107 protein-coding genes, 1 tRNA gene, 2 pseudogenes and 1 riboswitch (2 of these 111 cut by a window edge) are annotated in these 115,092 nt (G+C 66.3%); of the genes and pseudogenes, 72 read left to right on the forward strand and 38 right to left on the reverse strand.

Going from position 1 to position 115,092, the window contains the following annotated elements; translation table 11 throughout:
• The 3 genes from ASG86_RS12205 to groL form a co-directional block, all read left to right on the forward strand.
• A protein-coding gene (locus tag ASG86_RS12205; protein ID WP_056334446.1) for a hypothetical protein crosses the window boundary here: on the forward strand, positions 1-322 show its 3' portion. It extends 62 nt beyond the left edge of the window; 322 of the gene's 384 nt are visible here — the last part of the coding sequence; the start codon falls outside the window, past its left edge; the stop codon is at positions 320-322.
• Positions 323-574: 252 nt separating this feature from the next.
• The gene (gene groES, locus ASG86_RS12210) at positions 575-868 is read left to right on the forward strand and encodes a co-chaperone GroES (RefSeq protein WP_003805290.1); all 294 of its coding nucleotides are present in this window, start codon (positions 575-577) and stop codon (positions 866-868) included.
• Between the two features lie 77 nt (positions 869-945).
• Entirely contained in the window at positions 946-2,556 is a 1,611-nt protein-coding gene (gene groL, locus ASG86_RS12215) for a chaperonin GroEL (RefSeq protein WP_056334449.1), read from the forward strand.
• 148 nt (positions 2,557-2,704) lie between these two features.
• Here the strand turns inward: groL and ASG86_RS12220 are convergent, their stop codons facing one another.
• On the reverse strand, positions 2,705-3,307 hold the full coding sequence (locus tag ASG86_RS12220; RefSeq protein ID WP_056335462.1) for a dihydrofolate reductase family protein: 603 nt from the start codon (positions 3,305-3,307) through the stop codon (positions 2,705-2,707).
• Positions 3,308-3,363: 56 nt separating this feature from the next.
• On the opposite strand from ASG86_RS12220, the gene ASG86_RS12225 reads away from it, so the two are divergent.
• The 4 genes from ASG86_RS12225 (at position 3,364) to ASG86_RS12240 (ending at position 8,281) form a co-directional block, all read left to right on the forward strand.
• Positions 3,364-4,887, forward strand: a complete 1,524-nt coding sequence (locus ASG86_RS12225; protein ID WP_056334452.1) for an ATP-dependent DNA ligase — start codon at positions 3,364-3,366, stop codon at positions 4,885-4,887.
• Positions 4,888-5,070: 183 nt separating this feature from the next.
• Complete coding sequence (locus ASG86_RS12230; protein ID WP_056334455.1) at positions 5,071-6,714, forward strand: helix-turn-helix transcriptional regulator; 1,644 nt, start codon at positions 5,071-5,073, stop codon at positions 6,712-6,714.
• Positions 6,715-6,835: 121 nt separating this feature from the next.
• A complete protein-coding gene (locus ASG86_RS12235; RefSeq protein WP_056334456.1) occupies positions 6,836-7,153 on the forward strand; it encodes a hypothetical protein in 318 nt (105 codons plus the stop codon).
• An 18-nt stretch (positions 7,154-7,171) separates the two neighbouring features.
• Positions 7,172-8,281 carry a flavin-containing monooxygenase gene (locus ASG86_RS12240; protein ID WP_056334458.1) on the forward strand — a complete coding sequence of 370 codons (1,110 nt, stop codon included), beginning with the start codon at positions 7,172-7,174 and terminating at the stop codon, positions 8,279-8,281.
• Here the strand turns inward: ASG86_RS12240 and ASG86_RS12245 are convergent.
• On the reverse strand, positions 8,250-9,218 hold the full coding sequence (locus tag ASG86_RS12245; protein WP_056334461.1) for a DUF389 domain-containing protein: 969 nt from the start codon (positions 9,216-9,218) through the stop codon (positions 8,250-8,252). The two genes, ASG86_RS12240 and ASG86_RS12245, sit on opposite strands and share 32 nt — an antisense overlap.
• A 123-nt stretch (positions 9,219-9,341) precedes the next feature.
• Between ASG86_RS12245 and ASG86_RS12250 the strand changes: the two genes are divergently transcribed.
• The 4 genes from ASG86_RS12250 to ASG86_RS12265 all read left to right on the forward strand — a co-directional run bounded on the left by ASG86_RS12250 (position 9,342) and on the right by ASG86_RS12265 (position 16,872).
• Entirely contained in the window at positions 9,342-11,414 is a 2,073-nt protein-coding gene (locus tag ASG86_RS12250; protein ID WP_156386190.1) for an acyltransferase family protein, read from the forward strand.
• Between the two features lie 215 nt (positions 11,415-11,629).
• A complete protein-coding gene (gene guaB, locus ASG86_RS12255) occupies positions 11,630-13,141 on the forward strand; it encodes an IMP dehydrogenase (protein WP_056334467.1) in 1,512 nt (503 codons plus the stop codon).
• A 127-nt stretch (positions 13,142-13,268) separates the two neighbouring features.
• Positions 13,269-14,939, forward strand: a complete 1,671-nt coding sequence (locus ASG86_RS12260; protein WP_056334470.1) for an HNH endonuclease signature motif containing protein — start codon at positions 13,269-13,271, stop codon at positions 14,937-14,939.
• Positions 14,940-15,012: 73 nt separating this feature from the next.
• Positions 15,013-16,872, forward strand: coding sequence for an ABC transporter ATP-binding protein (locus ASG86_RS12265; protein WP_056334473.1), 1,860 nt, complete (start codon positions 15,013-15,015; stop codon positions 16,870-16,872).
• Here ASG86_RS12265 and ASG86_RS12270 read toward each other — a convergent pair.
• Positions 16,869-17,471, reverse strand: coding sequence for a hypothetical protein (locus tag ASG86_RS12270; RefSeq protein WP_056334476.1), 603 nt, complete (start codon positions 17,469-17,471; stop codon positions 16,869-16,871). The two genes, ASG86_RS12265 and ASG86_RS12270, sit on opposite strands and share 4 nt — an antisense overlap.
• A complete protein-coding gene (locus tag ASG86_RS12275) occupies positions 17,471-18,100 on the reverse strand; it encodes a hypothetical protein (protein ID WP_056334479.1) in 630 nt (209 codons plus the stop codon). Before ASG86_RS12275 ends, ASG86_RS12270 begins: the two co-directional genes overlap by 1 nt.
• Positions 18,101-18,282: 182 nt before the next feature.
• Here ASG86_RS12275 and ASG86_RS12280 point away from each other — a divergent pair, with 182 nt between their 5' ends.
• The 7 genes from ASG86_RS12280 (at position 18,283) to ASG86_RS12310 (ending at position 29,412) form a co-directional block, all read left to right on the forward strand.
• Positions 18,283-19,419 carry a GuaB3 family IMP dehydrogenase-related protein gene (locus tag ASG86_RS12280; protein ID WP_056334481.1) on the forward strand — a complete coding sequence of 379 codons (1,137 nt, stop codon included), beginning with the start codon at positions 18,283-18,285 and terminating at the stop codon, positions 19,417-19,419.
• A gap of 98 nt (positions 19,420-19,517) precedes the next feature.
• Positions 19,518-21,257 (forward strand): glycerol-3-phosphate dehydrogenase/oxidase, encoded by a 1,740-nt coding sequence (locus ASG86_RS12285; protein ID WP_056334484.1) that lies wholly within the window; start codon positions 19,518-19,520, stop codon positions 21,255-21,257.
• 41 nt (positions 21,258-21,298) lie between these two features.
• Entirely contained in the window at positions 21,299-21,787 is a 489-nt protein-coding gene (locus ASG86_RS12290) for a PTS sugar transporter subunit IIA (protein WP_018769223.1), read from the forward strand.
• Between the two features lie 98 nt (positions 21,788-21,885).
• Entirely contained in the window at positions 21,886-22,755 is an 870-nt protein-coding gene (locus tag ASG86_RS12295; RefSeq protein ID WP_056334487.1) for an SURF1 family protein, read from the forward strand.
• Positions 22,752-23,258: a DUF3817 domain-containing protein gene (locus tag ASG86_RS12300; RefSeq protein ID WP_056334490.1), complete on the forward strand. Its 507-nt coding sequence runs from the start codon at positions 22,752-22,754 to the stop codon at positions 23,256-23,258. The genes ASG86_RS12295 and ASG86_RS12300 overlap by 4 nt, the downstream gene beginning before the upstream one ends.
• A gap of 129 nt (positions 23,259-23,387) precedes the next feature.
• Positions 23,388-24,977: a glutamine-hydrolyzing GMP synthase gene (gene guaA, locus ASG86_RS12305; RefSeq protein ID WP_056334492.1), complete on the forward strand. Its 1,590-nt coding sequence runs from the start codon at positions 23,388-23,390 to the stop codon at positions 24,975-24,977.
• A gap of 130 nt (positions 24,978-25,107) precedes the next feature.
• A complete protein-coding gene (locus ASG86_RS12310) occupies positions 25,108-29,412 on the forward strand; it encodes a DUF4011 domain-containing protein (protein WP_056334494.1) in 4,305 nt (1,434 codons plus the stop codon).
• A 26-nt stretch (positions 29,413-29,438) separates the two neighbouring features.
• On the opposite strand, the gene ASG86_RS12315 is transcribed toward ASG86_RS12310, so the two are convergent.
• The 3 genes from ASG86_RS12315 to ASG86_RS12325 form a co-directional block, all read right to left on the reverse strand.
• Positions 29,439-30,191: an RcpC/CpaB family pilus assembly protein gene (locus tag ASG86_RS12315; protein ID WP_200946257.1), complete on the reverse strand. Its 753-nt coding sequence runs from the start codon at positions 30,189-30,191 to the stop codon at positions 29,439-29,441.
• A gap of 127 nt (positions 30,192-30,318) precedes the next feature.
• Positions 30,319-30,594, reverse strand: coding sequence for an FmdB family zinc ribbon protein (locus tag ASG86_RS12320; RefSeq protein ID WP_056334497.1), 276 nt, complete (start codon positions 30,592-30,594; stop codon positions 30,319-30,321).
• Positions 30,595-30,704: 110 nt separating this feature from the next.
• Complete coding sequence (locus tag ASG86_RS12325) at positions 30,705-31,325, reverse strand: 5-formyltetrahydrofolate cyclo-ligase (RefSeq protein WP_056334500.1); 621 nt, start codon at positions 31,323-31,325, stop codon at positions 30,705-30,707.
• A gap of 105 nt (positions 31,326-31,430) precedes the next feature.
• On the opposite strand from ASG86_RS12325, the gene galU reads away from it, so the two are divergent.
• The 9 genes from galU to ASG86_RS12370 all read left to right on the forward strand — a co-directional run bounded on the left by galU (position 31,431) and on the right by ASG86_RS12370 (position 39,128).
• A complete protein-coding gene (gene galU, locus ASG86_RS12330) occupies positions 31,431-32,336 on the forward strand; it encodes a UTP--glucose-1-phosphate uridylyltransferase GalU (protein WP_056334504.1) in 906 nt (301 codons plus the stop codon).
• A 4-nt stretch (positions 32,337-32,340) separates the two neighbouring features.
• On the forward strand, positions 32,341-32,961 hold the full coding sequence (locus tag ASG86_RS12335; RefSeq protein WP_056334506.1) for a GNAT family N-acetyltransferase: 621 nt from the start codon (positions 32,341-32,343) through the stop codon (positions 32,959-32,961).
• Between the two features lie 105 nt (positions 32,962-33,066).
• A complete protein-coding gene (locus tag ASG86_RS12340; protein ID WP_082566799.1) occupies positions 33,067-33,990 on the forward strand; it encodes a hypothetical protein in 924 nt (307 codons plus the stop codon).
• Positions 33,991-34,121: 131 nt separating this feature from the next.
• Positions 34,122-34,194 (forward strand) — tRNA-Ala (locus ASG86_RS12345).
• A gap of 431 nt (positions 34,195-34,625) precedes the next feature.
• A complete protein-coding gene (locus ASG86_RS12350; RefSeq protein WP_056334509.1) occupies positions 34,626-36,836 on the forward strand; it encodes a S8 family serine peptidase in 2,211 nt (736 codons plus the stop codon).
• Between the two features lie 316 nt (positions 36,837-37,152).
• Positions 37,153-37,365: a hypothetical protein gene (locus ASG86_RS12360; RefSeq protein ID WP_056334514.1), complete on the forward strand. Its 213-nt coding sequence runs from the start codon at positions 37,153-37,155 to the stop codon at positions 37,363-37,365.
• 458 nt (positions 37,366-37,823) lie between these two features.
• Positions 37,824-38,060: a hypothetical protein gene (locus ASG86_RS12365; RefSeq protein WP_056334517.1), complete on the forward strand. Its 237-nt coding sequence runs from the start codon at positions 37,824-37,826 to the stop codon at positions 38,058-38,060.
• Between the two features lie 96 nt (positions 38,061-38,156).
• Positions 38,157-38,309 (forward strand): LPXTG cell wall anchor domain-containing protein, encoded by a 153-nt coding sequence (locus ASG86_RS20545; protein WP_110541234.1) that lies wholly within the window; start codon positions 38,157-38,159, stop codon positions 38,307-38,309.
• Between the two features lie 63 nt (positions 38,310-38,372).
• Positions 38,373-39,128 (forward strand): Pr6Pr family membrane protein, encoded by a 756-nt coding sequence (locus tag ASG86_RS12370; protein ID WP_056334521.1) that lies wholly within the window; start codon positions 38,373-38,375, stop codon positions 39,126-39,128.
• On the opposite strand, the gene corA is transcribed toward ASG86_RS12370, so the two are convergent.
• Complete coding sequence (gene corA / locus ASG86_RS12375) at positions 39,106-40,101, reverse strand: magnesium/cobalt transporter CorA (protein ID WP_056334524.1); 996 nt, start codon at positions 40,099-40,101, stop codon at positions 39,106-39,108. The two genes, ASG86_RS12370 and corA, sit on opposite strands and share 23 nt — an antisense overlap.
• Positions 40,102-40,596, reverse strand: a complete 495-nt coding sequence (locus ASG86_RS12380; RefSeq protein ID WP_200946258.1) for an Lrp/AsnC family transcriptional regulator — start codon at positions 40,594-40,596, stop codon at positions 40,102-40,104.
• 168 nt (positions 40,597-40,764) lie between these two features.
• On the opposite strand from ASG86_RS12380, the gene ASG86_RS12385 reads away from it, so the two are divergent.
• Positions 40,765-42,012 (forward strand): MFS transporter, encoded by a 1,248-nt coding sequence (locus ASG86_RS12385; RefSeq protein WP_056334534.1) that lies wholly within the window; start codon positions 40,765-40,767, stop codon positions 42,010-42,012.
• Between the two features lie 34 nt (positions 42,013-42,046).
• On the opposite strand, the gene ASG86_RS12390 is transcribed toward ASG86_RS12385, so the two are convergent.
• Together ASG86_RS12390 and ASG86_RS12395 are read right to left on the reverse strand one after the other, a co-directional pair.
• Positions 42,047-42,550, reverse strand: a complete 504-nt coding sequence (locus ASG86_RS12390; RefSeq protein WP_026265760.1) for an Lrp/AsnC family transcriptional regulator — start codon at positions 42,548-42,550, stop codon at positions 42,047-42,049.
• A 131-nt stretch (positions 42,551-42,681) separates the two neighbouring features.
• On the reverse strand, positions 42,682-43,917 hold the full coding sequence (locus ASG86_RS12395) for an MFS transporter (protein ID WP_056335471.1): 1,236 nt from the start codon (positions 43,915-43,917) through the stop codon (positions 42,682-42,684).
• A 121-nt stretch (positions 43,918-44,038) separates the two neighbouring features.
• Between ASG86_RS12395 and ASG86_RS12400 the strand changes: the two genes are divergently transcribed.
• Together ASG86_RS12400 and ASG86_RS12405 are read left to right on the forward strand one after the other, a co-directional pair.
• Positions 44,039-45,013, forward strand: coding sequence for a LysR family transcriptional regulator (locus ASG86_RS12400; RefSeq protein ID WP_056334537.1), 975 nt, complete (start codon positions 44,039-44,041; stop codon positions 45,011-45,013).
• A gap of 92 nt (positions 45,014-45,105) precedes the next feature.
• Positions 45,106-46,056 (forward strand): N-acetylglucosamine kinase, encoded by a 951-nt coding sequence (locus tag ASG86_RS12405; protein ID WP_056334540.1) that lies wholly within the window; start codon positions 45,106-45,108, stop codon positions 46,054-46,056.
• Between the two features lie 70 nt (positions 46,057-46,126).
• On the opposite strand, the gene ASG86_RS12410 is transcribed toward ASG86_RS12405, so the two are convergent.
• Entirely contained in the window at positions 46,127-47,143 is a 1,017-nt protein-coding gene (locus ASG86_RS12410; protein ID WP_056334543.1) for a pirin family protein, read from the reverse strand.
• Between the two features lie 205 nt (positions 47,144-47,348).
• On the opposite strand from ASG86_RS12410, the gene ASG86_RS12415 reads away from it, so the two are divergent.
• The 6 genes from ASG86_RS12415 (at position 47,349) to ASG86_RS12440 (ending at position 53,134) form a co-directional block, all read left to right on the forward strand.
• Entirely contained in the window at positions 47,349-48,449 is a 1,101-nt protein-coding gene (locus ASG86_RS12415) for an ABC transporter ATP-binding protein (RefSeq protein ID WP_056334546.1), read from the forward strand.
• Complete coding sequence (locus ASG86_RS12420; protein WP_056334549.1) at positions 48,449-49,165, forward strand: ABC transporter permease; 717 nt, start codon at positions 48,449-48,451, stop codon at positions 49,163-49,165. The genes ASG86_RS12415 and ASG86_RS12420 overlap by 1 nt, the downstream gene beginning before the upstream one ends.
• Positions 49,162-49,908: an ABC transporter permease gene (locus tag ASG86_RS12425; protein WP_056334554.1), complete on the forward strand. Its 747-nt coding sequence runs from the start codon at positions 49,162-49,164 to the stop codon at positions 49,906-49,908. Before ASG86_RS12420 ends, ASG86_RS12425 begins: the two co-directional genes overlap by 4 nt.
• Positions 49,905-50,867, forward strand: a complete 963-nt coding sequence (locus ASG86_RS12430) for an ABC transporter substrate-binding protein (protein WP_056334555.1) — start codon at positions 49,905-49,907, stop codon at positions 50,865-50,867. The genes ASG86_RS12425 and ASG86_RS12430 overlap by 4 nt, the downstream gene beginning before the upstream one ends.
• A gap of 141 nt (positions 50,868-51,008) precedes the next feature.
• Positions 51,009-52,229 carry a pyridoxal phosphate-dependent aminotransferase gene (locus ASG86_RS12435; protein WP_056334559.1) on the forward strand — a complete coding sequence of 407 codons (1,221 nt, stop codon included), beginning with the start codon at positions 51,009-51,011 and terminating at the stop codon, positions 52,227-52,229.
• Positions 52,230-52,279: 50 nt separating this feature from the next.
• On the forward strand, positions 52,280-53,134 hold the full coding sequence (locus ASG86_RS12440) for a polyphosphate kinase 2 family protein (protein WP_056334562.1): 855 nt from the start codon (positions 52,280-52,282) through the stop codon (positions 53,132-53,134).
• A 44-nt stretch (positions 53,135-53,178) separates the two neighbouring features.
• On the opposite strand, the gene ASG86_RS12445 is transcribed toward ASG86_RS12440, so the two are convergent.
• Positions 53,179-53,397, reverse strand: a complete 219-nt coding sequence (locus tag ASG86_RS12445; RefSeq protein ID WP_056334565.1) for an exodeoxyribonuclease VII small subunit — start codon at positions 53,395-53,397, stop codon at positions 53,179-53,181.
• Positions 53,394-54,740 carry an exodeoxyribonuclease VII large subunit gene (gene xseA, locus ASG86_RS12450; protein WP_056334569.1) on the reverse strand — a complete coding sequence of 449 codons (1,347 nt, stop codon included), beginning with the start codon at positions 54,738-54,740 and terminating at the stop codon, positions 53,394-53,396. Before xseA ends, ASG86_RS12445 begins: the two co-directional genes overlap by 4 nt.
• A 162-nt stretch (positions 54,741-54,902) precedes the next feature.
• Between xseA and ASG86_RS12455 the strand changes: the two genes are divergently transcribed.
• A complete protein-coding gene (locus ASG86_RS12455) occupies positions 54,903-55,751 on the forward strand; it encodes a hypothetical protein (protein WP_056334572.1) in 849 nt (282 codons plus the stop codon).
• 9 nt (positions 55,752-55,760) lie between these two features.
• Positions 55,761-56,840: a 4-hydroxy-3-methylbut-2-enyl diphosphate reductase gene (locus ASG86_RS12460; protein WP_056334578.1), complete on the forward strand. Its 1,080-nt coding sequence runs from the start codon at positions 55,761-55,763 to the stop codon at positions 56,838-56,840.
• 102 nt (positions 56,841-56,942) lie between these two features.
• Here the strand turns inward: ASG86_RS12460 and ASG86_RS12465 are convergent, their stop codons facing one another.
• Positions 56,943-58,172 (reverse strand): DNA recombination protein RmuC, encoded by a 1,230-nt coding sequence (locus tag ASG86_RS12465; protein WP_056335472.1) that lies wholly within the window; start codon positions 58,170-58,172, stop codon positions 56,943-56,945.
• A 90-nt stretch (positions 58,173-58,262) separates the two neighbouring features.
• Here ASG86_RS12465 and ychF point away from each other — a divergent pair, with 90 nt between their 5' ends.
• From ychF to ASG86_RS12495, 6 genes are all read left to right on the forward strand, one after another.
• On the forward strand, positions 58,263-59,348 hold the full coding sequence (ychF, locus tag ASG86_RS12470; RefSeq protein ID WP_056335475.1) for a redox-regulated ATPase YchF: 1,086 nt from the start codon (positions 58,263-58,265) through the stop codon (positions 59,346-59,348).
• A gap of 85 nt (positions 59,349-59,433) precedes the next feature.
• Entirely contained in the window at positions 59,434-61,194 is a 1,761-nt protein-coding gene (locus ASG86_RS12475; RefSeq protein WP_056334581.1) for an ABC transporter family substrate-binding protein, read from the forward strand.
• 287 nt (positions 61,195-61,481) lie between these two features.
• A complete protein-coding gene (locus ASG86_RS12480) occupies positions 61,482-63,167 on the forward strand; it encodes a peptide ABC transporter substrate-binding protein (RefSeq protein WP_056334584.1) in 1,686 nt (561 codons plus the stop codon).
• Positions 63,168-63,292: 125 nt separating this feature from the next.
• Entirely contained in the window at positions 63,293-64,222 is a 930-nt protein-coding gene (locus ASG86_RS12485) for an ABC transporter permease (RefSeq protein WP_056334587.1), read from the forward strand.
• Entirely contained in the window at positions 64,212-65,156 is a 945-nt protein-coding gene (locus ASG86_RS12490) for an ABC transporter permease (RefSeq protein ID WP_056334589.1), read from the forward strand. The genes ASG86_RS12485 and ASG86_RS12490 overlap by 11 nt, the downstream gene beginning before the upstream one ends.
• An 11-nt stretch (positions 65,157-65,167) precedes the next feature.
• Complete coding sequence (locus ASG86_RS12495; RefSeq protein ID WP_056334592.1) at positions 65,168-66,874, forward strand: dipeptide ABC transporter ATP-binding protein; 1,707 nt, start codon at positions 65,168-65,170, stop codon at positions 66,872-66,874.
• Positions 66,875-66,940: 66 nt separating this feature from the next.
• Here ASG86_RS12495 and ASG86_RS12500 read toward each other — a convergent pair whose 3' ends face one another.
• Positions 66,941-67,774: an SGNH/GDSL hydrolase family protein gene (locus ASG86_RS12500; RefSeq protein WP_056334595.1), complete on the reverse strand. Its 834-nt coding sequence runs from the start codon at positions 67,772-67,774 to the stop codon at positions 66,941-66,943.
• A 268-nt stretch (positions 67,775-68,042) separates the two neighbouring features.
• On the opposite strand from ASG86_RS12500, the gene typA reads away from it, so the two are divergent.
• Positions 68,043-69,971, forward strand: a complete 1,929-nt coding sequence (typA, locus tag ASG86_RS12505; RefSeq protein ID WP_056334597.1) for a translational GTPase TypA — start codon at positions 68,043-68,045, stop codon at positions 69,969-69,971.
• 60 nt (positions 69,972-70,031) lie between these two features.
• Here typA and ASG86_RS12510 read toward each other — a convergent pair whose 3' ends face one another.
• Positions 70,032-70,292, reverse strand: coding sequence for a putative acetyltransferase (locus ASG86_RS12510; protein WP_056334601.1), 261 nt, complete (start codon positions 70,290-70,292; stop codon positions 70,032-70,034).
• A gap of 137 nt (positions 70,293-70,429) precedes the next feature.
• Here ASG86_RS12510 and fdxA point away from each other — a divergent pair, with 137 nt between their 5' ends.
• The 3 genes from fdxA to ASG86_RS12525 all read left to right on the forward strand — a co-directional run bounded on the left by fdxA (position 70,430) and on the right by ASG86_RS12525 (position 73,446).
• A complete protein-coding gene (fdxA, locus tag ASG86_RS12515) occupies positions 70,430-70,756 on the forward strand; it encodes a ferredoxin (RefSeq protein WP_013601705.1) in 327 nt (108 codons plus the stop codon).
• A gap of 14 nt (positions 70,757-70,770) precedes the next feature.
• The gene (gene dapC, locus ASG86_RS12520) at positions 70,771-71,922 is read left to right on the forward strand and encodes a succinyldiaminopimelate transaminase (RefSeq protein WP_056334604.1); all 1,152 of its coding nucleotides are present in this window, start codon (positions 70,771-70,773) and stop codon (positions 71,920-71,922) included.
• Positions 71,923-72,159: 237 nt separating this feature from the next.
• Positions 72,160-73,446, forward strand: coding sequence for a citrate synthase (locus ASG86_RS12525; protein ID WP_056334606.1), 1,287 nt, complete (start codon positions 72,160-72,162; stop codon positions 73,444-73,446).
• A gap of 138 nt (positions 73,447-73,584) precedes the next feature.
• Here the strand turns inward: ASG86_RS12525 and galE are convergent.
• Positions 73,585-74,278: pseudogene (gene galE, locus ASG86_RS21010) on the reverse strand (UDP-glucose 4-epimerase GalE); the annotation flags it as partial.
• Between the two features lies 1 nt (position 74,279).
• A pseudogene (locus ASG86_RS21015) lies at positions 74,280-74,685 on the reverse strand (SDR family NAD(P)-dependent oxidoreductase); the annotation flags it as partial.
• Between the two features lie 111 nt (positions 74,686-74,796).
• Here ASG86_RS21015 and ASG86_RS12535 point away from each other — a divergent pair.
• On the forward strand, positions 74,797-75,405 hold the full coding sequence (locus ASG86_RS12535; RefSeq protein WP_056335479.1) for a TetR/AcrR family transcriptional regulator: 609 nt from the start codon (positions 74,797-74,799) through the stop codon (positions 75,403-75,405).
• 122 nt (positions 75,406-75,527) lie between these two features.
• Entirely contained in the window at positions 75,528-76,139 is a 612-nt protein-coding gene (locus ASG86_RS12540; protein WP_056334607.1) for a hypothetical protein, read from the forward strand.
• Between the two features lie 43 nt (positions 76,140-76,182).
• Here ASG86_RS12540 and ASG86_RS12545 read toward each other — a convergent pair whose 3' ends face one another.
• Positions 76,183-77,040: a hypothetical protein gene (locus ASG86_RS12545; RefSeq protein ID WP_056334610.1), complete on the reverse strand. Its 858-nt coding sequence runs from the start codon at positions 77,038-77,040 to the stop codon at positions 76,183-76,185.
• A gap of 7 nt (positions 77,041-77,047) precedes the next feature.
• Positions 77,048-78,070, reverse strand: coding sequence for a 2,3,4,5-tetrahydropyridine-2,6-dicarboxylate N-succinyltransferase (gene dapD, locus ASG86_RS12550; RefSeq protein ID WP_056334614.1), 1,023 nt, complete (start codon positions 78,068-78,070; stop codon positions 77,048-77,050).
• A 51-nt stretch (positions 78,071-78,121) separates the two neighbouring features.
• On the opposite strand from dapD, the gene dapE reads away from it, so the two are divergent.
• Positions 78,122-79,258, forward strand: a complete 1,137-nt coding sequence (gene dapE, locus ASG86_RS12555; protein WP_056334615.1) for a succinyl-diaminopimelate desuccinylase — start codon at positions 78,122-78,124, stop codon at positions 79,256-79,258.
• Positions 79,259-79,343: 85 nt separating this feature from the next.
• Here dapE and ASG86_RS12560 read toward each other — a convergent pair whose 3' ends face one another.
• The 4 genes from ASG86_RS12560 to ASG86_RS12575 all read right to left on the reverse strand — a co-directional run bounded on the left by ASG86_RS12560 (position 79,344) and on the right by ASG86_RS12575 (position 82,629).
• The gene (locus tag ASG86_RS12560) at positions 79,344-80,183 is read right to left on the reverse strand and encodes an amino acid ABC transporter permease (protein ID WP_056334616.1); all 840 of its coding nucleotides are present in this window, start codon (positions 80,181-80,183) and stop codon (positions 79,344-79,346) included.
• On the reverse strand, positions 80,180-80,830 hold the full coding sequence (locus tag ASG86_RS12565; RefSeq protein ID WP_018768597.1) for an amino acid ABC transporter permease: 651 nt from the start codon (positions 80,828-80,830) through the stop codon (positions 80,180-80,182). The genes ASG86_RS12560 and ASG86_RS12565 overlap by 4 nt, the downstream gene beginning before the upstream one ends.
• Positions 80,831-80,914: 84 nt before the next feature.
• Entirely contained in the window at positions 80,915-81,802 is an 888-nt protein-coding gene (locus tag ASG86_RS12570; RefSeq protein ID WP_056334617.1) for a glutamate ABC transporter substrate-binding protein, read from the reverse strand.
• A gap of 71 nt (positions 81,803-81,873) precedes the next feature.
• On the reverse strand, positions 81,874-82,629 hold the full coding sequence (locus ASG86_RS12575; protein WP_056334619.1) for an amino acid ABC transporter ATP-binding protein: 756 nt from the start codon (positions 82,627-82,629) through the stop codon (positions 81,874-81,876).
• A gap of 104 nt (positions 82,630-82,733) precedes the next feature.
• On the opposite strand from ASG86_RS12575, the gene ASG86_RS12580 reads away from it, so the two are divergent.
• The 4 genes from ASG86_RS12580 (at position 82,734) to ASG86_RS20215 (ending at position 85,713) form a co-directional block, all read left to right on the forward strand.
• On the forward strand, positions 82,734-83,516 hold the full coding sequence (locus ASG86_RS12580; RefSeq protein WP_056334622.1) for a TIGR00730 family Rossman fold protein: 783 nt from the start codon (positions 82,734-82,736) through the stop codon (positions 83,514-83,516).
• 43 nt (positions 83,517-83,559) lie between these two features.
• Positions 83,560-84,060, forward strand: coding sequence for a DivIVA domain-containing protein (locus ASG86_RS12585; protein WP_056334625.1), 501 nt, complete (start codon positions 83,560-83,562; stop codon positions 84,058-84,060).
• Positions 84,057-85,313: a hypothetical protein gene (locus ASG86_RS12590; RefSeq protein ID WP_056334626.1), complete on the forward strand. Its 1,257-nt coding sequence runs from the start codon at positions 84,057-84,059 to the stop codon at positions 85,311-85,313. Before ASG86_RS12585 ends, ASG86_RS12590 begins: the two co-directional genes overlap by 4 nt.
• A 232-nt stretch (positions 85,314-85,545) precedes the next feature.
• Positions 85,546-85,713 (forward strand): DUF3117 domain-containing protein, encoded by a 168-nt coding sequence (locus ASG86_RS20215; RefSeq protein ID WP_009357720.1) that lies wholly within the window; start codon positions 85,546-85,548, stop codon positions 85,711-85,713.
• Positions 85,714-85,771: 58 nt separating this feature from the next.
• On the opposite strand, the gene ASG86_RS12595 is transcribed toward ASG86_RS20215, so the two are convergent.
• Positions 85,772-86,404: an O-methyltransferase gene (locus tag ASG86_RS12595; RefSeq protein WP_056334627.1), complete on the reverse strand. Its 633-nt coding sequence runs from the start codon at positions 86,402-86,404 to the stop codon at positions 85,772-85,774.
• Between the two features lie 229 nt (positions 86,405-86,633).
• On the opposite strand from ASG86_RS12595, the gene sigE reads away from it, so the two are divergent.
• The 3 genes from sigE (at position 86,634) to ASG86_RS12610 (ending at position 88,584) form a co-directional block, all read left to right on the forward strand.
• The gene (gene sigE, locus ASG86_RS12600; protein ID WP_056334632.1) at positions 86,634-87,248 is read left to right on the forward strand and encodes an RNA polymerase sigma factor SigE; all 615 of its coding nucleotides are present in this window, start codon (positions 86,634-86,636) and stop codon (positions 87,246-87,248) included.
• 88 nt (positions 87,249-87,336) lie between these two features.
• On the forward strand, positions 87,337-88,110 hold the full coding sequence (locus ASG86_RS12605) for an anti-sigma factor (protein ID WP_235565170.1): 774 nt from the start codon (positions 87,337-87,339) through the stop codon (positions 88,108-88,110).
• Between the two features lie 69 nt (positions 88,111-88,179).
• Entirely contained in the window at positions 88,180-88,584 is a 405-nt protein-coding gene (locus tag ASG86_RS12610; RefSeq protein WP_056334638.1) for a hypothetical protein, read from the forward strand.
• 27 nt (positions 88,585-88,611) lie between these two features.
• Here ASG86_RS12610 and ASG86_RS12615 read toward each other — a convergent pair whose 3' ends face one another.
• The 3 genes from ASG86_RS12615 to ASG86_RS12625 are packed head-to-tail and all read right to left on the reverse strand — an operon-like array spanning position 88,612 to position 91,719.
• Positions 88,612-89,754, reverse strand: coding sequence for an Mrp/NBP35 family ATP-binding protein (locus ASG86_RS12615; protein ID WP_056334642.1), 1,143 nt, complete (start codon positions 89,752-89,754; stop codon positions 88,612-88,614).
• Positions 89,754-90,452, reverse strand: coding sequence for a DUF1003 domain-containing protein (locus tag ASG86_RS12620; RefSeq protein ID WP_056334645.1), 699 nt, complete (start codon positions 90,450-90,452; stop codon positions 89,754-89,756). The genes ASG86_RS12615 and ASG86_RS12620 overlap by 1 nt, the downstream gene beginning before the upstream one ends.
• Positions 90,436-91,719 carry a magnesium transporter MgtE N-terminal domain-containing protein gene (locus tag ASG86_RS12625; RefSeq protein WP_056334647.1) on the reverse strand — a complete coding sequence of 428 codons (1,284 nt, stop codon included), beginning with the start codon at positions 91,717-91,719 and terminating at the stop codon, positions 90,436-90,438. The genes ASG86_RS12620 and ASG86_RS12625 overlap by 17 nt, the downstream gene beginning before the upstream one ends.
• Before the next feature lie 77 nt (positions 91,720-91,796).
• Between ASG86_RS12625 and ASG86_RS12630 the strand changes: the two genes are divergently transcribed.
• Positions 91,797-92,834: a general stress protein gene (locus ASG86_RS12630; protein WP_056334650.1), complete on the forward strand. Its 1,038-nt coding sequence runs from the start codon at positions 91,797-91,799 to the stop codon at positions 92,832-92,834.
• A gap of 152 nt (positions 92,835-92,986) precedes the next feature.
• Here the strand turns inward: ASG86_RS12630 and ASG86_RS12635 are convergent, their stop codons facing one another.
• On the reverse strand, positions 92,987-94,561 hold the full coding sequence (locus ASG86_RS12635) for an aminopeptidase P family protein (protein WP_056334653.1): 1,575 nt from the start codon (positions 94,559-94,561) through the stop codon (positions 92,987-92,989).
• Positions 94,562-94,642: 81 nt separating this feature from the next.
• On the opposite strand from ASG86_RS12635, the gene ASG86_RS12640 reads away from it, so the two are divergent.
• Positions 94,643-95,491: a PHP domain-containing protein gene (locus tag ASG86_RS12640; protein ID WP_056334656.1), complete on the forward strand. Its 849-nt coding sequence runs from the start codon at positions 94,643-94,645 to the stop codon at positions 95,489-95,491.
• On the opposite strand, the gene ASG86_RS12645 is transcribed toward ASG86_RS12640, so the two are convergent.
• The 4 genes from ASG86_RS12645 to thiE form a co-directional block, all read right to left on the reverse strand.
• Complete coding sequence (locus ASG86_RS12645) at positions 95,488-96,360, reverse strand: DNA-methyltransferase (RefSeq protein ID WP_056334659.1); 873 nt, start codon at positions 96,358-96,360, stop codon at positions 95,488-95,490. The genes ASG86_RS12640 and ASG86_RS12645 overlap by 4 nt on opposite strands.
• An 8-nt stretch (positions 96,361-96,368) precedes the next feature.
• Positions 96,369-98,081 carry a DEAD/DEAH box helicase gene (locus ASG86_RS12650; RefSeq protein WP_056334663.1) on the reverse strand — a complete coding sequence of 571 codons (1,713 nt, stop codon included), beginning with the start codon at positions 98,079-98,081 and terminating at the stop codon, positions 96,369-96,371.
• Between the two features lie 290 nt (positions 98,082-98,371).
• Entirely contained in the window at positions 98,372-99,871 is a 1,500-nt protein-coding gene (locus ASG86_RS12655; protein ID WP_056334665.1) for an RNB domain-containing ribonuclease, read from the reverse strand.
• A 36-nt stretch (positions 99,872-99,907) separates the two neighbouring features.
• A complete protein-coding gene (gene thiE, locus ASG86_RS12660) occupies positions 99,908-100,642 on the reverse strand; it encodes a thiamine phosphate synthase (RefSeq protein WP_082566780.1) in 735 nt (244 codons plus the stop codon).
• 27 nt (positions 100,643-100,669) lie between these two features.
• Positions 100,670-100,788: riboswitch (TPP riboswitch) on the forward strand.
• Here thiE and thiO point away from each other — a divergent pair.
• The 3 genes from thiO (at position 100,782) to ASG86_RS12675 (ending at position 103,124) form a co-directional block, all read left to right on the forward strand.
• On the forward strand, positions 100,782-102,071 hold the full coding sequence (thiO, locus tag ASG86_RS12665) for a glycine oxidase ThiO (protein ID WP_056334669.1): 1,290 nt from the start codon (positions 100,782-100,784) through the stop codon (positions 102,069-102,071). (Overlaps the previous riboswitch by 7 nt.)
• A complete protein-coding gene (gene thiS / locus ASG86_RS12670) occupies positions 102,068-102,304 on the forward strand; it encodes a sulfur carrier protein ThiS (protein ID WP_056334673.1) in 237 nt (78 codons plus the stop codon). Before thiO ends, thiS begins: the two co-directional genes overlap by 4 nt.
• Before the next feature lie 4 nt (positions 102,305-102,308).
• Positions 102,309-103,124, forward strand: coding sequence for a thiazole synthase (locus tag ASG86_RS12675; protein ID WP_056334677.1), 816 nt, complete (start codon positions 102,309-102,311; stop codon positions 103,122-103,124).
• Between the two features lie 96 nt (positions 103,125-103,220).
• Here the strand turns inward: ASG86_RS12675 and ASG86_RS12680 are convergent, their stop codons facing one another.
• The 3 genes from ASG86_RS12680 to ASG86_RS12690 are packed head-to-tail and all read right to left on the reverse strand — an operon-like array spanning position 103,221 to position 104,493.
• On the reverse strand, positions 103,221-103,523 hold the full coding sequence (locus ASG86_RS12680) for a hypothetical protein (RefSeq protein ID WP_056334679.1): 303 nt from the start codon (positions 103,521-103,523) through the stop codon (positions 103,221-103,223).
• A gap of 21 nt (positions 103,524-103,544) precedes the next feature.
• Positions 103,545-103,769, reverse strand: a complete 225-nt coding sequence (locus ASG86_RS12685; protein ID WP_056334681.1) for a DUF3107 domain-containing protein — start codon at positions 103,767-103,769, stop codon at positions 103,545-103,547.
• A gap of 58 nt (positions 103,770-103,827) precedes the next feature.
• A complete protein-coding gene (locus ASG86_RS12690; protein ID WP_056334683.1) occupies positions 103,828-104,493 on the reverse strand; it encodes a TetR/AcrR family transcriptional regulator in 666 nt (221 codons plus the stop codon).
• A gap of 85 nt (positions 104,494-104,578) precedes the next feature.
• Here ASG86_RS12690 and moeB point away from each other — a divergent pair, with 85 nt between their 5' ends.
• Entirely contained in the window at positions 104,579-105,778 is a 1,200-nt protein-coding gene (moeB, locus tag ASG86_RS12695) for a molybdopterin-synthase adenylyltransferase MoeB (protein ID WP_056334685.1), read from the forward strand.
• A gap of 146 nt (positions 105,779-105,924) precedes the next feature.
• On the opposite strand, the gene ASG86_RS12700 is transcribed toward moeB, so the two are convergent.
• A complete protein-coding gene (locus tag ASG86_RS12700) occupies positions 105,925-107,250 on the reverse strand; it encodes a glutamyl-tRNA reductase (protein ID WP_056334688.1) in 1,326 nt (441 codons plus the stop codon).
• A gap of 158 nt (positions 107,251-107,408) precedes the next feature.
• Here ASG86_RS12700 and hemE point away from each other — a divergent pair, with 158 nt between their 5' ends.
• The 8 genes from hemE to hemB all read left to right on the forward strand — a co-directional run.
• On the forward strand, positions 107,409-108,503 hold the full coding sequence (gene hemE, locus ASG86_RS12705) for a uroporphyrinogen decarboxylase (RefSeq protein ID WP_056335485.1): 1,095 nt from the start codon (positions 107,409-107,411) through the stop codon (positions 108,501-108,503).
• A gap of 3 nt (positions 108,504-108,506) precedes the next feature.
• A complete protein-coding gene (gene hemG, locus ASG86_RS12710) occupies positions 108,507-109,958 on the forward strand; it encodes a protoporphyrinogen oxidase (RefSeq protein ID WP_056334691.1) in 1,452 nt (483 codons plus the stop codon).
• Positions 109,959-110,063: 105 nt separating this feature from the next.
• Positions 110,064-111,032, forward strand: coding sequence for a hypothetical protein (locus ASG86_RS12715; protein ID WP_235565171.1), 969 nt, complete (start codon positions 110,064-110,066; stop codon positions 111,030-111,032).
• A gap of 109 nt (positions 111,033-111,141) precedes the next feature.
• Complete coding sequence (hemQ, locus tag ASG86_RS12720) at positions 111,142-111,843, forward strand: hydrogen peroxide-dependent heme synthase (RefSeq protein WP_056334697.1); 702 nt, start codon at positions 111,142-111,144, stop codon at positions 111,841-111,843.
• Positions 111,840-113,087, forward strand: a complete 1,248-nt coding sequence (locus tag ASG86_RS12725; protein WP_056334699.1) for a ferrochelatase — start codon at positions 111,840-111,842, stop codon at positions 113,085-113,087. Before hemQ ends, ASG86_RS12725 begins: the two co-directional genes overlap by 4 nt.
• Positions 113,084-114,082, forward strand: coding sequence for a hydroxymethylbilane synthase (hemC, locus tag ASG86_RS12730; protein WP_056334702.1), 999 nt, complete (start codon positions 113,084-113,086; stop codon positions 114,080-114,082). Before ASG86_RS12725 ends, hemC begins: the two co-directional genes overlap by 4 nt.
• A 7-nt stretch (positions 114,083-114,089) precedes the next feature.
• Positions 114,090-114,971, forward strand: coding sequence for a uroporphyrinogen-III synthase (locus ASG86_RS12735; RefSeq protein ID WP_056334704.1), 882 nt, complete (start codon positions 114,090-114,092; stop codon positions 114,969-114,971).
• Positions 114,972-115,029: 58 nt separating this feature from the next.
• A protein-coding gene (gene hemB, locus ASG86_RS12740) for a porphobilinogen synthase (protein WP_056334706.1) crosses the window boundary here: on the forward strand, positions 115,030-115,092 show its 5' end (the start). Its footprint extends 921 nt past the window's final position; 63 of the gene's 984 nt are visible here — the first part of the coding sequence; the start codon lies at positions 115,030-115,032; the stop codon falls past the right edge of the window.

Genomic DNA, 115,092 nt, shown 5'->3' on the forward strand with positions numbered 1-115,092 from the left:
AAGGTTTGCCCGTCCCGTCCTGATCGCTGCCGCCGTGGTGGCCGTGGTCTGCATCGCCCTGCTGGTGATCATTTTCCTGCTGGACACCTTCAACGCCACCGTCTATTCGGTGGGCGGCAACGACATTCAGGACAACACCCAGGAGTCCCGGGACATCCGCGGGCTGTACGACGGCGCGCGCATGGGGAGCATCTTCATCCTAGTCATTGCGGCGCTCGCCGCAGCGGGGGCCGGGTGGGTGCTCTTCCGGGCACGGAAGGCGGGCGGCGACGGCGACGCCGACGGCGGCGAAGACGTGGACTTCGACGACCTGGGCCGGTAGGGGAGCGTGCCCGGGTCCTGGGCCGCCGTCGCCGGACCCTGGAAAAGGCGTACGCCCCATGACGAAACGTTGGCACTCGCCTTGACCGAGTGCTAACCCTTACATAGAGTCTTTATTAGCACTCTCCCTAGGAGGGTGCTAATACATGAAGAGCTGCCAGCCAGGCTGCTGCCGGCACCGCGACGACGGTTTGCCAGCTATGGCGGAAAGCTTTCCAGTCCACGAATTTGCTGACGAAAAGGAGAGGTCCGAGTGTCGGTCTCTATTAAGCCTCTTGAGGATCGTATCGTTGTCCGCCCGCTCGAAGCCGAGCAGACCACGGCTTCCGGCCTGGTCATCCCGGACTCCGCGCAGGAGAAGCCGCAGGAAGGCGAAGTTGTTGCAGTAGGCCCCGGCCGCTTCGAAGACGGCAACCGCGTTCCCGTTGACGTAGCCGTTGGCGACGTCGTCATCTACTCCAAGTACGGCGGAACCGAAGTCAAGACCGGCGGCACCGAGTACCTCGTGCTGTCCGCCCGCGACGTCCTGGCCATCGTCGTTAAGTAACTCTTCGGGTCCCCGTGCCGCCGGCCATGCTCATGCTGGCCGGCAGCGCGGGGTTCTGTCTTTGAAAGGACAAAACCATGGCAAAGCAGCTTGCGTTTAATGACGCTGCCCGCCGGTCCCTTGAGGCCGGCATCGATAAGCTCGCGAACACCGTCAAGGTGACGCTCGGCCCCCGCGGCCGCAACGTCGTCCTGGACAAGAAGTGGGGCGCCCCCACCATCACGAACGACGGCGTCACCATCGCCCGCGAAGTGGAACTGGACGACCCCTACGAGAACCTTGGCGCCCAGCTGGCCAAGGAAGTAGCCACCAAGACCAACGACGTTGCCGGCGACGGCACCACCACCGCGACGGTCCTGGCCCAGGCCCTGGTCAAGGAAGGCCTGCGCAACGTTGCAGCGGGCGCTGCCCCCGGCCAGATCAAGCGCGGCATCGAAGTTGCGGTTGAAGCCGTGGCTGCCCGCCTGCTGGAGAACGCCCGCCCCGTCGAAGGCACCCAGGTGGCAAACGTTGCCGCCATCTCCGCCCAGAGCGACGAAATCGGCGAGCTCCTGGCCGAGGCCTTCGGCAAGGTGGGCAAGGATGGCGTCATCACCATCGAAGAGTCCTCCACCACCCAGACCGAACTGGTCCTCACCGAGGGCATGCAGTTCGACAAGGGCTACCTGTCCCCGTACTTCGTCACCGACGCGGAACGCCAGGAAGCAGTCCTCGAGGACGCCCTCATCCTGATCAACCAGGGCAAGATCTCCTCCATCCAGGAATTCCTGCCGCTGCTGGAAAAGGCGCTTCAGGCCTCCAAGCCGCTGTTCATCATCGCCGAGGACGTCGAGGGCGAGGCCCTGTCCACGCTGATCGTCAACCGCATCCGCGGCACCCTGAATGTCGTTGCCGTCAAGGCTCCCGGCTTCGGTGACCGCCGCAAGGCCATGCTGCAGGACATCGCCACCCTCACCGGTGCGCAGGTTGTCTCCCCGGAGCTGGGCCTGAGCCTGGACACCGTTGGCCTGGAGGTGCTGGGTACCGCCCGCCGCATCACCGTCACCAAGGACAACACCACCATCGTGGACGGCGCCGGTTCGGCCGAGGACGTGGCCGCACGCGTTGCCCAGCTGCGCGCCGAGGTTACCCGCACCGACTCCGACTGGGACCGCGAAAAGCTCCAGGAGCGGCTGGCCAAGCTGGCCGGCGGCATCGGCGTCATCAAGGTGGGTGCCGCAACCGAGGTTGAGCTGAAGGAAAAGAAGCACCGCATCGAGGACGCCGTGTCCTCCACCCGCGCTGCCCTCGAAGAAGGCATCGTGGCCGGCGGTGGCTCGGCCCTGATCCACGCCCTCAAGGCACTGGATGAGGACGCCGCCGTGAACGCCCTCGAAGGTGACGCTGCCGCAGCTGTCGGCATTGTCCGCCGCGCACTGGTGCAGCCGCTGCGCTGGATCGCCCAGAACGCCGGCTTCGACGGTTACGTGGTCACCTCCAAGGTTGCCGACCTCGAAGTCAACAACGGCTTCAACGCGAAGTCCGGCGAGTACGAGGACCTGATCGGCGCGGGCGTCATCGACCCCGTCAAGGTCACCCGTGCTGCCCTCCGCAACGCGGCGTCCATCGCCGCGCTGGTTCTCACCACCGAGACCCTTGTCGTGGAGAAGCCGGCCGAAGAGGATGAGCACGCAGGCCACAGCCACTGATCCCCACCGTCTCCCTAACCTCGCTTCGCTCGGTCAGGGAACCCTGACGGCGTGGGCCCACCACAGGGGCCGCTGCAGGCGCCATACAAAAACCGGTCCAGCATCAGCTGGGCCGGTTTTTTGTGTTCCTGTAAGGGTTTGACCGGGATCAGCCGGCCCCCATCTCCGCGGTTTCGACTCCGCCCACCCGCTCATAGACCAGCGACACGGCTCCCTTGGGGTAGCTGCGTGCCGGCTCGGCGAGACGGAACGTGGCGGGTATGGTCCCGGCGTCGAAAAGCCGCTTGCCCTGCCCCAGGGTGACCGGATAGAGCCAAAGATGAAGCCGGTCCAGTACCTCTGCCTCCAGCAAAGACCGGATGAGGACCCCGCTGCCGAACATGTGCACCTGCTGGTACTCGTCCCGCAGCCTACCCACGGCCGCGGCATCCCGCAGCACCGTGGTGCCTGCCCATGCCGGATCGGTCAGGGAGCCGGACACCACAAACTTGGGGATGCGGTTGAGGGTGTCTGCTATGTCCCCGGACTGGTGGGGCCAATAGGAGGCGAAGATGTCGTAGGTCTTCCTGCCTAGGAGCAGGGCATCCATCTGCTCGATACCGGCTGCTATGGCGGCGCCGGATTCGTCGTCGGATACCGGTGCCTGCCAGCCGCCAAAGGCGAAACTGCCCTCAGGGTCTTCTTCGCGGCCGCCGGGCGCCTGGTAGACGCCGTCAAGGGTGATGAACAGGTTCGCAGCAATGAGTCCCATGCGCCCATTCTGGAACCCGGCCATGGGCCTGTCCAGTGCCGTGGCAGGATGGTGCCATGCTGCTCCTTGAGCTCGTCAAAACCGCGGAGGCCGTCACCTCCACCCGCTCCCGGCTGGCCAAAGTGGATGCGCTGGCCCAGCTGCTGGGCCGGCTTGAGCCGGAGGAAATCCCGACGGCGGTGGGCTGGCTGGTTGCCAAACCCCGCCAGGGACGCGTGGGCGTTGGCTGGAGCGCCGTTGCGGCTGCCAGGGAGGACCCCGCCGTCGAGCCAACCCTCACCGTGGCCGACCTTGACGCCGCCCTCGACCTCCTGCTTGCCACCGCGGGTACCGGATCGGGCGCCGGGCGCGCAGCCACACTGCGGAAGCTGATGGCGGCGGCAACCGCGCCGGAACAGTCATTCATCGCCGGTGTCCTCCTTGGCGAGCTCCGCACCGGAGCCCTGGAGGGCGTGCTGACGGATGCCGTTGCCCGTGCCGCCGGAAAGCCCGTTGCCGCCGTACGCCGCGCTGCCATGCTTTCCGGGGACTTGGGCGGAACCGCCCTGCTGGCCATCACCGGCACCGAAGCCGAGCTCGACGCCGTCGGCCTGGTGGTGGGCCGTCCCGTGCAGCCCATGCTCGCCGCCACCGCGGGCAGTCCAAGCGCAGCCCTGGAAGCGACCGGGGAGGCGTCGGTGGAATACAAGCTCGACGGCGCCCGGATCCAGGTGCACCGGGCCGGCGACAATGTCAGCATCTTCACCCGCAACCTCGCCGACGTCACGCACCGGCTCCCCGAGGTGGTGGAGGTGGTGCGCGGACTGCCGCTGCGGGACGTGATCCTCGACGGCGAAACCCTGGCACTGGACGAGGAAGGCGGCCCACGGCCATTCCAGGAAACCATGGCGCGCTTTGGTGCGGATGCAGCGCGCGAAACAGTGCTGCACCCCTGGTTCTTCGACGTGCTGCACCTCGACGGGCGGGACCTGCTTGATGAGCCGCTGTCGGCGCGGATCACTGAGCTCGAGCGGATTGCACCGGAGCACCGGATACCGGGGGAGGTCACGGCTGATCCGACGGTCGCGGAGCGGGTGTCGCAGGACGCGCTTGCCGCCGGGCATGAGGGCGTTGTGGTGAAGGCGATAGATTCCACCTATGCGGCCGGCCGGCGCGGGTCCAACTGGGTGAAGGTCAAGCCCGTGCTGACATACGACCTGGTGGTGCTGGCCTGCGAATGGGGATCAGGGCGCCGCACCGGGATGCTGTCCAACCTGCACCTGGGTGCCCTTGACCCTGACGGCGAGTTCGGTGAACCCGGCGGCTACGTGATGGTGGGCAAGACCTTCAAGGGCCTCACCGATGAATTGCTGCGGTGGCAGACGGAGCGGTTCCAGGAGCTTGAGGTGCGGCGCACTGCCGGTGCGGTGTGGGTGCAACCGGTCACCGTCGTCGAAATCGCCATCGACGGCGTGCAGCAGTCGCCGCGCTACCCGGGCGGCATCGCCCTGAGGTTTGCCCGGGTCAAGCGCTACCGCGACGACAAGGCTCCGGCTGAAGCGGACACCATCCAGACCCTGCGCGGACTGCTGCGTTCGTAGCAGGCAACGCGGCCCACCCTTTCGGACCAGGCCTATGTCCGGACCCAGGATTGGTCCGGGAGGCGTACGGGACCCGCTTGTGCAGGGTGTGCCGCGGGCGTACGGTGACGCACATAGGTATCCTGGCGCCCACCGCATGCCGGCAACAAGCCAGGCCGGACCGTTGGTGTCCGAGGAGGACAGGTGTCAGCTGAAACGGGTATAGACAAAGGCAGGTCCGCCTTCCGCGAGCACCGCTGGGGCGATGCTTCCAGGAGCTACGCGGAGGCAGACAGGCACGGCGGTCTTCCCGCTGCCGACCTGGAGCGGCTGGGCACGTCCGGAATCCTGACCGGTGACATCGTCGCCGGGCTGGAAACCCTGACCCGCGCCCACGAGGAATATCTTGTGATAGGCGACGTCGAGAGTGCCGCACGGTGCGCGGGCTGGATGGGCATGCACCTGATGTTCATGGGGGAAAGGGTGCGCGCCGGAGGGTGGTTCGCCCGCGGCCGACGGCTCGCGGACGAACTCGCGGAGCCCGGCGCAGTGCAGGGCCTCCTGCTCCTCCCCGACGGTTTGGGCAAACTTTACGGCGGTGATCCGGCGGGTGCCCTGGAGGTATTCTCCCGCGTTGCCGGGTACGGCCAGCTGTTCCACGACAAAGACCTCTCCGCGCTGGGCCTGCTCGGCACAGGCCAGGCCACCTTGATGCTGGGCCACCCGGACAAGGGACTCGCCATGTTCGATGAGGCCATGGTTGCCGTCACGGCAGGTGAAGTCTCCCCGGTCCCGTCGGGAATCATCTACTGCGCGGTCATCGGCAATTGCCACCTTGCATTCGACCTGGCAAGGGCGCTGGCCTGGACAACTGCCCTTGACCGCTGGTGCAGTGAACGGCCTGACATGGTGCCGTTCAGTGGGCAGTGCCAGGCGCACCGTGCCGAGCTCTACCGGCTGCACGGCGCGTGGGCGGAAGCGCTGGAAGCCGCAGCCGTGGCCCAAGGGTACTCAACCCGCGGCGATCCGCAGGCCCTGTACGGGGGCTATTACCAGCAGGGCGAAATCCAGCGGCTGACGGGAAACCTGGCAGGCGCCGAGGCTTCGTACCGCCAGGCGGCCGAAAGCGGCTACGAGCCCCAACCCGGGCTGGCCCTCCTGTGCCTGGCCCGTGGCGAAGTGCAACATGCCCAATCGATGATCCGCAGGGCCATCGGTGTGGCGGACGTGGCCACCCGCCGGCACCTGTTGCCGGCCCTGGTGGAGATCGAACTTGCCGCAACCGCCCCTGAAGCGGCGCGGCGCGGTGCCGACGAGTTGGGAGCTTTTGCGCGCGAATGCCCCATGCCGATGGTGCGTGCCCTTGCCGGCCAGGCCGACGGCGGGGTCCTCCTCGCCGAGGACGATCCGGTGGGTGCCTCGCAAGCCCTGCGGCAGGCCTGGAAACTGTGGCTGGAACTCGGTGTGCCGTACGAGGCAGCCCGATGCCGGGTTCTCATCGGGTGTGCGTGCCGGAACCTCGGTGATGAGCCATCAGCGTTGATGGATTTCGAGGCAGCGCATCGGGAGTTCCTGGAACTGGGTGCGGCTCCAGCCGCAGCGTGGACTGGGAGCCTCCTGCGGGAGGCCCAGGGCAATTCCGGCGGTGCTGACGGGCCGTTGACACCGCGGGAAGCAGAAGTGCTGCGGCTGGTTGCCTCGGGGATGGGAAACCGCGCCATTGCGGCGGAGCTGTACCTCAGCGAAAAGACCGTGGCGCGCCATCTGAGCAACATCTTCCTCAAATTGGGCCTGCCCTCCAGGAGTGCTGCAACCAGTTACGCCTATGAGCACGGAATAGTCAGTTGAGGTGGTCCGCGTGCTGCCGGCGCGCGGTTAACGCGCCTGCACACAATTACCCATAAACCTCCGGCGGAGATACATGTTTTGGCCGATGAGGATTTGCCTGCGGCAACCGTAGCCTCAAAGCATGAATCTTCCGATGCTGGCCGGCACCATCTCAGCGGCGCTCTTCGCTGCGGGTTTGTTTCCGATGCTTCTGAAGGCCGCCCGCACCAGGGACCTTGCGTCCTACAGCCTGGGCAGCCTGGTGCTGACCAACGTGGCGAACGCAATGCATTCGATCTACGTCTTCAGCCTTCCGGCCGGTCCCATTTGGGTCCTGCACCTGGCCTACGTCCTGGCTTCGGGCCTGATGCTCGCCTGGTGGCTGCGCTACAGGGGAACGGGAAGCGCCGGGGCCGCGGCACGGAACAAAGCCACGGTGGAACTTCAGCAATCCAATTGAGGGAAAGGGACCACAGTCATGAACAACAACGACCCCGTCGCAGGCACGCTGGACACGATGATCATCGGTGGAGGCCAGGCCGGTCTTGCCATGGGGTATTACCTGCAACGGCAAAAACGCACATTCCTGATTCTGGACGACTGCCCCAGGACCGGGGACTCCTGGCGGCGGCGCTGGGATTCGCTGCGGGTCTTTACACCCGCCAAATACGACGGTCTTCCCGGACTGGTTTTTCCTGCCGATCCGCTGTCCTTCCCTTCCAAGGACGAACTGGCGGACTACCTCGAACGGTACGCGGCGGAATTCCACCTGCCGGTCCGTCAAGGCATCCGTGTCGAGCGGCTCTGGCGGGAAGGGGACCGGTACGTTGCCGCGTCCAACGGGCACCGGTGGGAGGCGCGGAACGTGGTGGTGGCCACGGGTGCCGAACGGGTGGCCAAAATTCCGGACTTCGCTTCCCGGCTTTCCCCCTCTCTTGTCCAGCTCCACTCGAGTGACTACCGGAACCCCGGCCAGTTGCAGGAGGGGGCGGCTCTGGTGGTTGGACTGGGCAACTCCGGTGCTGAAATAGCCCTGGAAGTCAGCCGGACCCATCCCACGCTCGTGGCGGGCAAACCCGGCGGAGAGCTCCCCGTGAAGCATGGGCGTACGGCGGCACGCTACGTCCTGCCGCTGGTCCGGTTTGCCGGCCTGTACGTGCTAAATGTCGGCACACCCATCGGGCGCAAGGCAATACCCGCACTCAAAGCCCATGGGGCACCCCTGATCCGGACGAAGTCCAAAGACCTTGCTGCCGCGGGGGTGCGGTTGGTTCCCCGGGTCAGGGGCGTGGAGGGCGGCGTGCCCGTCCTTGAGGATGGCAGCCGGCCGCAAATCACCAATGTGATCTGGTGCACCGGTTTCCGTGCAGACTTCGCCTGGCTGGATCCGGACCTGCTCGATAACGGGGCGATGCCCCGGCAGCAACGCGGGGTAGCGGTGGATTGGCCCGGACTGTTCTTCCTGGGGCAGGACTTCATGTACGCGGTGGCCTCTGCGACGCTTCCGGGCGTGTGCCGGGATGCGCGTTACCTGGCCGGGAAGATCCCGGCCCCGGCTAACCGCGGCTCCTTGTCCGCTGCCGCCTGAGGCTCCTCGCCACCCCGTGGGGCACGCGCCTGTAAACCATCCGGTAAAAGAGCAAAACCGCCAGGGCGGCCACCACTATGCCCACGAGGTTGAGCAGCAGTTGGAGGGCCGAGCCGGCCGCCTTCTGATATTCGCCAAGGACCAAGGCCACCGCAACGTATCCTGCCGCGGGCACGGTGGTTACCGAGATGAAGACGCCGATCAGGGCCGCGGAGCGCCGGCCGATGATGGAGAGCATTCCGGCGATCCCTGCCAGGACGGCCACAATCATTGAATACGGGCCCGGATGGTAGATGAACTCCACCGCGGAGCCCTTGTCCAACGCATCGCGCGGGAAAAGACCGAGCGGCACCGACAGCCATGCCGTCAGTGCCGCCAGCAGCATGGCAACCGGGAAGCCCACACACAGCGCAACAGCCGCCCGCCGGCCAAGCTTCCACTGGCGGGTGGCAAGCGAGACGGCCAAGGCGGCCAGCGGCCCGAACTCAGGCCCCACCGCCATGGCCCCCACAATGGCAATGGGGGAGTCCGTCACGATGCCGATCCCGGCGAGCTGCGTTGCAAGAACCAGGAAGGCAATGAAGTTCCATGTCAGGCGGGAATCCTCGCCCGTTTGCCGCGTCACGTCATCCCAGATCACTGCGTCCGCGCCGTCCCCGGGTGCTGCCTGCTCCGCCCGGTCGGCATTTTTGGAGAGGACGAATTCCGGTGCGCTCATGGCCACGGAGCCCACGTCCTGGACCTTCAGGATCTGCAGCTTCTCGAGCAGTTCCTCCACCGACTCCCGGGCAATCAGGACCTCGATGACGTCGCCCTGCGGCACCACGGACGCGCCCGGAACCAGCGCGACTTCTGCCGCACCCCGCTGCTCGCGGCACGTCTTTACGGTCACGTCGGACAGGTCCGAGGGCACGCAGATCCGCAGCTGGACAACCACACCGGCTCCCTTCGATGGTTGGGGTCAGCATAGTCCGAACCCGGGCCGTGATTGGCCGTTGCAGACCGCCTTGGCTAGGGTTGATGTTTTGGCTGGCGGGAATTGTGAGAGGTTCTAGTGTCGATAACGGAAACCCCGAAGGCACCTGAGCCCCAGTCCGGTGCCGCAAACAGGAAACGAAAAACCACCTTCCGGCCCGAGGTCCAAGGGCTCCGGGCCTTGGCTGTCCTGATGGTGGTGGCCTATCACGTTTGGCTGGGCCGCGTATCCGGCGGCGTGGATATTTTCCTGTTGATTTCGGCTTTCCTGCTCACCCTGTCCTTCGTCCGCAAGGCAGAATCGGGCCACCCCTTCCGCCTGCTGGCGCACTGGCTGCACCTGTTCAAGCGTCTGCTGCCGGCCGCCGTCGTGGTGATCCTCGGAGTCCTGGCGGGCACCTGGCTGATCCTGCCGCAGGGCCGCTGGCCGCAGGTGCTGGACCAGGCATGGGCATCGCTCCTGTACCGGCAGAACTGGCTCCTGGCAGACACCGCAGTGGACTACTACGCGCAGGACCACGCCGGAGCCAGCCCGCTGCAGCACTTCTGGTCCCTGTCCATCCAGGGCCAGGTGTTCATCCTGTGGCCACTGATCTTTGCCGCCGCCGCTGTCGTGCTGAACGTGCTGCGCCGGGTTCCACGCCTGAACGGGCTGACCTACCGCGGGTTGCTGGCCGTAGTCTTTGGCGCTGTGCTGGTGGTGTCGCTGGCCTACTCCGTTGACCAGACCGCCACCAACCAGGCCTACGCATACTTCGATACCCGTGCCCGGCTCTGGGAGTTTGCGCTGGGATCATTGCTGGCACTGGTGCTGCCCTACCTGAAGCCCGGCCGAAAGCTGAGGGTGGTCCTGGGCTGGGCCGGACTGGCAGCCATGGTGTCCTGCGGGCTGGTCCTGACCGTCGACCGGTCCTTCCCGGGGTATGTGGCGCTGTGGCCCACGCTGGCCGCGGCGGCCATCATCGTTGCCGGGCAAACGGGCAGCCGCTTCGGCGTGGACCGGCTCCTCAGCAGCCGCCCCGCCGTCGCCCTGGGGGACAACTCCTACGCCCTGTACCTCTGGCACTGGCCCGTCCTGGTGCTGGCGCTCGCGGCCACCGGCGTGGAGGCGCCCAACCTCACGCAGGGACTGGGCATCGTCGGTGCCTCCATCGTGCTCGCTGTCCTCACCACCCGCTTTGTTGAAAAGCCGCTGCGCGACTGGCATTGGCCCAAGCTCCGCGCCTGGCGGACCGCCGTCGTCATTGTTGCCTGCGGTGCCCTGCTGGCCGGGCCCGTCGCCGTCTGGCAGACGTCGCTCACCGCGGAGGAAAGCGCGACGGCGGCACAGCCCCGCGAGCTCACGCCCGGGGCCCGGGCGCTCACCCCGGAGAACGAAAACACGCCGGCGCCAAGGGCTCGAACCATTCCCGGGCCCACCGCCCTGGACAATGACTGGGCCGGCATCGACTCGCCCTGCACGGGCGCCAACGCCACCAGCGACCCCGTCTTGGAGGGGTGCCGGCAGGAGCTTCCCGAGGAACCGTCCTCCAGGCGCATCGTGGTGCTGGGCGACTCCCACGCCCAGCAGTACCTGGCCGCGCTGGCTCCCGTGGCGGCCGCACGCGGCTGGGAACTGGTGACCCTGCTGATGCCCGCCTGCCGGTTCGGCGCCGAAACGGACACCAGGAATGCTGAATGCAACGCCTACAACAAGGCCAGCTCCGCGTATGTCCTGGAACACCGCCCGGATGCGGTGTTCACCGTGGCGTCGCTGACCCACGAGGAGGCCCCATTCGAAACCGAAGTGCCGGGATACCTGGACGGCGTGAAGCCGTTCGCCGACGCGGGAATCGAGATCGTGGGCATCCGCGACAACCCGCGGTTCACCTTCAACATGCCCCAGTGCGCCCAGCGGAACGGTGCCGACGCGCCCGCCTGCAACCCGCCGCTGGCCGAATCCCTGGTGGAGCCGTCGCCGTTGGAGAATTACCGCGGCAAGCTGCCCGGGCTGCACCTGATGGACATGAGCGACTTCATCTGTGCCCGCGGCGTGTGCCCTGCCGTGGTGGGCAATGTGTACGTCTACAAGGACGACAACCACCTCACCAGGACCTACGTGGAGACCATGATCCCCATGTTCGAGCAGCGGCTGCTGGCGGCGACCGGCTGGAGCTGAGCGGGTCCTTCGGGTGCGGTTGCTCACATTGGCGGCGTGGAATAGGGGGATCGGCGCCAAGGTTCTAATATTTACTCAACACTTTCTGCCCCCGGAACGCCGTGCTGCACGGTGCTCCCGCAGGATCGTCTGCACAGGCCAGTTCCGTAATAACGGGCTGGTCATCGGCTGCAACCCCTACCCGTGACCCCGCAACCAAGGTAAGAGGCGCACTCATGACCGAGCCCCAACACGACCCCTTTGGCTTTATCGGCCTGACCTACGACGACGTCCTGCTCCTGCCGGGCCACACCAACGTCATCCCGTCCGAGGCAGACACCTCCTCGCGGATCTCCAAGCGGATCACCGTGCAGACCCCGCTGCTTTCCGCGGCCATGGATACCGTCACCGAATCCCGCATGGCCATCGCCATGGCACGACAGGGCGGCCTGGGCGTGGTGCACCGCAACCTGTCCATCGCCGACCAGGCTGACCAAGTGGACCGGGTCAAGCGGAGCGAATCCGGGATGATCACCAACCCGCTGACCATTCGCCCCGAAGCGACGCTGCGTGAACTTGACGATCTCTGCGCCCACTACCGGGTTTCCGGCCTGCCCGTGGTGGATGAGGACAACCGCCTCCTGGGCATCGTCACCAACCGCGACACCCGCTTCGTCCCCGAATCGGACTTCCCGCTGCGGCTGGTCAGCGACGTCATGACCAAGATGCCCCTGGTCACGGGGCACGTGGGCATCAGCCGTGAGGAAGCCTCGCACAAGCTGGCAACCAACAAGATCGAGAAGCTCCCGCTGGTGGACGACCAGGGCCGGCTCAAGGGCCTGATCACCACCAAGGACTTCACCAAGGCCGAGCAGTACCCGCTGGCCACCAAGGACGAGGAAGGCCGCCTCCGCGTGGGCGCCGCCATCGGCTTCTTCGGGGACGGCTGGGAGCGGGCCATGGCACTGGTGGACGCCGGCGTCGACGCCCTGTTCGTAGACACCGCCAACGGCCACTCCCAGGGCGTGCTGGACATGATCCGCCGGCTGAAGTCGGACCCCGTCGCCGCGCACGTAGACATCATCGGCGGCCAGGCTGCCACCCGTGAAGGCGCCCAGGCACTGATCGACGCCGGCGCCGACGGCATCAAGGTGGGCGTTGGTCCTGGATCCATCTGCACCACCCGCGTGGTGGCCGGCGTGGGTGTCCCGCAGATCACCGCCATCTATGAATCCGCCAAGGCTGCCATTCCGGCCGGCGTGCCGCTGATCGCCGACGGCGGCCTGCAGTACTCGGGCGACATCGGCAAGGCGCTGGTGGCCGGAGCCGACACCGTCATGCTGGGCTCGCTCCTGGCCGGCTGCGACGAGTCCCCGGGCGAGCTGATCTTCGTCAACGGCAAGCAGTTCAAGTCCTACCGCGGGATGGGCTCCCTGGGCGCCATGCAGTCCCGCGGCAAGAACACGTCCTACTCGAAGGACCGCTACTTCCAGGCCGATGTGTCCGGTGACGACAAGCTCATCCCCGAAGGCATCGAAGGCCGCGTGGCCTACCGTGGCCCGCTGTCCTCCGTGGCCTACCAGCTGGTGGGCGGCCTGCGCCAGACCATGTTCTACACCGGCGCGCCCACCATTCCCGAGCTGAAGGCGCGCGGCAAGTTTGTCCGCATCACCTCTGCCGGGCTGAAGGAATCGCACCCGCACGACATCCAGATGACCGTGGAGGCGCCGAACTACGGTTCGCGCTAGGCGGGACGTCGCGTTTCGCTGACTAGAGCGTGAACACGAGGAGGCAAGGTTTCGGCCTTGCCTCCTTTGTTTTTCCTCCATGAGGTCGTTGACTCGGAATGTCAGTGCCTCGATGGATGATGTTCGTATGGAAATCAGCAGCGGTGGCGGGGTGGTTTTTGAGGGTGTTCATGCCTCTGTTGCTGCCCTTGATGCGCTGGAGCGTGAGGATGCTTTCCTGGCTGCCGGGGTTGGTGTTGGTGCCGGTGTGGATGTGTTGCAGCGGCGGTATGAGCTCCGGCTGGAACGGCTGGAGGTGGTGAAGCGGCTGGAGGCGCAACTCGCAGCAGTGAAAGCCGGTGATGTTGCCGAGGCCGTTGGGTTCCAGCACGTGATGCTCGCCCCTGACGCCCCGGTACAGGAGCGCACGTTCGCGGAAATGTCAGCGGTGGAGGAGATCGCCGGGGTCCTGACCATCAGCTCCGGCGCTGCCGGGGCGTTCGTGGAACAGTCCCGGCGGGTGTGCGCCCTGCCGCCGGTCCTTGCAGCGTTGTCCGCCGGGGACCTGTCCTGGCAGCACGCGAAAATTGTTGCCGATGAAACCGAGGGCCTCACCCTGGACGGCGCCGCCGCGTTGGTGGCGCACTTCTTCGACCCCGATGTCCCGAACCCGGCCCGTGGCGCCGCCCCCGGTGAGCTCGTGCCCTCCCGGTTCCGGACGAAGGTCCGTTCCTGGCGGGAGCGCCACCACCCCGAAACCCTGGAGAAACGCCACGCCAAGGGTGTCGCGGACCGGCGGATGGAATACACCCCGGACCGCGACGGCATGGCCTGGATCTCCCTCCACCTCCCCGGCGACACCGCCTGCGCCATCTGGAACCGCACCACCGCCACCGCCCGCGGCCTCCAAGGCCCCAACGAACCCCGCACCATCACCCAACTCCGCCCCGACATCGCAGCAGCACTACTCCTCGGCGCCGGCCTGCCTGCTAACAGAGACACCACCAATGCCGCTGACGCCGCCGCACGTTCCGGGAGCGTCCCGGCTGAGGCAGCCGCTACTGATACCACCCCGAGTCCCGGGAGCGCGCCGGGTGCAGGCAGCGTCTCCGGCACGGCCGGTTTGGAAGCCACTACGGAAATCGGGAAGGTCCCCAATCCTCGGGCCGACGTCCTGGTCATGGTCCCGGTGTTCTCCCTCCTCGGCCAGACGGACGAACCCGCGGTACTGGACGGTTTCGGCCCSATCCCGGCGTCCATGGCCCGCAAACTCGTCGCGGACGGGGCGGCGTCGTTCTACCGGGTCCTGGTCGACCCCCGCGACGGGACACCACTGGAGATCGGCCGCACCCGCTACCGCCTCCCCGAGACCATCAAACAATGGATCCGGATGCGCGACGGAAAATGCACCTTCCCCGGCTGCAGCAACCAAACCCCGGACAACGACACCGACCACCTCACCGCCTGGGAACACGGCGGCACCACCGGCACCAACAACCTGGCACAACTCTGCCCAAAACATCACCGCCTCAAACACGCACGGCCATGGATCCCCGACCCCGCCACGGAGAACGGACCACCCGGATGGACCTCACCCACCGGACGCCACTACAAACCCGAACACCCCAACGCCGAACCAACCCACTGGCCACCGGGAACCCTGCCGGTGTCCACCGCGACTTACTGCGTAGATGCCTGCCCGGAAGACCTCCCGCAGTGGGAACCGGACGACGACCAACTCATAGACCTCAACGACCTGTCACCAGAGGATCCGGTGTGGGCGGAATTCTTCGCGAAGCCGTTCGTGTTGTCGGTCTGACCCGTGCCTCCCGTCAGTCACCGGATCTTTCGGCGCTGCCCTTTCAGCCCTGGGCCAGCACTAGGCTGATTCCATGTCCCAACCGCGCCATCCGGCGGAACTCACCCCCAAACGCGACCCGCAAAAGCGGCTGGCCCTTCGTCCCTATGCCCGCGCCGTAGCCCAGGTACTGCGGGTCAGTTTCCGCGCCTCACCCGGCGCTGTGGTCATGAAGGTGCTTGGCTCGCTGATCTCGGCCGTGCTGCCATTGGTCACCACATTCTTCGCGTCGCTCACCACTACGGCCCTGGCAGCGGCATACGCCGGTGACGCCGGCGCAGGGCAGCTCGCAATTGTCTACGTCATCATCACCGCCGCGCTGGGCCTTTTCTGGGGTGCCTTCAACAGCGTGGACCGCTATATCCAGCAGCTGATGAGCTTCAAGGTGGGCGCCATCGTGGGCGACCAAATGTACGAACGCTTCCTTGCCCTGGAATTCTGGCGCTACGACGACAAGGAAACCGTTGACCTCTACGACCGCGCCAAGCGGTTCTCCGATTCGTACGCCCGCGTTCTGGACCGCATCGCCGCAATCTTCACCCAGCTCGTGTCGGTCATCCTTGCCATCGGCGCCCTGTTGTTGGTCAGCTGGTGGATCGCCGTCATCGTCCTGGTGGCCATCGTCCCCAGCGTGTACCTTCAGTTCAAGCTCTCCAGGGAGCAAATTGCGCACTGGAACACGCAGGTGGACTCCCGGCGGCAGCGCCGGATGATCGAACAGAACCTGCTCCGCCCGCAGCATATTGCCGAGATGCGGCTTTACGGCATTGTCGCCTTCCTCATGGATCTCCGCGCCCGGCTCCGGGACGCGGACGAGCGCCGCCGGCTCGACTACCAGCGGCGCTACATTCCCAGGCAACTCGCCGCGGACGCGCTCCAGTACGGGGCGGAGGTGGTCTCCCTGATCTGGGTGGTGGGCCAGATCATCGCCCGTGCCCAGCCCGTCGGCCAGTTCCTATATGTGCAGCAGATCGTCAGCCGCGCTTTGTCCACCGCGAACAACCTGGTGTCCTCCCTGAGCTCCATTGACGAGGACCTGGCCAACCTGAAGGACTACGAGCTGTTCATGGCGATGCCCGTGCACTCCGAACACGCCCCGCCGCTCCCGGAAGCGCCGAGGGAAGTCGAGCTGAAGGACATTCACTTCACGTACACGGGAAGCGACATCGAAGTGATCCGGGGAATCAGCCTGACCATCCGCCAGGGCCAGCACATCGCCATCGTGGGGGAGAACGGTGCCGGCAAGTCCACGCTGATCCGCATCCTCGCCGGCCTTTACCGTCCAGACTCCGGCCAGGTGCTGCTCGACGGCGTTGACCTGGCCGCCGTCGACGTCACCTCCTGGCACCGCCATCTGGCGGTGCTGAGCCAGGAGTTCCTCAAGTACGAGTTCGCCACCGCAGCGGAAAACATCTACTTCGGCGATGTGGACAGCCCGCGTGACGACGGGCGGATCCGGCGCGCCGCCGCCGACGCCGAGGCCCTGGACTTCATCAACAAACTGCCCAACGGCCTGGACAACCACGTCAGCAACTGGATGGAGGACCCGCGCGGCCGCAAGGGCAGCGGCCTTTCCGGGGGCCAGTGGCAGCGGTTGGCCATGGCTCGGAACTTTTACCGGGATGCGTCCTTCATGGTGATGGACGAGCCCACGTCGGCCATCGATGCACTCGCAGAGCACCGGATCTTCACCCGGCTCTTCGCAGACCGCAGCAGCACCATCATCGCCATCAGCCACCGTCTGGCCACCATCGAGAAGGCTGACATCGTGTACATGCTGGAGGACGGAGAGATCGTGGAGCAGGGCACGCACAAAGAGCTGGTGGCGCTCCGCGGCAGGTACTTCAGGATGTTCGAATCCCAACTGACTGTAGAAGAGCCGACCGGACTCTAAACCTCCACCACGGTGGTGCGCACCCGCGCCACACTGGGCCGCGGCGGGACGCTGCTGAAGCCGAAGGTCACGGCGGGGCTTATCGGGGCCAGGGGCCCGGCGTCCGCGCCTTCCCAGGTGACGACGGCGGCGGTCACGTGGTGCAGGTCCGTCACCCCGTAATACTCAGCCCTGCCGCTGCCCGCCGTGCCGTAGGTGCGGGCGCCCGGAGCTGCCAGGGCAGCCAGCGGACTGACCGCTGACAGCCACCGCGGATGGACTGCAAGGCGCCGGGGCACCGCCCGCAGCGCCGAACCAAGGTACGTCCTCGCTCCGGTGACTGCCCGGATGGCCAGCGGGCCGGCGTCGACCGCCAAGGTGCCATCTGCCAGCTCCGCACTGACCTCCACAACGCTCACCTCGTCAAAGATGTAGGTGGCAGCAATGAAGTCCGCAACCTCGGGGGACGGGGCCAGCAGCAGCCGGTGTCCGGATGGCTGCTGCACCATGACGTCCGAGAAGGCTCCGAAAGGGGACTCCTGCCACATGCCAACCACCGCGCGCAGTCCGGAGGCCGTGCCAATGCCGGCGATGTGCCCGTCGAAGATCCAGCGTGCCATCAGAGTGGACCGTAGGCGGCGTTGCCGTACGGATCGCGCCAGACGGCCAGGTCCTCCTCGACTGCCCTCCGAAGCCTCGGGTTGGTTTTCATCCGCAGACGGAATGACTGCCGGGCCCGGCCCATGACCGTGGACGGGACTATGATGCACGCGACCAGGAGGGCCAGCGTGAGTACGTAGATGCCCACCAGCGTTACGGCCGTGGAGCCGCCCTTCGCCGCGGCAGAGGGCAGGGTCGGAAAAATGAACGCGCCGATAATGGCCGCCAGAAACAACACCATGGCAATGCCGCCGCGGGCGGATCCGGGGCCACGGGTGACCAGGACCTTGTCGGTCCGGGGCAGGGCGGACCGGACCCGTTTCCACCCGAAGATGCCCAACAGCATCAGGACGGCCCCCATCGGGGCCAGGACGAGCGCTGTCGCGGGGTTCCCCGACATGACGGAGAAGAAGGCGCCTGCCAGGGCCAGGACCGGTCCGCCGGCGATCGCCCCGCTCCAGCCGGCGGCCAGCGTGCCTTGGGCATCCGCCAGTTGGCGCAGCCGGGACGGGGCGTCCGGTGGGCTGACCCGGGCCAGTTCGGGGGAGAGCCAGTGCTCAAGGGGGTGAGCGGGCTGCAGATGGGTCATTCGGCTCAATATCCTTCGATCTTGCGGGCACACAGCCTCTGCCGTTCCGCCCAGAGCCCAAGCTACGGCATCCCGTGCCCTGGTGCGATGCAGAGGTCTGCCAGCGGGTGACGGTCCGGCGTCCCGGATGACGCGTCCCAGTCCCGGCCCGGCCAGCGGAACTGCTGGGATAACCTAGAGCAGTGACTTATGAGATCGAGATCGGCCGTGGCAAGCGTGGGCGTCGTGCCTACTCCCTGGATGACATTGCAATCGTCCCCAACCGTCGCACCCGCGACCCCAAGGACGTCTCCGTCTCCTGGCAGATCGATGCGTACCAGTTCGACATGCCGGTGATCGCCGCCCCGATGGACTCCGCCATGTCGCCGGCGACGGCCATCGCGCTGGGCAAGCTCGGCGGCCTGGGCGTCCTTGACCTGGAGGGCCTCTGGACCCGCTACGAGGACCCGCAGCCCATCCTCGATGAGATCGGCGCGCTCCAGGACGAGACCAACAGCCCTGCCGTCACCGGCCGGATGCAGGAGCTCTACCAGGCCCCCATCCAGCCCGAACTCATCACGTCCCGCCTGGCCGAGATCCGGGAGGCCGGTGTCACCGTCGCCGGTTCCCTGACCCCGCAGCGCACCCAGGAGCACTACAAGACCGTGGTGGCTGCCGGCGTCGACATCTTCGTCATCCGCGGCACCACGGTGTCCGCCGAGCACGTCTCCAAGGACCACGAGCCGCTGAACCTGAAGCAGTTCATCTACGAACTCGACGTCCCCGTCATCGTCGGCGGCGCGGCGGGCTACACCCCGGCGCTGCATCTCATGCGCACCGGCGCGGCAGGCGTGCTGGTGGGCTTCGGCGGCGGCGCAACCACCACTACGCGCCGCGCGCTGGGCATCCACTCGCCCATGGCGTCCGCCATTTCCGATGTCGCTGCCGCCCGCCGGGATTACATGGACGAGTCTGGCGGGCGCTACGTGCACGTCATTGCCGACGGCGGCATGGGCACCTCGGGTGACATCGTCAAGGCAATTGCCATGGGCGCCGACGCCGTCATGCTGGGCAGCGCGCTGGCCCGCGCCGAAGAGGCGCCCGGCAAGGGCTGGCACTGGGGCCAGGAGGCGCACCACACGGAACTGCCGCGCGGTGACCGCGCCAACGTCGGCACCGTGGGGCCGTTGGAGGAGGTCCTCTTCGGACCCGGCCACCACACGAACGGAACGTCCAACCTTATTGGTGCGCTGCGGCGCTCGATGGCGACCACCGGCTATTCGGACCTGAAGGAATTCCAGCGGGTCGACGTCGTCGTATCGCCTTACGCAGGCAACTGAGACGCAGGGCAGGGCGGGCACCTGCCGCCCTGCCCAAAGCACGCTTCTAGCAAGTAGTGTGGGTTTACTACCGGCACTAGAGGCACTGGAGGCGTTCAATGAAGAGTGTTCCTGCAAACGGCGGGGTCCTTGGCCCCGAAGCCAGGGAAGCATCCATCCAGCGGTTGCGCGCCACCACCGAACCCGGCCAGGAACTGGACATCCTGATTGTGGGCGGCGGCATCGTGGGCGCGGGAGCCGCATTGGACGCGGTAACCCGGGGCCTGAGCGTCGGTATCGTCGAGGCAAGCGACTGGGCTGCCGGCACGTCGTCGCGGTCTTCGAAACTCATCCACGGCGGCCTGCGCTACCTGGAGATGCTCGACTTCGCCCTGGTCAAGGAGGCCCTGCAGGAACGCGGGCTGCTGCTCTCCGAACTCGCCCCGCACCTGGCCCGGCCGGTGCCCTTCCTGTATCCACTGACCAAACCGTTCATCGAGCGGCCCTACGTCGGGGCGGGCATCGCACTGTATGACGCCATGTCCATCTCCAGCGGACACAGCCGCGGGGTCCCGTTCCACAAACACCTGAGCAAGCGCGGCACCCTGCGGGCCGCCCCCAGCCTCAAAAACGACGCCTTCGTCGGCTCCATCCGGTACTACGACGGCCAGGTGGATGACGCGAAATACGTCGCAAACCTGGTCCGGACCGCCGCCTACTACGGGGCCCATGCCGTGAACCAAATGGCCGTGGTGGACTTCCTGCGGGAGGGCGAACGGGTGGTCGGAGCCAAGGTGGAAAACCGCGAGGACGGGACGCAGTTCGGCATCCGCGCCAAGCAGGTCATCAACGCCACCGGAGTCTGGACGGACGAAACCCAAGCCATGGTGACGGACCGGGGCCAGCTGAAGGTCCGGGCCTCCAAGGGCATCCACCTGGTGGTTCCGCGCGACCGCTTCCAGTCCACCGTGGGCCTGATCCTGCGCACGGAAAAGTCGGTGCTTTTCGTCATCCCATGGGGACGCCACTGGATCATTGGCACCACCGACACCGACTGGCACCTGGACAAGGCGCACCCGGCTGCCTCGAGCAAGGACATCGACTACGTCCTGGAGCACGTCAACCAGGTGCTGAAACGTCCCTTGACCAGGGAGGATGTGGAAGGCGTGTATGCCGGGCTCCGGCCGCTGCTGGCCGGCGAAAACGACTCCACGGCCAAGCTGTCCCGCGAGCACGTGGTGGCGCACCCGGTCCCCGGCCTGGTGGTGGTGGCAGGCGGCAAGTGGACCACGTACCGGGTCATGGCCAAGGACGCGGTGGACGAGGCGACACGCACCATGGACGAGCGGGTCCCGCCGAGCTGCACCGAGACAATCCCGCTGCTGGGCGCCAGCGGCTTCCGGGCGGCCTGGAACCGCCGGAACCGTACCGCTGAGGAATCCGGGGTCCACGTGGCAAGAATCGAACACCTGCTCAACAGGTACGGATCGATGACGCCCGAGGTGCTGGCCATCATCGAGCAGAACCCGGAACTGGCCGAGCCCCTCCCGGGAGCCGACGACTACCTGCAGGCCGAGGCCGTCTACGCCGCAAGCCATGAAGGTGCCCGCCACGTCCAGGACGTCCTGACCCGGCGCACCCGGATCTCCATCGAGGCCTGGGACCGCGGCGTGTCCGCTGCCCCCGTTGTCGCTAAACTGATGGGTGACGTCCTTGGCTGGAGTGACGCGCAGCGTGAAAACGAGATCCGCCACTACATTGCCCGGGTGGAAGCCGAACGCCTCAGCCAGCAACAGCCGGACGACGAATCCGCAGACGCCGCCCGCCTGGGCGCGGAAGACATCGTGCCCTTGCGCTGAGGGGCTCGTTCGCCCCGCACTGCTGACTGAAGGGATACGCCTTGGCGGAACCACTGGACCCGTATGACGCCCACCTCACCACTGCCGACATGGTGATCCTGGAAATGGAGGCGAAGGACAAGACCGACGCCACCAACCAGCTGGCGGAACGGTTGCACGCTGCCGGGCGGATTTCGGATCTTGACGGGTTCCTGAAGAACGTCAATGCCCGGGAGCACCAACTCGCCACGGGACTCCCGGGCGGCATTGGGCTCCCGCACGCGCGCAGCGAGTTCGTCTCCCAAACCTCCATCGCGGTGGGCATCGCCAAGTACGGCCATGCCCTGGACTTCGGCGCCGCGGACGGGCCCGCCACGGTCATCCTGCTGATAGCCACCCCCGCCAGTTCTTTCTCGGACCACCTGGAAGTGCTGGCCACCCTGGCACGGTCGCTGTCCAAGGAGTCGTTCCGGGAATCGCTCCGGCGGGCGTATGACGCCGAAGTCATCGCCGAACTGATCAACTCCAGCCTGGTGTTCTTCGACCACTAGGCCCGCCCCGACCACCGGGCCCGCCCGGCCGCCTCTTTCCGGGTCCGGGCATCCCCGGCGTTTAGTTGTTCTACAAGAGTACGAAGTACGGTTAAGACGTGTGGAAAACAGCCCTCAAGCCCCGATGGATCGCAGGCTTTATCTTCGCGATCGCGCTCTCCGGGGTCTTCGTGCTGCTCAGCCAGTGGCAGTTCGGCCGCTCCACCCAACCCGAAGTGCCAGTCAACCCGGCCACCGAACAGGTCCAGCCGTTGACAAGCACGCTGCAGCCAGGTGAGTTCTTCCACGGCAGCGTCGCCGACCAGATGGTCACTGCGCAGGGAACGTACAGTGCGGACAAGCAGGTCCTGGTTCCCGGCCGGCTCCATGAGGGAAAGAGCGGCTACTGGGTGGTATCGGCCTTCGCCGTGAACGGTGCCCCCACCCTGACCGGAGCCGCCGCAACACCGCAGACCTGGATCCCCGTGGCACGCGGATGGGTTGCGGAACCCCAGGACGCGGCAGCACCGCCGTCGGGCCTTGTCGAACTGACCGGACGACTGCTGCCCTCCGAGGCGCCAGTGGCCGGGAAAGCACCAAAGCCGGGGGAGGCCTCGGCCGTGTCCGTGGCCGAGCTCATCAACTACTGGGACGTGAGCAGCTATCCGGGCTTCGTGTCAGCCACCGCAGAGGTGGTGGCCGGCCAGGACGTCAGTGCCGCCGCAGTACCGGGGAGTCTCCTGCCGCTGGACATCGGCCCCCAGCCGCCGGCAGAGCACATCAACTGGCTCAACCTCTTCTACTCCATCGAGTGGGTGGTCTTCGCCGGCTTTGCCCTCTTCATCTGGTGGCGGCTGGTCAAGGATGACTACCACCGGGACCTCGAAGAAGCCCTCGATGACGCCGACGATACCGACGGCGACGAGCGGCACAAACCGCACCAACTTCCACAACAGCCTGACCAGCACCAGCAGAAGGTACAGCCATGATTGATCCGAAACCGGCCACCCCGTCAGCACAGGCCCCCGGCGGCAAGACCGGCAAGAAGCGCCGCTTCGGCGGTACCGAGGCCCAGATCCGGTCGGCCCTGAAGTTCTACAAGGTCATGGCCTACCTCACCGGCACCATGCTGCTCCTGCTGTGCGCTGAACTTGTGGCCCGGTACGGCTTCGGGCAGTACCTGTTCGCCGGCGGCACCAACGCGGTGACCGGCCAGCCGTTCGGCTTCGGGTTCGCCGACGCGGAGCCCCCGGGAGTGCTCAACGGCGTGAACATCTCCGTCACGGTCCTGATCGTGCACGGCTGGATGTACGTCGTGTACCTTATCTCCAACTTCCGGTTGTGGTCCCTGATGCGCTGGCCGTTCCTGAAGCTGGTCCTGCTGGCCCTTGGCGGTGTAGTGCCGTTCCTGTCCTTCATTGTCGAAAAGAAGTTCCACGCCGAGGTGGAGGCCGAACTGGCCGCCAACCCCCAGGCGCCGCAGCGGTACTAGCCGCTCCGGTTTCCAGCTGCCCAGGTGCCGGGCCCTGTGTGCGGCGGCCGTCCGCCGTCGTACGTCTGCTGCGTCACAGCGCGCCCTCTCAAGGTGCGCCGGTGCAAGGGCGCCAAGTAGGCTATTACGGTGACTACTCCCACTGCATCCCAGACTTCCCAGAAGCCGGTGCTGGTTGTTGATTACGGTGCCCAGTACGCGCAGCTGATTGCCCGCCGCGTCCGGGAAGCAAATGTGTATTCGGAAGTGGTTCCGCATACGTACACCACCGAGCAGCTCCTGGCCAAGAACCCCGCCGCCATCATCCTTTCCGGGGGACCTTCGAGCGTTTATGCCGACGGCGCCCCGAGCGTGGGTGCCGACCTCTTTGAAGCCGGCGTTCCCGTCTTTGGCATCTGCTACGGGTTCCAGGCCATGGCCAATGCCCTCGGCGGCAAGGTTGACAAGACCGGACTGCGGGAGTACGGCTCCACCGAGACCACCATCCTGGGTGACGGCCGCTCGGTGCTGGAAGGCATGCCCCAGCACCAGAAGACCTGGATGAGCCACGGCGACTCCGTCCACGAGGCACCTGCCGGGTTCGACGTCCTGGCCACCACGGCCGGCGCCGAGGTGGCGGCGTTCGCCAATGAAGAAAAATGCCTGTACGGCGTTCAGTGGCACCCCGAGGTCAAGCACTCGGCCTACGGCCAGCAGGTGCTGGAGAACTTCCTCTTCAAGGGCGCCAAGCTCGAGCCCAACTGGACCACCGGCAACATCCTGGAAGAGCAAGTGGAGCGCATCCGCCAGCAGGTGGGGGACGCGCGGGTCATCTGCGGCCTCTCCGGCGGCGTTGACTCCGCAGTGGCCGCAGCCCTGGTCCAGCGCGCCGTGGGTGACCAGCTCACCTGTGTGTTCGTTGACCACGGCCTGCTGCGTGAAGGCGAAGCCGAACAGGTGGAGCGCGACTTCGTGGCCGCCACCGGCGTGAAGCTGTACGTCGCCAACGAACAGGAACGCTTCCTCTCGGCCCTGGCCGGCGTCAGCGATCCGGAAACCAAGCGCAAGATCATCGGCCGCGAGTTCATCCGCGCCTTCGAAGAAGCCGAACTCGCCATCATCGCCGAGGCAGCTGCCCACGGCGAAAAGATCAAGTTCCTGGTCCAGGGCACCCTGTACCCCGACGTCGTCGAGTCCGGCGGCGGCGAAGGTGCGGCGAACATCAAGAGCCACCACAATGTGGGTGGCCTCCCCGAGGACCTGCAGTTTGAACTGGTTGAGCCGCTGCGCGCCCTATTCAAGGACGAGGTCCGCGCGGTGGGCGCCCAGCTTGGCCTGCCGCAGGAGATCGTTGGCCGCCAGCCGTTCCCCGGCCCGGGCCTGGGCATTCGAATTGTCGGCGAGGTGACCAAGGAGCGGCTGGACCTGCTGCGCAAGGCAGACGCCATCGCACGTGCCGAACTCACGGCAGCCGGCCTGGACAACGAAGTCTGGCAGATGCCCGTGGTCCTGCTCGCGGACGTCCGCAGCGTGGGCGTCATGGGTGATGGCCGCACCTACGGACACCCCATCGTGCTTCGCCCCGTCTCCTCCGAGGACGCCATGACGGCGGACTGGTCACGGCTGCCCTACGACCTCCTGGCCCGGATCTCCGGCCGGATCACCAACGAGGTGGACGGCGTCAACCGCGTGGTGCTGGACGTCACCAGCAAGCCGCCGGGAACCATCGAATGGGAATAGCATCCTAAGTGGCCGGCCTCCGCCAGCGGGGGCCGGCCACTGCTTTTCCCGGATGAATCCTTCGGCAATTTCCCGTGCTCCAGTGTTGCGGTCTCTCAAGTCCGGCGCCGGACCGGCTACTCTCGAATCTATGCCGGTATGGTCCAGGACGTCACGTGCAAACGCAGAAAAGAAGGCAGAAGTGTCAGTTGGTCAAGGCCACCCGGAAGGCTCGGAAGAGCTTCGTAAATGGCTGTCCGGGCTTAAACCCGTCACCGGCGCGGACACGATGCTGCGCTTCACCAAGACGCCCGAAGGCTCCATCGACCTGACATCGGCGCACCCCTCCGGGCTTGCCCAGCTCATGGCCGGGCGCCGCACACGCCTGTCCACGCTGATCCGCGACAGGCAGCAATATGTGGTGGCCGCCCGGGCGTCGCGCAACATCCGGTCCAAGATCTTCGAGCTTGCCAACGACCGCGGCATCGATGCCGGGTACCTGTCCGCGGGCACTGTGGTGTGGACCTCCGCCGTCGGCGGCAAACCCCAGCGGGTCTCCGCCCCGGTCATGCTGACCGCCATTTCCCTCACGGTGCGGCCGGGGGAGGACGACTTCGAACTCCAGCTCACCGAGCAGGCGCACATCAACCCTGCCCTGGTGCGGCACCTGAAGAACATCCACGGGATCGTCTTTGACGTCAACGCCGTCACGCGCCTCGCTTACAGCACCGCCCGGTTCGACCCCCAGCCTGTCCTGGACCGGCTGGCCACCCTGATCCGGCCCATTCACGGCGCGGAAACCCAGCACAACCTGCTCGTTTCCACCTTCGCCGACCTCTCCGGCAACCTCGACGACCCCTGGATCAACGACTCCCATCCCGTCGTGTCCGCGCTGGCCACTGCCGCGGGCGGCGAAGTGGTGGACGTCGACGGGCCCGACCCGTCCCGCTTCCCCCACCTGGACAACAGGGATCCCAAGGACGAGCTGCTGCTGCTGGATGCGGACACTGACCAGCAGTACGTCATCGACGCGGCCCGGGCCGGGGACTCACTGGTCGTCAGCAGCCCGCCCGGCAGCGGCCAGACCCAGACGGCCATCAACACCATCGGTGCCTTGGTGGACGCCGGCAAGACAGTGCTGGTGGTGGGCGACCGCCGCGCCAGCCTCAATGAGGTCTCCGGACACCTTGAGTCGCTGGGGCTGGAGTCCATCCTGTTCCAGCTCACCGGAAACGTCACCGCGCAGCAGCTGAAGGGCCAGCTGGTCCGGGCCATCGTGCGCAACGAAAAGTCACTGGAACCGCAGCTCGGGAACCTCCACAACACCCTGGTCGAGCACCGGCACGCGCTCATGGACCATGTGGCGTCGCTCCACAACGTCCGCGAGCGTTGGGGCTGCTCGCCCTACCAGGCCATGCAGTCACTGGCCGAGCTCACCTCCATCCATCCTGCGCCGGCCACCACCGTCAGGCTCAAGCGCAGCGTGCTGGACAGCATCCGGGACCGCGAGGAACTGGCCGGCCGGCTCAAGCGCGCCGCGGAACTGGGCAGCTTCAGCAAAGCGGCCACCACCAGCCCCTGGCACGGAGCGAGGCTGTTGACCCGCAAGGAAACGGAGGAAGCCCAGGACCTGGTCCGCTCCGTCGCCAAGAGCCTTCCCCTCCTAAGGGACCGCATGGATGCCGTTGCGGAGCACGCCGAAATCCGCCTGGGCGAATCGTTCGCGGAGTGGGGCGAGCAGCTGGAACTGCTGGTGGCCGTCCGCGGAAGCCTGGACAAGTTCACCCCTGACATTTTCGACCGGCCCGTGACGGACCTGATCTCCGCCACGGCGCCGTCTGCCTGGCGGCGTGAGCGCGGCATCGAGCTGACGGCCATGCAGCGCTCCAGGCTGCGCCGGGTAGCCAAAGAATACGTCCGCCCGGGTGTCCACATCGCAGACCTGCACTCATCCCTGGTGCTGGTGCAGGAACAGCGTGCCCTGTGGGCGGGCTACGCCACCACCCAGCGGCATCCCGCCGTTCCCTCCGGCCTGGCCGAAATGAACGCCATGTACCGGTCCCTGGACCAGGAGCTGGCACAGCTGGGCGAGGCGCTGCAGCACACGGAAGACGGCGGGGCGCTGTCCACCGTTCCCTACGTGCAGCTGATGGAACGCCTGGAGCGCCTGGTGGCAGACACCGATACACTCAAGACCCTGCCCGAACGAACACTCCTCATCGAGAACATGCGCGAACACGGCCTGGGCGAACTCCTCGCCGATCTCGCCGAACGCGAAGTCCCTGAGGGGTCCGTCGCCGCCGAGCTGGAGCTGGCCTGGTGGCAGTCCGCCCTTGAGGCAATGATCAGCGGTGACGACTACCTGGCCATGTCCGACGGCGACGCGCTGCGCCAGCTTGAAGCGGAGTACCGGCTGGCGGACAACGCGCACATCGCCAGCGGTGCCGCGCGCCTTCGGTGGGACCTGGCCGACCGGTGGCGGACTGCCATCGCCGCCCAGCCGCGCCAGGCCGATCTCCTGCGCAGCCTGCTCAAGGACGGACGGGTGTCCCTGCCGTCCCTGACCGCGCAGGCTCCGGACCTGATTGGCACGCTGGTTCCGGTATGGTCAGTCAGTCCGTACCTGATGACGGGCCTGCTTCCGGCCGAACAGCACTTTGATGCCGTCGTAATCCTCGATGCGGAAGCCACGTCCCTGCAGGCCGTCCTGCCCTCGATCGCCCGCGCACGGCAGGTTATTGCCTTCGGGGATTCGCGCATTGCCACGCCACGGACCTTCACCGTTGGAGTGGAGCGGCTGGCACCGGGAGAGTCCGCCCACCAGCGGGTGGAAAGTGCCTTCACCGCACTCTCCGCCGTGCTTCCGGTCTGGCGGCTCAACGTGGTGTACCGGGCAGTGGATGAGGACCTGGTCCTCCAGCTCAGCAAGAACTTCTACGACGGCGGCCTGCGCCGGCTGCCTGAGGGCCAGTCGGCCACGGGGCTGGACCGGTCGCTGCTGGTGGAATACCTGCCCGACGGCACCGGCCTTCCCAGCGCCGACCACGAGGGTGTTGAGTCCGTCGTGGCAGAAGTCAACCGGGTAGTGGAACTGGTCTTCGAACACGCCCGCCTCCGTCCGCGAACGTCATTGGCTGTGGTCACCGCCAGCCTGCGGCACGCTGCCAGGATTGGTGAATCCATCAGGCTCCAGCTCTCCAACCAGCCGGGCCTGGCCGGTTTCTTTGGCGCCGGCCCGGAGTCCTTCCGAGTGGTGGACCTGGAACGCGCCCAGGGACTGGTCCGGGACCACGTCATTTTCTCGCCGGGATTCGGGCGGACCCCGCACGGCCGGGCACTGCACAACTTCGGACCGCTGTCCGCCGAGGGCGGCCGCGAGAAATTTGCCCTGGCGATGACCCGGGCGCGGCGTTCCATGCACGTCCTCACCTGCTTCCGGCCCGAGGACCTGGACCAGACCCGGCTCACGCACGGGGCGGTGGACCTCTACACGCTGCTGGATCGGGAAATTTCCGGCAACACCGATCTGGGCACTCCCGCCTCCCGTGCCGCCGCCAGTGAACAGGCGCTGGGCGCGGATCCGCTGGTGGCCGATCTGGGGGACAGGCTGCGGGCCCGTGGCGCCAGGGTTTGGCACCAGTACGACGGCGCCATTGACGTGGTTGCCGCGGCGGACCCCCTGAACACCATGGGCCAGGACGACCACGACATCCCGCGGCCCGTGGCCATCGAGTCCGACGGCACCGCCCAGTACCGCACCATGAGCGTGCGTGAGCGCAGCAGGCTGCGGCCGCAACTGCTCGAACGCCTGGGATGGCGGTACATGCCGCTGTGGACCATCGAGGTCTTCACCGACCCCTCCTCCTGCGCCGACCGCATTGCCGGGTACCTTGGCCTGGAGAAGATGGTGCTCCCGGGCCGGAGTTCTACCTCCACCGGGTTCCTGGACGACGACTTCAACCACGCGCTCCATGGAATCGACGGGACGCCCTCTCCCGGCGTCTCCTACCTGCCATCCGAGGCCGGTGAAAGCCGAAACAGCGATGGTGGAAACCGCCGGCAGGAAGAGGGCAGCCAAGGCAGGCGGGCCCAGGATCCGCGGGAAATGCGAGCGATGACAGACGACAGGCCTAAGGACGAGAGGCCCGAGGAAGATATGCGCCAGAACGAAAACCACCAGGCCGGAAACAACGACCAGACCGGGGACGACAACCAGGCCCGGCACGACAGCCGGAGCGGCAACGAAGAACAGGCCGGGAACGACAACCAGGACAAGACGGGGACCGGAGCAGGAGCTGCCGTGCCCGCTGATCCCGCCGCCACCAAGGCAGCATCGGGTGGTACCGACGAGATTCTCCCCAGCAAGGCGGCGGAGGACGACGCCCGCAGCTGGGGCGACCGGGAGGACGACCACGACACCTGGCTGAAGGAACAGAAGCCGCCGCATTGGGGCTGACCACCGCATTCCAGCCACGGCCTGGATCAGGGCTGCCCCACCAGGACAAAGAAAAGCCTGCCTTGGGTGGAGGCCCCAGCCAGGCGTGATGACTGTTCCGCTGTGGCTGCCACCACGATCAGTCCATCCGTCTCCGTGGTGCCCAGCCATTGTCCGGTCTGGCCGCCCTTGTTCGAAGTCCACAGCACGGGGACGGCCGACGCGAGCACCTCAGAGGGGCCCTGCTGGTCGAACCCGTTGGCCGAGGTCAGCACCACGTTGACCAACTGGCCGGGGGAAACCAGCTGGATGGACGAGGCATCCGCCATGCGCAGGGGAACCGCCGCCGAACCGGGCGGCGTCCCTGCCAGGAGCCCGGGGCCCAGCAACTGGGCATCTGTGAGGAGCTGGCCCTTCCGCAGAGGAGCCGCGAGCTGTTTGCCCGTGGCTGCGGCGCCGTCCTGGAGGAAGCCATCGGCCACCATCCCGGGAGGCACCAGGACGCGGTCCAGATCCGCTGCCGTGACAGCGGTTCCGGCGGGCAGGTCCCGGGCAGCGGCCAGCGCAGTTACGGTGGCTAGCGGGGCAGGAGTGAGCTGCTGGACGGCGATTGCTGCAGCTGCACAAAAAAGCAGGGCCGCCGCGAGCCGCCGGTTGCGGCTTAGCCAGCCGGCAAACCGGGAATGCAGGGGGCGGTTGCGGTTTCCGGGCCCGCGACCAGTGTGATGTGCGCGGCCGGCATTGCGGACGTTCCCGGGAAACCAGAGGCCGTCACGGCGACGGCGGGGGAGTATGGGCATGCGCCCACGCTAATTGCAGCCACGGCGTCACGGGAGCCGGAACGGCTGCTATGTGGACAACGGCGGCCGGACGCTGCTTGAACCCGCCGTGGGAAGCGGCCGGCCGCCGTCGTAAAGACCTTGTTGCTTAGCTGGCGGCAGCAGCTGCCGGCGCCGAAGCGGCCGGGGCGGCAGCAGGCGCTGCCGGAGCCGCGGCCGGTGCGGGAGAAACCGAGCTGCCCTTGGAATCGCGCGAGTCGGTGCGGTAGAAGCCCGAGCCCTTGAAGACGACACCGACGCTGTTGAACTTCTTGCGCAGCGTGCCCTGGCATTCAGGGCAGGACGTCAGGCTGCTGTCCGAGAACGACTGGACAATGTCGAAGGCGTGGCCGCAATCCTTGCAGGCGTAAGCATATGTTGGCACTGGTGCTCCTCCTCTTGGGCAAACGAGAGGTCCCGTGCTGCCGTGGGTAAACCGTTAGCAGTCGCAGGGCCTGAGTGCTAATTCTATCACTGAGTCCGGATGGCCCGGGCTTAGGCGCTGCCCGCCAAAGGCCGGTAACCGGACGGAGCCAGGACGGCCGGGACCGGCCGGTCGAACTCCTCGGCCGGAATCCGGCCCGCGGGCAGCAGTTCATCGTCGTAGATAACAGCGGCCAGTGGAATTTCCTTCCCCGCCGTGGCAAGGTGCCCCAGGAACTTGTCGTAGTACCCGCCGCCCTGGCCGATCCTGTTGCCGGCGAGGTCCACCGCGGTAGCAGGGATGAAAAGCATCGTTGCACCGCCCGCTGTATCCGGCCCGTGCCGCTGCCCTGCGGGTTCCAGGATTGGCGCGTATTTGCTCCGTTCGAAGCCGGTATCCGGCGTCCAAAACACCCAGCTCAACTCCCGGCCGGGCTCGCACACGGGAAGCAGCACCTGGTGCCCGCTGTGATGCAGGGCGTTGATCAGGGGCAGGGTGGGCGGTTCATGTCCCACGCCCAGGTACACGCAGGCAATCCCGGGGCGGTCCCCGGTGACCGTCCTTGCCCATGCTTCCCCATGGGCAGCCAGCGCCGCCCCGGCCGCTTCCAACTGCTCCGGCGTCAGGGCTGCCCGCCGTCGCCGGTGCGTCGCCCTGATATGGTCCTTGACCGCGTCGGTCTCCTGCAGCATGGTGTCCTTCCTGCGATGCCGTGTTCCGGCGGATTTTCAGGCCCCTCATGCGTGCCTGCCGCGCCGGTGGTTACTGAAATGCTTGACTGACGTTAGATTAGTCCGGTGAACACCAGTAACCCCAGAGTCCGCAAAGCCGTCATTCCCGCCGCGGGCCTGGGCACCAGGTTCCTGCCTGCCACCAAAGCCATGCCCAAGGAAATGCTTCCCGTCGTTGACAAGCCTGCCATCCAGTATGTGGTGGAGGAAGCCGTCCACGTGGGCCTCCATGACGTTCTGATGATTACGGGCCGGAACAAGCGGGCCTTGGAAGACCACTTTGACCGCGTTCCGTCCCTTGAGTCCACCCTCCAGGACAAAGGGGACACGGAGAAGCTTGCTGCCATCCAGGCCGCCAGCCAGCTTGGCGACATCCACTACGTCCGGCAAGGCGACCCCCACGGTCTGGGCCATGCGGTGCTCCGCGCAAAACAGCACGTGGGTGACGAAGCCTTCGCCGTCCTGCTGGGCGATGACCTGATTGACGCCCGCGACGAACTGCTCAGCACCATGATCGACGTACAGGCGAAAACGGGAGGGTCCGTCGTCGCCCTCATTGAAGTGGAACCCTCACAGATCAGCGCCTACGGATGCGCTGACATCCAGGAGATCGACGGCGAAGATTACGTCCGCGTCAACCGCCTGGTGGAGAAGCCTTCCCCAGAGGAAGCGCCGTCCAACCTGGCCCTGATTGGGCGCTACGTCCTGCACCCAGCCGTGTTCGAGGTCCTTGAGCACACAGAGCCGGGGCGGGGTGGGGAGATCCAGTTGACGGATGCCCTCCAGGAACTCGCCTCCGGTGACGGGGCGGGGCATGGCGTGTACGGCGTCGTGTTCCGGGGACGGCGCTACGACACCGGCGACAAACTCAGCTACCTCAAGGCCTGCATACAGCTCGCCATCGACAGCGACGACCTGGGCCCGGGCCTGCGGGAGTGGCTGCCAGGTTTCACCGCGGACCTTTCCCGGTAGCGCCATGCGCAGTGGTCCCATCTGGCCGGTCACGCTGGAGTGCGGTGATCTGGTTCTGCGGCCAATCAGGTACCGCGACAAACAGGAATGGATGGAGGTGCGCTCGCGGAACAGCGAGTGGCTGCAGCCATGGGAGGCCTCCAACCCGGACCCGTCCGGCGGGCTGCCCGATTACCGGCATATGGTCCGGTCGCTCAAAGTGCAGGCCGCCCAGGCCACGGCGCTTCCCTTCGTTATAACCGAGTGGAGTCCGGGCCTCAGGAGCCCTGCCATTGTGGGCCAGCTGACGGTGTCCTCGATTGTCTGGGGTTCGGCCATGATGGCAACTCTTGGGTATTGGGTCGACCAGGCGCGGGCGGGACGCGGGATAGCACCAACGTCGGTGGCGCTGGTGACCGACCACTGCTTCCGCGCCCTTGGCCTGCACCGGATGGAAATCAACATCCGGCCTGAAAACGGACCCAGCCTGCGGGTGGTGGAGAAGTTGGGGTTCCGGGACGAAGGGTACCGGCCCCGTTTCCTGCACATTAATGGCCAGTGGGCGGACCACCGTTCGTTCGCACTTACCGCCGAAGAAGTCCCGGAGGGCCTGCTGAGGCCCTGGTTGGCCTCGCGCCGGTCATAAATCCAACGGTTTGCCGCCGGCGGGACGACACACCGCCGGTAATGCGGCCTGAGCAGCCATGATGCTCATACGGTTTTGAGTGTGGACTTCCCCCTTAGCAGCTCAGTGATCCTTGTGGTTGCCGTCGCGCTCTGGATTGTTTGGGTTGCCCCTTACGTCCTCCGGAACCGCAGGCACCAGTTCCAGCCCGCCGGCGAGTTCCGGGCAGACGCCCCCGCCGAGGAGGGGCCGGAACCGCCCACCGGCCTGGTCTTGAACGTCGCCGCCCAGCAGGAGAAAGCCATGGAATCCAGGAAGAGCCCGGCATCCGGTGCCGGCACTGCCAGCACACCACCTCCGGCCCAGTTCCGCATCCGCTATGGGCGGACCGCGCTGGCCCTTGTGGGGCTGCTCTCCCTGGTCACTGCTTTCATCTCAGGTGTCCTGGCAGCGTTCGGCATTGGTACGGCTGCCCTTCCGCTCCTTTGCACGGTGCTGACCGTTGGCTCGGTGGCGTTGCTGCGTTTCCTCGCCGTCCGGGACCGTAAAGCAAAAGTCGATGCGGCGTTCCGCGCCGCCATGAGTGCCCCTGCACGCCGTCCGGAAATGGATGAAGCTATTCCGCCGAAGCCCGAGGCTGCGCCGGCCCGGCCGGAGAGCCCGCTTTTCGACGCCGAGGCAGGGGAGGCCAAGATCAAGCGGCTGACGGCTGTTGAGCTCCGCGAAGCAGCCCTCGCCGTCGCTGTGGCTGCCGGCGACGCCAGTGCTGCACAGGCGGCTTCGGCCGCTCCCGCGGGAACCCCCTGGGAGCCTGTGGAAGTCCCCAAGCCCGTTTACGTGGAGGCCGCCAAGGCGAAGCGCCCTGAGCCCCAGCCGCTGGAACTTCCTGACGCGCCCAAGGCGGTTGGCAAGCCGTCACTGAAGAAGGGGGCTGCCGGCGTCCAGGCAGCAGAGGCCGCGGAAGCGCAGCAGTTGAGCGACCAGCAGTTGGCCAAGGCACAGAGCGCCCTGAGCAACCTCGACGACGTTCTTCAGCGCCGCCGCGCATAGGGCCCGACGGCGGCCCGCATCTTCCGGGCAGGCGGCCAGTGCGCCAATTGGCATTGGGCCGGGAAAATTTGTAGCCTAGGGACACCGGTTCAGCACCTTCCTGGAGCACAATCCAGGTTGCGGCCGCTTCGGGGGCTATAGCTCAGTTGGTAGAGCGCTTCGTTCGCATCGAAGAGGTCAGGAGTTCGAATCTCCTTAGCTCCACAATTTGTAGGGGTTCTTGCGCCGTGAAGAGGCCTGGGGCCAACTCCGCTGGTCTTCTTGGTTGCAGTCACCGGCTTGCCTTGACCAAAGTCGCCGGCCTTTGCCGTGCGCGGGTCACCACCCTCGGCGAAGCACTTGATGACGATGTCGCGGTCAGTAACCATGCCCTTGAGCCGGTTGTCCTCACCGCAGATCGGCAGGGCTCCAACGTCCAGATCCTACATCACTGAGCGTTAGTGTCCAGATCGAATTGGAAGGTGCTACTTGGGAATAGCTGGCCGAGTTGACGCAGAACGCGGGGCCGCACTAGAACCAAACCTTCGCGCAGGGCAGCTGTTGCTTATGTAGTCCTGAAATCGGGTACAAGCCTTAGTAAGCCCGCTGGTGGATCTGGGAGGCCAACGGAAGTGAATCTGCGCATGAGGACTGGCATGACCAAAGGACACACGTACAACAGGGCCATAGGGTTGGTCCTGGCCGCCATGGTTGCCGGCACTGCCATTGCGCCGGCCGCCGGGGCAGCAGACAAGCCGGTCCTGCCCGGCCCCTCGACAGCAGCGAAATCGCCGGACGCCCAGCTGCCCACCGACCAGTTCATCGTGAACTTCAAGCCCTCCGTCGCCGGCAGCACCGCAGAACGGGAGAAGACCTACGCGAAGGTTTCCAACGCTGCCGCCATCCGCGTCAGGGAGATCAAAGCCACGGCCAATGATGCCAAGGTGGTCAAAGCAGGCCGTAAGCTCTCCATGGAGGAGTCCCGGCGCGTGCTGGAAAGCATCGCAGCAGATGACACGGTTGCATCTGTGGAGCCCGACGTCCTCATGCATCCGTCGTTCACACCCAACGACACCTACTACTCCAAGCAGTGGGCTCTGTCCGATCCCAGCGTCGGGATCCGGGTCCCGTCGGTCTGGGATAAAACCACGGGGGCCGGGCAAATCGTCGCGGTGATCGACACCGGCATCACGGCGCACAGCGATCTCAACGCGAACGTCATTGCGGGCTACGACATGATCGCCGACGTGACGTCTTCAGGTGATGGCGACGGCAGGGACGCAGACGCCTCCGACCCGGGCGACTACCGTGCCCCAGGTGCCTGCGGTTCAACCTCATCCACCAACTCTTCCTGGCACGGAACCCACGTCGCAGGGATCATTGCCGCCGTGGCCAATAACGCTGAGGGAGTCAGCGGCGCGGCTCCCGGCGTGAAGATCGAGCCGATACGCGCGCTTGGTGACTGCGGCGGCTACCTCTCGGACGTGTCTGACGGCATCACATGGGCTTCCGGAGGAACCGTCAGCGGCGTTCCCGCCAACGCCAACCCCGCGAAAACCATCAACCTGAGCGTCGGCGGAACGTCGGCCTGCCCGTCCACGCTGCAGGCTGCCATTGACGGCGCCGTGGGCCGCGGCTCCTCTGTTTTCGTGGCTGCCGGAAACGAGAACCAGCCCGCCGCAAACAACGCACCGGCCAACTGCAACAACGTCATCACGGTCGGCGCCACCAGCCAGACCGGGGCCAAGGCTTCGTACTCAAATTTCGGCACCGCGGTAGACGTCGTGGCCCCCGGAGGCGACACCGGGGCCGGGATCCTCTCCACCTTCAACGCCGGAACAACCTTCCCCGGCGCAGAGGCCTACGGCTACCTGATGGGTACCTCGATGGCCTCGCCGATGGCGGCTTCAGTGGGCGCCCTGATGAAGGCCGCTGACGCCTCCCTGACACCAGCCAGGATCGAAGCGAAGCTCAAGGCAACGGCCAGGCCCCTTCCAGGACCCTGCTCAGGAGGCTGCGGCGCCGGCCTGATCGATGCCTCTGCGGCCGTCGTCTTTCAGGCCCCGCAGACGCCGATTGCCGTCAAGGCAGCGTCCCTGGATGGCGCCCTTGGGGCGGCTACCACCGGAGAGGTCTACGGGCTCAGGGACAACGGCGGCTACCAGTGCTTCGAGCACGGATGCATCCTCTACTCGCCGGCGTCGGGGGCGCACACCTCAACCGGCGTGATCCGCGGCGTCTGGGCAGGGACCGGATTTGAGAGCGGTGGCCTCGGGTACCCGGTGACCGACGAAGTCGCTGGGCTGCGGGATGGGGGCGTGTATCAGAACTACCAGGGCGGAGCCATCATCTGGTCACCAGCCACCGGAGCGCATGTCTCGGTCGGGTCCATCCGCGCCCTCTGGGCAGCCACGGGTTTCGAGAACGGCCGCCTGGGCTACCCCGTAACGAACGAAGTAGGTGGCCTCCGCGATGGCGGCGTCTACCAGAATTATCAGGCTGGAGCCATCATCTGGTCGCCAACCACGGGAGCGCACATCTCAACAGGAGCTATCCGCGGCGAATGGGCGGCCTCCGGGTTTGAGGGCGGCCGACTGGGATACCCGGTCACCGACGAAGTCGGAGGGCTTCGCGACGGCGGCGTCTACCAGAACTACCAGGGCGGCGCCATCATCTGGTCGCCCGCCTCCGGAGCTCACATGTCCGTCGGCGGCATCCGCTCCATCTGGGCCTCCACAGGATTCGAATCGGGACGCCTGGGCTACCCGACAAGCGACGAGTATGCCACGGGAAATGACGGGAGGGTTGCACAGAACTACCAGGGCGGCATCATCCACTGGAGCCCGGGCGGCTCCTACATTTCCTGACAACAGTGGGACATAGGCTCCTGACAATGGACAACTTCGAGGAAATGGTGGGGGACCTCAAGGCTCCATCTGCCGGCTGCGGAACTTCCGCACAATGGCGCGGGCCAGCTCGGCCGGCAGCCCGGCGAGCATATCGGTCTTCGAAACCCTCACGATGGACAGCCTAGGCAGGAACACAAGGAATCGCAGCGGCACCACATCAGGAGCCGGGACTTTAGTCCCTGTCGGCCGGGCCAGGGTTCCAATTGACTGGGTCATTGGTGCGGGCATCGGGGCGCGCGCCATTCGGCCTCAATCACGGAGACTTCATCAGCTTATGAACCTCAAAGATCGCTGGGACAACCTTGACCACGCCACGCAGAAGTGGCTGCTCGATAATCCTGGATGCCAAATGCTCCCCCGGACTATCACCTCGTTAATCTCCAAGGAGTGTGGAGAGGACCTTGCGACCGGGCAGCACGGCCAGGCGTTGGTTTCCCGCGAGGACCAGGATTTTATCCGTTCGAAGATGGTCAACGCACACCCCTGACAGCCGCGGTTGCCTACGCAAAGGCCCCTCACCCCGGCCCCGGGGACATACCCGCCATCCAATGCGTGGAAGGATACTTTTCCCGCGCTTATCCTGTGTACGAAGGCGCCCTTCGCGGGATTATTCGCTCAGATCCGCGTAGGTTCGGGTGCAACGGCACCGATCATTGGGGGAGTTCATGGTATCGGGCAGGACAACGGGATGGACCATGGCAGCGGCATCACTGATGTTGGTTGCAGGGTGCGCACAGAATGCAGGACCGGCCCAACCCGCCCCATCCGCTCCCCACGCCGACCGGACGCAGGCCCCCGGCAGGCCGGCGCCGGTCTCCACCGCTGCCGGCGTCGAGCAAGAGCAGACGGCGGGAGGAGTGCCCACACCTTGAAGACTCCAGTCCATATCGGGGGCGCCGGTCCCAACGGCATCCCCTCGCGCCGCCATCCAACGTCAGGGCCGAGGTGATCTCTGCCGACGGCTCAGAAGTGAAAGTCAGCTGGGAGTCGAGTGACTCAGCCGTGGATTCGTGGGCCGTGGCGGTCAACGGACTCCCGGTTGGGAGGGTTGAAAAGGCGGCGCGCTCCCTCACGCTTACAGACATCCAACGGGATAAGGACGTCCGGCTGGAAATCTTCGGTATCACCGCCGAGGGCAAGGTCGGTGAGCGGGCCGGCACTGTACTGTCGGCCAGCCACTAAAAGCCACAGGGGTTTGTGTCTCCCGAACTGCAGACGGGTCGGCGAAACGCTGGTTGATGCCCATCCATTCCAGCCCGGCCCGCTTAGAGTGGGCCCATGGGAATCATCATCGGACTTCTTGTCATCTGGCTCATCCTGTCCATCGTCGGGTTCGTGGTGAAGGGCCTTATCTGGCTCGCTATTATCGGCCTGGTCCTCTTCGTCGCCACCGGCGTCTGGGGCTGGCTGAAGCGCAGAACCAACGCCTGACCGTCACCGCGTTACTGCCGAAGGACCCTGTCTTTTTCCCACGTCCGGCATGACGCTTGCTCCATGAGCCTCACCGAGAAGGATGGCCGCCTCCCAGTACTGGTTCCGCCGGTGCGGCAGAATTTCGCTTTCAACCGTGCCCTGCACCCCGACCGCCCATGGATCCGTGCAATCCGGATCCTCGTGGGGTTCATCGTGCTCGCCGCAATCGTCCAGAAGACCTTCGACGCCACCCTGCCCGGCAATGACGTGGACATCCCGCAGCTGTATTCGGAATTCACCGTGCAGGGGAATCTGGTGTTCGGGGTTGTCCTGATCATTTCAGGGGCGCGGCGGCGCACCCGGCTGCCACTGTGGTGGGACCAGATGTTCGGCGCGCTGGTCCTGTACCTGGTCATGACGGGCATCATCTACATCGTGCTTGTGGCTCCACCGGAAGAGCCATGGTGGACCTGGGATTTGTACTGGCCGCAGGTTGCCCACCACCGCCTGGCCCCGCTGCTGGCAGCCCTTGACTGGATCCTTGTCACCCGGACGGTCCGCGGTCCCTGGTGGCGGCCGCTTGCCTGGCTGGGCTACCCCGTGGCTTTCCTTGCCTTCTCATGGATCCGCGGTGGGCTCGATGGGTGGTACGTCTACGATTTCCTCGACCCAACGCTCGACGGCGGCTGGCTGAGGGTGCTGGGTGCCACCGGCCAGGTGCTCATCGCCTTCCTGGTGGTTTCCTTCCTGGTGCACGCCGCGGGCAATGCGCGGGTGGCGCTGGCAACCGGAAAGACTGCCCTGGCCGCAATCCCTAGAGCCAGCCCTTCTTCTTGAAGATGCCGTACATCAGGGCCCCTGCTGCCACCATGAGGACCAGCGCCAAGGGATAGCCGAAGGACCAATGGAGTTCGGGCATGTTGTCGAAGTTCATCCCGTAGATGCCCGCCACAAACGAGGGCGCAAAGAGGATGGCCGCCCAGGATGAGATTTTCTTGACCTGTTCGTTTTGCTCGGCGCTGGCTTCGTTCTGCCTGTTTGCGGTGAGTGTCCCGTCCAGGGTCAATGCGTTCTGCAGCAAATCCCGGAAGGAGTCCGCCCGGGAGATCACCCGCTCAACGTGGTCTTCCACGTCGCGCAGGCTGTGCCGCAGTTCGCTTTCCACCTGGTACTTTTCGAACCCGCGCTTCAACTGGTCCAGCATTTCCGGCAGGGGATGGATGGCCCGCTGGAACTGGATGACTTCCCGCGCCAGTTCGTAAATGCGTCGGGACACCGAGGAATCACCGCTGAACAGCTGGTCCTCAATCTCGTCAATGTCGTTTTCCAGCCCCGCCACCACCGGCGCGTAGTCGTCCACCACCCGGTCCAGCAGGGCATAGAGCACAGCTTCGGGCCCATGCTTGAGGAGGTCCGGCCGTCCTTCCAGCCGCTGCCGCACCCGGGCAACGCCGGCGGTTTCGGCATGCCGTACCGTCACCACAAAGTTTTTTCCGGTGAAGACGTGCAGTTCGCCGAACTCTACGGTTTCATTGGCATCCACGTAGCGCGCCGGCCGCAGGACGGTGAACAGGTTGTCGTCGTAACGCTCCAGTTTGGGCCTCTGGTGGGCCGAAACAGCATCCTCCACGGCAAGGGCGTGGAGCCCGAACTCGCTGGCCACCGCAGCCATTTCCTCCGCGGTGGGCCGGTAGAGACCAATCCAGGCCATCCCGCCGTGCCGGGACAGGGTCTCGAAGGTCTGCTCAAGACTGTCGGGCTCTGCGTGGCGGACGCCGTTGACATAGACGGCGTTATCGATGATGGTCATTCAGGAAATCCTAGCCGCCGGAACTGACGCATTGCTGAGGCCGCTGATGAGGGGCTCGGTCCGGTATGGGATGTGGGTGTGCAGGGCGAGAACGGTCTCGGTCCTGATGACGCCCTTGATTCTCAGGACCTGCCGGAGGGACGACTGGAGATTGTGGGTGTCCGTGGCCACCACCCGGCACCAGACATCGCCGCGGCCTGAGATCTCATGGACTTCCAGGACCTGAGGGATGAGCCGCAGCGCTGCCACCACGCCGTCGAGTTCCCGGTGCGAGACCTCGATGGTAACGAAAGCCACCACGTCGTAGCCCACGGCCTCCAGGTCAACCTCGCGTCCGCCCGGACGCAGCACCCCGGTACGCAGCAGGCGGCGCACCCGCGACTGGGCCGTATTGCGGGCGATGCCAAGGGACTCGCTGAGCTCGCCGATCTGGATCCGCGGATCCCGGATCAGGGCCAGGAGGATCTTCAGGTCCGTGGGGTCCAACTTGTTCAAGATCGTCACTCTCCATCACTCAGGGGTCCAAAACTTGATGATTTTGATCAATTATCCCTTCAGACCCGGCGATAAGTAGCAGCGGTGCCGCACTGTTGAACCATCACAGTTGTATCCGTGCCGGGCTCCCACAAGGACAACCTGCCGCGGCGACCCTAAGGCGGCACCATGACGGTCTTCAGCGAACTGCGCATGCGCCCGGCAGCGGCCCCTGCCGGGTGGAATGCCACCACTACGGCCAGGCTGGTGATTTCGGGGGCGGTCATCTTCATGCTCCTTGTGGGCGCCAACCTTGCCACGCCGCTGTACCCCCTGCTGCAGGCCAACCTGGGGTTGTCCAGCCTCGAGGTAACGGCGGCGTTCGCCAGCTATGTCCTGGCGTTGGTGGGGACGCTGCTGCTGGCCGGGCATTGGTCGGACCATATCGGCCGCCGCGCCGCACTCCTGGTTGCTGTCCTCGCCGGCCTGGCGGGTGGCTGGATCTTCGCCGAAGCCGGCACGCTGGTTGCCCTGTGTGCCGGACGTGCGCTGCAGGGAACCGCGGTTGCGCTTGCCACGGGCGCCAGCGCGGCGGCCCTGCGCGAACTGCTCCCGTCCCGGCCGGAATGGGCATCACGCTTTACCCTCCTGGCATCCTCCGGGGGAGTGGCGACGGGCCCGGTCATCGGCGGGCTGCTCTCGCTGCTTCCCGGCGCCACCACCGCTCCCTACGTCGTCCACTCGCTGCTGCTTGCCGCACTCCTGGTGCCGCTGTACCTGATCCGCGCACGCCCGGCCATTATGGTGCCGGCAGTGTCCCGGCCGCTGCACGCCCTGGCTCCGCGGCGCCCTTCCGTTTCCCGCCAGGCGAGGGGTGCTTTCTGGCTGGCGTCCGGCGTCGGCTTCCTGAGCTTTGCCGTGTTTGGCTTCTCGCTCTCACTGGCTCCGGGCTACTTCGCGCAGGTCCTGGGCACGGACTCCCGGCCGCTGATTGGCGTGCTGGCGGGCCTGCCCCTGGGGGCGTCGGCCCTGAGCCAGCTGGTGACCCTGCGGGGCCGCCTGGCCGTTCCCGCCGGGCTGGCTGTCCTCGGCGTCTCCGTCATGCTGCTCGGTGCCGCCGGCGCCTGGCACAGCCCAATGCTGCTGGTTGCCGCTGCAGTGACCGCTGGCCTGGGGCAGGGCATTGCGTTCCGGACCGTCTTCAATGACGTGGCAGCCAGGGTGGAGCCGGCCCGTCACGCGCAGATCATCAGCACCGTCTACGTCATTACGTACCTGGGGAGCGCGGCGCCGGTGCTGGGCCTGGGCTGGGCCAGTGCCGTGTTCGGCATGGCAGCGGCTGTCCAGAGTTTCGTCCTCCTGTGCGGGGTGGCGGCACTCGCCCTGTCCGCCGCCACGCTCACCGCCTCGTTAACCCGGGAGGGAAGCCAGAGGTAAGGCGCCTGATGCTGGCGCCCTGTCCGGGGATGAACTAGTCCGGAAGCGGGCCGTGGTTGCCCTGGATGTGTTCGAAAACCAGTGTGGTTTCGGTGTGCCCCACCACGGGGTCGGTCGCCAGATTGTCCAGGACCCAGTCCCGCAGGTCTTCGGTGCTTCCGACGGCGATGTGCAGCAGATAGTCCACGGAACCTGAGGTGTGGAAGGTGGACAGCACGGCGGGCAGGTGCGGCACGCGGGCAGTGAAGCGGTCAATCTGGTCCCGGTCATGGGCGCGGAGCCGTACGGCCACCAGGGCCTGCACTGACCTGCCGATGGCAGACAGGCTCAGTTTTGCCTCATAGCCCTGGACAATGCCGCGCTCGGACAGGGCCCGGGTGCGCATCAAAGCGGTGGAGGGCGCAATCCCCACCATTTCGGCGAGCTGCTTGTTGGAGATCCGGGCATCTGCCACGAGGGCCGCCAGGAGGCGCTCGTCAATGGCATCCAGCGGCTCCAGGTGCGCCCCGGGCCTGGTGTTCCTGGCATTCGTACTCACTGGGGTTCCTTCCACACGGTCCTTGGTTCATCCTAGACGCGGTATCTCCGCCAACGGCACCACCGGCCCGCGTCCTGCCGAAGATCCACACCATGCCCGCCGCCGCTGAAGCCGCTTAATTCGGGCCAGGGTCAGCGAGCGGCAGTTTCCGGACCCGAATGCACGACGGCGACAGTTGCGGCGGTGAGGCACGCCAGGACAATCACGGCTCCGGCGAGTGTGCTCCAGCCCCAGGCCTGGAAGACCAGGCCGCCGGCCCAGCCCAGGAGACTGGATCCCATGTAGTAAGCCAGGTTGTACAGCGATGCCGCCTGCGCACGGCCGGTGCTGGCGATGGCTCCAGTCCAGCCGGACCCGATGCTGTGGGCGGCGAAGAATCCGCCGGTGAACACCACCAGGCCGGTGAGGATCAGCACCAGGGAGGAGGTGAGGGTCAGGGCGAGTCCGCCGGCGGCGAGGGCCAGTCCACCCAGCAGTACGTTCCGGCGCCCGTACTTGGAAGTCATTCCCGCTGCCCAGCGGGAGGAGAAGGTGCCGGACAGATAGGCCAGGAAGATCAGGCTGATCACGGTAGCGGGCAGCCCGAACGGGGCGCCGGAGAGCCGGAAGCCCAGGTAGTTGTAGACGGCCACGAATCCGCCCATCATCAGGAAGGCCTGGGCGTACAGGGCCAGCAGCCGGATGTTCCGGAGATGTCCTCCGAGTGTCCGGGTGGCGCTGCGGAAGCCGGCGCGGGCCGGGACGAATCCCCGGGCCCTCGGCACGAGGACCAGGAAGGCGACGGCGGCAAGGGTCGCCAGCAGGGAAACGGCCAGGGCTGCCGACCGCCAGCCCCAGAGTTCGCCGGCGGGACCGGCCACAAGCCGGCCGGACAGTCCTCCCAACGTGGTGCCGGCAACATAGCTTCCCGCTGCAAGCGCGGCGTGGGCTTTGCTGACTTCTTCGTTGAGGTAGGCAATGGCGATGGCGGGGATGCCGCCCAGTGCCATGCCCTCCAGCAGCCGCAGGACCAGGAGCATGCCGAAGCTGGCGGACAGCGGCACCAGCAGTCCCAGGACGGTGGCTGCCGAGATGCCCCACATCATTGCCTTTACGCGCCCGATCCTGTCCGCCAGGAAGGACCAGGGAATGACGGTGGCAGCCAGCCCGACGGTGGCCAGGGAGATGGTGAGGGCAGCCTCGGCGGCGGTGACCTGAAGATCGGCCGCCAGGAGGGGCAGGACCGCCTGCGTGGAGTAAAGCTGCGCAAAGGTGGCAACGCCTGCGCAGGACAGGCCGGCCAGGATCCGCCCGTAGGACCGCGACCCCTTGGGATGGCCGTTCCAGGCGGGGGAAGCCTGGGTGCCGGGGCTCGCGTTCTGTGGCATCAAGCCAGCGTAGCCGTCCGGCAATGGATGCCTCCAATGCATACTTCGTGCCACACTCATATCAATAACGGAACGATATTCCGGTAGCGGAGGCGTCCGGCGGAGAGACAGGGGAGCGGCGATGGAACCGGATCGCAGGCAGTTGGCGCAGCTGCTGCCGCTCATGCCCATACTCGCCGAACTGGGCCGGACTGAACATGTGACGGAGACGGCGGAACTCCTCGGAGTACCCCAATCAACGGTGAGCAGGGCAGTGACCAGGGCCAGCGCCGCCATCGGCACCGAACTCCTGGCCCGGGACGGCCGCGGTGTCCGCCTGACTCCGGCAGCCCGCACCCTGTTGCCCTACATCGAGCAGGCGCTCGCGGAGTTCCAGGCCGGCCTGGACCTGGTCCGGAATGAGTCCCAAGTGGTCAGGGGCACTGTGTCCGTGTCTTTCCAGCACACGTTCGGCGAGGCCACCCTGCCGCTGCTGATCAGCGCCTTCCGTGCCCGGCACCCCGGGACCGGGTTTCGGCTCAGCCAGGGTGCCCGGAGCGCGTGCCTTGACGAGCTGTCGTCGGGAGAAGCCGACCTGGCCCTCACCGCTCCCGTGGCGCCCCCGGGCAAAAACCTCGATTCGGCACCCCTGTACCGCGAGCCGCTCCGGCTGGTGGTGCACCACGCCCACCCCCTGGCCCGGCAGCGCACTGCGCGGATGGCCGATATCCGGACGGAGCCGTTCGTTGCGCTGGGCCCCGGATACGGACTGCGTTCGCTGACCGACGCGCTGTTCCGGGAAGCAGGCTACCGGCCACGGATCGCGTTCGAAAGCCAGGATTCGCACACCGTCCGTGGGCTGGTCTCGGCCGGCCTCGGCGTCAGCATCCTGCCGCCTGGCGGGGATGCCCCCGGCAGGACCCTGCGCCCGGAGACAGGAGACCTGGGCTGGGTGGAAGTGCCGCTGGACTCCGCGCTCGCCTTCCGGGAAGTCGGAGTGAGCTGGCGGCGGCGCAAACCCGAAACCGAACCCGTTCCGGCCAGGCTCTTCCGTGAGCTGGTGGTTGCGCAGGGGCCCGGATTGCTGGCCGGGCTGGTCACCAGGGCCGGCCGCTGAACGGGCCATCATTCACGGCGGCCGCCAAGGGCGCGGCTGTCACGAAGGGTATGCGCCGCGCCCCAAAGCCACGCCGCAAGTACCCTTGTGACGTGACGAACACCCAGAACCCCTCCACCCCTCCTGTTCAGCACGCCGCGGGCTCGCCGGACACTCCACTGGACGGCATTACGATCGGGCTGGACATCGGCGGCACCAAGACGCACGGCGTCCGCTTTGAGGACGGAATCCCCGTCGCTGACGATTCTGCGGGAAGCTCCAATGTCCAGAACGTCAGCCGCGACCAGGCAGCCCGCAACCTGGCGGAGCTTTTCGGCAGGATCGGCGGCGGGCGCGTGGACCGGGTCTACGCGGGCTCCGGCGGCATCGATACGGACGACGACGCCGCCGCCCTGGCTGCCCTGATCCAGCCACTCGCCCCCGAGGCCAGCATCACCGTGGTCCACGACTCCCGCCTGCTGCTGGCGGCGGGACGTGCCAACACAGGAGTGGCGGTAATTGCCGGCACCGGCTCAGCCGCCTGGGGACGCAACGCCGACGGCGGCGAGGCCAGGGCAGGCGGCTGGGGATACCTGCTGGGGGATGAAGGGAGCGGTTATTGGCTGGGCAGGGAAGCGGTACGGCACAGCCTGCGGAGGATGAACCAGGGCCTGCCGATTGACCAGCTCACGGCAGCCCTCCTGGCATCCTGCGGACTGGACCACCCCAACAAGCTGATTGCCCTGTTCCACTCCCCGGACACGGGGCGGCGCTTCTGGGCGCAACAGGCCAGGAACGTTGTGGAAGCGGCCTCCGCCGGGCACCAGGACAGTGCAGAGCTGCTGGACCAGGCCGGCCGGGACCTTGCTGCGCTGGCCGGACAGGTGCTGGGCCAGCTGAAGATCCAGGGCCCCGTGATCCTGGGTGGCGGGCTGGGCATGAACGTGGCACCGCTGCAGGAATCCTTCCGCCGATACCTTGAAGCAGACGGCATCACGGACGTCAGGGTCCTGGACCAGGAACCTGTGTTCGGTGTCCTGCAGCTCCTGGCAGAGCCGGCCTGACGGCGATCGGGCGATAAACCATGGCTTCCGGCAGCGGGTTGGCAGACACGCGGGTCAGTCGACAGATTAACTAGTCGACGGCGCGCTTTCGCGGCGTCAGCCGGACGCCGGGGAGCGGGGGAGCGGGAATACGGCCGGCCTCCGCTCCGGCATCAGGACCGTGGCCGGGCACCAGGCCGTAGCGGGCGGCCGCCGTTTCGGCGTCCGGCAGCACTGCCTGCGCTTCCCAATCCTCCCGGGCCCGTTCCACTTCGTCATGGGTACGGCCCACGAAGTTCCACCACATGAGCAGTTCCTCGCCGAACGGCTCACCGCCGATCAGCAGGAACCGCGTGCCCGGGCGGGCCTCCAGCCGGAGTTCGCTGCGGCCGGTGCCCAGGTAGCCCAGCGGACCCGCCGGCAGGTCCTGCCCGTCCACCGCAAGGCCGCCGTCGAGCACCAGGATGCCATGCTCAAAGCCGGGGTTCAGCGGCAGCACTGCATCCCCCTCACAGGAAACGTCCGCGCCAACAATCGGCGAAAACACTGTGGCGGGGGACACCACGCCTGCAAGTTCCCCCACCATGACGGTGGCCGTGAAGCCGTGGCCGGCGGCGCGCGGCAGCTCCCGGTGCTGTTCAAATGCCGGCTCCCGGTGCCGGTCCCCGTCCGGAAGGGCAACCCACAGCTGCAGGCCGCGCTGCAGCGGCAACTCCCCGCCGGCGGGAAGCACGGCGAACTCTGAGTGCGACACGCCCTGCCCTGCGGTCATGATGTTCAGCTCCCCGGGACGCACCACCACGTCGCTGCCTACGCTGTCCCGGTGCCGGATGTGCCCGGCAAGCGGCCAGGTCACCGTCTGCAGCCCGATATGCGGATGGGGGAGGACGGACATGGCGGTCCGGTCCGGTCCGAAGCTGTCCAGGAAGCACCAGGCCCCGATCGTGGGAAGTCCCCGTTGGGGCAGGGTGCGCTTGACGTTCATGGCGCGGACCCCGCCAAGGGGCACCTCGCGTTCCGGCCACAGCTGGAGGCAGGGGCCCGACGTCCCTCCCGAAGGGGCGGGCGGACAAACTTCCTGCTGGGGTGAAACTTCCAAGTTGGTCACGCCTCCACTTTAGGCCTGCCCGGCTTGGGCTACCCATCCGTACGCATATGGGTACCGAATGGTCACAGTAGGGATTCCTTTGCGGGGATTAGGGCTCCACCTGCTGAAGCCTGCCCCCGTTTGGGCTAGCGTAACTATCAGCGTGCTGATGGCAAGGTCACGGTGCTGTCAACAGCCCGTCCAAGAGAACAGGTAAGTCCGCACCATGGACCAGGCGATGATCGAGTTCCAGAGCGTCACCAAGCAGTACCCGGGCGGCCAGCCCGCGGTGGACGGGCTCACCATGTCCATCGCAAAAGGGGCCGTCACGGTCTTCGTGGGCCCCTCCGGCTGCGGCAAAACAACCTCCCTGCGGATGATCAACCGCATGGTGGAACCCACCTCGGGGACCATCACCGTGGACGGCCGGGATGTCACCTCGGTACCGGCGGCGGAACTGCGCCGCTCCATGGGCTACGTGATGCAGTCGGCGGGATTGCTGCCGCACCGCTCCGTCCTGGACAACATCGCCACCGTTCCCCGGCTGAACGGCGTCTCCAAGGCCGACGCCCGGAGGCGGGCGGAGGAGCTCCTGGATGTGGTGGGCCTGGCGCACTCCCTGGGCAGGCGGTACCCGTCCCAGCTCTCCGGGGGCCAGCAGCAGCGCGTTGGCGTAGCACGCGCGCTCGCCGCCGACCCGCCCGTACTGCTCATGGATGAGCCGTTCAGCGCGGTGGACCCCGTTGTCCGGGACGAACTCCAGCAGGAACTGCTGCGCCTGCAGAAGGACCTGGCCAAGACCATTGTGTTCGTGACCCATGACATCGACGAGGCCACCATCCTCGGCGACAAGGTTGCCGTCTTCGCAACTGGCGGCAAGCTGGCCCAATATGCCACCCCGGAGGAAATCCTGCGGGCGCCGGCCAACAATTTCGTCGCATCCTTCGTGGGCCGGGACCGTGGCTTCCGCCACCTGGGCTTCACCCCGTCCGACGGCGTGGCCATCCATCCCGTGCCCACGATTGTCCGCTCCCCGTCAGGATTTGAGTCGGATTCCAGCGCTGCAGGTGACTGGCAGCTGGTGGTGGACGCGGACATGCACCCCCTGGGATGGTCCGCGCCGGGCACCGAGACCGAGCTTGTTCCGGGCGGGTCGCTGTTCCGCCCCGGGGAGAGCCTGCGGCGAACATTGGACGCCGCCCTGTCCTCGCCGTCGGGCCTCGGTGTTGCCGTGGATCCCGACGGCCGGGTCCTGGGCGTGGTCCGCGGCGGTGAGGTCCTGGCACTGATCGAAGAAGCGCGCCAGGTGCGGCAGGCTGCCCTCTGATGGAATGGTTCCTGGCCAACACCGGCATGATCCTGGAGCGCGGCGGCCAGCACCTGGTGCTGGCACTCATTCCCATGGTCCTGGGCCTGCTGATTTCCATCCCGCTGGCGCAGTTGGCACGGAAGAACAGGCCCCTCCGCTCCCTGGTGCTGACGGCCTCCTCACTCCTCTACACCATTCCCTCGCTGGCCCTGTTCATCATCCTGCCCACCATCCTGGGCACCCGGATCCTGGATCCCCTCAACGTGGTGGTGGCACTGACCATCTACGCGGTGGCACTTCTGGTCCGCGCCGCCCTGGATGCCTTCGATTCCGTCGACGCGGACGTCAGCCAGGCCGCCCAGGCCATGGGGTTCAAGCCCCTGGCCCGGTTCCTGCAGGTTGACCTGCCGCTGTCCCTGCCGGTCATGTTCGCCGGGCTGCGCGTGGTATCCGTCAGCAATATCTCGCTGGTCAGCGTTGCGGCCCTGCTGGGTGTCGGCAACCTGGGCATGCTCTTCACGGATGGACTCCAGCGCGACTTCGTCACCGAGGTGGTGGTGGGGATCGTGGCCATCCTGGTCCTCGCGCTGGTGATGGATGCTCTCCTCGTCCTGCTGGAACGCATCCTCACCCCATGGGAGCGGGCAGGAACGCGGCGGGGCCGCTCCCACGGGGACAACGTTGGGCCGGCCGCAGCGAAGCCGGGGACGGCCATGGCGGGAGAAACAGCGTGAGCAACGTCTTTTCCGATACCTTCGCCTGGCTCGCCGACCCGCTGCACTGGTCCGGAAGCATGGGCATCCCCGCCCGGCTGGGTGAGCACCTGCAGTACACGGGGCTCGTGATGCTGATCGCCACTGCCATCGCCGTCCCGGTGGGGCTCTTTGTCGGCCATACCGGCAGGGGCCGGGTGGCCGTCGTCGCGCTGGCGGGAGCCCTGCGTGCCCTTCCCACCCTTGGCCTGCTCACCCTGTTCGTGCTGCTGGCCGGAATTGGGCTGATGCCGCCTATCTGGGCGCTGGTGATCCTCACCGTGCCCCCGCTGCTGGCCGGAACGTACGCCGGCATCTCCAGCGTGGACCGGAACGTGGTGGACGCCGCCCGGGCCATGGGGATGACTGAACTGCAGGTCCTGTTCCGCGCCGAGCTGCCCAACGCGCTCACCGTCATGTTCGGCGGATTCCGGACCGGCGTGCTGCAGGTGATCGCCACCGTCTCCGTCGTCGCTTACATCAATCTTGGCGGCCTGGGCCGATACCTCTTCGACGGCCTCGTCCTGAGCGATTTCCCCCAAATGCTGGGAGGTTCCCTCCTCATCGCGGTGCTGGCGATCGCCGTCGACCTCGTCCTGTCCCTTTTCCAGAGGCTGTTCCTGACCCGGGGCGCCTTGAAGCTGTCCTACCGCAGCCAGGAGGCTGCGGTTGATCTCACAGACCCCGTTGTTGCGGAGACTGTTGTACAAGGAGGTAAGTCATGAAAGATAGCCGTCCCCAGCGCCTTGGCAGGCGGGCGTTCAGCGGCCTGGCCGCCGGGCTTGGCCTGGCAGTGGCATTGTCCGCATGTGGAGGCTCGTCCGACCCGCTGAAGAACCCACCTGCATCCAGCAGCGGCGCATCGGGTGGGGCAACATCGCTGGTGGTGGGTTCCGCCGACTTCCCGGAGAGCCAGATCATCGCCGAGCTGTACGCCGGTGCCTTGAACGCCAATGGCATCACCGCCACTACCAAACCGAACATCGGCTCCCGCGAGGTCTACTTCAAGGCGGTCCAGGACGGGTCCGTTGACGTGGTGCCGGATTACAGCGGCAACCTGCTGCTGTACGTAGACAAGGAAGCCAAGGAAGTCTCCGCCGCTGACATCGCCAAGGCGCTGCCCGGCAAACTGCCGGACGCCCTGGGCGTACTGGACGTGTCCAAAGCCGAGGACAAGGACGCCATGGTTGTCACCAAGGCAACCGCCGAGAAATACCAGTTGAAGTCCATCGAGGACCTCGCCAAGGTCTGCAGCGAAATCGTGGTGGGGGCCCCGGCCACGTTCGCCGAGCGCGCCTACGGCCTGCCCGGATTGAAGAAGAACTACAACTGCGTCCCCAAGAAGCTGGAGCCATTCAGCGACGGCGGCGGTCCGGTGACGCTCAAGGCGCTGCTGGAGGACAAGGTGCAGGTGGCCGATATCTACACCACCACACCTTCCATCGCAGACAACGACCTTGTGGTGCTGGAGGACCCGAAGAACAACTTCATCGCCCAGCAGGTCCTCCCGCTGTACAACAAGGCGAAGATGACGGACAAGGCCAAGCAGGCGCTGAACTCCGTGTCCAGCACGCTGACCACCGATGACCTGATCAACCTCAACCGGGCTGTCAGTGGCAGCCAGAAGCAGGACGCCAAGGCGGCGGCAACCGCCTGGCTGAAGGACAAGGGCATCGTTAAGTAACACGTTCCCTGCCTGCGTGGGCAGGCAACAAATTGGTGATGACGACGGCGGCTGCCGGACCTGCAAGGGCCCGGCAGCCGCCGTCGTCCATGTGGCAGACGTCTCAACGGCCGTCCATCCTTCCTGTGGCATATTTGAGGGATGGCAGAATTCAGGCAGTCCACGAAGCTCAACAACGTCCTCTATGACATCCGTGGACCCATCCTGCAGGCCGCCCAGCAGATGGAGGCGGAGGGCCACCGCATCCTCAAGCTGAACATCGGGAACCCGGCCCCGTTTGGCTTCGAGGCGCCGGACGCCATTCTGGTGGACATGATCCGGCACCTGCCCCACGCCCAGGGCTACAGCGATTCCCGCGGCATTTTCTCCGCGCGCACCGCCGTCTCGCAGTACTACCAGACCCGTGGCATCCAGAACATCCATGTCGATGACATCTACCTGGGCAACGGCGTCAGCGAGCTCATCACCATGTCCCTCATGGCCCTTTTGGACGACGGTGACGAAGTCCTGATCCCAACCCCCGATTACCCGTTGTGGACGGCGTCCGTGGCACTGGCCAGCGGCAAGCCGGTGCATTACCTCTGCGACGAGGAATCCGGGTGGCAGCCCGACCTCGATGACCTGGAAGCCAAGATCACGCCACGCACCAAGGGCATCGTGGTCATCAACCCGAACAACCCCACGGGTGCGGTGTATCCGGAAGAGACGCTGAAACGGATCGTTAACCTGGCGCATAAGCACGGCCTGGTAATTTTCGCGGACGAGATTTACGAGAAGATCCTGTACGAGGATGCCGTCCATGTGAACCTTGCCAAGCTCACCGACGACCATGTCCTGTGCCTGACTTTCAGCGGGCTTTCCAAGGCCTACCGGGTCTGCGGCTACCGCGCAGGATGGATGGCGATTTCAGGGCCCAAGAAGGACGCTGCGGACTACCTGGAGGGCATTAACCTTCTCGCCAACATGCGCCTGTGCGCCAACGTCCCGGCCCAGCACGCCATCCAGACGGCGCTGGGCGGTTACCAGAGCATCAACGACCTGATCCTCCCCGGCGGCCGGCTCCTGGAGCAGCGCAACAAGGCGTACGACATGCTGAACGCCATTCCCGGCGTCAGCACCCAGCAGGCCCGGGGAGCCCTGTACCTCTTCCCGCGGCTTGACCCGGAGGTCTACCACATCCGGGACGACGAGAAATTTGTCCTCGACCTCCTTCGTGAGCAGAAGATCCTGGTCTCGCACGGCCGGGCCTTCAACTGGGTGCGCCCGGACCACTTCCGCATGGTGACGCTGCCCAACGTCAAGGACATTGAAGAGGCCATTGGCCGCATGGGGGACTTCCTAAGCAGGTACCAGGGGAACTAGCCTGTGCTCACGGGCCCGCCGGTCCGTTGCATCCTGCGGAAAGGACTCCCATGGCCCGCGTCGTCGGCTTTGACCAGCACCCTGCAGAGACCCTTCGGGTAGGGAAGGGGTTTTCCCTTGCCGCGGTGGATCCCGGGTCAACACCGGGGTACAGCGGCAACAAGGTCGACGGGAGGCTGCTGTTGACGGAGATGGACGATGAACTTTCCGAACTGCAGGAAAAGCTCTTTGCCGAATCACGCTTCGGCGGGACCAAAAGGGTCCTGCTGATCCTGCAGGCTATGGACACCGCCGGCAAGGGCGGCATCGTCAGCCACGTCATGGCCGCCATGAACCCGCAGGGCGTCCAGTTCAAGGCGTTCAAGGCCCCCACGGACGAAGAAAAGTCGTACGACTTCCTGTGGCGGATCGAAAAGGAAGTACCGGCCGCCGGGATGGTGGGTGTGTTCGACCGCTCCCACTACGAGGACGTCCTGATCCACCGTGTCCACGGCTGGGCCAGCCCGGACGAGATCAAGCGGCGCTACGTGGCCATCAATGAGTTCGAGGCGCGGTTGGGGGACTCGGGAACGAAGGTCGTTAAGGTGATGCTCCACATCAGCGGTGCGGAGCAAAAGGAAAGGCTGATGGCCCGGCTGGATGATCCCTCCAAACACTGGAAGTACAGCCGGGGCGACCTGGACGAGCGGGCCCACTGGGAGGACTACATGGCCGCGTACCAGGCGGCCATCGACGAAACGAGCACGCCGAATGCGCCGTGGCACGTTGTTCCGGCGAACAAGAAGTGGTTTGCCCGGATTGCCGTCCAGCAGCTGCTGCTCGGCGCCTTGTCAGACATGTCGCTCGAGTGGCCCAAGGCAGAATTCGACGTCGCTGCCGAGCGGGAGCTCGTGGCGCGTTCCTGACACCCCCTGGCCCGGGTGCTGCCGGTTCCAGTTCTTTCCGGTGGTTAGAGCGGCTGATCCCGGGCCGCTGCCAGCCGCTTCCGCGCGCCTTCCAGCCACTCCTCGCAGCGTGCGGCCAGTGCCTCGCCGCGTTCCCACAGTGCCAGGGATTCCTCCAGGCTTGCCCCTCCTGCTTCCAGCCTGCCCACCACTGCGATGAGCTGCTCCCGCGCCTCCTCATAGCTCAGGGCTGCGACGTCGGACTCTGGTTTCTGTTCTGTCATGCCTTCTCTTCCAATTCCTGCTGGTGGTCTGCGTTTCCTGCGTGCGCCACGGTGGATGTGGCGCCGGTGGATGTGGCGCCGAAACGGCCCTCCGCCACACGGATGGACAGGGCCGCCCCCGCCGGCGCTTCGGCGGGACGGCGGACAACAGCGTGGCCCGCTTGGGCAATCCGGGCGGCCTGGTCTCCCGCCAATTCGACGACGGCGTATCCCCGGTCCAGGGTCTTCTGCGGTGAGAGGGCGCGGACCTGGGCCTTCAGGTGCTCAAGCTGGTCGGCCGCACGCACCACCGTGGAACTCACTGCAGCGGAGGAGCGCCGCAGCAGCCGCTCGATTTCCTCTGCCCGGACTGAGACCATGCCCTCCGGCGCGGCCATGACCGGGCGGGAGTGCAGTGCCATCAGCCGGTCCGACTCCCGGTCCACCAGTCGCTCCATGCACCGCCGCAGCTGCTCCCGCGCCTGGCGCACGCCGGCAAGTTCTTCGGAGACCTCGGGAACGATCCGCTTGGCGGCATCAGTGGGGGTGGAGGCCCGAAGGTCGGCAACATCATCCAGCAGCGGGCGGTCTGCCTCATGCCCGATGGCACTCACCACGGGGGTGGCGGCAGCAGCCACGGCCCGGATCAGGTCCTCGCTGTTGAAGGGCAGAAGGTCCTCCAGCGCGCCGCCGCCGCGGGCGATAACGATGACGTCCACCTCCGGCCGGGCATCCAGTTCACGCAGGGCGCGGACCACCTGGGCCACCGCGGTATTCCCCTGGACGGCAACCTCGCGGATCTCAAATTCCACCGCCGGCCAGCGCAGGGCTGCGTTCCGCAGGATGTCCTTCTTTGCGTCCGAGTCGCGGCCCGTGATGAGGCCGATCCGGTGCGGCAGCAGGGGCAGGGGCTTCTTCCTGGACTCGGCAAACAGGCCCTCAGCCGCCAGGGCCTGGCGCAACCGCTCAATCCTGGCCAGCAGGTCGCCCAGGCCCACAGGCCGGATATCCCGCACCATCATGTTGAGCCGGCCCGTCTTCAGCCAGAATTCCGGTTTCAGCAGGGCCACCACCCGCGAACCACGCTCCAGCGGAAGGTTCTGCCGTTCCAGCACCTTGGTCCAGACGGATGCCGGAAGGGAAACCTCCGCATCCACGTCGCGAAGTGTGAGGTAGGCGTTGGTGCCGCGACGGTTCAGCTCAATGACCTGGCCTTCCACCCATGCAGACGGGGTGCGGTCGATATGGGCCTTGAGCTTCTGCGACAGCAGCTGCAGCGGCCAGGGATTATCCGGGCTTGTCTCCGCTGCAGTGGCCGGCAGGGTAGTGGGTGCCGTACCCGGAAGGGAGGCCTGGTCAGACATGCGGACGCCGGTGGGAGGCTGGTGCTGCGGGCATGCGGTCCTTCATCTGTTGTTGGCGGTCAATCAACCTTATCCATAAGGTCTAGCACCGGGGACTGACACGGAAGGCCCTTCGACCCTGCCTAGGATGGGGTAAGGCCCCCCAACCCCGAAGGACCTGCTGTGCGTACTTTTGTTTCCGCCGTCGCCACCGTGCTGGGCATCCTCCTGGCCGCCGTTGCCGTTCCCGCCATCTGGGTGGACCGGAACGTGGTCCAGGAAGATGGTTTTGTCCGTCTTGCGGCACCGCTGGGAAAGGACTCGGAGTTCCAACGGAAGCTGGCCGCGGCGGCGGTGGGAACGATCGATACCGGATCAGTTCCAGGTTTTCTCTCCGGGCTGGTCCAGCCGATGCTTGAGAAGGCAGCGGAGTCGCTGACCGGGCTTCCAGGGTATCCGGCGGCCTGGGAGGAGACACTCCGCAAGAGCCACCGCCTAAGCTTCGCGGACCCTGCAGGTTCCCAGGACGGTGCCTCGACATCCTCGCTGACCCTCGACGTCGCCCCGTTAGTTTCCCTTGGTTCGGAGGAGATTTCGCGCACCACCCGGCTCCCGCTGGACCCGCCGGAGCAAACGCTGATCAACGTGGGCCAGCCCGCGCAAAAGGAGTGGACCGAGCGGCTGGCAACGTATGCGCCCATGGGCTACATCCTGGCCATCGGTTCGGCCGTGGCGTTCCTGCTGGCCCTGGTGGCGGCCCGCCGCCGCTGGACAGTGCTGCTGGCCGCCGGACTTGGGGGCCTGGCCCTCGCCGGGCTGTGGGGGTTGGGCTTGCAGCTGGGCTCCGAGCGGGCACAGGCAACGGACACCGGCAATGCTGTGGCCAACATGTTCCGTGACGAGTTCCTTGCCGCGGCAGGCGCCGATTTCCAGATATGGATCACCACGGCCGCGGTGACGGGCGGCGTCCTGGTGGCGGCAGCCGTTGTGACCTTGTTCGCATCCCGGAAACGGGCCCGGACCAGCCGGTAGCATGGAGGAATGACCACCTCGGCTGTATCCCTCTCGATGCCAACCATTCCGCGCAGGCGCCGCTCGCCTGAGGACGTAGCAGCTGCCGCCCCCGTCAACGGCGCCAAGAAGGTGCTGTTGGCTGCCCCCCGCGGCTACTGCGCAGGCGTTGACCGGGCCGTGATCGCCGTCGAAAAGGCGCTGGAACACTACGGACCGCCCGTCTATGTGCGCAAGCAGATCGTCCACAACGTGCACGTGGTCAGCTCCCTGGAGGAAAAGGGTGCCATCTTCGTCGACGAGACGGACGAAGTGCCCGAAGGCGCACTGGTGATCTTCTCTGCCCACGGAGTGTCCCCGGCAGTGGTGGAATCTGCCGAAAACCGCGGACTGCGCACCATTGATGCGACTTGCCCGCTGGTTACCAAGGTGCACAAGGAAGCCGTCCGCTTCGCCAAAGACGATTTCGACATCCTCCTGATCGGCCACGACGGGCACGAGGAAGTGGAAGGCACCTCCGGTGAAGCACCGGAGCACATCCAGATCATCAACGGACCCCACGAAGTGGATAAGGTCACCGTCCGCGACCCCGAGAAGGTCATCTGGCTCTCCCAGACCACCCTGAGCGTAGACGAGACCATGGAAACCGTCCGGCTGCTCAAGGAGCGGTTCCCCACCCTGCAGGACCCGCCCAGCGACGACATCTGCTACGCCACCACCAACCGCCAAGTGGCTATCAAGAAGATTGCGCCCAAGGCGGACCTGGTGATCGTGGTCGGCTCGGCCAACTCATCGAACTCCGTCCGGCTGGTGGAGGTGGCACTCGAGTATGGCGCCAAGGCCTCCTACCGGGTGGACTTCGCCAACGAGGTTGACGAAGCCTGGTTCGAGGGCGTCGCCACTGTGGGCGTCACGTCCGGGGCTTCCGTTCCGGAGGTACTGGTGCAGGACGTCCTGAGGCTGCTGGCCGACTACGGCTACGGCGCGGTGGAGGAAGTGGTCACCGCAGAGGAGGACCTCCTGTTCTCGCTGCCCAAGGAACTCCGCGCCACCCTGAAGCAGGCCGGCGACGTCAGCCGCGCGCTGGGCGGGCGCAGGCCCCGCAGCTGACAGAGCGGCGGCTGTATCCAGGAGCCGGCATCCGGCAGAAGTAAAAGGATGGGCCGGGCAGTTAACCAACTGCCCGGCCCATCCTGCACTCGCGGTCCCTTGTCAGGCTGCTTCCTCGTCGCCCTGGAGTTCGGGCGCCACCAGCGCGCGGGGGGCCACCTCCACCACCGGAGGTGTCACCAACCCGGACTCCTCGAGGGAGTTGAGTTTCCGTGCCGTGGGCAGGACCCGGGCTTCCAGGGTGCCCACCATCGCGTTGTAGCGGTCCACCGATGACTTCAGGGATGAGCCCAGTTTGCTCACGTTTTCGCCCAGGGTTCCCATCCGGTCGTACAGCTGCCGCGCGAGCTCGAACAGCTCGCGTGCACTGTCCGTCAGGACGTCCTGGCGCCAGGTGAACGCCACGGACTTCAGTACGGCCAGCAGGGTGCTGGGGGAGGCCAGGACCACGTTGCGCGACAACGCGTGGTCCAGGAGCCCGGCGTCGGCCGTGAGGGCTGCAGCGAGGATGGATTCGGCCGGGATGAAGCAGACCACAAGTTCCGGAGAGTTCCCCGGGATGTCCCAGTACTTCTTTGTGCCCAGCGCGTCGACGTGCGCCCTCAGCGCCTTGGCGTGCGCTGCCAGCAGGGCCTGCCGGTTCCGCCCGTCGTTGGCAGACTGCAGCCCGGACGGCTGGCCAGCGCGCGGGTCCACCGCCCCCAGTTCCTGCGCCTCAAGGTAGGACGAGAGCGGGACTTTTGCGTCCACCACCAGCTGCTTGTCGCCCGGCAACTGGACCACCAGGTCGGGGCGGACAGCCGAATCGTGGCCTGCGCTGTGCACCTGCTCCACGAAGTCCACGTGGCGAAGCATCCCCGCGGCCTCCACTACACGCCGCAGCTGCACCTCGCCCCACTGGCCCCTGGCGCTGTTGGAACGCAGGGCAGACTCCAGGGCATGCGTGGACCGGATGAGCTGCTCATCGGAAAGCCTTGCCTCCTGCAGCTGCTGTGCCAGCTGGCCGTACTGTTCCACCCGGTCCCGCTCCAGCAGTGCCACCTGCTGCTGGACCGCGGACAGCTTTTCGGCCACCGGAGCCAGGGCGCGCAGGACGCTGCCGTCCTGCGTCCTGGCCTCACCCAGCTCACGGTTCTGTACCGCCAAAAGCCGCCGCTCGGCGTCGGCCGCTGCCAGCTGCGCCGTGACCTCTGAAAGGCGGGACGACACCTGGTCAAAGTCTGCCTCCAGGGCATGGGAGTTCCTGCGCAGTGAGAAGTAAGTGGCAGCGGCGCCGGCAAGCGCGCCCAGCAGCAGCATGAGAAGGGCCAGAATCAAGGCGAAAGCATCCATGGCTTCACTGTTGCACGGGCCTCTGACAATCACAGGCAGTGACATCCGCCGGTACTGCCTCCAGGGGCCCGGCGGGTAGAATCAATGCTCGTGGCTCTTACTATTGGCATCGTCGGACTGCCCAACGTCGGCAAATCAACCCTCTTCAACGCGCTTACCCGCAACCAGGTCCTGGCCGCGAACTACCCGTTCGCCACCATTGAACCCAATGTCGGTGTCGTGAACCTCCCGGACCCCAGGCTCCAGAAGCTCGCCGGGATCTTCGGCTCCCAGCGTGTCCTGCCTGCCGCCGTGTCCTTCGTCGACATCGCAGGCATCGTCAAGGGTGCGTCCGAGGGGGAGGGGCTGGGCAACCAGTTCCTGGCCAACATCCGGGAGGCTGAAGCCATCGCTGAAGTTGTCCGGGTCTTCGACGACCCCGATGTGGTGCACGTTGACGGCAAAGTGGATCCCCGCTCGGACATGGAAACCATCAACACCGAGCTGATCCTCGCCGACCTGCAGACCATCGAAAAGGCGATCCCGCGGATCGAAAAAGAAGTCAAGATCAAGAAGCGGGAGGCCGCCGAGCTTGCCGCCATCAAAGCCGCCCAGGCTGTGCTGGAGCGGGGCGACACCATCTATTCCTCGATCAAGAGCGACAAGCTGGAGATGGAGCACCTCAAGGAGCTGGGGCTTCTGACGGCCAAGCCCTTCATCTACGTGTTCAACGCGGATGAAGCCATTCTGGGCAGCCCGGAAAAGCAGGAGGAACTGCGCGCCATGGTTGCCCCGGCGGACTGCATCTTCCTGGACGCAAAGCTCGAAGCAGACCTCGTGGAACTGGACGAGGAAGAAGCCCGCGAGATGCTTGAAATGAACGGCCAGGACGAATCCGGCCTGGACCAGCTGGCGCGCGTCGGCTTCCACACTCTGGGGCTTCAGACCTACCTCACCGCCGGGCCCAAGGAAGCACGCGCCTGGACCATCCGGCAGGGGGACACGGCGCCGCAGGCCGCCGGCGTCATCCACTCCGACTTCCAGCGCGGGTTCATCAAGGCCGAGGTGGTGTCCTTCGCGGATCTTGTGGAGGCTGGCTCCATGGCTGAGGCAAAGTCCCGCGGCAAAGTCCGCATCGAAGGTAAGGAATACGTCATGGCCGACGGCGACGTGGTGGAGTTCCGCTTCAACGTCTGACCGCCCGGACGGCTTATCCTGAATCTGCAGGGCGTGATCGTGGCGACCCAGTCCCCTCCTGGGAGGGAAAACACAAGGAGGCGGCATGCCGGTCCGGCGTCTGATGCAATTGCTCATCGCCGCGGTGGTGGCTGCCCTGGTTCTTTCGGGGTGCTCGGGAACCAGTGCCCCGTCCGTTGTGGTGGGGGAGGCAAAGCGCGGCGGCAGCGTGACCGTGGCAGAGGTCAATGCCTTCTCCTCGTTCAACCCGTACAGCGCCAACGGCAATACCGACATCAATTCGAAAATCGGTGCCATCACCCACTCGGGCTTCTTCTACCTCGACGACAGCTCCAAGGTTGTCCGCAACGACAAGTTCGGGCACTTCGAGAAGGTTTCCGACGAGCCGCTCAAGGTGAAGTACACGGTCAACGAGGGCGTCAAGTGGTCAGACGGTGCACAGATCGGCGCAGCGGACCTCCTGTTGAGCTGGGCCGCCGGGTCGGGCTATTTCGACGACCTGGATCCAGCCGCAGGGAAGGGAACCAAGTACTTCTCGGTAGCCTCTGACACCACCGGACTGGCGGGCACCCTGTTTCCCGAGGTCGGGTCCGATGGCCGGTCCATCACCATCGAGTACGCCGCGCCGTACGCTGACTGGGAGGTGGCGTTCGACGTCGGACTGCCCGCGCACGTCGTCGCTGCCAAGAGCGGCCTGAACGACGAGGAGGACCTGGTCCAGCTCCTCAAGGACACCCCGCGCGGCAATCCGGAAAAGCCTGCATCACACCCTGAGCTCAAGAAAGTCAGCGACTTCTGGAACACCGGGTTCGATGCAAAGTCCGTTCCCGACGATCCGGCGATCTATCTGTCCAGCGGACCTTACATTGTCCGCGACATCGTGCCGGAAGTTTCCATGAAACTTGTCCGTAACCGGGACTACGTATGGGGTGCCGAACCCTGGCTGGACGAGATCAATGTCAGGTTCACCGGGGCGGTGCCCGCCGCCGTCGATGCCCTGCGCAACGGCCAGGCGGACATCATTTCGCCCCAGCCGTCAGCCGCCACGGACAACTTGCTCACGGGACTGTCGCGCCAGGGCATCACCGTGGAACGGTACAAACAGTCCGGCTACGACCACCTGGACCTCAATTTCGCCGGACCCTTCGCCACCAAGGACGTCCGGGAAGCATTCCTCATGACGGTTCCACGGCAGGCAATCGTGGACGCAGTGGTGGGGACCCAGGTCCCGGACAGCAAGCCGCTGGACTCCCACGTCTTCCTGCCAGGACAGCCAAAATACGACGAAACCGTAAAGAACAACGGCTCCTCGAACTACGCCAAGGTGGACGTCGACGCCGCAAAGCGGCTCCTGAAGGGTGCCACCCCCACCGTCCGCATCCTCTATAACCGGGACAATCCCAACCGTGCCAAGGCGTTTGCCCTGATCCGCGACTCCGCTGCGCTGGCCGGCTTCCGCGTGTCCGACGGCGGGCAGGGGAGTGCCGACTGGGCAGCGGCGCTCAGCCGCGGCGGCTACGACGCTGCGTTGTCCGGATGGATTGGCACGGAAGCCGGCGTCAGCCGGGTGCCGCAGATCTTCCGGACCGGGGCAGGAAGCAACTTCACGGGATATTCCGACGGCGACGCGGACAAGGTCATGGAGCAACTGGCCGCGACCACGGACCTGGGCAGGCAGGATGAACTCCTGGCCGACATCGACAAGCATGTGTGGGAGGACGCGTACGGCCTGCCGCTCTACCAAACCCTTGGCACTACCGCCTTCAATTCGCGCGTGGCCGGCATCAAGACCAGTCCTGGCCCCCTCGGCGTGTGGTGGAACGTATGGGACTGGCGGCTGTCCTGATTCAGCCGCGTCACCTTTGGGCCTTCCGCCCCTTGCGGACCCTTCACCCTGCCGATTCGCCGTCCGGCCTACCGGCGAGTAGCATGTGACGTGCCTAACTGATTGCTGTGACTTGGGGCATTTCACTGCCCCGGTCACGTTTTGGCAACGGAGTACCAGTATCTGGACTTCGTGCGGTTAGGCTAACTCGTATTATGTAGGTTTCGTCACAGCGGTGAGCTGCGTCCGGCCTGCGGGGAAGCACAAGATTCCCCTATATATCTCTCCCACAACTCATAGGAGGCGGAATGCGTTTTACGCGCACTTCCAAAGCACTGGGCATCGTGGCAATCGCCGCGCTTGCCCTGACCGGGTGCGGCGCCGGCGGCGGCAGCACTGACGGGTCCAGCACTGCTGCCGGGGATCCGAACAAGGTCATCACCGCCTACAGCAACGAGCCACAAAACCCGTTGCTGCCGGCGAACACCAATGAGGTCTACGGCGGCCGCGTGGTCGAGCTCCTCTTCGAGGGCCTGCGCACGTACGACGCCAGCGGCAAACCCGTCAATGCCCTGGCCGACTCCATCGAGTCCTCGGACGCCCAGAACTGGACCATCAAGGTCAAGCAGGGCCAGAAGTTCACCAATGGTGAAGCCATCACGGCGAAGACCTTCGTTGACTCCTGGAACTTTGCAGCCAACTCCAAGAACCTGCAGAACAACGGATTCTTCTTTGAGTCCATCGCCGGTTACGAAGATGTCTCGGCCGTGAACTCGGAGAAGGGTGCTGACGGCAAGACCAAGACCACGCCGGCACCCAAGGCCGACACCATGTCCGGCCTGGCAGCAACCGATGATTCCACGATCACCGTCAAGCTCGCCCAGCCTGAAGCCGACTGGTCCCTGCGCCTTGGCTACTCCGCCTTTTTCCCGCTTCCGTCCGCTGCGCTGACTGACCCCAAGACCTTCGGTGAAAACCCCGTGGGCAACGGTCCCTACAAGTTCGAGAAGCAGGGTTCCTGGGTCCACGACCAGTCCATCTCCCTGGTCAAGAACGCCGATTACAAGGGACCGCGTGAGGCCAAGAACGGCGGCGTGACCTTCAAGTTCTACACTGACCCGGGCCCCGCATACACGGACCTCCAGTCTGACAACCTGGACATCACCGATGTCCTTCCGTCCAACGCCCTGAAGACCTACGTTGCTGACTTCCCGGACCGGAATGCCACCAAGCCGGTTGCCACCAACTCCACGCTGAACATCCCGCCGTACAACCCCAATTTCCAGGGTGAAGCCGGCAAGCTGCGCCGCCAGGCACTGTCCTACGCCATCAACCGCGAGGAAATCGCCAAGGTGGTCTTCAACGGCACCCGCACCCCGGCCAAGGCATTCGTCCCGCCGGTCATCGACGGGTTCAAGGAAGGCCTCAAGGGCAGCGAAGTCCTGAAGTTCGACGCCGCAAAGGCCAAGGACCTGTGGGCACAGGCTGAGAAGATCCAGCCGTACGACAACTCCAAGCCGCTTCAGATCGCCTCCAACACCGATGGCGGCAACAAGGAATGGATCGATGCCGTAGCCAACGGCTTCAAGAACAACCTGGGCATCCAGGCTGAAATCCAGCCCTTCGCCAAGTTCGCTGAAGTCCTGAACCTCCGCAAGTCCCAGCAGCTGCCCGGCCTGACCCGCGCGGGCTGGCAGGGCGACTACCCGTCGCTGTACAACTTCCTGGGACCGGTCTGGGCCACCAACGCCTCCTCCAACTACGAGAAGTACTCGAACCCCGAGTTCGACAAGCTCCTCAAGGAGGGCCTGGCCGCCAAGAGCACGGATGAAGCCAACGGCAAGTTCAACCAGGCACAGGAAATCCTGTTCCAGGACCTGCCCGGCCTGCCGCTCTGGGATCAGGCACGCCCGATCGTTTGGAGCAACAACATCGTGAAGGCCGAAACCGGCTGGAACGGCGGCATCCTGTACTACGGCATCACCGCCAAGTAGTCCCAGATCTAACTTGCCGACAAGCTGATGGGGGTTCCGGTCACGTCCGGGCCCCCATTGGCTTGCAAGCGGCAGGAAGGCACTCATGAACGCGTTCTCCCCCTTACCGGAAGGCAGGTAATCCTGTGACCCGGTTCATTTTGCGCCGACTCCTTCAGGTGATCCCTGTCTTCCTCGGCACTACCCTTCTGGTGTACTACATGGTGTTCGCCCTGCCGGGCGATCCCATCGCCGCGCTGTTCGGCGACCGCCAGCCCCCGCAGTCAGTGATCGACACCCTGCGCAGCCAGTACAACCTGGACCAGCCGTTCTGGGTCCAGTACGGCCTGTTCCTCAAAAACCTTTTCACCTTCAATCTGGGCAATGACTTCACCGGCCAGCCCATCGCGGCAAGCCTTGCCCGTGTGTTCCCCGTGACGGCCATGCTCGCCATCGAGGCACTGGCCATCCAGGCCGTCTTCGGCGTGGCGTTCGGCGTCTTCGCGGGCCTGCGCCGCGGCGGCTGGTTCGATTCCACCGTGTTGGTGGCCTCGCTGGTGGTTATCGCCGTCCCCACCTTTGTCCTGGGCTTCGTTTTCCAGCTCGTCTTTGGAGTTCAGCTCGGCTGGGCCAAACCCACCGTGGGCGCCAATGCCAACTGGGTAACCCTGCTTCTGCCGGCAGTGGTCCTGGGTCTGGTGTCCTTCGCCTATGTCCTCCGCCTGACGCGTGCATCGGTCAGCGAAAACATGAACGCCGACTACGTTCGGACAGCAACCGCCAAAGGCCTCTCCCGGCCCCGCGTGGTCCTGGCGCACATCCTGCGCAACTCGCTGATTCCAGTGGTGACGTACCTGGGCGCCAACCTTGGCGGCCTGATGGGCGGTGCCATCGTCACGGAGGGCATCTTCAACGTTCCCGGTGTAGGCAACAAGCTCTACCAGGCTGTCCTTCGCAGTGAGGGCCCCACCATCGTCTCCATCGTCAGCGTGCTGGTGCTGGTGTTCGTGGTGGCCAACCTGCTTGTCGATCTCCTGTACGCCTGGCTTGACCCGAGGATCCGCTATGACCAGTAACAACAGCCACTACGTGGCCCCCATCGACGAGACACCGCTGCAGGCAACGGACGCCGTCAAGACGGACCAGGCCCCCCTCAGCCTGTGGGCAGACGCCTGGCGCAAGCTCCGCCGTCGTCCGCTGTTCATCATCTCCACACTGCTGATCCTTGCCCTGATCGTGATTGCGCTGTTCCCAGGCCTCTTCACTTCCACCCCGCCCAACGAAGGCTGTGAACTCGCCAACTCCGAGGCCGGCCCCACCGCAGGGCACCCGTTCGGCTTCACCTTCCAGGGCTGCGACGTCTACTCCAGGGTCATCCACGGCACGCAGGCTTCCCTTTCCGTGGGCCTGCTCTCCGTACTCTGCGTCCTGGTCATCGGCGTGACCCTCGGCGCACTGGCCGGATACTACGGCGGCTGGATCGATGCCGTCCTGGCACGGCTGGGCGATATCTTCTTTGCCCTGCCGCTGGTGCTCGGCGCGCTGGTGATCACCCAGCTTCCGCTGTTCCGCGAGAACAAGAGCGTATGGACCGTGGTGTTCGTCATCTCGCTCCTGGCGTGGCCGCAAATGGCCCGCATCACCCGGGGCGCGGTGATCGAAGTGCGCAACGCGGACTTCGTCACCGCTGCACGCGCGCTGGGCGTTTCCAAGTTCGGCGCACTGATCCGCCACGTCCTGCCGAACGCCCTGGCTCCGATCATTGTCCTGGCAACGCTGGAACTTGGCGTGTTCATCGTGGCCGAAGCCACCCTGTCCTTCCTGGGCATTGGCCTCCCGCAGAGCATCATGTCCTGGGGCAATGACATCGCAGGTGCGCAGGCATCGATCAGGACCCGGCCGGAAATCATGCTCTACCCGGCCGCCGCGCTCTCCCTTACGGTGTTGAGCTTCATCATGCTGGGCGACGCCGTGCGTGACGCCCTTGACCCGAAGAGCCGTCAGCGATGAGAGAACAAGAGATGACAACTCCAGAAGTCCGCATCGATGAGGCCGGCACCACCGGCGTCAGGCCGCTGCTGGAAATCCGTGACCTGGCCATCACCTTCAAGACCGGCGGCGGTGAAGTCCAGGCTGTCCGGGACGCCCACCTGACCATCATGCCGGGTGAGACTGTCGCAATCGTGGGGGAGTCCGGCTCCGGAAAGTCCACCACGGCCCTGGCCGCCATCGGGCTCCTGCCCAACAACGGCAGGGTCTCCGGCGGCCAGATCCTGCTGGACGGCGAGGACATCGCCCATGCCTCCGAGCAGCGCATGATCGAACTGCGCGGCAACACCATCGGCATGGTCCCGCAGGACCCCATGTCCAACCTGAACCCGGTGTGGAAGATCGGCTACCAGGTCAGGGAAACACTGAAGGCGAATGGCCGTCCCAGCGGGCCCGACGACATCGCCAAGGTGCTGTCCCAGGCAGGGCTGCCGGATGCCAAACGACGGGCCAACCAGTACCCGCACGAGTTCTCGGGCGGCATGCGCCAGCGCGCGCTGATCGCCATTGGCCTCTCCTGCCAGCCGCGCCTGCTGATCGCGGACGAGCCGACCTCGGCCCTCGACGTCACCGTGCAGCGCCAGATCCTGGACCACCTGGAGACCATGACCAACGAGCTTGGCACCTCGGTCCTGCTGATCACCCACGACCTGGGCCTGGCCGCCGAGCGTGCAGACAAAGTGGTGGTCATGTACCAGGGCCGCGTGGTTGAAGCTGGACCCTCGCTGGAATTGCTCCGGAACCCGCAGCACCCCTACACCAAGCGGCTCGTTGAGTCCGCGCCCTCGCTGGCCAGCCGCCGAATCCAGGTGGCCAAGGAGCAGGGTGTGGAGACGACGGACCTCCTGGCACCCGCCGCAGAAACGCTGAAGTCCGATACGTTCCTGCAGATCCAGGACCTGCGGAAGGTGTACAAGCTGCGCCAGGGGCTTGGCAAGGCAACGGACTTCGCGGCGGTCGACGGCGTGAGCTTCGACGTGCGGCGTGGAACCACGACGGCGATCGTGGGGGAGTCGGGGTCCGGCAAGTCCACAGTGGCCAAGATGGTGCTCCAGCTGGAAAAGCCGACGGACGGCAGGATCCTGTTCGACGGGGTGGATACCTCCGCCCTGAAGCCGGCCGAACTGTTCAAGTTCCGCAGGCGGGTCCAGCCGATCTTCCAGGACCCGTACGGTTCCCTCGATCCGATGTACAACATCTACCGCACCATCGAGGAACCGCTGAGGGTCCACAAGATCGGGGACCAGGCCAGCCGGGAGAAGAAAGTCCGGACACTGCTGGACCAGGTGGCGCTGCCCCAGTCCGCCATGCAGCGGTATCCGAACGAGCTTTCAGGCGGGCAGCGGCAGCGTGTTGCCATTGCCCGGGCGCTGGCGCTGGACCCCGAAGTCATCATCTGTGATGAGGCGGTCTCTGCACTGGACGTACTGGTGCAGGCGCAGGTGCTCAACCTGCTCGCCGACCTGCAGGCCAACCTTGGGCTGACATACCTGTTCATCACGCACGACCTCGCTGTGGTGCGGCAGATCGCGGACCACGTGTGCGTGATGGAAAAGGGCCGGCTGGTGGAGACCGGGTCCACGGATGAAGTCTTCGAATCGCCGAAGCAGGACTACACGAAGGCGCTGCTGAACGCCATCCCCGGCGCGAAGCTGATGCTTCCGCCTGAGGTGGCATAGCGGGACGCCTGATCTGAACAGCTGGAGCCGGGACCTTTGGGTCCCGGCTCCAGCTGTTTAACTGCACTACTGCTCCACAGCTGCCTTTCGGTCCAGCCCCAGTACACGCAGTCTGTGGTCAAGGATCCCGCCGAGCGCTGCGCGGCCTTCGGTGTTCATGTGGACCGCGTCTGCAAGGTCCTTGGCCAGTCCGTACCTGGTGAGCCAGTCGCCCACGGAAACAAAGGGAAGTCCGTTGCCGGCTGCCACGGCACCCAGCAGGGCGTCCACCTCGCTCCGGCGGCCGCCGCCGTCGTTTGCTCCCCGTGCCAGGGTGCCGATGATGGCAATCCTTGTACCCGGATAGCGGGTCCGCAGCTCGGCAATCAGCCGCTGGGCGTTTCCGGTGATCTGCGCGTCGCTTGCGCCCTTGGCGGCGTCGTTCCCGCCGCCCTCGATAACGATCAGGGCCGGAGTGCCGGAGGGAAGCAGCCAGTCCCCGCGCTGCAGGGCATCGATGTAGTTGCCTGTGGCGCCGTTCGCCGCAACATAACCGGTACCGCCGCGGCCGCAGAAGTACACGTTGTAACCGGCAGCGGCGAGGCCCAGGCGCGGCCAGCCGTCCGCCGGCTCCGACTGTGAGTCACCGATCAGCAGGACAGTCCTGCTGATGTCCGGAACCACGGCTTCCAGCCTTCCGTTGCCGGGATTCAGGATCCGCGACGTGGCCGTCACCGCGGGATTCCCTCCTGCGCTGACGGCTTGCCCGGTTGCCGCCCGCGCCAGTCCGCCCGCGGCAGAGTCGCCGGAAAGTCCACAGGCGGCGAGTCCCAGGACCGCCGATACCGCCAGGAGGCCGGACACAGCGGCAGTGGTGGCCCGGGCGGCACCGCGGGGTGTGCTGGCCTTAGCAGGGGGCATCGTTGTCTCCGGCGCGCTCAAGAGTGGGCTGTGTCACAGCAATCATGCCACGCAGGCGGAAGTGGTAGTGAACTTAGTCACACTGCGCAGGGGGATGCCTGAGGGCAGCGTCCCCGGCGGCGGCAAACCCTGCCGGAATTTAGGCCAACAAATGGCTCAGCGGCTAGAATGGAGGAAGGCGCCCTGTGCCAAGGGCCTTGTCCGTCGTGCGTTCCAGTTGGAAATGTCGCGATACAACAGCTGACTCCACTGAATCGAGCCATTACGCATGTCTGAAACCACCACCAACACCGCGGTAGCCACTGCATCGCGCAGTGACCTGCGCAACGTCGCGATCGTGGCCCACGTTGACCACGGCAAGACCACCCTGGTCGACGCCATGCTCAAGCAGACCAACTCCTTTGCCGAGCACAACCACCTCGAAGACCGCGTGATGGACTCCGGTGACCTGGAGCGCGAAAAGGGCATCACCATCCTGGCCAAGAACACCACGGTGGCCTACAACGGTCCGTCCTCCAACGGCGAGACCATCACCATCAACGTCATCGACACCCCCGGCCACGCCGATTTCGGTGGCGAAGTGGAGCGCGGCCTGTCCATGGTGGACGGCGTTGTCCTCCTCGTCGACTCCTCCGAGGGCCCGCTGCCCCAGACCCGCTTCGTGCTCCGCAAGGCCCTTGCCGCGCACCTCCCGGTGATCCTGCTGGTCAACAAGACCGACCGTCCGGACGCCCGGATCGACGAAGTGGTTCACGAGTCCATGGACCTGCTCCTGGGCCTGGCGTCCGACCTCGCCGACGAAGTGCCGGACCTGGACCTGGACAAGGTCCTTGAGGTTCCCGTTGTCTACGCCGCCGCCAAGGTTGGCCGCGCCTCCCTGGAGCAGCCGGCCAACGGCTCCGCCCCGGACAACGAGGACCTTGAGCCGCTGTTCAAGACCATCATCGAGCACATCCCGGCCCCCACGTACAACCCCGAGGGTGTCCTGCAGGCGCACGTCACCAACCTGGACGCCTCCCCGTTCCTGGGACGCCTCGCCCTGCTCCGCATCTACAACGGCACGCTCCGCAAGGGCCAGCAGGTTGCCTGGGCCCGCCACAATGGTGAGCTCAAGACCGTCAAGATCACCGAACTCCTCGCCACCAAGGCACTGGAGCGCGTTCCGGCCGAGTCCGCCGGCCCCGGCGAGATCGTGGCTGTCGCCGGTATCGAGGACATCACCATCGGTGAAACCCTCACCGACGTCGAGAACCCGCAGCCGCTGCCACTGATCACCGTGGACGATCCCGCGATCTCCATGACCATCGGTATCAACACCTCCCCGTTGGCCGGCAAGGTCAAGGGTGCAAAGGTCACCGCCCGCCAGGTGAAGGACCGCCTGGACAAGGAACTGATCGGTAACGTCTCCATCAAGGTGCTCCCCACCGAGCGTCCGGATGCCTGGGAAGTCCAGGGCCGTGGCGAGCTGGCGCTGGCCATCCTGGTTGAGCAGATGCGCCGCGAGGGCTTTGAGCTGACCGTCGGCAAGCCGCAGGTTGTCACCAAGACCGTCGACGGCAAGATCCACGAACCGATGGAGCACATGACCATCGACGTGCCCGAGGAATACCTGGGCGCCGTCACGCAGCTCATGGCTGCCCGCAAGGGCCGCATGACCAACATGGCCAACCACGGCACTGGCTGGTGCCGTATGGAATTCATCGTTCCCGCCCGCGGCCTGATCGGCTTCCGCACCCGGTTCCTCACCGACACCCGCGGCGCCGGCATCGCAGCCTCCATCTCCGAGGGCTACGAGCCCTGGGCCGGCCCCATTGAGTACCGCACCAACGGCTCCATGGTGGCCGACCGCGCCGGTGTTGTCACCCCGTTCGCCATGATCAACCTGCAGGAACGCGGCTCCTTCTTCGTGAAGCCCACCTCCGAGGTGTACGAGGGCATGATCGTGGGCGAGAACTCCCGCGCCGACGACATGGACGTCAACATCACCAAGGAAAAGAAGCTCACCAACATGCGTGCCGCTTCCTCCGACACCTTCGAGAACCTGACCCCGCCCCGCGATCTCACCCTCGAAGAATCGCTGGAATTCGCCCGCGAGGACGAGTGCGTCGAGGTGACCCCGGAAGCCATCCGCATCCGCAAGGTCATTCTGGACACCAACGAGCGCGCCAAGGCCAACCGCGCCCGCGCCAAGGCATAACACCGCCCTGACCTAACAGAATGCCACCGGCCCCAGGCCGGTGGCATTCTGCGTTAAGTCTTATTCCTGCCGTGAGGGCGGAGCTTGTCGGGCTGGACGGCGCGGGGGAGCGGGCGGGACCTCCTTGGCGGCCACCACCTGCGCAAAGGGAATGACGACGTCGGCCTGCCGCGTCCGGACCGTGCAGGAACCGGCGTCGCAGGCCAGCAGATGGCCCAATGCGTCCGTGAGGCCACCTTCGATCCGGTAACGCACCACCACTCGGATCCCGGGCACAGCCGAGGCAAGAAAGCGGGCGGGTGAAGGTAATGGCTGACTCACCAGTTCATACTAGGGGCGCCGGCTAGGTTCGCGGGAACGGGCTGGGAGATAATAGGCTCAGATGTCAATAGTCCGGCCATGCTGCCGGATGCAAGAGCCGGCGGGAAGCCGGAACCCAACGTGGAGAGGCCAGGGACGTGACGTACGTAATCGCGCAGCCGTGTGTGGATGTCAAGGACAAGGCATGTATTGAGGAATGCCCGGTCGACTGCATCTATGAGGGCGAGCGTTCGCTGTACATCCATCCGGACGAATGCGTGGACTGCGGCGCCTGCGAACCGGTGTGCCCGGTGGAAGCCATTTACTACGAGGATGACACCCCGGAGGAATGGGCCGACTACTACAAGGCCAACGTGGAGTTCTTCGACGACCTCGGGTCTCCCGGCGGCGCGGCCAAGATCGGCAACACCGGCAAGGACCACCCCATGATCGCCGCCCTGCCGCCGCAGAACCAAGACCACTGACGCGGACGCACGCCGTGACCGCAGCAGTGAATTCGTTTGGCCTGGACCTGCCCGACTACCCGTGGGAGGCCATGGCCCCGTACCTGGCCAAGGCTTCGGAGTATCCCGGCGGAGCCGTGAACCTGTCGATCGGCACACCTGTGGATCCCACGCCGCAGCTGGTGCAGGACGCACTCAAGACTGCCGCGAACGCCCCTGGCTATCCCACAGTTCACGGCACCCCGGCCCTCCGGGAGGCCATCGCGGGCTGGTTTGAGCGCCGGCGCGGCGTCGCCGGGCTGGACCCCGTCAACATCATGCCCACGGTGGGGTCCAAGGAACTCGTCGCGTGGCTCCCGCTGCTGCTGGGGCTCAAGCCGGGGGACGTCGTCGTACGCCCCAAGGTGGCCTACCCCACGTACGATATCGGCGCCACCCTTGCCGGCGTCACCTCGGTGGCGACGGACAACCTGGACGAACTCGATGACGCCACCCGCTCCCGTGTCCGTCTCATTTGGGTCAACTCGCCTGGCAATCCCACCGGCAGCGTCCGGAACGTTGAATCCCTGAAAGCGCTGGTGGAGCAGGCCCGTCAGCTGGGCGCCGTGGTGGCCTCGGACGAATGCTACGCAGAACTCGGATGGGGGGACTGGGACGTCCAGCGCGGCGGCCGGCGCGTGCCGAGCATCCTGGACCCGCAGGTGGCGGGCGGCTCACACCAAGGCTTGCTGGCCGTGTACTCACTGAGCAAGCAGTCCAACCTGGCCGGCTACCGGGCAGCCTTCGTTGCCGGTGATCCGGACCTGATGCCCAACCTGGTCAACAGCCGCAAGCACGCAGGGATCATCGTCCCCTATCCAGTCCAGGAGGCCATGCGCGTGGCCCTGGGCGACGACTCGCACGTCGAGGCCCAGAAGGACCTGTACCGGGGCCGCCGGGACCGGCTGGTGCCGGCCCTGCTTGACTTCGGCCTGCAGATCAAGGATTCCGACGCCGGCCTGTACCTTTGGTCGACGGCGGGAGAGGGCACGTGGGACACGGTGGCCCGCCTGGCCGGCCTCGGCATTGTGGTGGGACCGGGCGTCTTCTACGGAGACGCAGGCAACGGGTATGTCCGGGTTGCCCTCACCGGAACGGACGAGCGGATCGATACTGCCGTTGCACGCATGGCCGCATCAGCTTCCTAGGGGTACGTAATAATCATGTGACTCGCCCCACATCCAGTGCCTTTTGGGCTGGATTTGAAGGCTGCGGATTAGTGACACCCGCCAAGGAGCGGTACTTTTTAAGTGACTATCAATGGTGGCTTTCTACAAGAAGGCAGCCCGGGTGTTGGAACCTGTCCTCTCAGGCTTCGTGCGCGGCTCACCTGATGTTGGATCAAGCTTTCGACAGAGGCCCAGAAGCCTCATGAAGGGGACTCCATGACTGAGACCAACAATGCTGCGACCCTGCTCCACGCAGGTGGCGAGCTGAAGCTCCCGCGCATCCAGGTTGTTGAAGGGAACGAAGGTTACGACGTCTCCAAGCTGCTGAAGCAGACCGGTGCCGTGACCTTTGACCCCGGCTTCATGAACACCGCAGCAACCACGTCGGCAATCACCTACATCGATGGCGATGCGGGCATCCTGCGCTACCGCGGATACCCCATCGAGCAGCTGGCGCAGCACTCCAGCTTCCTTGAGGTGTCCTACCTGCTGATCTACGGCAACCTGCCCACGCCCACCGAGCTGGACGAGTTTGACCAGAAGATCCGGCGCCACACCCTGCTGCACGAGGAGCTCAAGGGCTTCTTCGGCGGCTTCCCCCGCGACGCGCACCCCATGCCCGTGCTGTCCTCGGCCGTGTCCGCGCTGTCCACGTTCTACCAGGACTCGCTGGACCCGTTCAACGCCGAACAGGTGGAGGTCTCCACCATCCGCCTCATGGCCAAGCTGCCGGTCATCGCCGCCTACGCGCACAAGAAGTCGATCGGCCAGCCCATGCTGTACCCGGACAACTCCATGAACCTGGTGGAGAACTTCCTGCGCCTCAGCTTCGGCCTGCCGGCGGAGCAGTACGAGCTGGACCCGGTCATCGTCAAGGCCCTGGACCTGCTCCTCATCCTGCACGCGGACCACGAGCAGAACTGCTCCACCTCCACGGTGCGCCTGGTGGGCTCCTCCAACGCCAACCTCTTCGCCTCGGTATCCGCGGGCATCAACGCGCTCTTCGGCCCGGCCCACGGCGGTGCCAACGAGGCCGTGCTGAAGATGCTCCGCCAGATCCAGGCCGAGGGCCTCAAGCCCGAGGACTACATGGAAAAGGTCAAGAACAAGGAAGACGGCGTCCGGCTCATGGGCTTCGGGCACCGCGTGTACAAGAACTACGATCCGCGCGCCAAGATCGTCAAGGCCACGGCACACGAGATCCTCAGCAAGCTCGGCGGCAACGACGAACTGCTGGACATCGCCATGCGGCTGGAAGAGAAGGCACTCAGCGATGACTACTTCATCCAGCGCAAGCTCTACCCCAACGTGGACTTCTACACCGGCCTGATCTACAAGGCGATGGGCTTCCCCGAGAAGATGTTCACCGTCCTGTTCGCCATCGGCCGCCTCCCGGGCTGGATCGCCCAGTGGCGCGAAATGATCAGCGACCCCAACACCAAGATCGGCCGCCCGCGCCAGCTCTACATCGGCGAGCCGGAGCGGGACTACCCGGCCCGCTAATCCTGCAAAGGCCTGAATTACGACGGCGGCCGCCCACCTTCCAGAGGTGGGCGGCCGCTTTTGCGTTAATCACCATCGACTGCTGCGTACTTGTCGTTTTGGGACGTGATAACGACAAGTTCGGAGCAATCGATGGGTTCAGGAGGCGTAGCCCTGGGGGTTGTTCTTCTGCCAGCGCCAGTGGTCCTCGCACATCTGGTCCACCGTTTTGGTGGTGGACCAGCCCAAGTCCGCCAGCGCAGAGGTGGCGTCGGCCCAGAACGCGGGAAGGTCCCCTGCGCGGCGGCCGGTGATTTTGTAAGGGATGGGCTTGCCCACTGCTTTCTCAAAGGAGCGCAGGACCTCCAGGACCGAGGAGCCCTTGCCGGAGCCCAGGTTCCAGCGGMASACGCCTGTGCGCCCGGCGATGTGGTCCAGCGCCGCAACGTGCCCTTCGGCCAGGTCCACCACATGGATGTAGTCGCGCAGGCAGGTGCCGTCCGGGGTCCGAAGACCAGAAGTTTGTCGCGCCGGCCCACGGCGACCTGTGCGATGAACGGAACCAGGTTGTTGGGGATGCCCTGGGGGTCTTCGCCGATCCGGCCCGAGGGGTGTGCGCCCACGGGGTTGAAGTAGCGCAGCAGTGCTATGTGCCAGCGGGGGTCGGCGGCCCCGAGGTCCGAGAGGATGTCTTCGATCTGTTCCTTGGTGCGGCCGTAGGGGTTGTTGGCGCCGATTTCCATCTTTTCCACGTAGGGGATGGGGTTGTGTTCGCCGTAGACGGTGGCTGAGGAGCTGAACACGATGGAGCGGACGTCGTGCCGGTCCATGACCCGGATCAGGTTCAGGGTGCNAGGGGATGGGGTTGTGTTCGCCGTAGACGGTGGCTGAGGAGCTGAACACGATGGAGCGGACGTCGTGCCGGTCCATGACCCGGATCAGGTTCAGGGTGCCTACCAGGTTGTTGTAGTAGTACTTCAACGGCTCCTGCACCGATTCCCCCACGGCCTTGAGCCCGGCGAAGTGGATGACGGCCTCGATGCCGCTGCCGGCAAAGACCTTCTCCACGGCGGCCTCATCCACCAGGTCAACGTGGTGGAACTCTGCGGCCTTGCCGCTGAGTTCGGCCACGCGCCGCAGCGATTCCTCGCTGGAGTTGACCAGGTTGTCCATGACGACCACGTCGTGGCCGGCTTCCTGCAGGGAAAGAACAGTGTGGGAACCGATGTAGCCGGTGCCCCCTGTAACCAAGATTTTCATGCCCCAACGCTATCCCACGGGGAGCGGCGCCCGCCCCAGGGTTCCGGATGGCGGGCACGCAGCAAGGGCGGCGGAAGAAGCAGTGGAAGCACAAGTGTGCTAATAAGAATGGTGCCCAAAATAGTAGACGCTGATGCCCGGCGCCAGGATGTAGTCCAAGCTGTTCTCCGTATCATCGCCGTGGACGGGCTGGAGCGGGCCTCGCTGCGGGAGGTGGCGGACGAGGCCGGGCTTGCGGTTGGTTCGGTCCGGCACTACTTCGAAGGCAGCGAGGAACTCCTGGCGTTCTCGTTCGGCACTGTGGTGGACCGCGTGGTTGGCCGGCTCCAGGCCCTGCTGCCGGCGGTGCGGGACGCTGCACAGGCCAGCCCGGAACAGCGGCAGGCCGTCTTGACCCTGCTGGGCGGCATGCTTCCCCTGGATGAGGAAACAGCTGTGGAGGCCTGCGCCTGGCTGGCCTTCAAGAACGCGGCGCGGATCAGGCCGTTCCTCGCTGCCGAAGCCGACCGCAGCCATCGGGACGTCGCGGCCATCGTTGGCGGGGTGGTGGCCTCCCTGCTCCCGGAGGATGAATCGCAGGAGAACCTGGTGGTGGAGGCGGAACGGCTGCTGGCGATGCTGGATGGGCTGTGCATGCATGCCCTGCTGCAGCCCGGCTGGATGACCGCACAGATGTGCCGCGACGTGCTTGAGCGGCACCTGGACGGGCTCGCACGGTAAGCGTCCCGCCATCCGCAGCCTGTCCTGCACTACCGTGAAGTGGCTGCGGGAATAGACTGATAGCCGGGTACAGCGCACCGGCTCACGCCGTCCGGCAAGGGCAGGCCAGGGAAGGACTTGGGATGCATCACGCAAGCGGTTCAGGGTGGCAGATCACCACCGACACGTCCGGGCCGATGATGATCGCGCTTTACGTCCGGGACGCGGCCGGCCTGAACGGAGTGGGGCATCCCATGCTGTCCCATACGACGCCCAAAGTGCGCCCCGCCGACCACACCCACCTGACGGCGGACGTGGGCGGGCTCGGCGCGCTCAAGACCGAGTGGGAAGCCTGGTGGGAGCAGCTGCTGAAGGCCCACCCGCACACCGCTCCGGAGCTCTCACCGCCCAGCTTTGAAGCGTTCGGCAACTCTCCGGCCCTCCAGCGGGTCCTGCAGGCACACTTTGGCTCCGCCCTCACCTGGGCCAGGGAGCGCAGGAGCGAATATGCCGAGCTCGAGGCCGAACGCGTGGCCTCGGGAACGGACCAGTTGCTCGAGGACATGGTGGACGACAGGCTGATGGAAGTGGGGCGGGACTCGCGGGACTTTAAGCTCACCATCATCGAGCTGCCGCTGGACGAGCAGCGGGCCTGGTACCTGGAGCCGGACAAGATCATCATGAGCCGGCATCTGATGGGGCAGCCCGATCTTTTCCGCAGCTACGTCCAGCCCGTGCTGGAAATCCTGGTCTAGCCCTCCGCAGCCAGCCCTTAGCAAGGCAGGACGACGGCGGCGCTCAGCTGCCGCCGTCGTCCGCCCGTACGGTGATGCGCACCTGCCCGTCAGGGACCCCTGACACCTGCCAACCGTCCCCGTTGGGACGGTTCCAGGTGCGGCCGGCGACGTCCACCTGGGTAATGGCCAGGTCCTTGGCGCTGGCAACCGCCCATTGCGCAACGGACCAGGCCACGGGCCCGGTGGCGTCCACCACCAGGGTGGCCCCGTCCACCTGTGAATCCACACCACCGTAGGCCTGCTCCAGTTCAGCGGCTACCGATGCGGAATCCCCACCAGCCACCGCGGAGCGCAGCGTGCACTGGACTCCCGCCGGCGTCTGCCCGGTAAGGGCAGAGGCAAAAGCCCGTCCCATGTCCTCGTGCTGGGCATAGGCCTTGGGGTAGGCAGACTTCTGGACCAGCTGTGCTGCCTCCGTAATGTCCAGCGACTCGTATTCCGGGATTTTCACCAATGCGTCGTAGAAGGCGTTGACAGCGTAGTAGGGATCCATGATTTGGGCCTCGGTGCCCCAGCCCTGGGAGGGTCGCTGCTGGAAGAGCCCGCGCGAGTCGGGGCCGGCCTGGTCGCCGTGCCCGATGTTGCGCAGTTTCGATTCCTGCATGGCAGTGGCCAGGGCGATGGTGGCGGCCCGCGGCGGCAGTCCCCGCCGGACAGCCGCCGCGGTGATCAGCGCTGCGTTGGCTGCCTGGTCCGGCGCCAGCTCACCGCTCCGGTTGCCGGCCGTGGCAGTGCAGCGTTCCGAAACGAGGGTTTCGGAACGCTGCACAAAGAACACGGCGGTGTAGATGCCGCCCGCTGCCAGCGCGAGGGTGAGCAGCAGCACCGCCAGGCGGCGCAGGCCGCGTCTGCGTGCCACGAAGGAATCAGTTGGCGTGCAGGGCGTCGTTCAGTTCAACGGTCTGGCCCTTGCGGGGAAGGGCCTCCACCGCGCCGGTGGTGGAGTTGCGCCGGAACAGCAGGTTGGGCACGCCGGAGAGCTCGGCGGCCTTGACGATCCTGGTGGTGTCCTCACCAACCTCATCCTTGGGGCCCGGAACGCGGACGCGCGTGCCCGCCGTGACGTACAGCCCGGCTTCCACCACCGAATCGTCACCGATGCTGATGCCCACGCCGGAGTTGGCGCCGAGGAGGACGCGCTCACCGATGGTGATCTTCTCCTTGCCGCCGCCCGACAGGGTGCCCATGATGGAGGCGCCGCCGCCCACGTCGCTGCCGTCGCCGGTGACAACGCCGGCGGAAATGCGGCCCTCAACCATGGAGGTGCCCAGGGTGCCCGCGTTGAAGTTCACGAAGCCTTCGTGCATGACGGTGGTGCCCGGCGCGAGGTGGGCACCCAGGCGGACGCGGTCGGCGTCGGCAATCCTCACGCCGGTGGGAACGACATAGTCCACCATGCGCGGGAACTTGTCGATGCCGTAGACCGTGACGGCACCACGGCGGCGCAGGCGGGCGCGCGTCAGTTCGAAGCCCTCGACGGCGGCGGGGCCGAAGTTGGTCCAGACCACGTTGGGGAGCTTGCCGAAGATCCCGTCCAGGTTGATGGTGTTGGGCTGGACCAGGCGGTGCGAGAGCAGGTGCAGACGGAGGTAGGCGTCCGCGGTGTCGGCCGGCGCTTCGTCGAGGTTGATCTGGACAAAGACCACCTTCTGCTCAGTGCCGCGGTCCTCATCGGCGCCGTTCTCGGCGATCCGGGTCAGGACCTCGTCAGCGTTGTCCACCGAGCGGAGGTTCTCCGCTGCGACACCCAGGGCCGGCGCCGGGAACCAGACGTCCAGGACGGTGGCGTCGCCAGTAGCGATGGTGGCAACGCCAAAGCCATAGGCGGAACGGCCATCAGCGGTGGAGGTCAGGGTTTCGGGCACGGCAGAGGAAGCGGTCTCAGTCATGTGCCCCAGTCTATCGACGGCGGGGCATGGGGTTCGAACTAGACTGGCTTCGTGACTGCCGAAACCACCCCTGACTCTTCCCTGTCCACCCTCGACCTGCGCCAGGACGTGGCGCTGCTGACCGCGGCGCTGATGGACATTAACAGCGTGTCCGGCAATGAGAAGCAGCTCGCCGACGCCGTGGAAGCCGCTTTGCTGGAGATCCCGAAGCTGACGGTGGTCCGTGACGGCGACGCCATCATCGCCCGGACCGAACTTGGCCTAAGTGAGCGTGTGATCCTCGCCGGCCATCTGGACACGGTGCCCCTTCCGCTCACCGAAGGTTCCCGGGGCACCGTTCCCTCGAGCTGGGAATCCGGCATTCCGGGGGAGGGCGTCCTGTATGGCCGCGGCGCCACGGACATGAAGGGCGGGGTGGCCGTCCAACTGGCGCTGGCGGCAGGATTGTTCGACGGCGGCGCGCAGCCCAAGCGGGACGTCACCTTTGTCTTCTACGACCACGAGGAAGTGGAAGCCGTGAAGAGCGGCCTGGGACGACTGGTCCGCAACCATGGCGGCCTGCTGCAGGGAGACTTCGCCATCCTGCTCGAACCGACGGACGGCACGGTGGAGGGCGGCTGCAATGGCACCAGCCGGTTCGAGGCAAGCACGGTGGGGGAGGCCGCGCACTCGGCCCGCGCCTGGATGGGCAGCAATGCCATCCACGCCGCAGCACCCATCCTGGCCCGCCTGGCGGCTTACGAACCCCGGACCATTAATGTTGATGGACTCGACTACCGGGAAAGCCTCAACGCGGTGAAGATCAACGGCGGCACGGCCGGCAACGTCATCCCTGACCGCTGCGTGGTGGAAATCAATTACCGGTTCGCCCCGGACAAGACGCCGGACCAGGCCGAGGCCCACGTCCGGGAGCTGCTGGCGGGCTTCGACGTGGTCCGCACCGATGCCGCCGCCGGCGCACGGCCGGGACTGCAGCACCCTGCTGCCGCCTCCTTCGTTGCCGCCGTGGGAGCCGAGCCGAAGCCCAAATACGGCTGGACCGACGTCGCCCGCTTCAGTGAGCTGGGCATCCCGGCGGTGAACTTCGGCCCGGGGGACGCGCTGCTGGCGCACAAGGACAACGAGCACGTGCACGCCGACGCCATCCGCAAGTGCCTTGCCGCGCTGGAGAGCTGGCTCGCTGCCTGAACTTAAGGGCGCCCCATTTCTTAAAGCAGGATGGCCCGGACCAGAAGGTCCGGGCCATCCGCTTCATGAAACAGCCTGCAGGGGGTTAGGGAACCGGGGCGTTGGCCTTTTCAGGTTCGGCCTTCGCCACACCGCCCGCAGCCTTCTTGGAGCCGCGGCGCTCGATCCACACGGCAAGCCGTGATACCGAGATGTTGATGGCGATGTAGATGGCCGCCGCCACGAAGAAGATCGGGAACAGGTATTGCGTGCCCAGGAAGTCCGCCATGACCTGGACGGCACGCAGCAGTTCTCCGTACGCCACGATGTAGCCAAGCGAAGTGTCCTTCAGCAGCACCACCATCTGCGCCACGAGCGAGGGCATCATGCGCCGGATCGCCTGCGGCAGCTCGATCAGCATGCGGGACTTGTAGCTGGTCAGGCCGATGGCCAAACCGGCTTCACGCTGGCCCTTGGGCAGGGACTGGATGCCGGCGCGGATGATCTCGGCAAAGACTGCGGCGTTGTACAGCACCAGGCCGGCGACGACGGCGATGAACGCGGACGTGCCGAATCCCAGCAGGATGAACAGCATCATCAGGACCACTGGCATGCCGCGCAGGAATTCCAGGATGACCCGTATGGGCACCCTGATGAAGGCGGCGTCCGAAATGCGCAGCAGGCAGAGCATCAGGCCCAGGGGGAACGCGATGACGGCCGCGAGTGCCGCCGCCGAAAGCGTGGACCCCAGGCCGTTGCCAAGCAAACGCCAAACGTCGGCGCGGGTGAAGATCTGCCAGCGGCGGGCCTCGAAGATGCCCTGTTGGGCAAGAATCAAAACCACCCAGGCCAGCAGGCCGATAATCAGCAGGCCGCCGATGATGGAGGCAATGAGGGAGACCCGGCGTGCTTTGGGGCCGGGGACGTCGTAGAGAACGGAGCTCATCGGGCAATCGCCACCTTTCGTTCCACCGTGTTGGCGAGGATTCCCAGCGGAACGGTGAGGAGCAGATAGAAGAACGCCGTGCCCAGCAGGACGGTGATGACGGCGTCGCCATTGGCGTTGGCCAGCTGCCGGCCGTAGCCGAACAGCTCCAGGACGAAGAAGGCGCCGGCCACCGAAGAGTTCTTGACGAGCGCGATCAGGATGTTGATCAGCGGCGGGATCACCGTCCGCAGCGCCTGGGGGAGGATGATGAGCGAGAGCACCTGGCCGAACTTCATGCCGATGCTGCGTGCTGCCTCCGCCTGGCCGACGGGCACACTGTTGACACCTGAGCGGACAGCTTCGGCGATGAACGCGGCGGTGTAGGTGCTGAGGGCGATGATGGCGGCGATCTCGAACTGCTCGAACTTGACCCCGATGCGGGGGAGCACGACTGCTGCGAAGAAGAAGGCGATGGTCAGCGGGGTGTTGCGGAGGACTTCCACGTACACGGTGCTGAAACCGCGGAGCGCCGCGACCGGGGAGACGCGTGCCGCGGCAAGCAAGGTGCCAAGGATCAACGCGAAGATACCGGAGACGACGGACAGGAAAAGAGTGCGGAGAAAACCCTCCCAGTACAGGGGCAGGTTTTCAAAGATGACGTCCATAAGATCCTTCGGCTGTAAGCGTGGACGGATTGAAGGCTGTGCTGCCGGGGCCGGTGTGTGGCCCCGGCAGCTGGCGGACGCTGCTTAGTAACGGTTGATGGCCGGGAGCTTGGGCGCGGTCTTGATGACCGAACCGGCGGTGGCTTCCCAGGCCTTCTTGTAGGAGCCGTCCTTCTCGAAGGATTCCAGCTGGTCGTTGATCCAGTTGCGGAACTCGGTGTCGCCCTTCTTCAGGCCGATGCCGTAGGGCTCCTTGGTGAAGGTTTCCTCCGACGCGAGCTTGAAGGCTTCGGGTTCCTTGTCGACGAAGCCGGCGAGGATCACGTTGTCGGTGGTCACGGCCTCAACCTGCTTGTTGCGCAGCGGCTCCAGGCAGGCGGAGTAGGTGGCGGCCGGAACCAGTTCCGCGCCGTACTTGTCCACGATGGTGGCGGCGGGGGTGGAGCCCGTCACGGAGCAGACCTTCTTGCCCTTGACGTCCTCGGGCTTCTTGATGGAGTCGTTGTCCTTGTTCACCATGAGGGCCTGGCCGGCTTCGTAGTACGGGCCGGCGAAGTCGACAACCTGCTTGCGCTTGTCGCTGATGGTGTATGTGGCGATGACCAGGTCAACCTTGCCCTGCTCGATGAAGGGCTCGCGGTTGGCCGAAACGGTCTCGGACCATTCGATCTTGTCAGCGGCGATGCCCAGCTTGGCGGCGATCAGCTTGCCGATTTCAACGTCGAAACCGACGGGCTTGCCGTCCAGGCCAACCTGGCCGAACAGCGGCTGGTCGAATTTGGTGCCGATCTTGATGGTGCCGGCGGAGGAAAGCTTCGCCATGGTGGTTCCGGCAGCGAACGACGGCTTCTCGACGGGGCTGGGGTTGCTGGAGCCGCCGGAGTCCCCTCCGCCGCAGGCGCTCAGGGACAGGGCGAGGGCAGCGGTAGCCGCCACGACGAAGGATTTCCGCCTGGACATAAATGCCTTCATGACATTCCTTTCATTGGTGGCCGTGGGTTTTGCGGCCTGGATGCGAACTGACGTGTGGCTGGTTCGGTAATTCAGTGGGTGAGGAGCTTGGACAGGAAGTCCTTGGCGCGGTCGCTCTTCGGGTTGGTGAAGAACTCCTCCGGGGTGGCGTCCTCCACGATCTGGCCGTCCGCCATGAAGACCACGCGGTCCGCGGCCTTGCGGGCGAAGCCCATCTCGTGCGTGACCACGATCATGGTCATGCCTTCCTTGGCCAGCTGGACCATGACATCCAGGACCTCGTTGATCATTTCGGGGTCCAGTGCGGACGTGGGCTCGTCGAACAGCATGACCTTCGGCTTCATTGCCAAGGCGCGGGCAATCGCAACGCGCTGCTGCTGGCCGCCGGAGAGCTGGGCCGGCAGCTTGGGAGCCTGGTGGCCCACGCCCACGCGTTCGAGGAGGGCCATGGCGTCCTTTTCGGCGGCTGCCTTGGAGGCGCCCTTGACCTTGATGGGTCCCAGGGTCACGTTCTCGAGGATCGTTTTGTGGGCGAAGAGGTTGAAGGACTGGAAAACCATTCCGACGTCGGCGCGGAGCTGGGCGAGTTCCTTGCCTTCCTCGGGGAGGACTTTCCCGTCGATACTGATGGTTCCACCCTCAATGGTTTCCAGGCGGTTGATCGCCCGGCAGAGGGTGGACTTACCGGAACCCGAGGGTCCGATGACCACAACAACCTCGCCCTTGCGGACCTGCAGGTTGATGTCCTTCAAAACGTGCAGCTGGCCGTAATGCTTATTAACGGCGTTCAGGGAGACGAGGGCATCGCCGGGCACATGAGTAGTCATAGGAACGAATCTAGCGAACAACACTGCGTTATGACGCCAATCACCCCAAGTTCCTGCTGATCGTGATTCAAGAGATACCTGGATCGGGAGGTTAGCCTAGGGGAATGAGCATCAACGCAGATCCGGCCAAGAATTCCCAGCCGCGCCGTAAGGGGCCCCTTGAGCTGCGCCGCAAACAGGCGGCCGTGGAAATGTCGGACCAGCACCTGCTTGATACCAAGGGGCCGGGCCAGTTCGTCCACACCGACCCGTGGCGCGTCCTGCGGATCCAGAGCGAATTCGTCGAAGGCTTCGGTGCCCTCGCGGACATCGGAAAAGCGGTCAGCGTCTTCGGTTCGGCACGGACCAAGCCCGGCAGCCAGTATTACGAGATGGGCGTGGAGGTGGGCCGAAAGCTCGCCGAAGCCGGAGTGGCAGTGATCACCGGCGGCGGTCCGGGCTCCATGGAGGCGGCCAACCGGGGGACAGTGGAAGGCAATGGTGTCTCCGTTGGCCTGGGGATCGAACTGCCGTTCGAGCAGGGCCTGAACCAGTGGGTGGACCTGGGGATCAACTTCCGGTACTTCTTCGCCCGCAAGACCATGTTCGTCAAATACGCGCAGGGCTTTATTGTGCTGCCCGGCGGACTGGGCACGCTGGATGAGCTTTTCGAAGCCATGGTCCTGGTCCAGACGCGCAAGGTGACGTCTTTTCCCATCGTGCTCCTCGGCGTCGAATTCTGGGGGCCGATGATCGACTGGATCAGGGGGACCCTGGTGGCAGAGGGCATGGTCTCGGAGAAGGACCTGGACCTCATCCAACTGGTGGACGATCCCGCCGAGGCTGTGGACCGGGTCCTGCAGGCCGGAGTGACGCCGTCCCTTAACGGGGAGCAGCGGCCGGAGTAGCCGCAGGCCAAAGTCCGGGCCGCCGGTCTGGCACGATGGAACCGTGAGCTTCTTCCTCGTTTTCCTGGCCGTCGTACTGGTGGCGGCCGTCCTTTGGGCCGGCCTGGGCCGGCGGTCCCGCAAGACCGGCGGTGCCGTGCTGCCCGCATTGCTGGACGGGGGATTCGAAGAACCGCCCGCAAACCTTCCACCCGTGCTGCTGCCGGAGCGCGCCGCGCCCGGAGACATTGAGCAGGTGCGTTTTTCGCTTGGCCTTCGCGGCTACCGGATGGACCAGGTGGACCAGGTCCTGGACGAACTGCGCGACCAGTTGAGCGCACGGGATGCGGAACTGGCTGGGCTTCGCAGCCGGCTGGCTGCAGTGGAGCAGGCCGGAGTGCAGTACGGGGAGCACAATTCCGACGGCGGATCCGCGGCAGGCGCCGCGTCGCCCGGACAGCAGGGCCCGGAAACGGGCGCAGAAACTGGCACAGGAACCGCAGCGGGAGACGGCGGGAACCTGGCGGCCGATGAGGTTGCCGCCCAGGGGAAGGGCGGCCAGTGAGCACGGTGGCCCGCCGCAGCCCGCTGGCCTCGGCCGGGAGTCTGGCCCTCCGGATGGCTTCCGCCGCCCGGAGCTGGCCGTGGTGGCTCCAGGTCACGGCCCTGTACGGCGGCGCACGCCTGGTCTCCGCCTGCATCTTCATGGCTGCGGCGCTCCATCAGGGTGCCAACCCCTGGTTCCCGCCCAAACCGGATTACTGGAACTTCATCAACATCTGGGATGCCCGCTGGTACGCCCAGGTCATCGCCAACGGCTACCCGTCCGTCCTTCCCACCGACGCCACGGGCAACGTGCAGGAAAACACCTGGGCTTTCTACCCGCTCTTTCCCGCACTGGCCGGCGGACTCAGCCGCCTCACCGGGCTGAACCCTGCCGCCTCGCTCACCCTGATCGCCATGCTGGCCGGCTGGGCTGCCGCCCTGGCGGTGTACGCGCTCTTCCGGCAGAAGGCGCCGCACGCCACCGCCATGTGGGGGGTGGCGTTCTTTTCGACGTTCCCCGTCTCCGCCGTGCTTCAGGTCCCCTACGCCGAGCCGCTGTCCCTCCTGCTGCTCGCCGCGGCCCTGCTGCTGGTGGTCCGCCGGCAATACCTGTGGGCCATGCCCGTGGTGTTCCTGCTGTCCCTGTCCCGGCCCGTCGGCGTGCCCTTCGCCGCCATGGCGGGGCTGCTGCTGGTATCCCGCGGCATCGCGCACATCAGGAAGGGGCGGGAGCGCGGCGGGGGTGGAGCAGCCCATTCCCTGGGGGACCTGGCGGCACTGGCCGGTCTCACCGTCGTCGCGGGCATCTCTGCGCTCGCGTGGCCCGCCGCCGCGTGGGCAGCGACGGGTGACCCGGAGGCGTACACCAAAACCGAAACTGTGTGGCGGGGCCGGGACCTTGTTCCCTTCAAGCCGTGGTTCGACACCGGCGTCGAACTCTTCGGTCCTGTCCTGGGCCTCCTTGCCCCCCTGGTTTTCGTGGGATTGTTCGCCGCGATGCTGTTCCTTCCACCCGTGGTGCGGCTCGGCACGGAGCTCCGGCTCTGGTGCGCCTGCTACATGGGATACCTGCTGATGTTCCTGCACCCGCAAACCAGCACCTTCCGGATGCTGCTGCCGCTGTTTCCGCTGGCCCTGGGGGCGGCGCTCCTGTCCCGCTCCAGGGCTTACCGGGGGACTGTGGTGGCCATGTTCCTGCTGCTCCAGATCGTGTGGATCGTCTGGCTTTGGGCCTGGGCGCAGTTGCCCGGCGGCGGGGATTACCCGCCCTGACAAATCCTGCTTCTGCGCAGGTCAGCCCGGGAATAACGGTTGCCGGGAAATGTCCATCGATTAGCTACGCACGTGTAATTACGCGATAATGATAGGTAAGCAAGGACAAAAGCATTCAGAAAGCGCGCAGCCTTGGCGGTGGAAACACCACCCTGCCATAGCGGCCTGATCGACATGCGGACACAGCCCGCCCGGGCTGATTAGTCCTGGGACAAATGGAGGGGAATTCCTCATGGCGGCTATGAAACCACGCACCGGCGACGGCCCAATGGAAGTCACCAAGGAGGGCCGCAGCCTGATCATGCGCGTCCCGCTCGAAGGCGGCGGGCGTCTGGTGGTCGAACTCAACGCGGCAGAAGCAGCCAACCTCAAGGAATGCCTGGTAGGCGTTACCGAATAGTCGTGCCGGACAGGGTGCGCAGCCCGCGGGCTGCGCACCCTGTCCCTTTTCGCTACGCCTACTTCTTGACTGCCACCAGCAGGCCGTCCCCGGTGGGCAGCATCGCCGACGCCAGCCGGTCGTCGTCGCGGATTGCCCTGCCCACCTGGCGCAGGACTACAGTGGTTGCCTCCCGGCCCGCGGGGTTGGCTACCTTGTCCTTGTCCAGCGCGTCATTGATGACCAGCAGGCCCGCGGGCTTCAGCAGCCGGATGGCCTGCTCCACGTAGCCGGGGAGCCCCGGCTTGTCCGCATCGATGAAGACGAGGTCGTAGGCGCCGTCCGTGAGCCGGGGCAGGACATCGCCGGCGCGGCCGGAAATGGTGCGGGTCCGGTTGGCGGGGCTGCCGGTCTCGGCGAACGCTTCGCGCGCGGCCCTGAGGTGTTCGACGTCCACATCGATGGTGGTCAGGACGGCGTGCGGGCCCAGGCCCCGCAGTAGGCAGACGCCGGAGACGCCGGCGCCGGTGCCGATCTCGACGGCGGTCTGGGCCTTGGAGGCAGCAGCCAGCACCGTGAGGACGGCGCCCACACCGGGGCTGATGGCGCTGACTCCCAATTCATAGGAACGTTCCCGGGCCCGAAGCATGACCTCGTCCTCAGCGGGCAGATCTTCTGCATAGGACCAGCTGCTGGACTTGTCGGCGCTCATGGATTATCGCTTTCTGGGCGTAAAGGGGGAATGTCTCCTCAAGCCTACTGTGTCCCGCCGGGCTGGCCGGGAAAGACAGTGTTGCGCCCAAGGCTGAAGTTTGCCGGCGGTCAGGAAATTCCCAGCCAAGTTTGACATGATTAATATCCGCTCATCCAAAAGGTGACCGGCGCCGAATCAGAGATGTCAACAGTATCCGGGCGTTAGCATTCCACGAGGGGAGTGGACGATGTCATCTTCAGTTGTGGCACCTGTCCCTGCAGTAAACAATCCCGACGATGAGTGGGTCCGTCCCACCTGGGAAGAAGTGGTCACCAACCACTCCGCAAAGGTTTACCGGCTGGCGTACCGGCTGACGGGCAACAAGTACGACGCCGAGGACCTCACCCAGGAGGTCTTCGTCCGCGTCTTCCGGTCGCTGGAGAACTTCAAGCCCGGAACGCTGGATGGCTGGCTCCACCGCATCACTACCAACCTGTTCCTTGACCAGGCCCGGCGGAAGACGCGCATCCGCTTCGACGCCCTTGCCGAGGATGCCGAGTCCCGGCTGCCCGGTCGCGAGCCGGGGCCCGAACAGAGCTTCGAGCTGAACAACCTGGATCTGGACGTACAGGCCGCCCTGGAGGAACTTCCGCCGGACTTCCGTGCCGCCGTAGTCCTGTGCGACCTTGAGGGTCTGTCCTATGACGAAGTTGCCGAGGCCCTGGGCGTGAAGCTGGGAACTGTCCGCTCGCGCATCCACCGCGGCCGGACCATGCTGCGCGAAAAGCTGGCCCACCGTGACCCCCGCCCGCAGCAGTCCCGCCGCAAGCTTGCGCTGCCGCGCATCGCCGGCATCCTCTGAACGGCACATGAGGTCCCAGTTTCCTTTCGGCGGCAGGCATCAGCGCACCGGCAGCCACCTAGAGGCCTGCCAGGAGTGTGCTGCAGCCGTGCGCCGGGAACGGCAGTACCTTGAACGGCTGCGCGAAGCCCCCATCCCGCCTGCCAGCCAGGACCTGACGGCACGGCTGCTGGCACGCACCCACGAACTGGCTGCCCAGCCTCCCGCGCCTGCGCAGCAGGGCGGTACCTCCCGCATGGCTGCGCGTGCGCTGGGGCTCGCCGCCGGCGGGACCATGGCGGCGGCGAGTGTGTTGGCCGTAGGTGCCTTCACGGCAGCGGGTGATCCCGCCGCGGACGGGCCGGCGGGAACCGAAGCGGCCTTTTCGCATGTTTCCTCCCAGACCCCGGCGGACGGCCGGACTTTGACCGCCCCGCAGCTGGCCACGTTGCGGTCCGAGGGATGGGCCTGCCCGGAACTCCAGGCCATGGGATTCCACCTTGAAGCTGCCCGGGCATTGGTGGTTGACGGGCAACCTGCGGTGGAGCTGCGCCTCACTGACGGGACGCATCACGCCACCATCACAGAGCAACACCCGGTGGGTCATCCAGCAGCAGGCCAGGAGGGTGGCCCGCTGCAGGTTTCGGGCACCTCTCCCTGGTCTGCCACCTACCGGGCCGCCGGGCTCACCATCACCTACCGCTCCGACCTGCCCCCGGAGCAGGCCGATGATGCGCTGCCCATCCTCGAGCAACTTGCCCACACCGCCACGGAAGGGGTTGACGCGGCCGTTCCGGAAACGCAGGGAAGCCCTGCCGCGGAGCCCCTGGAGGCACGGCTGGAGCGGGGAATCAGCAAGATCGCAGCCATGTTCACCCAGTGACACGGACTGTTTCCCCGTCCGCCGGACGGGAATCGTCACTCGCAGCCCGGAGAGGGTAATCTTCCTAAAGTGTTTGGAATCAACGGCCCGGAGTTCATCCTTCTGCTGATCATTGGCGTCCTCGTGATCGGCCCCCAGCGGCTGCCTGAATACACCCAGAAGCTGGCAAACCTGGTCAAGGAACTCCGCCGCATGGCTTCCGGCGCGCGCGAACAGATCAAGGAAGAAGTGGGCATCGACATCGACGATGTCGACTGGAAGAAGTACGACCCGCGCCAGTACGATCCCCGCCGCATTATCAAGGAAGCACTGCTCGACGACGACACCAAGCCCGTCAGTTCAGGAGCCCCTGCTGCCGTGGCCGCAGTTTCCGGCGCCGCAGCCGCCGCAGATTCGGCACCCCAGCGTCCCGAACGGGTGGTGCAGAGACTGGCCCCGGGCGATACCGCCCCGTTCGACACCGAAGCCACCTAGGGTAAGCGCCGGCAGTGCCGGGTCCGATCAGCGCGGTTGCAGCCCCAGCTTCATCCCGGCGAGCCCGCGGGGTTTGGCAGCCAATTGGCCTGCGATGCCTGCCAGGGCGACAGCCCCCGCCGAACCGGGCTGGCCCAGGACGATTGGAACCCCCGAGTCCCCGCCTTCGCGCAGCTGGATGTCCAGGGGAATCTGGCCCAGCAGCGGCACGTCCCTCCCCACCGTGGCGCTGAGGCGCTCGGTGAGCACCGCCCCGCCGCCGCTTCCGAAGAGTTCCATCCTGCCGCCGTCGGGCATCTCCAGGTAGGACATGTTCTCGATGACGCCCGCGATCTTCTGCCCCGTCTGGGTGGCGATGGCGCCTGCGCGTTCTGCAACATCGGCGGCCGCCGCCTGGGGGGTGGTGACCACCAGGATTTCTGCCTTGGGCAGCAGCTGGGCCACTGAGATGGCGATGTCACCTGTCCCGGGCGGAAGGTCCAGGAACAAGGCATCCAGGTCGCCGAAATAGACGTCGGTGAGGAACTGTTCCAGGGCCCGGTGCAGCATGGGTCCGCGCCAGGCAACGGGCTGGTTGCCGGTCACGAACATGCCAATGGAGATGACCTTCACCCCGTAGGCAACCGGAGGGAGGATCATGTCATCGACTTGGGTTGGGGCCTGGTCGATGCCCATCAGCGCCGGCACGGAGAAGCCGTAAACGTCCGCATCCACGATGCCCACCCGCAGGCCCTGGGCAGCCAGCGCGGTGGCCAGGTTGACCGTGACCGAGGACTTGCCCACCCCGCCCTTGCCGCTGGCCACGGCATAGACCCTGGTGAGGGAATCCGGTTCGTTGAACGGGATCCTGCGCTGGCCGCCGGCGCCGCGCAGCTTCTCCTTGAGGGCATCGCGCTGGGCCTGGTCCATTACTTTGAGCTCGACGTCGACGGCGGTGACGCCGGGGACGGCGAAAAGGGCCTTCTGCGAATCGGCGGTGATGGTGTCCCGCAGCGGGCAGCCGGCGATCGTGAGCAGGACCGCCACGGTGACTTTTCCGTCGTCGGAAACGTGGACCGAGTCCACCATGCCCAGCTCGGTGATGGGACGCCGGAGCTCGGGGTCGATCACAGTGGCCAGGGCAGCATTGACTGCCTCAGCCAACGGGGTGCTGGCAATGGGTTCGGTCATTAGCGGTCCTGTGTGGAATGGCCGGGTTTCACCCGGGGGATTTGCTGGGTGCGCGGGCTCCGTTGCCGGTCCCGCTGTTCGCGCAACTTGTCTTTCACTTTGTCACGGGGGGATTCGTGCGAACCGGGTCCGGTGTCGTCGTGGGTCCGCAGCTCCTCCTGGGCTTCCAGCAGGTCTTCAAGGAGTGAGCGCAGCTCGGCCCGGACGTAGTCGCGGGTGGCCACCTCGCGCAGTGCGATCCGCAGGGAGGCGAGCTCCCGGGTCAGGTACTCGGTGTCCGAGAGGTTGCGTTCGGCGCGCTGCCGGTCCTGCTGAACCGAGACACGGTCCCGGTCATCCTGCCGGTTCTGCGCCAGCAGCAGCAGGGGCGCCGCGTAGGAGGCCTGCAGCGACAGCATCAGGGTCAGCAGGGTGAAGCCAAGGTCCCTCGAGTCGAACTGCCATTCGGCGGGCGCCCACGTGTTCCAGCCCAGCCAGAAGATGCAGAAGACCGTCATATAGACCAGGAACTGCGGGGTGCCCATGAACCGGGCAAAGCCTTCTGTGGCGTGCCCGAACGCGTCCGGATCCGGGGAGAACTTGGGCAGGATCCGCTGGCGGGCGCTCAGGGGTGTGTCGAGGCTGCCTTTTGAATCCGCGTTGGCGAGGTTCCGCTGGTTGGGGTTCTTCGGAGCGCTGTTATCAGCCAATGCGGCCACCCAGCCTTCTTATCGGGGCCTCACCATCATGGGCGCGCCAGTCGTCCGGCAACAAGTGATCCAATACGTCATCAACTGTCACCGCCCCCACAAGCCGGCCGGCGTCATTGACCACCGGGAGGGAGTTCAGGTTGTACGTGGCCAGGGTCCGGGCCACTTCGCTGATGTGCGCCTGGTCGGACAGGGGCTCGAGGTTCTTGTCCACCAGGTTTCCCAGTGCCTCGAACGGCGGGAAACGGAGGAGCTGCTGGATGTGCACCACGCCCAGGAACCGGCCCGTGGGCGTTTCCAGCGGCGGCCGGGCAATGAAGATCGACGACGCCAGGGCAGGGGAGAGCTCCTCCCGCCGGACGTGGGCCAGGGCTTCGGCGACCGTGGCTTCCGGCGGCAGGATGACCGGCACCGGGGTCATCAGGCCGCCGGCGGTGTCCTCATCGTATTCCAGGAGGCGGCGGACATCCTCTGCGCCTTCGGGCTCCATCAGCTGGAGCAGTTCCTCCGCCTGGGCAGAGGGGAGTTCACCGAGGAGGTCGGCGGCGTCATCGGGATCCATCTCCTCCAGGACATCCGCGGCGCGCTGGACATCCAGCGCGGAGAGGATTTCCACCTGGTCGTCTTCCGGCAGTTCCTGGAGGACATCTGCCAGCCGCTCGTCCTGCAGTTCGCTGGCCACTTCGAAACGGCGCTTGTCGCTCATTTCCTGCAGTGCCTCGGCGAAGTCGGCGGGTTTGAGGTCCTCGTGGTTGGCCACGAACTGGGTGGCGGCCTGCGGCTCGGTGCGCGGCCCCTGCTGGGCGTCCGCCCAGTCGATGATCAGGGTCTCGTTGCGGCGCAGCCGGCTCAGGGGGGACAGTGAATGGCCGCGGCGGACGAAGAGCTTGCTGACGAACCAGTCGCGGGATCGGTGCTGGTCAATGGCGATGTCCTCGATGGTGGCGTCGCCGCTGCCGTCTCGGAGCGTCACCCGCCGGTCGAACATTTCGGCCACCACCAGCGTTTCGGCTCCGCGCTGTTCAAACCGGCGCAGGTTGACCAGGCCCGTGCAGATGATCTGGGTTTGGTCGATCGACGTAATGCGCGTCATGGGCACGAAGACACGCTTCTTTCCCGGTACTTCCACCACGATGCCCACCACGTGCGGGGCTCCCTGGGTTCCGCGGGACAGCACAACAACATCGCGCAACCGGCCCAGCCGGTCGCCCAAGGGGTCGAAAACATCGAGGCCCAGGAGGCGCGCCACGAAGACGCGGGTAGGTGTTGTACTCACCTCTACAGGCTACCGAGTCTGCTCTCTTTTAGCTGAATTTACAGGCAGCACCCACCTTGATGGGCAAGAATGGGGTTATGTCTAACATTTTTGGTGCTCCCAGGGCCGGTGGCCCCAACGGTACGGATGACGCCCGTGCCGTACCCACCGGTGACACCGTAGGCTCCTACAACTCCTACCTCGATGCCCAGAAGGCGGTGGACTACCTCGCCGACCAGCAGTTTCCGGTCCAGATGGTGTCCATCGTGGGTAACGAACTGAAGATGGTGGAGCGGGTTACGGGGCGCCTGAGCTACCCCAGGGTGGCCCTTTCGGGGGCGCTGAGCGGCATGTGGTTCGGCCTGTTCGTGGGCGTCATGCTGTCCTTCTTCGCACCGTCACCCGGGTACTTCTCGATCATGACGTCCGTGCTGATGGGTGCGGCCTTCTTCATGCTGTTCGGTATCGTCACCTACGCCATGCAGCGCGGCAAGCGCGACTTCACGTCCACCAGCCAGGTGGTGGCCACCAGCTACGACGTCATCGTGGCGCCCGAGGCCGCCCACGAGGCGCGGCGCCTGCTGCAGCAGCTGCCCATGACCCGTTCGGATGCGGCGTCAGGCCAGGGACCGTACACCCAGCACGACTACTACAACCAGCCGTACCAGCACCAGCAGCAGCCGGGGCAGCAGCAGGGTCCGGCCCGGCCCGCGGGCTGGAACGACCCCTACGGCCAGCGGTCCTCCGGCTCATCGGTCCAGGACGGATCGGGGCAGGGCGGCCCGGGCCAGGACGGGCACGGCTACCCGGACGACGGCGGCCAGCAGCACAATGCCCCGCAGCACGGTGCCCCGCAGAACAGCGGGCAGGAATACAGTGGCCAGCAGTACGACGGCGGCCAGCACCAGCAGCCGGCACAGCCGGCCGGCCCGGCCCGGTCGGTCCGCTACCCGGACCTGCCGGACGGACGCCCGCAGTACGGTGTCCGGCTGCCGCAGAGTCCTGCAGCAGCCCCGGGCCAGCAGGGGACAGGACAGCCGGGGCGGGGACAGGACGCAGAACCTGGTGCCGAACACCCTGCCGAGGGCCAGTACGGTCCGGACGGGGATCAGCACCAGGGCGGCCACCGGCAGTAAGACGGCAGGAGCGGCCCGGGTTCAAGCAGCCTGGGAGCGCCTGGCCTGAAACTGCCCGGCCAGCGCCGGAAACAAAGAGCGGGGCCGCCGGATTGAATCCGGCGGCCCCGCTCTTTGCTGTTTGGCCCTGGTGACCAGTGTTTCTGGCCGGGTCAGGCTTCTTCGGTCCGGTAGATGCCGGCCATCCAGTCCTCCACGTCCTCCGGATTACGCGGCAGGGCGGCACTGAGGTTGACGGGGCCGTCAGCCGTCATGAGGATGTCATCCTCGATCCTGACGCCGATGCCCCGGTATTCCTCGGGGATCGCCAGGTCTTCCTTCTTGAAGTAGAGGCCGGGTTCGATGGTGAAGACCATGCCTTCGGTGAGGATGCCGTCCAGATACAGTTCGCGCTTGGCCTGGGCGCAGTCGTGGACGTCCAGGCCCAGGTGGTGGCTGGTGCCGTGCGGCATCCAGCGGCGGTGCTGCTGGCCCTCGGGACTGATCGCCTCCTCCACGCTGACGGGCAGGATGCCCCATTCGGCCAGGCGCTCGGCCAGGACCGTGGTGGCGGCGGTGTGGATGTCCCGGAACTTGGTGCCCGGCTGGGCCGCGGCGAACCCGGCATTGGCAGCATCGAGGACCGCCTGGTAGATCTTGCGCTGGATGTCGCTGAAGGCGCCGCTGGCCGGAAGTGTCCGGGTGATGTCTGCCGTGTACAGCGAGTCAGCCTCGACGCCGGCGTCCAGGAGCAGGAGCTCGCCGGCGTGGATGCGGCCGGTGTTGCGGGTCCAGTGCAGCACGGTGGCATTGTTGCCGGACGCTGCGATGGTGTCGTAACCCAGCTCGTTGCCCACCTCGCGGGCGCGGGCGAAGAATGCTCCTTCCACCACCCGCTCGCCGCGGGCATGCGTGAGCGCGCGCGGCAACGCCTTGACCACTTCTTCAAACCCTTCAACGGTGGCGGAGACCGCGGTCTTCATCTGCTCGATTTCCCACTCATCCTTGAGCAGGCGCAGTTCGGAGAGGGCCTCAGAGAGCTTTTCGTCCAGGGCGTCCAGGACGGCAAGGTCCAGGTTCTCGGGGTCCCTGGCCGTGTTGTACCGGGCGGTGTCCACCAGGGCGTCAATGTTGTCGTCCACCTTGCGGACCAGCCGGATGGAGATGCCGCCGATTTCCGGGGCGCCCACGTCCTTGGTGATGGCGGTTTCCAGTTGGTCGATGTGCGCGGTGGCCAGTCCCAGGCGGGCCTCGAACTCTTCGAGCGTGGGACGGGCGCCGATCCAGAATTCGCCGGAGCGGGAGTCCGCATAGAACTGTTCCGTGTCCCTGCCGGCCAGCGGCCGGAAGTACAGCGTGGCCCGGTGGTTCGCGCCGTCGTCGCCGGTTCCTTCTGCAACCGGTTCCAGGATCAGGACGGCGTCCGGTTCGTGGTCCAGGCCCAGTCCCGTCAGGTGGGCGAAGCCGGAATGCGGGCGGAAGCGGTAGTCGCAGTCGTTGGAGCGGACTTTCAGCGGCCCCGCGGGGATGACCAGGCGTTCGCCGTTGAACAGGGCAGAGATCGCCTTGCGGCGCGCTGCGGCGTAGCCGGCGACGGCATCCCGCTGCGGAAGTTCGTGGCTGGACGGTGCCCAGTTGCTGGCCATGAAGGCCTTGAAGGCGTTGGAACTGGGCCGCTGGGAGCGGTTGTTGACGCGTTCCTCCAGCGGCTGGGAAGCGGAGTTTTGGGTGTTTTCGGCATCGTTCACGGCACCATCGTCTCACCAGCTTCGCGGCTATGCGAACGTGCCGGCCGGGTTCCCTGCCGTGCCGTCCACTACGCTGGACCAGTGAGGATTGACCTGCATGCCCACTCCAATGTTTCCGACGGCACCGAAACGCCCGCCGATGTCATGGCATCCGCTGCGCGCGCCGGCCTTGACGTGGTTGCCCTGACCGATCACGATTCAACGGCAGGCTGGGCGGAGGCAGCCGTGGCCGCCGCAACCTGCGGAGTGGCACTGATGCCCGGCATGGAGGTCTCGTGCCGGACGGAAGAGGGCATCAGCGTCCACCTGCTGAGCTACCTGCACGACCCCAACCATCCGGGACTCCTGGAGGAAATCACCAAGGCCAAGGACTCCCGCCTCAGCAGGGCCGAGCGGATGGTCACCATCCTCGCGGAGGACTACCCGCTGACCTGGGACGACGTGATCCACCACGTGGCACCCGGCGCCACCCTTGGCCGGCCGCACATCGCCGACGCCCTCGTCGCCGCGGGCGTGGTGGAGGACCGTTCGGAGGCGTTTGCCTCCATCCTCACATCCCGGTCCCGGTACTTCATCCCGCATTACGCACCCGACCCGGCCACCGCCGTCGAACTTGTCCGTGCCGCCGGCGGCGTGCCCGTGTTTGCCCATCCCGTGGCGTCGGCCCGGGGACGGATCGTGGGGGAGCGGACGTACCGTGACATGATCGACGCCGGGCTGGCGGGCCTGGAGATCGACCACCGGGACAACCCGGAAGAGGGCCGGGATTTCCTGCGGAAGCTGGCCGCCGAACACGACCTGCTGATCACCGGTTCCTCGGACTATCACGGCACCGGCAAGCCCAACCTGCTCGGCGAAAACCTGACCTTACCCGACATGCTCGCCCGGATCGAGGCACTGGGCACGGGAGCCGCCGTCGTCCGTCCCTAGTTGGGCTGGAACGAGGTCAGGGTGGCGTGGGCACCCAGCCGTTTGGCCATGATGTCGATGGCGGGCTGGTTTTGGTCCACGCACACGAACTTCCGGCCAAGCTTGGCGGCAACTGCCCCCAGCGTGCCGGAACCGGCGAAGAAGTCCAGGCACCAGTCACCGGGCCTGCTCGACGCGGCAACCACCCGGCGGACCAGGCCCTCCGGCTTCTGCGTGGGGTAGCCGGTCTTCTCCTTGCCCGTGGGCGAGACGATGGTGTGCCACCAGACGTCGGTGGGCAGCTTTCCCAGTTCACGTTTGGCAGGCGTCACCAGCCCGGGGGCCATGTACGGCTCGCGGTCCACCTCGGCACTGTCGAAGTGGTACTTGGCCGGGTTCTTCACGTACACCAGGATGTTGTCGTGCTTGGTGGGCCACCGGTTTTTCGCCCGGGCGCCGTAGTCGTAGGCCCAGATGATCTCGTTCAGGAAGCATTCACGGCCGAAGATGGCGTCCAGCATCACCTTGGCGTAGTGCACCTCGCGGTAGTCCAGGTGCAGGTACAGGGTTCCGTCGTCGGCCAGCAGCCGCCATGCCTCGACCAGCCGGGGTTCCAGGAAGGACCAGTAGTCGCTGAACGCGTCATCGTAGCGGTGCAGGGCGCCCTTGATGGTGTCGTAGGAGCGGCCCTTGAAGCCCACGCGGTCGCCGCTGCCGCCGGCGTTGACCACCATCCGGGTTTCCTGGCGCTGCTGCGGCCTGCCTGTATTGAAGGGCGGGTCCACGTAGATCAGTGTGAAGGCGCCGTCCGGCAGCGTGGGGAGGTACTCCGCGTTGTCCGCGTGCACCACCAGGCTGCCGCCGTCCGGCGCCCAAACAGTGTCAGTCATCGGGGCAGTTAGCCCTCGGAGTTGCCAGGCTGCGTGCCCGTGTCGGCGCCGGCCACCACTTCGCCGTTGCGGCGGCGGGTGCGGGTCCTGGTCCGGCGGGCGCGTGAGGGCTGTTCGCCCTCGGTTGCGGGAGCAGCAGCCTCACCTGCGGGAGCGGCGGAAGAGTCGGAAGTGCGACGACGGCGCTCACCGCTGCGCTTCGTGTCGCCGCCGCTGCGGCCACCTTCGCTGCGGCCACCTTCACGGTTGCCGCTGCGGCTTTCGCGGCCGCGGCCGTCCCTGTCGCTTGTCCTGTCCCGGGACCGGCCGCCGTCGCGGCCGCCGCTGCGGCTGTTCTTCTTGCCGGTTTCGCCCAGGTCCTCAAGCACCTCGGCGTCCACGCCGGCCAGGGTGCGCTTGTCTCGCGGCAGCCGTCCCTTGGTGCCCACGGGGATGTCGAGGTCCGCGTAGAGGTGCGGCGAGGAGGAGTAGGTTTCCACGGGTTCGGGCACATTGAGGCCCAGTGCCTTGTTGATCAGGGCCCAACGGGGAACATCGTCCCAGTCCACGAACGTGACTGCGGTGCCCTTGTTGCCCGCGCGGCCGGTGCGGCCCACCCGGTGCAGGTAGATCTTTTCGTCTTCCACGCACTGGTAGTTGATGACGTGGGTAACATCCTCGACGTCGATGCCGCGGGCCGCTACGTCGGTGGCCACCAGGACGTCCACCTTGTTGTTGCGGAACGCCCGCAGCGCCTGCTCACGGGCGCCCTGGCCCAGGTCGCCGTGGATGGCGGCAGCAGCGAACCCGCGGTCCACCAGTTCCTCGGCCACCTTGGCGGCGGTGCGCTTGGTCTTGGTGAAGATGATGGTGCGTCCACGGCCCCTGGCCTGGAGGATGCGCGCCACCACCTCGATCTTGTCCATGCTGTGGGCGCGGTAGATCAGTTGGCGGATGTCGCGCTTGGTTAGGCCCTCATCCTCGGGGTCCGCGGCCCGGATGTGGGTGGGCTGGGTCATGTAGCGGCGGGCCATGGCGATGACCGGGCCGGGCATGGTGGCGGAGAACAGGAGTGTCTGCCGGACGGCCGGCGTCGCCGCGATGAGGGTCTCCACATCCGGGAGGAAGCCAAGGTCCAGCATCTCGTCGGCCTCGTCCAGGACCACGATCTTGACGTTCTTAAGGCTCAGGTGCTTCTGCTTGTAAAGGTCGATGAGGCGGCCCGGGGTACCCACCACAACCTCCACGCCCTGCTTCAGCGCCTCCACCTGGGGCTCGTAGGCACGGCCGCCGTAGATGGTGGCGATCCTCGCATTGCGCTTCCGCGATGCCGTCACCAGGTCCCCGGCCACCTGCACGGCCAGTTCGCGGGTGGGGACGATGACCAGGGCCTGCGGGGCTCCCGGCACGGCCAGCTTGGCGTAGCCGGGGTCGTCCTGCCCGATGACCCGCTGGAGTGCGGGAATGCCGAAGCCCAGGGTCTTGCCGGTGCCGGTCTTGGCCTGGCCGATGATGTCATGGCCGCCCAGGGCCACCGGCAGGGTCATGGCCTGGATGGGGAAGGGGTGGGTGATCCCGGCGTCAGCCAGGGATTCCACGATGTCCTCGCGGACGTTGTAGTCGGCAAAGGACTTTTCCGCGATCTCATGCGGGGTCTCGTCCGAGATGATGGTTTCTTCCGGCTCGATGGTTTCCGTGCCGGACTCATCGCTCAGAAGCTGGTGGGTATGCAATTCACTCACGGGGGAGTTTCCTTATTCATTTGGGCAATGGCGCTGCCTGCTCAACGGGACGGCCAGGGCTGGCCGCTCCGGAGCACGCTCAGGCGCGCAAGCGATTCCAGTGGAAGCCGATCGCGGGCTATCTAATGCTGGCACTGGTGACCAGCGGGTAAATCTCAAGATCGCGTAGGGGCGGGCTTGTTGGTTTCAAATCAAGGAAATCAACGACCGGGCATCCATTTCTACCCTTTCAGTCTAGCCGTACGGGCGCAGAAACACTGTTCCGGCCCTCCTGCCGCGCCTGCCGGCCCTTACGGGACGAGCTCGAAATGGATCTCGCGGGTGGTGATGTCCGACGAAAGCAGGCGGACCCGGACCTTGGTTCCGGACTCCAGCTCGCCGGCACACCGCGCGGTGACAGCCGGTTCGGCAACCTGGATAATGCCCGAACTTCCGCCGCCGTTGCCGTTCTTTCCGTTGCCGTTTTTCCCCGTGCCGTTGCCGTTGCCGTTGCCGTTCTGCGGTTTGGACCCGGAAATCACGATCGCGTCGAACTCCTGCCCAATGTGGTTCAGCAGCAGCGCCGCCTCCACGGTGTCCAGGGCCAGGCGTTCCATCCGGGACGCCAGCTGGTCTGAGCCGGCCATGATGCCCGGCAGCAGCGGAAGGGCCTCCCGCGCCCAGCCAGGAACATCGCCGCCGTTGCTCAGGGCCTCGCAGATGACCAGGACGAAGCGGTCCACCAGGCGGCGCAGCGGTGCGGTGGTGTGGGCATAGGCCGCGCCGATGGCGGACTGCACCCCGTCCTCGGGGACCGTGCCGTCGAAAGCGGTATACGAGGCTCCCCGGAACAGCATGCCGGCGGAATGCATGATGGCCAGTTGGCGCGGATCGGTGGGATCCAGTGAACGCAGGTACTCGCCGTAGCTGACCTCGCCGTCCCAGGGCCTGCCCAGCACCTCGGTCTGCAGGCGGAAGTGCCGCAGGGACCGTTCGTCCGGGGCGGGCATGGTGCGCAGGATTCCCACCTTGCCCTCCAGCATGAGCTGCGCGGCCGCCATCCCGGTCATCAGCGATATCTGCGCGTTCCAGTCCTCCACGGGAAGCTGCGGGACAGCGTCGATGCGGTAGCCGCCGTCGGGCAGCTGGACAATTTCCTGCTCGGGCATGTTGAGGCTTGCCCCTCCACGTTCCCGTTCCAGGGCCACCCGCTTCAGGCCCACCTCGCGGAGCAGCCGCAGCACCGGTGATGCAGTCCCGGCGTCGAGGTCTGCCTGCGCGCCCTTGTAGCTGAGCTTGTCGCGGCTGCGGACCCGCGCCCTCCTGACACCCACCGACAAAACGGACGCATCGCCGTCGAGCGTGAAGTCCCATACGAACGCTGAACAGTCCTGCCCCGGCAGCAGGCTCCCTGCCCCCTCGCTGATGACTTCCGGATGCAGCGGAATCCTGCCGTCCGGAGCGTAGAACGTCTGGCCCCGGCGACGGGTCTCGGCGTCCAGGGGCCCTCCCGGGGCAACAAACGCCGGGACGTCGGCGATCGCGTACAGCACCCGGTAGCCGTTCCCGTCCGGTTCGATGAACACCGCCTGGTCAAGGTCCGTGGACGATGCCGGATCGATGGTCACGAACTCCACGGCGGTCAGGTCATAGGACGGCAGCTTCAGGGCAGCCACGGCGGCCCGGGCATCGGCTACTGCGTCAGCGGGGTAGGGCCCCGGCAGTTCGAGTTCGGTCCGCAGCAGGCCCAACGCCTCTTCCAAGGCGTTCCTGTGGTCATGGACGTTGGGGGCCAGCCGATGATGTGACACAAAAATCAGCGTAGCTCCAAGTCCACGGATATGGCATCAGGCGCCGGCGGCGTCCAGCGCGTCGAGGAGTGAAGCAGCCGCGGCCGCGGGGTCGGGAGCCTCAGTGATGGCGCGGACCACCACGATCCTGCGGGCACCGGCTTCCGCCACCTGGCGAACGTTTCCGTGGTCGATGCCGCCAATGGCAAACCAGGGCACCGGATCCGCCGCCTTTCCTGAGGCGTCCGCGGCGTACTTCACCAGGTCTGGTCCGACGGCGGCCCTGCCGGGTTTGGTGGGGGTGGCCCAGACGGGACCCACGCAGAAATAGTCCAGGCCGGCCGGACCGGCAGCTGCTGCCAGCGCGGCGTCCACCTGCTCCGTTGTGTGGCTGGAGAGCCCGATTGCGGCATTTCCGTTGACCAACGTACGTGCTGCCGGCAATGGAAGGTCCTTTTGGCCGATGTGGAACACCGGTGCCCCGGAGAGGACGGCGATGTCCGCACGGTCATTGACTGCCCACAGCCTGCCGTGCCGGACCGCCGTCTCCTTCAGCACCGCCAGGAGGTCCAGTTCCTCGGCAGCCTCGATGGCCTTGTCGCGCAGCTGGATGATGTCCACGCCGCCGGCGAACGCGGCGTCAACGAACTCCGCAAAGTCGCCGCGGTCCCGGCGCGCATCGGTGCAGAGGTACAGGCGGGCCGCCTTGAGGGCGTCGCTGTCCCGTGAATTGACAACTTCGGTGGCGGGAGCGCGGTGGCCGGCGGGGAAGGATGGGGTGGACACATTCATGCGTGCAAGCCTAGTTCCTCTAAACTGGGCTGGTACTGCGGGAGCCCGCGGCAGCTGTCACAAAGCGCCGGGCTGAGAGGGCGTCAGAGCCGACCGCTTGACCTGATCCGGGTAATGCCGGCGTAGGGAAGGAATCCATATGCGTACCCCTTTCAACCATCCCGGCGCCTCCAGCTCCTCCACCGTCCGGGCCGATGTTGCGGTCATCGGCGGGGGAGTGGTGGGGCACGGAATCGCCTGGGAGGCGCAGCGTTCCGGACGCTCGGTGGTCCTCATCGACGACGCACCGGGTACCGGCGCCAGCTGGGCGGCCGCCGGCATGCTGGCCCCCGTCAGCGAACTGCACTACCAGGAGGAAGACCTCCTGGAACTGATGCTGGACGCATCATCGCGCTGGCCGGGGTTCGCCGCCGGCCTGGACAGTGCCACGGGCGCGGATTCCGGATACCTCACGACGGCGACACTCGCGGTGGGTGCCGACGCAGCCGACCGCCGGGCACTCATGGATTTGCGTTCGGTCCAGCAGGCCAACGGGCTGGAGGTGGAGCCCCTCACCGTGCGGGAAGCCCGGAAGCGCGAGCCGCTGCTCAGCCCGGCCATTGCCTACGCCCTGGACACCCCGGCGGACCACCAGGTGGACCCGCGGCGCCTGGTGGCAGCCCTGCGCCTGGCCCTGGCCGGCGCGGCGCAGGAGTTGCCGGAACTGGCCGTTGCCGGGGCGGTCGATAGTTACGCCGTTCCGGACCGGGCAGCCCGGCTGTTGTGGGACGGCGGAGCTGTTGGCGGCGTCCGCCTGGCGGGCGGCGGCACGGTGCTGGCAACGGAGACGGTGGTGGCCAACGGGCTGCAGGCGGGGGCGCTTGACGGCCTGCCGGACGGCCTCGAGCTGCCGTTGCGGCCCGTGCACGGGGATATCCTCCGCCTTGCCGTTCCCCGCCACCTGCAGCCCCTGGTCACGTCAACGGTCCGCGGCCTGGTCCACGGCGTCGCGGTGTACATCGTCCCGCGGCAGGACGGCACGGTGGTGATTGGAGCCACCCAGCGGGAGGATGCACTGTCCGGCGCCGTCAGCGCCGGAGGGGTGTACCAATTGCTGCGGGACGCGCAGGCGCTGGTGCCCGCCGTCGCCGAACTGGAACTCCTGGAATCCACCGCCCGTGCCCGGCCCGGAACCCCTGACAACGCACCGCTCCTGGGCCGGGTGCCGGTGCCTGGGGCCTCCGTGGGCGGACAAGCCGGGCATGTCCCGGGGCTCATCATTGCCACCGGATTCTTCCGGCACGGCGTCCTGCTCACTCCCGCCGCAGCGGCCATCTGCAGGGAGCTGCTGGACGGAAAGTCCGATCCCCGCTGGGCACCCTTCAGCCCGGACCGGTTCTCCAGGCCGGCCACAGCAGCAACAAGCCCCTTCATCAAGGAGACAGCGTGAACATCACCCTTAACGGAAACCCGCACACGGTTGCCGACGGCGCCTCCATCACCACGCTGGTCAGCCAGGTCACCGGACGCCCGCTGGCTGACAACGGGCAGGCGACCGACGGCGGGAAGCTGGGGGTCGCCGTCGCGCACAACGCCCAGGTGGTGCCGCGCAGCCAATGGTTCGCCACCGCGCTCGCCGACGGCGACGACATCGAACTTGTCACAGCAGTACAGGGAGGCTGACACCATGACCGAAACCAGCACCATCAACCCCGCAGGAAGCCCCGGAACCGGCGACGTCCTGGTGATCGACGGCGTCGCCCTCGGATCCAGGCTCATCATGGGCACCGGGGGAGCACCCAGCCTCGACGGCCTGGGCGCAGCGCTCCTGGCCTCCGGCACCGCGCTGACCACCGTGGCCATGCGGCGCTACTCCACGGCGGAAACCGGTTCGCTGTTCCAGCTGCTCGTGGAGCACGGGATCCGGGTCCTGCCCAACACGGCCGGCTGCTTCACCGCCCGGGACGCGGTCCTCACCGCAGAACTTGCCCGCGAGGCACTGGAGACCGACTGGGTCAAACTCGAGGTCATCGCGGACGAACAAACCCTCCTCCCGGACGCCGTGGAACTCGTCGAGGCCACCGAGCAGCTGGTCAACCGCGGCTTCAAGGTCTTTGCCTACACCAATGACGATCCCGTGCTGGCGCTGCGGCTGGAGAACCTTGGCGCCACCGCCGTCATGCCGCTGGGCGCCCCGATCGGCACCGGCCTGGGGATCCTGAACCCGCACAACATCGAGCTCATTGTTTCCCGGGCCACCGTGCCTGTGGTCCTGGACGCCGGCATCGGCACGGCGTCCGACGCCGCCCTTGCCATGGAGTTGGGCTGCGATGCCGTGCTGCTGGCCACGGCTGTCACCCGGGCGCAGAACCCGACGCTCATGGGCGAGGCCTTCAAGCATGCAGTGATTTCCGGCCGGATGGCCCGGGCGGCCGGGCGCATCCCGCGCAGGGAGCACGCCCTGGCATCGTCGGCAATGGAGGGCAGGGCAGAGTTCCTCTAGGCTCCCGCTATCCTGTTAAACGGCTGTGGCCACCACCCGCGTGGGTGGTGGCCACAGCCGTTTAGTCTTTGCCGCCACGTGCACGCGACTGGAAGCTCAGCGCCGCAGGATCGCCGTAAGCTGCTGTGCGTCGTGGCGCGCACGCGTGCGGCCCAGGTAGACGACGGCGGCGATGGCGGCTGCAATGCCGAGAACGATGGGCAGGACCCAGGGAAGCCAGGTCAGCCCTGGCAGGTAGCCGAAACCGGCTGCCATCAGGATGATCCACACCAGCGCCGCAACACCTGCGGCCACGCCCGCCGGCAGCGCCGCCCCGTACTTGGCATGCCGCCTGTCATTGGCCCAGACGACGAATCCCGCGGCGACAGTGGCCAGCACCACAATGGTCAGCGAAAGCATGGATCTCCTTGGAACCGGGGACTAGAACTGGCCGAACCCGACGCGCCGGACCTCTTCGGCGCCGATTTCCACATACGCCAGTGCGTTGCCCGGAACGATGATCACGCGTCCTTTGTCATCCTTGAGCCGCAGTTCGCTGCCGCCATTGATGGCTTCACCAACAACCTTGGCCACAGTCTCCGCGTCCTGGGTCGATTCCAGCACGATCTCGCGGCCAACGTTTTGAACGCCGATCTTAATTTCCAAGGGGGCCTCCCAGCCTGTAAAAGTACTCGTGTCTACGAGGTGTTGTCTTATTTGTAGTCTAGGACTCTTTGGGGAAGCGAGAGATTCCGCGCCAAGCTAAACGGTAGATCAGGTCACTGGCCACGTTGAGGTCCAGGTTGCCGTCCGTTTCCAGCCAGTACCGGGCGCTGACCTGCGCCATTCCCGCCAGTCCGCGGCCCAGGAGTTCGGCTTCGAGGTGGGGGAGCTTGGTGTCCTCTGCAATGACCCGGGCAATGGCGTCGGCGAAGGTCCGGTTGAAGGTCTCCAGCCGGGAGCTGACATCGGGGTCGTTGATCAGGTCGGACTCGAACACCAGGCGGTGGGCCTGGTCGTCATTGGCGATGAAGTGGAAGTAGGCCCGCATGACAGCCTGGACGCGTTCATCATTGTCCGTGGTGGAATTCAGGGCACCCAGCATCAGCTCGGTCAGGGATGCCAGATGGCTTTCCAGCAGTGCCAGGTACAGGTCGCGCTTGGAGGGAAAGTGCTGGTACAGCACGGGTTTACTCACGTGCGCGGTCTCTGCAATTTCATCCATGGCCGCACCGTGGTAGCCATTGGCTACGAACACCTCCTGGGCTGCCGCCAGCAGCTGTGCGCGGCGCTCATCACGGGGCAGCCGGGCGGACCGATGGCCTGCGGGGCGGGAGGCAGTTTGCGGTTCGGCGGCGGGCGGGCGGTCAGCCCGTGCTTCAGGGACCACAGTTGTCCTTCTTTCCATTGCAGTTACCCTTCACTTTACTGCGGGGTAATATGACCCGCTGGTATTCCGGGGCATACATTGAAGTATGGCTTCGTCTTTCACCGCAAATGTTTCAACCCTTTCGCTGGATCCGCTGGTGGAACCGGCTGCCGGCCTGACCCCTGATGAGGTGGAGCGTTACTCCCGGCACTTGATCATTCCCGAGATCGGTGCCCTGGGCCAGCGGCGGCTCAAGAACGCCAAGGTGCTGGTGATCGGTGCCGGCGGCCTGGGCGCACCGGCCTTGCTCTACCTGGCTGCGGCCGGCGTTGGCACCATTGGAATCGTTGACGACGACGTGGTGGACCTGAGCAACCTGCAGCGCCAGGTGATCCACGGTGTCAGCGACGTGGGCCGGCCCAAAATCGAGTCTGCGCGCGATGCCATCGTGGAGCTGAATCCGCTGGTGGATGTCCGGCTGCACAACCTGCGCCTGGACGCGTCCAACGCCCTGGAACTGTTCGCCGGCTATGACCTCATCCTGGACGGCGCCGACAACTTCGCCACCAGATACCTGGTGAACGATGCCGCCGCCATCCTGGGCAAGCCGTACGTATGGGGTTCCATCTTCCGGTTCGACGGCCAGGTCAGCGTGTTCTGGGAGAAGCACGGTCCCACCTACCGCGATCTGTATCCGGAGGCTCCGCCCGCCGGTTCCGTGCCTTCCTGCGGCGAGGGCGGGGTGTTCGGCATGCTCTGCGCTGCCGTGGGATCGCTCATGGTGACCGAGGCGGTGAAGCTGATCACCGGCGTCGGGCGTTCCCTGCTGGGCCGCGTGGCCCTGTTCGACGCCCTGGGCGGCAGTTGGCGCGAGATCCGCGTGTCGAAGGACCCCGCGGCGGAACCCATCACGGAACTCACCGACTATGAGGCCTTCTGCGGCATCCCGCCCACAGCCGAGGCGGATACGGAACATACTGTTACCGCCACGCAGCTGGCCACCATGCTGGCGTCGCGGAAAGCGGGGCTTAAGGACTTCGAACTGGTGGACGTCCGCGAGGCCGGGGAGTACGACATCGTCCGGATCGACGGGGCCAAACTGATCCCGCAGGGACGGATCCTCGCCGGCGAGGCGTGGGACGAACTGCCGCAAGACCGGGACATTGTGTTCCACTGCAAGGCCGGGACCCGGTCCGCAAACGTACTGGCGGCAGCGCGGAAGGCGGGCTACCAGCGGGTCAGCCACCTCGACGGCGGGATCCTGGCCTGGGTGCGCGACGTGGAACCCGACAAGCCGGTCTACTGACAGGAACGCCCGCTCACGTCTGGCAGCTTTTTTGGTAACGCCCGCTCACTTGCTTGAAGAAAGTGAGCGGGCGTTGCCTGGAAATGGACCAAACGTGAGCGGGCGTTGCCGGATGTGGTGCAGGTGCTGATGGCGCGTTGCGGGGGTCAGGCGGTTTCGCGGCCCTGGTGGTCCACCGGGCATTCGGCTTCGACGGCGGCAGGGGCGGCGGTGCCGGGCTGTTCAACGGTGATGCCGTAGAGGGCCTCCAGCGCGGCGACGTAGTCGTCCTGCTGGCCATTGGCGGCCAGTTCGCGGGCGCGGACAGTGGGAACGTGCAGCAACTGCTTGACCATGCGGCGGAGCGCGAACTCGACTTCCTCAGCGGCGGCGGTGCAGCCGTGGCGGGCGCGGACCTTTTCCATCTCCGCGTCCAGGACGTTCATGGTGTGGCGCCGCAGGGCAACGATGGCCGAATCGACGGACCGGGCTTCGCGCTCCTGCTCGAACGCCTTGGCAGCACCCTTCACGATGCCGCTGGCCTGGGCCAGGGATTCCGCCTGTTCCTGCGGCGCGGCAAGGCGCACTGACTCCAGGGTGAGCAGCTCCACGCCGTCCAGCTCGCCGACGGCGGGGTCGAAGTCGTGGGTGAGGGCGAGGTCGATGGCGATCAGGGGCTGCGGTGAACCGGCCCGCACTTCGGCCAGCTCATCGGCTTCAACCCGGGTGTCCGATCCGCTGCAGCCGATCATCACATCGGCAGCCGCCACGGCGGACCGCAGTGAATCCACGTCCAGGGCGGTGCCGCCGCGGGAGGCAACGAAACCTTCGGCCCGGCCGGATGAGGAGTACACGGAAATGTCCGTGCAGCCGCGTTCACGCAGCAGTGCCATGGTGGCCCCGGCGTAGGCACCGGTTCCGAACAGCACAACCTTCTTGGTTGACCAGTCGGGGTTCTCGGAAAGATCGGTGGCCAGGTCCAGTGCAACGGAGACGATGGACAGGCCGCGGGAACCCAGGGCCGTCTGCGCGCCCACGTCCTTGGCGGTCTTGGAGGCGGCCTGGAAAAGCCGGACCAGGCCGGCGCTGGCAGTGCCGTCGTGCTGGGCGGTAATCAACGCCCGCCGCACCTGCCCGGCAATTTCGCGTTCACCGACGACGGCGGAGTCAAGTCCCGCGCTGACGGCGAACAGGTGCTGGGTCACCTCGGGTCCGGTGCGCGTGCTGAAGGAACGCGACACGAGGGGCTCGGCCAGCCCGCTGGCCTCGCTGATCCGGGCCACAAGCGCCGCCCGGGCCGCCTCGACGTCGTTCGGGTTGGCGGCTTCACCGTAAATCTCGTATCGGTTGCAGGTGGCCAGGACCACGGCCCCTGCGACGGCGGGGGATTCGGTGAGGGCGGATGCGGCAATCCCGGAGGAACCGTTGCTCAACTGAGCAACGGTTTCAAGATCGATGTCGGCGTGTGTAGCCACCAATGAGAAAAGAACCACAGCAGACCAATCATAGCTTTTTCGTTGCCTGGTAGAACAACCACCGGAAAGGATAGTCGCCACAATCCACGGTGATCTGCGCCACCCTTCCTGCGCCCACACTGTCAGCGACAGGTTGTCGTTATCTTTTGCAGCTCTTTTTCGGCACAATCAAAAGCATGACTCCTAGCCCTGCCGTCTCCGCTGCCGGCGTCCTTTCCGCAGACCATCCGCTGATGGACGGCCGTACAGCGGACTCACCGCTGATCACGGCCTACCGCGGGGGCAAGCCGTCCCGCCGCCCCGTCTGGTTCATGCGGCAGGCAGGCCGGTCGCTGCCGGAATACCTCAAGGTGCGCGAGGGCATCGCCATGCTGGACTCCTGCCTCCGGCCTGAGCTGGCATCCGAGATCACGCTCCAGCCAGTCCGCCGCCACGACGTGGACGCCGGCATCTTCTTCTCGGACATCGTGATCCCGCTGAAGCTCGCCGGGGTAGGTGTGGACATCGTCCCCGGCGTGGGTCCTGTCCTGGACAAGCCCGTGCGCACCGCGGCCGACGTTGCCGCGCTGCCCCAGCTCACCTGGGAAGCCCTCGAACCCATCCGCGAAGCCGTCCGCCTTACCGTGGCTGAACTGGGGAAGACGCCTCTGATCGGTTTCGCCGGTGCGCCGTTCACCCTGGCCGCCTACATGGTGGAAGGGAAGCCCTCGCGCGACCACCTCGGCCCGCGGACCATGATGCATGCCGATCCGGAAACCTGGACCGCGCTGGCCAACTGGGCCGCCGACGCCTCCGGCATGTTCCTCCAGGCGCAGCTGGAGGCCGGCGCCTCCGCCGCCCAGCTCTTCGACTCCTGGGCCGGTTCGCTGGGACTGGCCGATTACACCAAATACGTTGCGCCGGCGTCGGCCCGTGCCCTGGACCATGTGCGCCACCTCGGGGCTCCGCTGATCCACTTCGGCACGGGTACCTCCGAACTTCTCGTGGCCATGCGCGACGTGGGCGTGGACGTGGTGGGCGTGGATTACCGGCTGCCGCTCGATGAGGCCAACCGGCGGCTGGGCGGAACCGTGCCGCTGCAGGGAAACATCGACCCCGCACTGCTGTCCGCCCCGTGGGAAATCCTTGAGGCCCACGTCCGCGAGGTCATCGCGGCCGGCTCCGCAGCTCCCGGCCACGTCTTGAACCTGGGGCACGGCGTGCCGCCCGAAACTGACCCGGACGTCCTGACCCGGGTGGTGGAGCTAATCCACTCCATCTCGCCGGAATAACCAGTGGGCACCTCAGCGGCGAAGCCCCGTACGGCACTGGTGGTGGGCGGCGGGATTTCCGGACTGCTCTCTGCCCGGGAACTGGCGGCCGCCGGGCACCAGGTGACCGTCCTGGAGGCGGGCACGGCGTGGGGCGGCTGCGTAGGCAGCCATACCGTTGCGGGGCTCACCCTGGACAGCGGTGCGGAGTCGTTCGCCACACGGTCCGACGCCGTCGCCCGGCTCTGTGCCGAACTCGGCCTGAGCAGCAAGATTGTTCCTCCGCGCCCCGGCGGTGCGTGGGTGCAGCTTCCGGACGGTCCCCGCGAACTGCCGAGGACCGGCGTGCTGGGCATCCCCGCCAACCCCTGGGACCCTGAGGTCCGCCGCACCCTGGGCACCCTGGGTTCGCTGCGGGCTTCCCTGGACCGGCTGCTGCCCACTTCCGTGGGAGCCGGCAAGGACGTCACCAGCGTCTCCGCCCTGGTCCGGGCCCGGATGGGTTCGCGGGTGCTGGAACGCCTGGTCTCGCCTGTGGTGGGCGGCGTCCACTCTGCAGATCCCGGCTTGCTCGACGTCGACATGGTGGCTCCGGGCCTGCGGGCCGGAATGCGCCGGCACGGTTCCCTCGCTGCCGCCGTTTCAGCCCAGCGGCGCGGCGGAACAAACAAGGCCGACGCACCTGCGGACAAACCTGCCAAGGCCGGCTCGGCCGTCGCCGGCCTCGAGGGCGGGATGCACACTCTCGTGGAGGCGCTGGTGGCGGATCTCCGCGGCCGGGGCGTCACACTTCTGGCGGGTACCGCCGCGACATCGGTGTCACGCACCCCGGACGGCTGGCTGGTCGACGCCGCCGGGACAATCTTCCGCACCGCCCTGCTGGTCATGGCCGTGGACGGCCCGGCCGCCGTCGGACTGCTTGAAAATGCTGTCCCCCTGATCGCGGGGAAGAAGCCTGCGTCCGGACCCGACGTCAAGCTGGTCACGCTGGTCCTGGACAAGCCGGAGCTGGACCGGCGGCCCAGGGGAACAGGAATCCTGGTGGCCCCGCAAACGCCGGGCATCGAAGCAAAGGCGCTGACCCACGCCACGGGCAAGTGGGATTGGCTGGCGGCCGCTGCCGGACCCGGACGCCACGTGGTGCGGCTGTCCTATGGCCGGGTGGATGGCGTTTCCGCGCAGCAGCCGGCCGGCCCGGAAACCGATGACGAGCTTTTCGCTGCTGCCCTGCGCGACGCTTCCGCCCTCCTGGACGTGCAGATAGCCGGGGACGAGGTACGGGGCTGGGACGTGGTGCGGTGGCGCGGATCCCTCCCGTTCGCGGCTGTGGGACACCGGGCGCGGGCAGCGGCGATCCGCCGGGCGTGCACTGCCGCCGGTGGGCTGGCGGTGGTGGGCGGCTGGGTGGCAGGAAACGGCCTCGCCGCCGTCGTTGCCGACACACGTGAGCAAATCGGCCAATTGACGCACGACTGAACATCGCCGCTGGTCAGCGCGGCGCGTCTGGTTGGCGCCGGCGCTGAGCAGGGGCCGCGGGGCGCTTCCCGGTTTTCAATCAGGCAAGCGTTCTGGTTAGGGTCGATGACTATGGTTTCAAACAGGTCCGAGCTTTCCATGTCCCGGACCGGTATCCATGGGGGACTCCGCCGCGGCACTGCAGCCGCAGCCGTCGGAGTGGTACTGGTTCTTTCCACCGGCGTCCAGGCGTCCTTGGCCGATGACGCGGACCCGCCCCAGGATCCCTTGGTGCAGGCGACTGCCGCAGCAAATGCCGCAGCGTCCGGTGGTTCCGGCGACGCCCGGACCTCGCGCGGAAAGGCTCCCGCCATCCCTGCGGTGCCGGGTGCATTCCTTCCGGCCGTGAAGGCCACGCTCTCCACGGGTTCGACGTCGGCGACGGCCACGGCCACCGGGGACGCTGCGATTTCCGGCCTGCCCGTTCCAGTCCTCCCCACCGACTCTGGGACGCCCCTGGCGCCCGGCGGACAGACCCCCGCTCCCACAGCGCCGGCCACCGCTCCCACGGGAGCGCCGGGCACCTCCTCCTCTGCGCCCCAATCCGGCGCCACCCAAAAACCGGGCTCCACGCAGCCGGGATCCACGGCAGCCGCCGCGGCCGGGGCTGCCCCCGCCGCCGGCACGCCCGCCGCAGGTGACCCCGCAGTCCCTCCTCCCCTTGGAACGGGAGCCGGCGAAGCCGCTGACCAGGCTGACGCACAGGCTGCCGTGCCGGGATCCGGAGGGACGGCAGGAACGCTGGCTCCTGACGGTGCAGGCGCTGCGGACTCCGGCGACAGGGCCGCCACTGCCGGCGGGGCAGGGGCTGCGCCTTCTTCCGCCCTGCCCACGGCGTTGTCCATCAATGCACGGCAGTCCCAGCCCACCCGCATGCCGCAGGCCGCCGCTGCACCCGAAGGCCCGGGCCGGGCTGTTTCCTCCACCGGACCGTTACCGGAGATGCCTGATGCCCTAGTGTGGCTGGGCGCAGGACTGGTTGGCCTGGGGACCGCCGCAGGGCTCGTGTTCCTGCGTATGCGCCGCCCCTTCTGATGCGGCGGGGGATGGCTCCCGCGCCTGCGAACGTGACTTTGCTCACTTCTACGAGTTGTAGAACTCTTCGGTTTCGCCTTGGGGGCAGCGAAGGGGCAAACTTGTAACCATGAGCCACACTTCTGCCGAATCTGTCACTAAAACCGAAGAATCAGCCGAGCAGTTCTTTACCCTCTGGACGGTATTCAAGCGGTCAGAGCCCGTGGTCCGCAGTGCGAATGCCGCCGCCGACTTCGAAGCCCTGCTGGAGCGGCTCGCCGCGGCCGGCGTCACCCACCGCGGCAGCTACGATGTCTCGGCCATGCGCGCCGATGCTGACGTCATGGTGTGGCTCCACGGCGCCAAGCCGGAGGCGCTGCAGCAGGCCATCCGCGACATCCGCCGCAGCACACTCTTCGCCGGCACCGAGATCGTATGGTCCGCCATGGGCGTCCACCGCGAGGCAGAGTTCGCCAAGAACCACACCCCCGCCTACTCGCGGGGCGTCGCTCCGGCCGAATGGCTCTGTGTCTACCCGTTTGTGCGCTCCTACGAGTGGTACATCCTGCCGGAGGCCGAGCGCGGCAAGATGCTGCGCGACCACGGCCTGCTGGGCAGGGATTTCCCCCAGGTCATTTCCAACACCGTCTCGTCCTTCGCCCTGGGGGACTGGGAGTGGATCCTCGGCCTGGAGGCACCCGAACTGGTTGACCTTGTGGACCTCATGCGCCACCTGCGCGCCACGGAGGCGCGCAACCACGTCCGTGAGGAAGTCCCGTTCTATACCGGACGCCGGATCACCGCCGAAGAAGTAGCAGAGGTGCTCGCATGAACCCGCTCGACCCCACGCTTGTCACGGCCGTCAACCCGGTCACCGAAGCCGGACGCATGGCCCCCAAGAACTACGACGCCGTCCTGCTCGCCTCTTTCGGCGGCCCCGAAGGCCAGGAGGACGTCATCCCGTTCCTCCGCAACGTCACCCGCGGCCGGGGGATTCCGGATGAGCGGCTTGAGGAAGTGTCGCACCACTACCGCGCCAACGGCGGCATCAGCCCCATCAACCAGCAGAACCGCGAGCTGAAGGCAGCGCTGGAAGCCGAACTGGCTGCCCGCGGCATCGAGCTGCCCGTGCTGTGGGGCAACCGGAACTGGGCGCCATACATCCCCCAGACCCTGCAGGAAGCGTACGACGCCGGCCACCGCCGCGTGCTGATGCTCACCACGAGTGCCTACTCCTGCTACTCCAGCTGCCGCCAGTACCGCGAGGACATCGGCATGGCATTGACGGAGACCGGCCTGGACGGCCGGCTCGAGGTGGACAAGGTCCGCCAGTACTTCGACCACCCCGGTTTCGTTGAGCCGTTCGTCGAAGGAACGTCCGCCGGACTGGCCGATGTCCGCGCCAAGCTGGCCGATGCCGGAAGCCCGGACGCTCCCATCCACATCCTGTTCGCCACCCACTCCATTCCTACCCGGGACGCGGAGGCTGCAGGCCGGTCCGAGGGTGAGCCGCGTGAATTCGAGGAAGGGTCCGCCTACGTGGCCCAGCACCTTGCCAACGCCGCAGCCGTCATGGAGCGGGTCAAGGAAGAATCGGGCGACACCGCGCCGTGGTCCCTGGTGTACCAGTCCCGCTCCGGCGCTCCGCATGTGCCGTGGCTGGAGCCGGACATCAACGACGCCATCGAGGAACTGGCCGGGCAGGGTGTCAAGGGCATCGTCATCGTCCCCCTCGGCTTCGTCAGCGACCACATGGAAGTTGTCTGGGACCTGGACACCGAAGCCATGGAAACCTGCGGAAACCTCGGCCTGGCCGCAACCCGCGTCCCCACTCCCGGTACGCACCGGAAGTTCGTCAGCGGCCTGGTGGACCTCATTTGCGAGCGGACGGTGGCCAACAACATCACTGACCGGCCCGCCCTGACCGGTCTTGGCCCCTGGTACGACGTGTGCCGTCCAGGCTGCTGCGCCAACTTCCGCGGTGAAAAGCCCACTATTTCCGGCGCCGACACCACGATTGGGACCGGGCACGATCCCTATCCGTCGGGGGATGCAGCCGAAACGGCCCAGCCGTGACCGTCCGGATCGGCACCCGCGCCAGCAAACTGGCGCTCACCCAGACCCAGCAGACCGCTGACCAGCTCGCCGCCGTGGGAGGTTTCCCGGTGGAGCTGGTGCACATCCGCACGGATGGCGACGTCCTCACCGGGTCGCTCTCCCAGATGGGCGGAACCGGGGTCTTCGTCGCCGCGTTGCGCGATGCGCTGCTGCGCAATGAGTGCGATGTCGCCGTCCATTCGCTGAAGGACCTGCCCACCGGCGCGGCGGTAGGACTTAGCCTTGCCGCCACGCCGCGGCGGGTGGACGTCCGCGACGTGCTGTGCGCCCGGGACGGACTGAAACTGGCCGACCTGCCGGCCGGAGCCCGCGTTGGCACCGGATCGCCGCGGCGCGCAGCACAGTTGCGCGCCGCCCGCACCGACCTGGACATCGTGGACATCCGCGGCAACGTGGACACGCGCCTGGGCCGCGTTCCCGGCCTGCCCGGCAACTCGACCGACCAGGTGGTGCCCGGAAAGTCATGCGACCTCGATGCCGTAGTGCTTGCCGCCGCTGGCCTGGAGCGCATTGGCCGGCTGGACACCGTCAGCGAGTACCTCGAAACCGACGTCATGCTGCCCGCGGCCGGCCAGGGATCGCTGGCCATCGAGTGCCGCACCGCCGACGCGCCACCAAAGCCGGGATCGGCCGAAGGCTCCCGCGAGGTCCTGGCCCAGGCCCTTGCGGCCCTCGACGATCCCGACACCCGCCTCGCCGTCACGGCGGAACGTGCCCTGCTGGCACGGCTCGAGGCAGGGTGCGCAGCCCCGGTGGGCGCCTACGCCTACCGCAAAGGCAGCATGCTGCACCTGGAAGCCGTGGTGTGCGCCGTTGATGGCACCGCCACCGTGCGGGACAAGCGGGCCACGGACGGGCTGACGGAAGTCGGAGCCACCCTGCTGGGCATCGAACTGGCTGAAGCACTGCTTGCTGCCGGAGCCGCGGACATCGCAGACCTGCAGGCGTCCTGACCTGGCGATGACGCAGCCTTCCCGCAGCTCCGGCCCGCACACGCCTCCCAGCAAACCCCTCCTGGGAGGCGCCCGGGTCCTGGTGACGCGCAGCCCGGAACGGTCCGGTGCCCTGGTGGAGGCCCTGGCAGAAGCCGGCGCGTCGCCGGTGCTGCTGCCGCTCATCGACTTCGAACGGGCCCCTGACCAGCACGCGCTCGACGTCGCCTGCGACGCCCTGGCTGCGGGTGCCTTCGACTGGCTGGTGGTCAGCAGCGCGACCACGGTGCACGTCCTGATGGAAGAGGCCGCCGAGCGCGGCCTCGCCCTGGCCCAGTTGGTTCCCGCCAAAACATGGATCGCCGCCATCGGTCCCGCAACGCAAAGACTCCTGGAATCCGGCGGCCTGACCGTGGCTTTGGTCCCGGCCGGTGAACAGTCGGCCGCCGGTCTCCTCGCGGTGTGGCCCGGCGGCGGCAGGGTCCTTTTGCCGCAGGCAGACATTGCCGCCGGAACGCTGGCGGAGGGCCTCGTGGCCGCAGGGAGCGACGTCACCGCCGTTACTGCCTACCGCACCGTTGACTATCCGGCGGCAGCCGAGCACAGGCTGGCCGTGCAGCCGGAAGACGGCGACGGCGGGCCGCAACCGCCGTCGTACACCCTCCTGACGCCACAAACGGCCGCCGCGGACATCGCCGAAGGGCGCATGGCGGCCGTGATCGCTGCCTCGCCAAGCGCCGTGCGCAGGATTTCCGCCCTTGGTCCGCTGGCCGGCTGCAAGCTGGTGGTCATTGGCCGATCGACGGCGGAACAGGCAACTGCCCTGGGACTGGACGTGGCCGCAGTGGCGGCCGAGCCCACGCCGGACGGCCTGGTGGCAGCGGTTGCGAAGGCCCTCAACCCGCCCTGACCGGACACCACGCCTCCCGCTCCATGAAGCTTCAAGAACAACGCGAAGGACAGGACCCATGACATTCCCCAACCAACGCCCCCGCCGCCTGCGCACCACCCCCGCCATGCGCCGGCTCACC

Origin of the sequence: Arthrobacter sp. Soil764 (assembly GCF_001428075.1) — a bacterium.
Lineage (GTDB): Bacteria > Actinomycetota > Actinomycetes > Actinomycetales > Micrococcaceae > Arthrobacter.

Coding starts and splice junctions, on each gene's coding strand:
- groL (WP_056334449.1), top strand. CDS start 946: ATGGCAAAGCAGCTTGCGTTTAATGACGCTGCCCGCCGGTCCCTTGAG.
- ASG86_RS12220 (WP_056335462.1), bottom strand. CDS start 3,307: ATGGGACTCATTGCTGCGAACCTGTTCATCACCCTTGACGGCGTCTAC.
- ASG86_RS12225 (WP_056334452.1), top strand. CDS start 3,364: ATGCTGCTCCTTGAGCTCGTCAAAACCGCGGAGGCCGTCACCTCCACC.
- ASG86_RS12235 (WP_056334456.1), top strand. CDS start 6,836: ATGAATCTTCCGATGCTGGCCGGCACCATCTCAGCGGCGCTCTTCGCT.
- ASG86_RS12240 (WP_056334458.1), top strand. CDS start 7,172: ATGAACAACAACGACCCCGTCGCAGGCACGCTGGACACGATGATCATC.
- guaB (WP_056334467.1), top strand. CDS start 11,630: ATGACCGAGCCCCAACACGACCCCTTTGGCTTTATCGGCCTGACCTAC.
- ASG86_RS12265 (WP_056334473.1), top strand. CDS start 15,013: ATGTCCCAACCGCGCCATCCGGCGGAACTCACCCCCAAACGCGACCCG.
- ASG86_RS12270 (WP_056334476.1), bottom strand. CDS start 17,471: ATGGCACGCTGGATCTTCGACGGGCACATCGCCGGCATTGGCACGGCC.
- ASG86_RS12275 (WP_056334479.1), bottom strand. CDS start 18,100: ATGACCCATCTGCAGCCCGCTCACCCCCTTGAGCACTGGCTCTCCCCC.
- ASG86_RS12285 (WP_056334484.1), top strand. CDS start 19,518: ATGAAGAGTGTTCCTGCAAACGGCGGGGTCCTTGGCCCCGAAGCCAGG.
- ASG86_RS12300 (WP_056334490.1), top strand. CDS start 22,752: ATGATTGATCCGAAACCGGCCACCCCGTCAGCACAGGCCCCCGGCGGC.
- ASG86_RS12310 (WP_056334494.1), top strand. CDS start 25,108: ATGCCGGTATGGTCCAGGACGTCACGTGCAAACGCAGAAAAGAAGGCA.
- ASG86_RS12315 (WP_200946257.1), bottom strand. CDS start 30,191: ATGCCCATACTCCCCCGCCGTCGCCGTGACGGCCTCTGGTTTCCCGGG.
- ASG86_RS12325 (WP_056334500.1), bottom strand. CDS start 31,325: ATGCTGCAGGAGACCGACGCGGTCAAGGACCATATCAGGGCGACGCAC.
- ASG86_RS12335 (WP_056334506.1), top strand. CDS start 32,341: ATGCGCAGTGGTCCCATCTGGCCGGTCACGCTGGAGTGCGGTGATCTG.
- ASG86_RS12350 (WP_056334509.1), top strand. CDS start 34,626: ATGACCAAAGGACACACGTACAACAGGGCCATAGGGTTGGTCCTGGCC.
- ASG86_RS12360 (WP_056334514.1), top strand. CDS start 37,153: ATGAACCTCAAAGATCGCTGGGACAACCTTGACCACGCCACGCAGAAG.
- ASG86_RS20545 (WP_110541234.1), top strand. CDS start 38,157: ATGGGAATCATCATCGGACTTCTTGTCATCTGGCTCATCCTGTCCATC.
- ASG86_RS12370 (WP_056334521.1), top strand. CDS start 38,373: ATGAGCCTCACCGAGAAGGATGGCCGCCTCCCAGTACTGGTTCCGCCG.
- corA (WP_056334524.1), bottom strand. CDS start 40,101: ATGACCATCATCGATAACGCCGTCTATGTCAACGGCGTCCGCCACGCA.
- ASG86_RS12385 (WP_056334534.1), top strand. CDS start 40,765: ATGACGGTCTTCAGCGAACTGCGCATGCGCCCGGCAGCGGCCCCTGCC.
- ASG86_RS12395 (WP_056335471.1), bottom strand. CDS start 43,917: ATGCCACAGAACGCGAGCCCCGGCACCCAGGCTTCCCCCGCCTGGAAC.
- ASG86_RS12400 (WP_056334537.1), top strand. CDS start 44,039: ATGGAACCGGATCGCAGGCAGTTGGCGCAGCTGCTGCCGCTCATGCCC.
- ASG86_RS12415 (WP_056334546.1), top strand. CDS start 47,349: ATGGACCAGGCGATGATCGAGTTCCAGAGCGTCACCAAGCAGTACCCG.
- ASG86_RS12420 (WP_056334549.1), top strand. CDS start 48,449: ATGGAATGGTTCCTGGCCAACACCGGCATGATCCTGGAGCGCGGCGGC.
- ASG86_RS12430 (WP_056334555.1), top strand. CDS start 49,905: ATGAAAGATAGCCGTCCCCAGCGCCTTGGCAGGCGGGCGTTCAGCGGC.
- ASG86_RS12435 (WP_056334559.1), top strand. CDS start 51,009: ATGGCAGAATTCAGGCAGTCCACGAAGCTCAACAACGTCCTCTATGAC.
- ASG86_RS12440 (WP_056334562.1), top strand. CDS start 52,280: ATGGCCCGCGTCGTCGGCTTTGACCAGCACCCTGCAGAGACCCTTCGG.
- ASG86_RS12445 (WP_056334565.1), bottom strand. CDS start 53,397: ATGACAGAACAGAAACCAGAGTCCGACGTCGCAGCCCTGAGCTATGAG.
- xseA (WP_056334569.1), bottom strand. CDS start 54,740: ATGTCTGACCAGGCCTCCCTTCCGGGTACGGCACCCACTACCCTGCCG.
- ASG86_RS12460 (WP_056334578.1), top strand. CDS start 55,761: ATGACCACCTCGGCTGTATCCCTCTCGATGCCAACCATTCCGCGCAGG.
- ASG86_RS12465 (WP_056335472.1), bottom strand. CDS start 58,172: ATGGATGCTTTCGCCTTGATTCTGGCCCTTCTCATGCTGCTGCTGGGC.
- ASG86_RS12475 (WP_056334581.1), top strand. CDS start 59,434: ATGCCGGTCCGGCGTCTGATGCAATTGCTCATCGCCGCGGTGGTGGCT.
- ASG86_RS12480 (WP_056334584.1), top strand. CDS start 61,482: ATGCGTTTTACGCGCACTTCCAAAGCACTGGGCATCGTGGCAATCGCC.
- ASG86_RS12490 (WP_056334589.1), top strand. CDS start 64,212: ATGACCAGTAACAACAGCCACTACGTGGCCCCCATCGACGAGACACCG.
- ASG86_RS12495 (WP_056334592.1), top strand. CDS start 65,168: ATGACAACTCCAGAAGTCCGCATCGATGAGGCCGGCACCACCGGCGTC.
- ASG86_RS12500 (WP_056334595.1), bottom strand. CDS start 67,774: ATGCCCCCTGCTAAGGCCAGCACACCCCGCGGTGCCGCCCGGGCCACC.
- typA (WP_056334597.1), top strand. CDS start 68,043: ATGTCTGAAACCACCACCAACACCGCGGTAGCCACTGCATCGCGCAGT.
- ASG86_RS12525 (WP_056334606.1), top strand. CDS start 72,160: ATGACTGAGACCAACAATGCTGCGACCCTGCTCCACGCAGGTGGCGAG.
- ASG86_RS12540 (WP_056334607.1), top strand. CDS start 75,528: ATGCATCACGCAAGCGGTTCAGGGTGGCAGATCACCACCGACACGTCC.
- dapD (WP_056334614.1), bottom strand. CDS start 78,070: ATGACTGAGACCGCTTCCTCTGCCGTGCCCGAAACCCTGACCTCCACC.
- ASG86_RS12560 (WP_056334616.1), bottom strand. CDS start 80,183: ATGAGCTCCGTTCTCTACGACGTCCCCGGCCCCAAAGCACGCCGGGTC.
- ASG86_RS12565 (WP_018768597.1), bottom strand. CDS start 80,830: ATGGACGTCATCTTTGAAAACCTGCCCCTGTACTGGGAGGGTTTTCTC.
- ASG86_RS12570 (WP_056334617.1), bottom strand. CDS start 81,802: ATGAAGGCATTTATGTCCAGGCGGAAATCCTTCGTCGTGGCGGCTACC.
- ASG86_RS12575 (WP_056334619.1), bottom strand. CDS start 82,629: ATGACTACTCATGTGCCCGGCGATGCCCTCGTCTCCCTGAACGCCGTT.
- ASG86_RS12580 (WP_056334622.1), top strand. CDS start 82,734: ATGAGCATCAACGCAGATCCGGCCAAGAATTCCCAGCCGCGCCGTAAG.
- ASG86_RS20215 (WP_009357720.1), top strand. CDS start 85,546: ATGGCGGCTATGAAACCACGCACCGGCGACGGCCCAATGGAAGTCACC.
- ASG86_RS12595 (WP_056334627.1), bottom strand. CDS start 86,404: ATGAGCGCCGACAAGTCCAGCAGCTGGTCCTATGCAGAAGATCTGCCC.
- sigE (WP_056334632.1), top strand. CDS start 86,634: ATGTCATCTTCAGTTGTGGCACCTGTCCCTGCAGTAAACAATCCCGAC.
- ASG86_RS12615 (WP_056334642.1), bottom strand. CDS start 89,754: ATGACCGAACCCATTGCCAGCACCCCGTTGGCTGAGGCAGTCAATGCT.
- ASG86_RS12630 (WP_056334650.1), top strand. CDS start 91,797: ATGTCTAACATTTTTGGTGCTCCCAGGGCCGGTGGCCCCAACGGTACG.
- ASG86_RS12645 (WP_056334659.1), bottom strand. CDS start 96,360: ATGACTGACACTGTTTGGGCGCCGGACGGCGGCAGCCTGGTGGTGCAC.
- thiE (WP_082566780.1), bottom strand. CDS start 100,642: ATGAATGTGTCCACCCCATCCTTCCCCGCCGGCCACCGCGCTCCCGCC.
- thiO (WP_056334669.1), top strand. CDS start 100,782: ATGCGTACCCCTTTCAACCATCCCGGCGCCTCCAGCTCCTCCACCGTC.
- ASG86_RS12675 (WP_056334677.1), top strand. CDS start 102,309: ATGACCGAAACCAGCACCATCAACCCCGCAGGAAGCCCCGGAACCGGC.
- ASG86_RS12680 (WP_056334679.1), bottom strand. CDS start 103,523: ATGCTTTCGCTGACCATTGTGGTGCTGGCCACTGTCGCCGCGGGATTC.
- moeB (WP_056334685.1), top strand. CDS start 104,579: ATGGCTTCGTCTTTCACCGCAAATGTTTCAACCCTTTCGCTGGATCCG.
- hemE (WP_056335485.1), top strand. CDS start 107,409: ATGACTCCTAGCCCTGCCGTCTCCGCTGCCGGCGTCCTTTCCGCAGAC.
- ASG86_RS12715 (WP_235565171.1), top strand. CDS start 110,064: ATGACTATGGTTTCAAACAGGTCCGAGCTTTCCATGTCCCGGACCGGT.
- hemQ (WP_056334697.1), top strand. CDS start 111,142: ATGAGCCACACTTCTGCCGAATCTGTCACTAAAACCGAAGAATCAGCC.
- ASG86_RS12725 (WP_056334699.1), top strand. CDS start 111,840: ATGAACCCGCTCGACCCCACGCTTGTCACGGCCGTCAACCCGGTCACC.
- ASG86_RS12735 (WP_056334704.1), top strand. CDS start 114,090: ATGACGCAGCCTTCCCGCAGCTCCGGCCCGCACACGCCTCCCAGCAAA.